Source organism: Bradyrhizobium sp. dw_78 (genome assembly GCF_018449525.1).
Taxonomy (GTDB): domain Bacteria; phylum Pseudomonadota; class Alphaproteobacteria; order Rhizobiales; family Xanthobacteraceae; genus Bradyrhizobium.
The window spans coordinates 56,099-171,441 of sequence record NZ_JAAVUS010000004.1 but is presented as its reverse complement, the minus strand read 5'-3'; the positions used below and the strand labels follow the sequence as shown (position 1 = coordinate 171,441).

Sequence of the window (115,343 nt, the reverse complement as noted above, 5' to 3'; positions counted from 1 at the left end):
GGCGGCGCTTGCGCATCGCTATCCCAATGCCCGCATCATCTTCTCCGGTGGAAGCGGCAATTTGATCTCGCACGACGCCAAGGAGGCCGACTATGCCGGCGCGCTGTTGGAAAATCTCGGCATTCCCAAGTCACGGTTGATCATGGAGCGGCGCTCGCGCAACACCCAGGAAAACGCCGAATTCTCCAAGGAACTGGCGATGCCGAAAAGCGGCGAGCGATGGCTGTTGGTGACGTCGGCCTATCACATGCCGCGATCGGTCGGGCTGTTCCGCAAGGCTGGTTTTCCCGTTGAACCCTATCCCGTGGACTGGCGGGTCGGTGGCCGTTCTGATCTCTTCGCATTTTCAAACATCGAGGATGACGGGCTCGGCCGTACCGATGCTGGCGCCCGCGAATGGATCGGGCTCGTCGCCTATTGGGCGACCGGCAAGATCAATGATCTGTTCCCGGGGCCAGGATAGCCGCACCATGCTCTAGGATGATAATGGACAGCCTGTCTGCTGAAGGCCGCCTTGATCGGAGAAATGCGGCATTCGCCAGCGAACAATCACTTCGGGGAAAATCGAATATGTCTTCGTCGAAATTCGACATCATCGTCTATGGCGCCACCGGCTTCACCGGCCAGCTCGTTGCCGAATATCTGGCCGGGCATTACCGGGGCGAGCGTGATCTGAAATGGGCGATGGCCGGACGCAGCCTGGAGAAGCTTGCCACCGTGCGCGATGCGATCGGGGCGCCGGCCGATACGCCGTTGATCGCTGCCGACGCCAGCAATCCCGCATCGCTGCAGGCAATGGTCGGGCAGACCAGGCTGGTATTGAGCACGGTCGGGCCCTATCAGCTCTATGGCTCTGATCTTGTCGCGGCCTGCGTTGCGTCGGGGACCGATTATGTCGATCTCTGCGGCGAGCCGGTCTGGATGCGACAGATGATCGACGCGCATGAGGCGGCGGCGAAGTCATCGGGCGCGCGGATCGTGTTTTCCTGCGGCTTCGACTCGCTGCCGTTCGAGCTCGGCGTGTTTTTTGCTCAGGAGACTGCGAAGAAAATCCTCGGCGCGCCGGTGGCTCGCGTCAAAGGCCGCGTTCGCGCGATGAAAGGAACCTTCTCCGGCGGCACCTATGCCAGCATCAAGGCGACATTCTCCGCCGCCGCCAAGGATCTCAGCCTGGTTGCGATGCTGAAGGATCCGTTCGTGTTGACGCCGGGTTTCACCGGGCCGAAGCAGCCTCCGGGCAACAAGCCGCTGTTCGACGAGGAATTAGGTTCGTGGACGGCGCCGTTTGTGATGTCGACCATCAACACCCGCAGCGTTCACCGCTCCAATCTGCTGATGGGCTTTCCTTACGGCAAGGATTTCATCTATGACGAAATGGTGCTGACCGGCGCCGGAGAGCAAGGTCAGGCCAACGCCAAGCTGGTGATGGCGGCCAACAACAAGATGGGCGGCTCCGAGGGGCCGAAGCCGGGCGAGGGACCTTCAAAGGAAGAACGCGAGAACGGCAGCTACGATCTCTTGTTCGTCGCGCTGGCGCCCGATGGACGGCAAGTCCGCGTCGCGGTCGCCGGCGACCGCGATCCCGGCTATGGCTCGACGTCGAGGATGATCGCCGAATGCGCAATCTGCCTGTTGCGCGATATGCCCGACGTCCCCGCCGGCATCTGGACTCCCGGCGCTGCGATGGGGGACCGCTTGATCAAGCGGCTTGTCGATCACGCCGGGATGACATTTCAGGTCGAGTCGTAGCGCCTGTGAGCGCTACGAAGCCGGCGTGAGCGAGGCCGTAAGAGCCTGAGCCGTAGGGGCCTGATCTGCGTGCGGTCGCTTCCTGTAGGGCTGTGCAGCGACGAACATGCCCCACAGCGCGCCCAGCATCATCCAGAAATGCCGCCAGTGGTCGGTGTCGATGATGAAGCTTTCGCCGACGGTGCCCAGGAATGCCGCGAAGATCGCCAGATAGCTGCGTTGCCAGGGCACGCGGACGAACAGGTAGCGGAAGCCGATGATGACCGTGGTGAACACCAGCGCCGGATAGCAGATGCCGGAGAGCCAGCCGCCGGACATGAAGGCGTTCAAATAGGAATTGTGGGTGTCCTCGGGAAAATAATTGTGGAACTGTAGCGGCCCGATGCCGAATGGCAGATCGAGCGCCATCTGCGCGCCGAGGATGTGACGGCCGAACCGGCCGAAGCGGCCTTCGTCATAGCTTTGATCGAAGCTTGCGCGCTGCCTGAACATTTCGTCGATGGAGCTGAAGGACAGCAGCACGATGAGCAGTACCGTCACGACGATGACGGCCGCGACCGCGATCACGATGATGCGCGACCGTTGTGCAGGTGAAGAGCTGGTCACGATCATCAGCGCCAGCATGAAGGCCGAGGTGAGGATCAGCCCGCCCCATGCCGCGCGCGAGAACGCCAGCAGGACTGCCAGCGCGATGATGCCGAGCGCGATCGTGCTGCGGAACGCCTTTCCGAAACCGTCGGAGACCACGCTTTGCAGCGCGAACAGCGCGGGCAGGATCAGGAACGCGCCGAGTACGTTCGGGTCCTTGAAGGTGCCGCGCGCGCGCTCATACAGCGTCAGCAGGTCGTGTCCGCCCGGCACCAGATTGAAGTAGCCGCCAATCGCCGCCAGCGATGCGATGAGGGCGCCTGCGATCAGACCGCGTCGGAGCATATCGAGCCGCGCCGCGGTGTCATCGGATATGACCATGGCGAAGAAGATCACCGTGAACGCCATGTACCAGGAGGTCGCGATCCAGTCGGCAATCAGGGATTCCTCCAGAAACGGAATCGCGCCGATCATGTAGCCGATATTGACCAGGAACAGCAGCAGCACCAGCGGCAGGAAAGCCAGCCGAAACCGCATTCCGGTCGCAAAGAAAATGACGATCGCGACAAGCGTTGTCAGCTCGTAAGGGCTGGGTTCGATGAAAACGATCGCGCCGGAGGCCCCGGCCAGCCATATCAGCGCGCGTTGCAGGGCGAGTATGCCCGGCGTGGCCGTTGCCGACGGAAACAAGTTTTTGGCCGTTGCCGCATACGCCATCACATACTCACGCCCAAAGTGCCGCAGAGTTGTTGCCCAAGGCAGGCAATCAACAGCGCTAGAGCATGATCCGGAAAAGTGGGCATCGGTTTTCCGAAAAGATCATGCTCTAGTAAGCGTTCTCGTTCTTCGTCAGTAGCGCCAGCGGCGTCTTGAGAAGAATGTAAAAGTCGAACAGTACCGACCAGTTCTCGATGTAATAGAGATCGAACTCGACGCGCTTCTGGATCTTCTCTTCATTGTCGATCTCGCCGCGCCAGCCGTTGATCTGCGCCCAGCCGGTGATGCCGGGTTTGACGCGGTGACGGGCGAAATAGCCGTCCACCGCCTCGTCGAACAGCTGGCTCTGCACCTTGCCCTGCACGGCGTGCGGCCGGGGGCCGACCAGCGAGAGGTTGCCCTTGAACACGACATTAAAAAGCTGCGGCAGTTCGTCGAGGCTGGTCTTGCGGATGAAGCGCCCGACGCGGGTAACGCGGCTGTCATTCTTGGTCACGACTTTCGAGGCCAGCGGATCGGCCTGGTCGTGATAGAGCGAGCGGAATTTGTAGACGTCGATGCGCTCGTTGTTGAAGCCGAACCGTTTTTGACGGAACAGCACCGGACCGGGACTGTCGAGTTTGACCGCGAGCGCGACCAGCGCCATGACCGGGGCCGCCAGCAGCAGAACAATGCCGCCGGCGATGTGATCGAACAGCCATTTCATCACCAGATCCCAGTCGGTGATCGGCGCTTCGAACACGTCGAGGGTCGGAATCTTGCCGAGATAGGAATAGGCGCGGGGACGAAAGCGCAAGCGGTTGGTATGGGCGGAAAGCCGGATGTCGACCGGCAGCACCCACAGCTTCTTGAGCATTTCGAGAATCCGCGTTTCCGCCGAGATCGGCAGCGCGAACAGCACGAGATCGATCCGGGTGCGGCGGGCGAATTCGACGATGTCGTCGACCTTGCCGAGCTTCGGGACGCCCGCGCAGGTCTCGAGCGCGCGGCTGTCGTTGCGGTCGTCGAAGACGCCGAGGACGTCGATATCGGAATCTTCCTGGATCTTGAGCGCTTCGACCAGCTTTTCGCCGCTCTCATCGGAGCCGACGATGATGGTGCGGCGATCAAGCCGGCCATCGCGTGCCCAGCGGCGAACCATCGCCCGCAGGAACAGGCGTTCGGTGATCAGGACCGCCAGACCAGCAAAGAAAAACGCCGAGAGCCAGAGCCGGGATACCTCGCCGCCGAGCTTGGCGAAGAACGAGGCGCCGATGAACAGCAGGAATACGAAGGTCCAGGACGAAATCATTCGCGTCATCTGCCGGAGCTGGCCGCGGAACACCTGGACCTCGTAGATGTCGGCAGCCTGGAAGCAGATCACGGCAGTCATGGTCATGCCGAGGATGGCAGCGACGTATTCCCAATTGAAGCCTGTGAGCCGCGCCACATATCCGAGATAGAGCGCAACACCGACCAGGGTCAGCAATATAAAATCAGCCAGACGGACCACGCCCGCGATGACAGTCGGCGAATAGGCCGGCCGTACTTTCTGGTTGGAGACGGCGATCGCCGCTTGCGACAGCCGGCGGCGGCGCTCGACCCGGGGCTGGCCCGCTGTCGTGGCGGCAGCCGCGGTTGCGGCGTTCAACATGGTGCGTGCGTTGATCGGTTCCATAACCAAAGTCGCTTCAGCCGGTTACTTGCAGACGCATCTAGGGAAGCGCGTGGGCCGCCGTAATGCCTCTGCGTCAGGCTTAGAGGACAAATCGGAACAAACGGTTACGTTGGTAAAGAGCGGTTAACGATTGGCAAACGTTTCGCGATAGCCGGCCAGAACCCCCTCGACCATCGTCTTCTGCGAGAAGTGCAGGAAGATTCTTTCACGGAGGACTTTTGCCCGCAGCTGCGCGGCAACGGGGTTTTCGAGCGCGTTCCCGACTGCGCTGGCCATGGCCGCAGGGTTGTTGGGGGCAAACAGCGCATCGGTATGCGGGCCGAAGATCTCGGGGATGCCGCCGACGTTGGCGGCCACCATTGGAACTCCCGCCGCCGCCGCTTCGATCACGACATAGGGCATCGAGTCCCCGCGCGAGGGGACGACCAGCAACGAGCCCTTTGAAAATCCGTAACGGGCGTTGACATGGCCAATGAAGCGAACGGCGTCGCCAAGATTGAGCCGCTGTACCTGCGCTTTCAACGCTTCGGTCTCCTCGCCATCGCCGGCCAGCGTCAGCGTGACCGGCCTGCCGTTGCCGCGCAGCCGCGCCACCGCGTCGACCAGGAGGTCCGCTCCCTTGATCTGCCTGAATTCTCCGACATAGACGACATCGGTAGCGTCGGCCGCCCTGACGACCGGCTTGAATTCGTCGGCAGTCACGCCATTGAACACGCAACGCACGAGACCGGCCGGCTTGCCGATGGTGCGCTGATAGGTGTCACGCGCGAACGCGCTTTCGAACAGGAACAAATCGGTCTGGTTCATCAGCGCGCGTTCGAGGCAGCCATAGAGCGCGCCCTTCAGCGTCGTCAGCGGATAGTGCAGGGAGCCCCCGTGCGGCGTATAGACGCGAATGGCTTCTTTCGAACCGTTCTTCAGGCGAATGAAGGCGCCGGCCTTGGCGCCGTGGCCGTGCAGAACGTCCGGGTTCAATTGCCGGATCAAGCGCCGGAAATGCATCCACACCATCGCATCGGAGGGGTGCGGCTCGCGCCGGATCGGCAGACGATGAACGCCGAAGGTGAGCCGCGGCGCGATCTCGGCGAGCGCCGCCTGGGCGCGCTCGCCGCCGGTCAGGCTATCGGTGATGAGGCCGATCTGGTGGCCGCGATCGGCCTGGCCATTGGCCAGATCGAGGATGTGCCGGAAGATGCCGCCGACCGGCGCGCGCACGGCATGCAGAATACGAAGCGGCTCATCTGAAGTCTCGGGCATATTCAGGATCAGTATTCACCGGCGAAAACGGAACCGCTGGCACCGGACGGCGTACCGGGCGGCAGCATCCTGGTTGCACAACCCGGCTGGGTGGGCGCGGCCAGCGAACGGACCATAGCAGCGCACGCGCTTCGCATCGGGGAGACCCTGAAGAATGGCTGATTCCGATTAAGGACATTCATGATTAACAGAAGATGACTGCCTTGTCCGTGATAGCCCGTCTCGGGCTCAAATCGGCCGGATTAACTGGGCGGCAACCTTAATGGAGTGTAGTCGGCCGCATTCGGGTAACTCGTGGTGTCCCGCGGGAGTTTGTGATGCGTTTTGCGTTCTGGCGTACCGGTAGCGTGCGGGAATGGGTCGTGCGGGTCATGCCAAAGTCCGCGCCTGCGGCCGATGAGCCGATAGCCAGGCCCGCTGCCGCGTCGGTCGCCGGCGATCTCGATTTGAGTGCGTTGGGCCAGGCGCTGGCGCGCAACAAGCGCTGGATCATCGTTCCGACGTTGCTGGCGGCCGTGCTCTCGATCCTTGTCGTCAACCTGATCACGCCGCGATACAAGTCCGAAGCGCGTATCCTGATCGACGGACGCGAGAATGTGTTCCTGCGGCCGAATGGCGAGCGTACCGAGGAGCGCAGCGCGCTCGATCCCGAGGCTGTGACCAGCCAGGTACAGCTGCTTTTATCCCGCGATCTGGCGCGTGAGGTCATCAAGAAGAACAAGCTAGCGGAATTGCCGGAATTCGATCCGGTCCTGCGCGGGATTTCGCCGTTGAGATCGCTGCTGGCATTGTTCGGGATCGGCCGCGATCCGTTTTCGCTGACGCCGGAAGAGCGCGTGCTGGATTCTTATTTCGACCGATACACCGCTTATGCGGTCGATAAATCGCGCGTCGTCGTGATCGAATTCCAGTCGCAGGATCCGGATCTGGCGGCGCGGGTCGCCAATTCGATCGCCGACGGCTATCTGGTGTTGCAGCAGAATGCGCGGCAGGAACAGGCCAAAGCCGCCAGCCAATGGCTCTCGGGCGAGATCGACAATCTGCGCAAGAAGGTTGCCGATGCGGAATCCCGGGTGGAGGATTTCCGCTCCAAGTCGAGCCTCTTTGTCGGCACCAACAACACCACGCTCTCCAACCAGCAATTGGGTGAACTCAACACGCAATTGAACAATGCTCGGGCGCTGAAATCGGACGCGGAATCGAAAGCAAGGCTGATCCGCGAAATGCTCCAGAGCGGCAGGCCGATCGAGGCTTCCGAAGTTCTCAATTCCGAGCTGATCCGCAGGCTGGCGGAACAGCGCGTGACGCTACGCGGGCAATTGGCCGAGCAGTCATCGACGTTGCTCGACGGCCATCCGCGCATCAAGGAATTGAAGGCGCAATTGGTGGACCTCGATGGCCAGATCCGGGACGAAGCCGCCAAGATCGCCCGTTCGCTCGAGAACGACGCACGGATCGCGAGCGGCCGCGTCGACGGCCTGAGCGCCAGCCTCGATCAGCTGAAGCGGCAGGCGACCTCGACCAACGGCGATGACGTCAAGCTCCGGGCGCTGGATCGCGAGGCCAAGGCGCAGCGCGATCTTCTCGAGACCTATCTGGCGAAATACCGCGAAGCCAACACGCGCGAGAATATCGACGCCGCGCCGGCGGACGGCCGGATCATTTCCCGCGCCAGCGTTTCCAACGTGCCGGCTTACCCCAGGAAACTGCCGATCGTGCTGATCGCCACCCTGGCGACCTTGATGCTCAGCGCCGGGACGATCGCAACCGGCGAACTGCTGCGCATCACCGCGCCGCGTTTGACGGCGCCCCGCGCGGAGGCCGTATTCGTGCCGCCGCCGGCCGGGAAGCGCGCGCCACAGGCCGCCGCTGCGGCAGCCACGGTCTCTGTCCCGGAACCGCCTGTTGCCGTGCCGGCGCAAGAGATTGCCGAATCCCGGCTGAACCGTCCGGCCGAATTCACCGAGATCGAGCAACTCGCCGAGGAGTTGCGCGCGGCCGGCGAGGCGGCCCACAAGATCACCGTCCTCGGCACCGCTTCGGGCGAGAGCATCACGTGGACGGCGCTGACGCTCGCGCGCCTGATCGCGCGCCACGCCAGGGTCGTGCTGGTCGATCTGTCGGCCTCGTCGCTGGCCATGTCGGCCGCCTCGGTCGATCCGGCCGCGCCGGGGCTCGCCGAATTGATGCTGGGTGAAGCCTCATTTTCGCAAGTGATCACCCGAGACCGGCAGTCGCGCGTCCATCTCGTCAGTTCAGGACGCTCGGGCTCGGACCGTGCCCTGCTGCAATCGCCACGCCTGTCGCTGGCGATCGACGCATTGCTGCGGGTCTATGACCATCTACTGCTGGATGCCGGTGCGGCTTCCGACCTGCCGGCGGAATTGTTGACGGCGCAGGCGCGTGCGGTGGTGGTTCCGGAAGCCTCGATGCCGGCCGATGCCCGCGCCGTCATGTGCGATCAGTTGCAGGCCGTCGGTTTTTCCGATGTGAAGATGCTGAGCGAACCGGCATCGCCGCCGGACGCCGTCGATTCCGGTCCGCGGGTCGTGGCGGCCTGAGCGCTGTAGCGGCCCAAGCCTGCGGCAGACAATCAGCTGAACGCGCCGCGCAGCCTTTGCGCCATATGGAGCAGAGCCGGATTGTGCTTCACCATATGCTTGGCGCGGTTGATCCGCGACATCGCCGCCGTCGCCACCGTGCCGCGCAGGCTGAGCGGAATGAAACAGTCGAAGATCGGCTCGTCGCTCTTGCAGAACTGGCGCTTGTAGTCATCCGATCCGATCCCGAGATCGAACGCGCGGTAGCCCAGCTCGGCATAGCGGTCGACGATATGGCGCAGCAGGACCATTCCGGGGCTGTGGCGTGCATGTTCCGACATCGTGTAGGTGTTGAACATCATGGAAAAGCGATAGCCGGAGGAAGCGCCGGCGAAGATCGCGATGATCTCCTCGTCGCATTCAAGCGCGTGGATATCGATGGCGTGGCCGCCGCCGGCAACCGGCGCCATGCAGGCGCTGCGAATGAAATCCTCCACGCCCGGCTCAGCGAATACGTTGGGCAGCTTTTGCTCCGCCATCCGCAACGGTTTGACGCGCATGAACCAGTCGAGCAGCCGCTCGATGTCGGAGTCGGCCGTTGCGGCATAGTAGCGATAGCCGGGCAAGGCCTGCAGCTTGCGTTCCTTGCCATTGAGCCGGCGGCGAAATGAATTGCTGATCCGTGTCGCCGGCGCCGCGCCGGGTTCCATCGTCAGCAGCGGACAGTCGTTGACCGAGGCCTGGTGCGGCAGCATCGACATGGGATTCGGCAGGTCGTGCCAGTGCAATGGCTGCTGATGCAGCGCCAGAACGTCGAGTTCCGACCGCGTTCGCACGCCCGATATCAGTGCGTCAAGATCAGGCGCGGTCGCGGCTCTCGCGAACTCCCGGTCCCACAACGCCATGTTGAAGGTTGTGTGCTTGCCGCCCATGAAGCTTGCGGTGCGGACCCCGTGCTCATGCTTCTGTGCTAGCGGCAGCAGCAACAGCGGCCGTTGTTCCGCGTCGCGGGCAACGATGATGGCCGGCACGAGATTTTCGCGTTCGCCGACCTGCCGCTGCCATGCAGCCAGAAAGTCGAAACGCTGGAAGGGCGTCGAGAAATGCTGCCGGTCCTCGAGCGTGCGCCAGATCGCCTCGGCCTGGCCGAGATTGTCGAAAATATCGACAAAAGCGATGCGGCTCGGTTGCGACCACGCCGTCGCCTCTGCCGTCCGGCTTTTGATCGCGGCCGTCAGGGTCATCGAAAAACCTGTCTGGAGCGGGATGACGTTAGTGGGATGACTTTTCTTGGAATCGTCATCCATCTCTATCTTTTTGTTTGAGCATGATCTCCGCGCAAATGCGTTCCGCGTTTGTCGCGAGGGAAAACCGGTTTCCATTTTTCCGGATCATGCTGTGGGAAATATTCACATTTTCAGCCTGGGCCGACCTTTGCAAAGAAATGTCAACAAAAAGTAATGACAATGCTGCACTGGCATAAGCGAATTCGACGCAGGGGAAGGCGTGAACTTGTCGTCTGAGATCGGATTTGTGACACGCGCAAGGCTGGAATTGGCCTATTTCAGCGGTTATGCCACGGCCATGCAATGGCGAAGCGGGGGAGCCGGCGTCATCTTGCGTTTTATGCGGGTGCGTCCGCGCCGCAAGGTACGCTTTCAGCCGCTCAAATCCCAGGAAATCACCCCCGAATTTCTCGATCGGACGATCCGCGCGCTGAAGCGCTGGAAGCTCGATATCGTCTCGATCGACGAGGTTTGCAGGCGGGCGGTGACGCTGGCCTCGCCGCGGCGATTTGTCTGCCTGACATTCGACGGCGGCTACAAGGATATGGTCACTTCGGCCTATCCGGTGTTGTCGCGGCACGATGTACCCTTCACCGTCTATGTCCCGACGGCGTTTCCGGACGGCGTCGGAGAGGCGTGGTGGCTTGCGCTTGAAGTCGTCATCGCGCGTGAAAGCCGCCTCAGCCTCGTGATCGACCGGGAAGAACGGCATTTCAACATCGCCGGCACGGCCGAAAAGTATCAGGTCCATGATTTTCTCGATCGCTGGATGCGCTCGCTTTCGCCATCCGATCTGTCGCTGGTGGTCAACGATCTCTGCAAGCGATATTCCGTCGACCTCGTTGCGCTCTCGCGCGAAGTCTCGATGGATTGGAGCGACCTGGCCAGGCTCGCCGCCGATCCACAGGTGACGATCGGCAGCGCGACCGTGAACTATCCGATCCTGGCGAATCTGAAAGATGCGGCGGCCTCGCGTGAGATGACGATGGGCGCGGCGGTGGCGCAAATCGCAATCCGGCGCGAGCTCCGGCATTTTTCCTATCCGTTCGGCGACGAGGCGTCGTGGCGGCCGAAACACGCCGCGATGGTCGCGGAAGCGGGTTTCGCGAGCGCGGTCTCGGCGATACCAGGCGTGGTGCGGGCGGCGGGACGGACCGACCTGCACGCGCTGCCGCGCATCGCCTGGGACGGCCGGCTGGGTTCGCTGCGCGCGCTGCGGGTGGTGCTATCGGGCAGCATGCTGGCGCATCCGCGCCCGCCCATGCCGATTGGAAAAGACGGCCTCGCAGGCGAGGTGCCGCCGGATGTCGGGTTCGGGATGTAAGCCTCGAAATGATAAGGCTAAGCGTCCGGCCGCGCCATCCAGCTCACGATCGGCATCGCCGGCAGCACCCAGCCGATGCCGGCAACGACATAGAAAACGGCCTGCAGCATTCCGGAATTCGCCAGCCACGGCATCTGCGCCGCCGTCATTCCCAAGAGCGACCACACCACCACCAGCATCAATAAGGCGATGGTTCCAAAGAACTTGCGGGTGCGTATCGACATGACGGAAATGTGCAATTTGAGGCTGGAGCGCGCGCTTTGCGCACGGGAACGGAGCGGACTATAAGGGGCGCGCAAATTCATTCAAGCGCAGCTTCCGATGACCGGCATTACCGCCCAGCAAGCCCAGAACAATCGCGCTGTCAGATGGTGGCTGTTCGCGGTCGCGGCGTTGATCGCGATCATGGTGCTGGTCGGCGGCGCCACGCGCCTCACTGAATCCGGCCTGTCGATCACCGAGTGGAAGCCGGTTACCGGTGCGTTGCCGCCGCTCACCCAGGAGCAATGGACGCAGGCGTTCGAGGGCTACAAGGCCATTCCGCAATACCGCGAACTCAACGCCGGCATGAGCCTTTCCGAATTCAAGTCGATCTTCTGGTGGGAATGGAGTCACCGGCTGCTCGGGCGCGTGATCGGCGTGGTTTATCTGCTGCCGTTTCTCTGGTTCCTGTGGCGCGGCGCGATCAGTGGCGAATTGAAGCGGCGGCTGTGGGGGATTTTCGCCCTCGGCGCCCTGCAAGGCGTGGTCGGCTGGTGGATGGTGGCCTCCGGGCTATCGGAGCGCGTGGAAGTCTCGCACTATCGTCTCGCCACCCATCTGGTGTTGGCACTATTGATCTATACGGCGATCGTCTGGACCCTGCGTCGGTTGTCGGAGCGGCCGCCGCTCGCAGTCGCGCCGCGGCTCAAGATGACCAGCCTCGTCTTGCTCGCGCTGACATTCGTGCAGCTTTATCTGGGGGCGCTGGTCGCCGGATTGCGAGCGGGAAAGGTCTACAATACCTGGCCCGATATCGACGGCGGATTTATTCCCTCATCCGCACGGCTGTTCTTTGAGCAGCCGTGGTGGCGCAATCTGTTCGACAATACGCTCACCGTGCAATTCGAGCACCGCATGACGGCCTATGCGCTGTTTGCGCTGGCGATCCTGCATGCCGCCGATGCCATCCGCTCGCGGGCCGACGGCAGTGTGATCCGCGGCGCCCTGTGGCTCGCGGCTGTCATCGCCTTGCAGGCGTCGCTGGGCATTCTCACGCTGCTCAACCAGGTGCCGCTCGATATCGCCTTGACGCATCAGGCGGTTGCCATTGCGGTCCTGACCTTCGCGACGCTTCAAGCCGAACGTCTGGCCGCGCGACAGCCGAATGCGACGTTCAGGGGATCGGTTCTGCCGGTCGGCCAGCCCGGATGAATTGAGCAATTCCAATTCGGCAGAAAGGCTCTGGGAACGCTGTTTGCAGGGCTTTTCATTGCGCTTGCCTTCGTTGACGGAGTTGTGTGGAGGCTTCCGGCTTTACTTGCAACATTTGAACGATAAAACCACCCAAACACAGGGGTCGTTCATGTCGTCCGCGTTCATCCAGGCCGCCGTCATCCTGCTCCGCGAAGGCCTCGAGGCCATGCTGGTGATCGCAGCCCTTGCCGGCTATCTGACCAGGGTCGGCGCCAGCCACCGTATCGCGGCGCTCTACGGCGGCGCGTTGGCCGCGATCGCGGCCAGCCTGGTCGCGGCCTGGCTGTTTGCCGTCCTGAATTCGGGCGAGCACAGCGACATCATGGAAGGCATCATCATTCTCATCGCGGCCGGTCTGATGCTCTATGTCAGCGGTTGGCTGATGGTGAAGCAGGATCCGCGCGGCTGGCAGGATTATCTGGCCGAAAAAGCCAATCATGCGCTGGCGCAGGACACCGTCTGGGCCGTCGGCGCACTCGCCTTCCTTGCGGTCTTTCGCGAAGGCGCCGAGACCGTGTTGTTCATCAACGCGCTCGCCACGGCCGAAGGCGGCTGGAGCGGCGGCCTGTTCGCGGGGCTCGCCATTGCCACGGTCGGCCTGGCCATCCTGTTTTATTTCATCAATCTGATCGTGCAGAAGATTCCGTTGCGCCCGTTGTTTATCGTCACCTCGGCCTTCCTGTTCTTGATGGCGATCAAATTCATCGGCGAGGCCGTGCAGGAATTTCAGGAACAGTCGATCCTGCCGTTCACCGAACTGAAAAGCATGGCCTGGCTCGACGCGATCGGATTGAACCCGACCATGGAGGCGCTGTCCGCGCAGTTTCTCGTGATCCTGTTTGCGCTGGCAACCTACTCGGTGTTCCAGCGTAACAGCCGGCTGACCCGCGCCGACAAGGAAGCCATCCGCGTGGCGAAGCCTTGAAGCCGGCGCCAACCCGTTTCTAGCAATAGCCGTAAACGCCGCAGGCGTAGGGCAGGCGATTCCAGAAGCTGGTATAGGGGCCGCCATAATAGGGACCCTGATATTCGTAGGAATGGCTCGACCCGTAATAGCCCGGAAGCGTCGACGAGCCCGGCAGCAGCGGCGTTCCGGGCGGAAGCCGGACCGAGGGCATGCTTCCGTCCGACGGCGTGAACAGAACGTCGGATTCTTCGCCGACACGGCGGCCGTATGGCGGCGGCGCTTTGCGATAAACGGCCGCGCCCGATCTGTAATGCGCGTCGGACAAGTCTGCGGCAAACACAGACCCTGCGGCGAAAGTCGAAATGAGAAAAGGCGTCGTCCAGCGCAACATGATTTTGCTCCGAATCGTCTGAGGCGATTCAAGACGGCATTGTGCCGGAAGACCGTTAACGGCAGGCTTGCAACCGGCCCCGATGAGGCGGTCTTGAAATGCTATTTTGCCGCGCTGCCCGAATTCCCGATAGCAAGCGGGCAGAGACGCCCGATGGCATCGGTGGCGCAGGTGAGGCGTCAGCTCGTGCTCAGCGCTTGCTGGAGATCCGCGATCAGGTCTTCCTTGTCTTCGATCCCGACCGAGAGCCGCACCACATCGGGACCGGCGCCCGACTGGATCTTTGCGGCATCGTCGAGCTGGCTATGCGTCGTCGACGCCGGATGAATCACCAGCGAGCGGGTGTCGCCGACATTGGCCAGGTGCGAGAACAGCTTCAGGTTCGACACCAAATTGACGCCGGCGTCATAGCCGCCCTTGAGGCTGAAGGTGAACACGGCGCCCGCCCCCTTGGGCGCATATTTGCGCGCGAGGTTGTTGTATTTGTCGCCGGCGAGGCCGGCGTAACTGACCGAGGCCACCGCGGAATGTCCGGAGAGAAATTCAGCGACCGCCCTGGCGTTTTCGCAATGTTTTTGCATGCGCAGCGGCAGCGTCTCGATGCCGGTCAGGATCAGGAACGCGTTGAACGGTGACAGCGCCGGACCGAGATCGCGTAAGCCCAGCACGCGGCAGGCGATAGCGAAGGCGAAATTGCCAAAGGTCTCCTGGATCTTGATGCCGTGATATTCCGGCCGTGGCTCGCTCAGCATCGGATATTTATTGTCTTTCGACCAGTCGAAGGTACCGGCGTCGACGATGATGCCGCCGAGCGAATTGCCATGACCGCCGAGGAATTTCGTCAGCGAATGCACGACGATATCGGCACCGTGGTCGATCGGCCGGATCAGATAGGGCGTGGCCAGCGTATTGTCGACGATCAGCGGCACGCCCGCCTTGCGGGCGACCGCCGAGATCGCCTCGATGTCGGTGATGCTGCCGGCGGGATTGGCGATCGACTCGATGAAGATCGCCCTGGTGCGCGGTGTGACCGCGCGCTCGAAGCTGCCGATATCGTCAGGGTCGGCCCACGCCACGTTCCAGCCGAAACTCTTGAACGCATGGGTAAACTGGTTCATCGAACCGCCATAGAGCTTGCGCGCCGCTACGATCTCGTCGCCGGGTGTCAAAAGCTGTTGCAGCACGACGAGTTGCGCGGCATGTCCGGACGCGACCGCGAGCGCCGCAGTGCCGCCCTCGAGCGCGGCGACGCGTTCTTCCAGCACCGCGTTGGTCGGATTGCCGATGCGGGTATAGATGTTGCCGAATGCCTGCAGCCCGAACAGCGATGCGGCGTGGTCGGCGTCGTTGAACACGAACGATGTGGTCTGGTAGATCGGCGTCGCCCGCGCGCCCGTGGTCGGATCAGGCTGCGCACCCGCATGTACGGCAAGGGTTGCAAATCCGGGAAGACGATCGGTCATTGTTTTTCCTTTCCGACAATCTTGCTTTCAGAGCGGTGGTTCGGCTGCGTTCCGAATAACAAGCGACACGGCGTGACAGTATGACTTGAGCGCGCCAAATGACTTGAACGCGCCCAGGCACCCCCTCAAAGCGACGCGACAATCGCGGCAGAGGCCGCCGCCGTCAAGGCGGCTTGACGTGTGCTTAATGTTTGAAAACGATCGTGCCTCGCTTTGCCACGTTTTCGGAATAATCGTTTCGCAATTGCGTCACGAAGGTTCATTCTTGTTTTTTGCGGCGCGGTCCGATGCGGCTGTCTCGCCGCCGCCAACGCTCATCCGGTTCAGCGAAAGCCGCATACCCTGGGTCGGCACCGGTGCGCGCTTTGAACTGAGCGTTCGCGAATTGACGCCCATCCACGAAATCTCCGACGACAACCGTCCGTATTCGATCTTGGGGCAGCGGTTCATCACGACCTTGAGGCCCGCGGCTTCCGCCTTCGCCGCGGCAGCATCGTCGCGTCCGCCAAGCTGCATCCAGATCACTTTCGGCAGAGGTACAAGCTTCAGGGCTTCATCGACCACCGGCATGATGTGATCCGAATTCCGGAAGATGTCGATCATGTCGACGGGACGCCCGATATCGGCGAGCGACGCGACGAAGGGCTTGCCGAGCAGGTTCTTGCCGACTTGGCCGGGATTGACCGGGATCATGTCGTAACCGCGTTGCGCCAGATATTTGAAGACGAAATGGCTCGGCCGCACATTGACCGGCGAAGCGCCGACCATCGCGATGGTTTTCACGTCACTGAGGATTTGCCGGATGTAATCGTCGGGATAGGCGTCGTGGTTCATTGAGGATATCCAATTGCGTCATTGCGAATGCAACGAGATCATTCGGAGCGGTCATTCCGGGGCGATGCAACGCATCGAGCCCGGAATGACGGATGCTGCATTACTCTTTGCCGTGACGCGAATTACCTATCCTGCCATTTCGGTTCGCGTTTTTCGATGAAGGCGCCGATGCCTTCCTCGGCATCGCGGGCCATCATGTTCTCAGTCATGACCTCCGCCGCGTAGCGATAGGCGTCCGCGAGGTTCATTTCGGCCTGGCGATAGAAGGCGGCCTTGCCGAGCTTGACGGTGTAGGCGGATTTCAACGCGACCTTTTGTGCGAGCGCGATGGCTTGGTCGCGCTCGGTGCCGGCGGTCACGACACGGTTGACCAGGCCGATCTCGCGCGCCCGGATGGCCGGAATGGGCTCGCCGGTCAGCAGCATCTCCATCGCCTGCTTGCGCGGAACGTTGCGCGACAGCGCCACCATCGGCGTCGAACAGAACAGGCCGATATCGACGCCGGGCGTCGCGAAGGTCGCGGCCTCCGAGGCGATCGCGAGATCGCAGCTTGCGACCAACTGGCAGCCGGCGGCGGTGGCGATGCCTTGCACCGCGGCAATCACCGGCTTTGGCAGATGCACGACCGCCCGCATCATGGCGCTGCATGCATTCATGATTTGCGCGAAATAGGCGCGCCCGCGATCGGAGTCGGTGCGGCGCGCGGTAAGTTCCTTTACGTCATGGCCGGCCGAGAAAGCGGGGCCATTGCCCGCGATCACAAGGGCGCGCACGCTGGCATCGGCTTCGATCTGCTTGAGGGCTGCGTGCAACTCCGCGATCATGCCTTCCGACAGGCTGTTGCGCGCGGCCGGCCGGTTGAGTGTCAATATGGCGACGCTGCCAACCGTTTCGCGGAGCAGGATAGGGGATGGCGCGGCAGTGCGTGCGGTCTGGGCGGGCATCGGAATTTCCAATAAGGCTTTGATGGCAGGTTAGTGTAACGGACGGTTTGAATCGAGGGCAGGGACAGCATGGCAACGGCGAAAATGAGCGTGGCGGAACTGGAGGCGTTTCTGCGCCACGAATTTCCCCAGGCATTCAGCGGCGGCGATATCGCGATCGAAAGCGCCGATGGCGGGTCGTGCCTGCTTCGCCAGCGCTACCATGAGCGGATGCTGCGGCCCGGCGGGACCATCTCGGGGCCGACGCTGATGGCGTTGGCGGATTTCGCCATGTATGTGGTGCTGCTGTCGGCGATCGGTCCTGTGGGCCTTGCGGTAACGACCAGCCTCAACATCAATTTCCTGCGCAAGGGCCAGCCGGAACAGGACGTGCTGGCGGCCGCGAAGCTTTTGAAGCTGGGTAAGCGGCTGGCTGTCGGCGAGGTGAACCTGCTGTCGGGATCGTCGCCCGACCCGATCGCGCACGTGACCGCGACCTATTCCATTCCAAATACTTAGTGTTTTCTAAGGTATTATAGAACCATATTTATAAGCCTTTGTTTTTACAGGTTTAATTATCTCTGTTTGGCATTGACGCGGAGACGCGACCTATCTAGAAAGCGGCGCAGTTCGGCGCGCCTTCGCGCCCGATGTCCCCTTTCACGGATTGCTCACATGAAAACCTTTTCGGCAAAGCCCGCCGAGGTGACGAAGAAGTGGGTGCTGATCGACGCCAAAGGTCTGGTGGTCGGCCGGCTCGCTTCGCTTGTCGCCATGCGCCTTCGCGGCAAACACCTCCCGACCTATACGCCGCATGTGGATTGCGGCGACCATGTCATCATCATCAACGCCGCCCATGCGGTGCTGACCGGTCGCAAGCGCGACCAGAAAGTCTATTACAACCACACCGGCTTTATCGGCGGTATCAAGGAACGCACCGCCAAGTCGATCCTCGAAGGCCGCTTCCCCGAGCGCGTCGTCGAAAAGGCGATTGAGCGGATGATCCCGCGCGGGCCGCTGGGCCGGGTGCAGCTTGGAAATCTGCGGGTTTACCCCGGGGCCGAGCATCCGCACGAAGCCCAGCAACCTGAAAAGATCGACATAGCCGCGATGAACCGCAAGAACATGAGGGCCGCATAACGATGTCCGACACCATGCAGTCGCTCGACCAGTTGTCGCAGCTCAAGCCGGCGGCGCCAGAGGCTCCGAAATATATCAAGAAGGTCGACAAGTACGGCCGCGCCTATGCCACCGGCAAGCGCAAGGATGCGGTCGCCCGTGTCTGGATCAAGCCAGGCGCCGGCAAGGTCACGGTCAATTCCCGCGAGGTCGATGTCTATTTTGCCCGCCCGGTGCTGCGGATGATGATCCAGCAGCCGCTGGTCGCCGCTGCCCGCGCTGGCCAATATGATGTGATCTGCACCGTGACCGGCGGCGGCCTGTCGGGCCAGGCTGGCGCCGTGCGTCACGGGCTGTCGAAGGCGCTGACCAATTTCGAGCCGGAGCTGCGCGGCGTTCTGAAGAAGGGCGGCTTCCTGACCCGTGACTCGCGCGTGGTCGAGCGCAAGAAGTACGGCCGCGCCAAGGCGCGCAAGTCGTTCCAGTTCTCGAAACGCTAACCGCTTCGCTAGAATTGCTGCGACGGCGGCTTCACCGGACATCGAAAAAGGCGCCTTTCGGGCGCCTTTTTTGTTGATTGGTTATCGACGAGTTGACGCAGTTTTTCCTGAAAACTTGCGTACTGCCGCAAACGGATTGCCAACCCGGGATTCGTAGCGTTTGCGTTCGTTCGCGCGTTTTATCTTCGACGGCGAGCCCTGATAGTCCGCATCACAACCGCCCGGTGGCTATATGTCGCTCGATACTTCTACGCTTTATCTCGTCGCAACGATGGTTGCGGCGATGCTCGGGGCAATGCTGCTGTTCTTCGGCAGGCAGGAGCGCATTCCGGCGCTGAAATGGTGGGGAACTGCCTATCTGCTCGGCGCCGCTTCGGTCGCGCTCTGGACACTCGCGGGCACTAGGCTCGGCGGGATGTCGTTGCTGGCGCTGAACGCGGTCGGTTTCGTGGCCTGCGGCATGGTCTGGAATGCCTCGCGGGTGTTCCACGGCCGCAAGCCCAACCTGCCCGGGCTTTTCCTCGGTGCGGTGGCCTGGATCGCTGCGGTCACGACGGTGGCGCCCGATGCTGCCATGATGCGCATGACGATCGGCTCGGGCATCGTGGCGATCTATGCGGCGTTGACGGCTTCCGAATTGTGGACCGAGCGCCGCAGGCAGTTGCAAAGGCGCTGGCCGGCGATCGTGGTGCCGGCGTTGCACGGTGTGGCGCTGATGCTGCCGATCCTGCTCGGTGACGTCCTGTGGCCACGCAACGAGGCGTTCGCCAACAGCATCTGGGTTACGATATTTTCCGTCGAGCTTGTGCTCTATGCGGTCGGCACCGTATTCGTCATTTTTATGCTGGTGTCGGACCGCGTGGTGACCGCGCACAAGACGGCGGCCTCGATCGATCCGCTGACCGGCATGTTCAATCGCCGTGGTTTCGCGGAAGCGACCGCACCGGTGATCGATCGTGAGGCGCAGGCTGGCCGCCCGGTGACGGTGATGATTCTCGATATCGATCACTTCAAATCGATCAATGATCGCTTCGGCCATCCGGCCGGCGACGAGATCCTCAAACTGTTCGCAACCGTCGTGCTCAATAATTTGCGAGTCAGCGACCTCTCCGGGCGCGTGGGCGGCGAGGAATTCGCGGCCTTGCTGCCCTGTTCGCTGGAGGAAGGGGTGCTCGTCGCCGAGCGCGTGCGCGAGGCTTTTGCCGCCTCGGGGATCACGGCCGGCGAAGGTCCGGTCGACACCACCGTCAGCATCGGTGTTGCGGGCGGCCCGGCAGGCACCGAGCTTGAAGTGTTGCTCGCGGCGGCCGACACCGCGCTCTATCAGGCCAAGCGCGGCGGCCGCAATCGGGTCGAAGTAGCCGAAGAATTGCCACTGTCGCTGGAGCAATGGCGGCGCAAGACCACGGGCCTTTCCGGCCAAAAACAGAGGCCGGAAGTCAGCCTCGCATCATAAAGCAAGCGACGGCGGTAACCTGTTGTTTACCATCCGGTCCTATCCATGATGACCATGGACACGATCCGCAGCCAGAACACCCGCACCGCCCTGATGTCGCTTGAAGCCGCTGCGGCTTCGGCCCGCGGCGGGTTTGCCTGCCTGTTTTCAACTTCCGACGAATATGAGAGCGCGCTGATCTCGGAACGCCGTGCGCAGGGCCGTTACGGCCAGACACGCAAGCATTGGCCGATCGCGCTGTTTGTCGTCTGCTTGCTGGTCGTGGCCGGTTCGGTACTGTTTCTGCGCTGATCGGCCTGGGCCCGGTGCCTTTTTCTTTGCGGCCGGCTGGGGTAGGAGAGTTGTTTCCCCACCGAGAGGCCGCAAATCCATGATCACCGAAATTGCGCAAATCGACGTCAAGCCCGGCACCGAAAAGGACTTTGAAGCCGCAGTCGCCAAGGCGCGCCCGCTGTTCCTGCGCGCCAAGGGCGGCAAGGGGTTCGAACTGCACAAGTCGATCGAGAAGCCGTCGCGCTACCGGCTGATGGTGAAGTGGGAAACGCTGGAAAATCATACGGTCGATTTCAGGGGATCCGAGGATTTCACCGCATGGCGAGGGCTGGTGGGCCCATATTTCGCCAACCCTCCTGAGGTCGAGCACACCGAGACGGTAGTGACCACCTGATCAGGCCGCCGCGGCTTCCTCGCGCTGGGGCTCCCCGGCCTTGAAATAGTCGATCATGACCTTGACGATCGCCATGAGGGGCAGCGCCAGCGAAATGCCCCAGATGCCGAACACCACGCCAAGCAGGATCTGGAACGCGAACAGCGTGGCCGGCGGAATATCCAGCGCCTGGCGCTGGATGATCGGCGTCAGCACGTAGCTTTCCAGCGCGTGTACGCCAATAAACAGGATGCAGGCGCTGAGCGCTGCGACCCAGCCGGAGGCGAGGCTGGCGAGCACCACGATCAGTCCCGCGAGTAGCGCGCCAACCGTCGGGATGAAGGCGAGCAGTCCGGCCTGGATGCCCAGAATAAACGAACTCTGGATGCCGATCAGCGCCAGCCCGATCCAGGTTACGAGGAAAACCGCGGCCATGGTGATGATCTGCGCGATCAGCCAACGCTCCAGCGTGTCGCCGATACGGTCGACGATGACGGTGGCGCGGGCGCGATGTCGCGCCGGTGTCAGGAACAATAGCCCGTTGCGGTAGATACCGGGCTGTGCGGCGAAGGTCAGGCCGAGAAACAGGACGATAAAGAAATTGCCGACCACGCTTACGGTGCCGAGCAGCAGCTTGAAGGTCTGGCTGACGATCGCGCCGCCGCTGGAGGCGATCGCGCTCGCGCCTGGGCTCGACAGGTTGTGGGTCGCCACGGCGCCCGGCGTTCCGGTTGGCGATGACGCGGATGACGCCGCCGTCGTGCCGGCAAGGTCGAAATAGCTGGTGTCGATGCCGTTTCGCTCGAGGAAGGCTCTGACATCGACGAGTTGCGATTTGATCGTGTCGCTCAGCACCTTGGCCTGCTGCGCGATGCTGGCGCCGCCGAGAAAGACCACACCCGACAACAGCCCCGCGAGCACGAGGCAAACGATCGTCAGCCGCAGCGCATGCGGCAATCTGACCATGTGGCCAAGCAGGTTGGTCATGGCGTTGAGCGCGACGCCGAGCAGCATGCCGGCGAAGATCAGAAACAGCGTCGCGGCAAAATACCAGGCGAACAGCAACAGGGTCGCGAATCCGACCACGCCGATGCCGCCGACCGATATCGCCCATGCAAGGTCGCTGCGAGCCCGAAGGCGATCGTCGGCCGAAATTGCCACGCTAGCTCCTTTTCGGACCATGAGGTCCGGATCAATTGCGCCCCGCACTCTTTCGTCAAATGCGCGTGGGATCAAGTGCATCGGAGCAAGGGGACGAGACGAGGAGGACGGGGGTAGACAAGGAGAGGGGCGATCAAGCCGTTCGGGGTTGTGCCGGATGAGCCCCCGCGTGCGCTGATGACCGCGGCCTTTGAGGCCGGGCCATCGTTCTTGCAGACCTGTGGCGAGACAAAAGCGGGTATAAAATATTGATCCCGCGTCGCCCGGAGGGCATGATTGATCCAGAATCATGGTCAAACGTAGAATATCCTTTCCCGAGAGTTTGAAGGCGGAGCGATGAGACGGCCCGTCGTCGGCGTGATCGGTAACGCCCACCGCATCGAAGATCGTTTCGCGACGCAGATGGTCGGTGAACGGAATCTCCGTGCGGTGGCGGAGGTCGCTGGCGCGCTGCCGTTGATGTTCGCAGGCTCGCCTGACATTACCGACATTGGTGCGCTGCTGGATGTCGTCGACGGCATCCTGCTCACCGGCGCCCGCGCCAATGTTCATCCGACACGATTCAAGACCGAGCCGTGCGCCAAGCATGAGCCTTATGATATCTATCGCGACGAGGTCGCGCTGACGTTATCGCAGGTGTGTGTCGCCCGCGGCATACCTCTATTTGGCATTTGCCGTGGCCTGCAGGAGATGAATGTCGCCTTTGGCGGCTCGCTGCATCCCGAAATCCGGGAATTGCCGGGTCGCATGAACCATCGGATGCCGCGGCTGGAGAATGGCGAGATCCACCCGGATCCCACGGTCGTGTTCGCTGACCGGCATGAAGTCAGCCTTACGCCCGGCGGCGCCTTTGCAACGATCCTGGGGCGCGACACCATCCGCGTCAATTCGCTGCACGGGCAGGGCGTTCTGGAGCCGGGCGAGCGCGTCGTGGTCGAAGGCGTTGCGGAAGACGGCACCATCGAGGCGATCCGGATCGCCGACGCCGCCGGCTTTGCACTCGGGGTGCAGTGGCATGCGGAATACGATCCGCAGCTTAACCCGATCAACCGCGCGCTGTTTCAGGCGTTCGGCGGGGCGCTGGTGGCAAACAAGCGCAGTTAGAGCCTTATCGGTTTTGATTGAATCGGAACCGGACTCTAACATTTTGTTTGGACGCGTTTTCTTCACGCGAACCGGAATCCACTTCGCTCGAAAACGCTATATAGAATCTCCGGCAAAACAAAAGGCGCCCGGTTCGGGGCGCCTTTTGCATTTTCAAGACCGAGGCCGTTACCGTCGCGGGACGTTCCCGCGAGTAGGGCTCACTGCGAATAGTACATGTCGAATTCGACCGGATGCGGGGTCATTTCAAAGCGTTCGACCTCGGCCATCTTCAATTCGATATAGCTGTCGATGAAATCGTCATCGAACACGCCGCCGTTCTTGAGGAACGCGCGATCCTTGTCGAGATTTTCCAGCGCCTCGCGTAGCGAGCCGCACACCGTCGGGATCGCCTTCAGTTCTTCCTTCGGCAGATCGTAGAGATCTTTGTCCATCGCAGGGCCCGGATCGAGCTTGTTCTTGATGCCGTCGAGGCCGGCCATCAGCATCGCGGCGAAGCCGAGATAGGGGTTGGCCATAGGATCGGGGAAGCGCACCTCGACGCGCTTGGCCTTCGGATTGGAGGTATAGGGGATGCGGCAGGAGGCCGAGCGGTTACGCGCGGAGTAGGCGAGCAGCACCGGCGCTTCATAACCCGGAACCAGACGCTTGTAGGAGTTGGTCGAGGGATTGGTGAAGGCGTTGATGGCCTTGGCGTGCTTGATGATACCGGCGATGTAGGAGAGGCAGGTCTCCGACAGGTCGGCATATTTGTTGCCGGCGAAGACCGGCTTGCCGTCCTTCCAGATCGATTGATGGCAGTGCATGCCCGAGCCGTTGTCGCCGAAGATCGGCTTCGGCATGAAGGTGGCAGTTTTGCCGTAGATATGGGCGACCTGGTGGATGCAGTATTTGTAGACCTGCATCTGGTCGGCCATCAGCGTCAGTGTATCGAACTTCATTCCGAGTTCATGCTGGGCGGAGGCGACCTCGTGGTGATGCTTCTCGACCTTGACGCCCATCTTGGCCATCGCGCCGAGCATTTCGGAGCGCATGTCCTGCACCGAATCCTGCGGCGGGACCGGGAAGTAGCCACCCTTGGTGCGGATGCGGTGGCCGAGATTGCCGCCTTCATATTCGGTGGCCGAATTGGTCGGGAATTCGGAAGAGTCGAGCCTGAAGCCGGTGCTGTAGGGTTCGGCGGAGAAACGCACGTCGTCGAATACGAAGAACTCGGCTTCCGGTCCGAAGAAAATGGTGTCGCCGACGCCCATCGACTTGACCATGGCCTCGGCCTTCTTGGCCATGCCGCGCGGATCGCGGTTGTAGGGTTCGCCGGTGGTCGGTTCCAGCACGTCACAGGTGATGACCATGGTCGTTTCCGCGAAGAACGGATCAATCGTCGCCGTCACCGGATCGGGCATTAGGCACATGTCGGATTCGTTGATCGCCTTCCAGCCGGCGATCGACGAGCCGTCGAACATGACGCCTTCGGAGAAAGTGTCTTCTTCGATCATGCCGACATCGAAGGTCACGTGCTGCCACTTGCCGCGCGGATCGGTGAAGCGCAGATCGACGTATTTCACGTCGTTGTCCTTGATCGATTTCAGGACGTCTTTGGCGGTTTTCATGAATACCCCTTATGCTGCATGCTGCGGGACGGTTTCCATGCGATAATGAGATATCGCAAACGAAATAAGGCCGCCGAAGCAGCCTTTTTGTTATTTTTTAGTCGCGGAAGGCGGGATAGCACCCGGCTCAGATAGCGTCCAGCCCGGATTCTCCGGTCCTGATCCGGATCGCTTCTTCGATGTTGGACACGAAGATTTTGCCGTCGCCGATGCGTCCGGTTTGGGCCGCGCGACGGATCGCTTCGATTGCTTTTTCGACGAGGTCGTCGCCGATCACGATCTCGATCTTAACCTTTGGCAGGAAGTCTACAATGTACTCGGCGCCGCGATAAAGTTCGGCGTGACCCTTCTGCCGGCCGAAACCTTTGGCCTCGGTGACGGTAATACCCTGCAATCCAACTTCCTGGAGCGCTTCTTTGACCTCGTCCAGCTTGAACGGCTTGATGATGGCTTCTATTTTTTTCACTGAACGGCCTCCAGGGCATTTCGATAATTCAGAGTGCGGGTCTGTCGGCGTCACGCTTGACGCGCGGGTTGTTGGATGGGGTGTCGTCCCGGTCGTAGCTCAGGCATGATCGCCGGCGACCGGACAATCTCGAGCGGCTTCCAGGTTTGGCTTAACTGCCAGCGTGGCCCCTCAAAAGCAGGGTCTATGCCAAGTTGTTAAGACGCTTGATTTAGAAGTGTTATCAGACTTTTAAGAGGTCTCCTTTGAAGTTTGACCGGAGGGGGTAAAATACCGGTAGCCTTCCGATTGAGCAAATAGATTAATCTATGTGCAATCGTCAAAGGGGCGGGCGCCGCGAGAGCCGGAAAATGCCTCAGGAAGAGGCGCTTATATCGGGAATTTGGCATGGAAGTTCTGACCACGGCTGAAATGGAGCGGGCCGACCGGCTCACCATTGCCGCAGGTACACCGGGCTTCGCGTTGATGCTGAGCGCCGGCCAGGCGGTCGCGCAGGCAGCGATCGAACTGGTGGAAGAGGGGCCGATCCTGGTGGTCGCCGGTCATGGCAATAATGGCGGCGACGGTTTTGTTGCGGCGGCGGAGCTTGCGGCGCGTGGCCGCGACGTCTCGGTCATCCTGTTGTGTGGGCGCGACAGCCTGCAGGGCGATGCGGCGTCCGCGGCGCGCGGCTGGAAACATCCGGTGCTGCCGTTCAATCCGCAGGCGATCGGCAAACCGGCCTTGATCATCGATGCGCTGTTCGGCGCGGGCCTCAACCGGCCGGTGAAGGACGAGCCCTACGACATGATCGAAGCGATCAACGCCAACGGCGCCCCGGTTCTGTCGATCGATTTGCCGAGCGGCATCAGCGGCACCACTGGCGCGGTGATGGGCATTGCCGTTCGCGCCACCGAGACCGTGACCTTCTTTCGCCGCAAGCCCGCGCATCTGCTGTTGCCGGGCCGGATTTATTGCGGCCGGATCCGCGTCGCCGATATCGGCATCGACGCGCAGGTGCTGGGTGAAATCGCGCCACAGACTTTCGAAAACGTGCCGCAGTCCTGGCGCGATGCGTTTCCGGTTCCGCAAGTCGACGGCCATAAATATGCGCGCGGCCATGCGCTCATCGTCTCCGGCGATATCGCCGCAACCGGCGCGGCGCGGATGTCGGCACGCGGCGCGCTCCGGGCTGGTGCTGGGCTGGTCACGCTGGCTTCGCCGCGGGGGGCGCTGGCCGTCAACGCGGCGGCGCTCACCGCCGTCATGGTTCGCGCCGTCGACACGGCGATCGAATTTGGCGAATTGCTGAACGACAAGCGCCTCAATACCTGCGTGATCGGGCCGGGCGCCGGCGTCGGCGAGCATACGCGGGATCTGGTTCTGACCGCGCTGTCCGCGAAACGGCGTCTCGTACTTGACGCGGATGCGTTGACGAGTTTCGCCGATGCGCCGGACCGGTTGTTCGAGGCGATCAAGGGAGCGCCCGATCCGCATGTCGTCCTGACGCCGCATGAGGGTGAATTCCCGCGCCTGTTCAGCGATATCAGCAACAAGCATCCATTCCGCTCGAAACTTGAACGGGTGCGGGCGGCGGCCGAGCGCTCCGGCGCTATCGTCCTGCTCAAAGGACCGGATACCGTGGTGGCGTCGCCGGACGGACGCGCGACCATTGCCGCCAACGCGCCGCCCTGGCTTGCGACCGCCGGTGCCGGTGATGTGTTGTCCGGCATGATCGCCGGCCTGCTGGCGCAGGGTGCGCCGGCCTTCGAGGCGACCTCGATCGGGGTCTGGATGCATGGCGAGGCCGCGCAGGAGGCCGGGCCCGGCCTGATCGCTGAAGACCTGTCTGAAACGCTGCCTGCGGTGTTCCGGCGTCTCTATGATGAATTCGGCATCGAATACTGACGCGCGAGCGGCGCCAGATGGTTTTTCGCCACGACACGCCGCAGACAGTTTTGCTTAGGTTTGTTTCCTTACTCGACGCCGTACCATCGCACCAGCCGCGGCGCCGCCCAGTCGGTCGCTGTGGCCTCGGCCAGCCAGTGTCCGACATGTTCGGCGGCGAATGCGATGCGCTGGGTTGCATGGGGTTCGACCGCCAGCGTGTCCAGCCAGAACGGTTTCCAGCCATCGTCGAGCCGGTCCAGCAGCCGGAAATGATGCCCATGCAGGTGAAACACGGTGGCGATGTCGGCGTGGTTGATGAGCGCCAGGACCACGGTGCGGCCAGCCTTGGCGCGGAATGCCGGCGCTGAAGAAGCCGTAAAATCCGATGGTGTCAGCCAATTGGTCCGTGGTTCGCCCAGCGGCAGGTCGACGCGAAGCGCGTTCCGGAGATCGAGTTGCTCGGGGAGGCCGTTCGTCGGCAATGGTGGTGCCGGCGGCAGTGGGGCGGCACGGGCCGGCGGCTCGTCGGTGATCAGCAATCGGCCGATCGGATGAGCCTGTTTGCCGTCATGGAGAAGGATCGGTGAGACAGAGCCGGGTGGTGTGGTCGCGTCGATAAAGGCGTCGACCCGTGCGCCGGGAGCCAGCACCACCGCGCCATTGCGGGCGAGGAACGGCTCCGCCGGCTGGCTGTCCATGGCCATCACACGGACATCGAGATTTTCAATTTTTACGGCAATAACAGTGCGTTGAAACCCATTTATGAGGCGAAACCGCAAACGTTCATTGCGGCGCGCCGGGATGTCCAGCAAGGGCTGGCCATTGATGGTGTAAAGCGGCGTTGCCTCCTGCGGATCGCCGCCGGGCGCCATTTCTGTGCCATCGGGGCGCAGCCGCCAATCCTCGAACAGGCATATCTGGTCGCGATCGACCGGAACGGCCTCGTTCTCCTCCACAATGAAGGGCAGTGCCCTGGACGGCCGTGCCTGGCCATCCCCAATGAGCCGGAGATCGCTCAACAATGTGCCGGCCTGGCGAAGCGGGATCTGGACTCTTTCCGTCGCGCCCGCAGCCAATGGCGTCCGCATGGTTAGGGGCTCTGCGGCCAAAACCCCATCCAGCCCATGCCAGGTCAGCGCCATCGGCACGGTCAGGTCGTTGCAGAGCGTGAATTCGATCGTATCGCCCCGCCTGGACTTGCCGGCGTCGGCTTGCGCGACTCCATTGAGAAGCCAGGACAGGGCGTCCGGCTTGGCTGGATTCGACGCGTCGACGTCGATTCTCGCGTGCAGGGCGAGCCCGGGCTGCGGCTGGGCCCAAGCAGCAGGGAGCAGGAGCCGGGGAAAAGCCGGATCCAGGGTTGGACGCAGGACTGCACCCAGGGCCGTGACGCCCAGTCCGGCCATCAGCCTGCGCCGGTTCGGCCGGAGAATTCGATCTGCCATGGTCTCGATGCGTGCCATTTTCTGCTTATTTATATGCTGAGATTGAGGATTGATCCGGGAGGCTTCACACAGGCCATTTTTCGGCCCATTTTTTTGCTGCGAACGGGCGGGCCCATGTTATAAGCCCGCCCGCCTGCGGCATCGGGGCCGGATATGATGCTATCAGCGGGCGTGGCGGAATTGGTAGACGCGCTGGATTTAGGTTCCAGTGACGAAAGTTGTGGGGGTTCGAGTCCCTCCGCCCGCACCAAGACGAACCAATGTTCGATTTAGTTGTGCATCCTTAGCGCACCTATGAAAACTCTCGGGCATTGCACATAACGAAAGGCCGCCTTCGTGGCGGCCTTTTTGGTTTGCTTCAGTTGCTGCCTTCCGCATCGTCATCGCCAACAGTACGGCACGCATTTGGTGAGGCAGAATGGCGCTTTTCTTGTTGCCACTATGTAGCGCGCACCAATAACTCCCGCGGAGTCCTACCTGAACATCGCGGGTCAAAAAAACGTCATGCAAATTTTACAATCGTCGTGGACGGTCCCATTCGTACAACCGGATTTAAACCGGTGATTTTTATAACAGTGGGGCTTGCATGAAATTAAATGGAATAAAGGCGTTGGTTCTGGGCGCTGTGTTGAGTCTTGGTATCGCCGCAGCGCCGGCTTCTGCCGCTTATGTCGTCGACATAACCCAAGTGGGGAATGACGTTGTTGTAACCGGAAGCGGAAACATCAACCTGGCAGGGCTGGGAAATCCCGGTGGCGGCATTACACCCATCGATTCTGATTTGGGAGCATCCTTTGGGTATCTGCATGTCGGGTCCAGTCCGGATCAAGCCTATTCGGGAACGGTCATGGGACCATCGAGTTTTGGGACGAGTGTAATTGGAGGCTATACCGTTGCAGATAGTGCGACCGGAGTCGTCGTCGGGTTCAATGTGCAAAACGCCCAAACGGGCACGCGCTTCATTATCGTACCCAACGGATACGTGTCCGGCACCGACCTGGGGACGAGCACGGCGATTTTTGAGGACAAGACCTTCGCCGATTTGCACCTGATAGCCGGGACTTCCTACACATGGACTTGGGGGATTGGGCAGAACCTGGATTCCTTCACGGTCAATGTTGAGCAGGTCGCAGCCGTCCCCGAGCCCTCTACCTGGGCGATGATGATCTTCGGTTTCGCGGGTGTCAGCTTTCTGGCCTATCGCCGTAAGCGCGGCGAGACGCTGCGGCTGGTGTAAGGTTGCTCGCACATCGAACGACGAAAGGCCGCCTCAAGGCGGCCTTTCTCCATCATCGCGAGCGATCCAACTCAGTTCCGCATTATATCGCTCGATTAAAGTGCGCTGGCCCAAGGGCATCATGATTGCTCGGACGGTGAGACCCTCGAGATGGGACGTTCTCAGAGATGGTGTTTTCGTTATCCATTGATCACCTTGATCGTGGTGTCTCCGGCGAGCAGTAGCGCGTGCCAGTCGAACACTGTTTGATCGCGAAGAGGCACGGCGAAGTTCTGATATAAGTCCAGCCTGCGGCAGGATGATTTCGTCCAGCTGGCAGCTCAGTGAATTTCGTAAAGACATAAATAAATCAATATGTTGAACAGAGCTATTGAGGTGCCTACTTTAGAGCTAAATTGATTGTTGGGCGTTGTTTCCTGGATGGACCTAGAGCTTCCGTAACAGCTCAGGCATTGCCATTCTGGTTGCAGCCGTACTTTAGAAAGAAGTTGGCTTGAATCGGCGTAGCGATCATGCGATCAGCCTCAGTAAGCGATGCGGGCGCGCGGATCGAAAATTTGGGATATAAACTGAGATATGAATCGGGATAGATCGCCCGATTTTACGTCTAGAAATCTTAATGATTTCAACGTGTTTGTAGCTAGTTCCAGCCGCTCCGCCCGCACCAAGCGCTTTCAGCGTTTGCAGACGAATACTTGGAGAGCCTTAATCCTGCTCCAGCGGGATGGGTTCACCGAACCACTGGCGCAGGCTGCAAGGCCGGGTGCTGACCAGATTGACAATGTCTTGGCCGCTAGGCCGGACCAAGCGGAAGAAGATTGACACCATGCAGGTCACAGAAACCCTGGCTGAGGGATTGAAGCACGAATTCCAGATCAGCGTTCCCGCATCCGATCTCGATGCCAAGGCGGGCGCTCGGCTGGTGGATCTCAAGGACAAGGTTCGCCTCAACGGCTTTCGTCCGGGCAAGGTGCCGGTCAGCCACCTCAAGAAGGTGTACGGCCGTTCGGTGATGGCCGAGACCGTCGAGCAGACGATCCGCGACACCAATTCGCAGCTTTTCTCCGAGCGCGGTTTTCGCCTTGCGACCGAACCCAAGGTCACGATGCCGACGGAAGAAAAAGCCGTCGAAGACATCCTCGAAGGGAAGTCCGACCTGACCTATACGGTTTCGATCGAGGTCGTGCCCCCGATCCAACTCGCGGACTTCAAGAGCTTCACCGTCGAGACGCCGGTCGTGGACGTGACCGACGCCGATGTCGATGACGCCATCAAGCGGATTGCCGATGCGAACCGCAGCTACGCCGCCAAGGCCGAGGGCGCGAAGGCCGAAACCGGCGATCGCGTCACCATCAACTTCAAGGGCTCCATCGATGGCACCCCGTTCGACGGTGGCACCGGCGAGGGTATCCAGGTCGTGATCGGTGCCGGGCAATTCATTCCCGGTTTCGAGGATCAGTTGATCGGCATCGCGGCCGGCGAGACCCGCACGCTGAAAGTCACATTCCCGAAGAACTACGCCAGCGAGAAACTGGCTGGCCAGGCGGCCGAGTTTGAAACCACGGCGACCGCGGTCGAAGCGCCAGAGGACGCCAAGATCGACGATGAGTTCGCCAAGGCGTTGGGGCTGGAATCGCTCGACAAGCTCAAGGAAGCAGCGCGCGAGCGGTTGACGGCCGAATTCGCCGGCGCCACGCGCCAGCGGGTCAAGCGCATGTTGCTTGATCGCCTGGACGAGGCCCATCGCTTCGAAGCGCCGCCTTCGCTGGTGGAAGAGGAATTCCGGCTGATGTGGAATTCGATCAAGGCCGAGATGGAATCCGGCGGCAAGACCTTTGCCGACGAAAGCATGACGGAAGAGGGCGCCGAGGAAGAGTATCGCAAGATCGCCGACCGGCGGGTGCGGCTCGGTCTCGTGCTGTCCGAGATCGGCGAAAAGAACAAGATCACGGTCACCGACGATGAGGTCAGCCGTGCGGTGATCGAGCGCGCGCGCTCGATGCCGGGCCGCGAGAAGGAAGTCTGGGACTACTATCGCAGCAACGCCAATGCGCTGGCCCAGCTTCGTGCGCCGATCTATGAAGACAAGGTGGTCGATTTCATTCTCGAACTCGCCAACGTGACCGAGAAGAAGGTCACGCGCGAAGAGTTGTTCAAGGAAGATGACGAGAAAAGTGTCGCCTGATCGCAGGATCCGGCGGTAGCCGCATTAAGGATGAACCGCGAAAGCGGCCTGGCGGCGATATCCGTCGCTAGGCGGCTTGATCCGAATCGGCTTGAACTTGTCCTGCTTACCTCGTCGCTGCCCGGCCTTGTCGTCGGGGAATTGGCTCATATCTGTGAGCCTGTCTTTTTAAGTCCTGCATCACGGGGCGTGCATCCGCGCCCGGCAATTCAAGCTAGCGCCGCATTGCCGATGGATGTCCGCCGCCGCCAACTCTTGGGTGACTAATGCGCGATCCGGTCGAAACCTACATGAATCTCGTGCCGATGGTGGTCGAGCAGACCAACCGCGGCGAGCGCGCCTACGACATCTTCTCGCGCCTTCTGAAGGAACGCATCATCTTCCTGACCGGTCCGGTCGAGGACGGCATGTCGACGCTGGTCGTCGCGCAATTGCTGTTCCTCGAGGCGGAGAATCCGAAGAAGGAAATCTCGATGTACATCAATTCGCCGGGCGGCGTGGTGACATCGGGGCTTGCGATCTACGACACCATGCAGTTCATCCGTCCGCCGGTGTCGACACTCTGCACCGGGCAGGCGGCGTCGATGGGGTCGCTGCTGCTGGCCGCGGGCGAGAAGGACATGCGTTTCTCGCTGCCGAACGCGCGCATCATGGTGCATCAGCCGTCCGGCGGCTTCCAGGGCCAGGCCACAGACATCATGCTGCATGCGCAGGAAATCCTGAACCTCAAGAAGCGGCTCAACGAGATCTACGAGAAGCATACCGGCCAGACCTACAAGGCGATCGAGGATGCGCTGGAGCGCGACAAGTTCCTTACCGCCGAGATGGCTCGTGATTTCGGCATTGTCGACAAGGTGATCGACAAGCGCGCGGAGGAGCCGGCGCCCAAGGCTTCTTGATCAGAGGGCTTCTTGATTAATGAGTCCTCTCAAGCCTTCGTAACGGGCCCCGTAACGTATACGGGAGCGATGTTACCTTGTTGGCCTCGGGCTTACTTGGTCCGGGCCAAACCGCTGCCGCGAGGCGGGCCGAAAGCGCCATTTTGAGCCCTTGCCGGGGCGCAAAGTTCCACTTTTGTGCCTGTCCGGGGGCGTGGTAATCGCGCAACGCTTGGCTGATTTCCGTATCTGGTGCTCGCGCCGCTGTCGCAAATCACGGTATTGTCACGGATATCCGGGGCAGGGCCGATTAGGGAATTCTTGATAGTCGGGTGTCAGCATGGTTGGCTAGGTCGGATGGGCGGGGGAATCGGTTAGGCTGTGATTTACAGCATTGGGAGCGTAGGGTCTTTTTTGGTACGTTTTTTGCTCTATCTATAATTCTGCGCCGAGTGGTGTCGGAATAGGACGATTGAGCTGACGGGATCGAACGGCGGACGGAGATAAGAATGAGTAAGGTCGGCACGAGCGACTCCAAGAACACGCTGTATTGCTCGTTCTGCGGCAAGAGCCAGCACGAAGTCCGCAAACTGATCGCGGGTCCAACGGTCTTTATCTGCGACGAATGCGTCGAATTGTGCATGGATATCATTCGCGAGGAGAACAAATCCTCGCTGGTGAAATCGCGCGACGGCATTCCGACGCCGAAGGAAATCTGCAAGGTCCTCGATGACTATGTCATCGGCCAGAGCCATGCCAAGAAGGTGCTCTCGGTCGCGGTCCACAACCATTACAAGCGCCTCAATCACCAGACCAAGCACAACGACGTCGAGCTTGCGAAGTCGAACATCCTGCTGATCGGTCCGACCGGATCGGGCAAGACGCTGCTGGCGCAGACGCTGGCGCGGATTCTCGATGTGCCGTTCACGATGGCGGATGCGACGACGCTGACCGAAGCCGGCTATGTCGGTGAGGACGTCGAGAACATCATTCTGAAGCTGTTGCAGTCCGCCGACTACAATGTCGAGCGCGCGCAGCGCGGCATCGTCTATATCGACGAAATCGACAAGATCAGCCGCAAGTCGGACAACCCGTCAATTACCCGCGACGTGTCCGGCGAGGGCGTGCAGCAGGCGCTGTTGAAGATCATGGAAGGCACGGTGGCCTCGGTACCGCCGCAGGGCGGCCGCAAGCATCCGCAGCAGGAGTTCCTGCAGGTCGACACCACGAACATTCTCTTCATCTGCGGCGGTGCGTTCTCCGGTCTGGAGAAGATCATCTCCGCGCGCGGCCGCTCGACCTCGATCGGCTTTGCCGCGCAGGTGCTGGCGCCGGAAGACCGCCGCACCGGCGAAATCTTCCGTCACGTCGAACCCGAGGATCTGCTGAAATATGGCCTGATCCCGGAATTCGTCGGTCGCTTGCCGGTGGTTGCGACGCTGGAAGACCTCGACGAGGCCTCGCTGAAGAAGATCCTGACCGATCCGAAGAACGCGCTGGTGAAGCAGTATCAGCGCTTGTTCGAGATGGAAAACATCGAACTGACCTTCGCCGACGAGGCGCTTGGCGCGGTGGCCCGCAAGGCGATCGAACGCAAGACCGGCGCGCGCGGACTGCGTTCGATCCTCGAGAGCATCCTGCTCGAAACCATGTTCGACCTTCCGGGCCTGGAAGGCGTCGAAGAGGTGGTGATCTCGCGTGAAGTTGTGGAGGGAACGGCTCGTCCGCTCTACATTTACGCCGACCGTTCCGACCGCGCGGTGGAAAGCAGCGCCAGCGCCTGATCGCAGGCCGCGTTGTTCGGATTGCGGATTTGACAATCGGCCGCGGGGGCTTGTTCCCGCGGCCGTCGCGTTTCAGGCGAGACCTCGCGTTTAGCCCCATTTGGCGGGCATTTCCGACACTTGACACCCCCACCACCGATAGCCACCTAATGCAATCGGTGGCGAAAATCATGCCTGAGATTCGTCACTCAACGATCAGGGAAAGCAGGCTCCGCTTGAGCCGAACGATCCCATCCCGGCACCTTGTGGCGGTTGCGCAATTTGGCGGACTGCGAGGCAAGGGGGCATAACAAAAGGAATAGGCCATGACGTCTCCGAAACCCCGGCCATCTATCGTTCACGGCGAAAGCCGCACTTACCCGGTGTTGCCGCTTCGCGACATCGTCGTTTTTCCGAACATCATCGTGCCTTTGTTCGTCGGCCGCGAGAAATCGATCCGCGCGCTCGAAGAGGTCATGAAGAACGACGCGCTGATCATGCTGGCGACGCAGAAGAACGCGTCGGACGATGATCCGGCGCCGGATTCGATCTATGAAACCGGCACGCTTGCCAGCGTGTTGCAGCTGCTCAAATTGCCCGACGGCACCGTGAAGGTGCTGGTGGAAGGGCTTGAGCGCGCCCGCGTTGAGAAATATTCCGACCGGCCCGATTATTACGAGGCGACTGCGGTGGCGCTTGCCGACACCGACGCCAATTCCGTCGAGGCGGAAGCGCTGGCGCGCTCGGTCGTGTCCGACTTCGAGAGCTATGTGAAGCTCAACAAGAAGATCTCGGCCGAGGTCGTCGGCGTGGTGCAGGCGATCACCGATTTCGCCAAGCTGAGCGATCAGGTCGCTTCGCACCTGGCGGTCAAGATCGCCGATCGTCAGGCGATCCTGGAGACGCTGTCCGTGACCGCGCGCCTCGAGAAAGTGCTCGGGCTGATGGAGAGCGAGATCTCGGTGCTTCAGGTCGAGAAGCGCATCCGCTCGCGCGTCAAGCGCCAGATGGAGAAGACCCAGCGCGAATATTACCTCAACGAGCAGATGAAGGCGATCCAGAAGGAACTCGGCGATGACGAGGGCCGGGATGAACTCGCCGATCTGGAAGAGAAGATTGCCAAGACCAAGCTTTCCAAGGAAGCGCGGGAGAAGGCGCAGCACGAATTGAAGAAGCTGCGCCAGATGTCGCCGATGTCCGCGGAAGCGACCGTCGTGCGCAACTATCTCGATTGGTTGCTGTCGATTCCGTGGAACAAGAAATCCAAGGTCAAGAAGGATCTGGAGGCCGCGCAGGCGGTGCTCGACGACGATCATTACGGCCTGGAGAAGGTCAAGGACCGCATCATCGAGTATCTGGCGGTGCAGTCGCGCGCCAACAAGCTGACCGGGCCGATCCTGTGCCTGGTCGGACCTCCCGGTGTCGGCAAGACCTCGCTCGGCAAGTCGATCGCGAAGGCGACGGGACGCGAATTCGTTCGCGTGTCGCTCGGCGGCGTGCGCGATGAAGCCGAGATCCGCGGTCACCGCCGCACCTATATCGGCTCGATGCCCGGCAAGATCATCCAGTCGATGCGGAAGGCGAAGACCTCGAATCCGCTGTTCCTGCTGGATGAGATCGACAAGATGGGCGCCGATTTCCGCGGCGATCCGTCCTCGGCGCTGCTTGAGGTCCTGGACCCCGAGCAGAACGCGACCTTCAACGACCACTATCTTGAGGTCGATTATGATCTGTCCAATGTGATGTTCATCACGACCGCGAATACGTTGAATATTCCGGGCCCGCTGATGGACCGCATGGAGATCATCCGGATCGCCGGCTACACCGAGAACGAAAAGGTCGAGATCGCGCGCAAGCATCTGATCCCGAACGCGATCTCCAAGCACGGCCTGGATTCCAAGGAATGGTCGATCGACGACGACGCGTTGCTGCTGATGATCCGCCGCTACACCCGCGAAGCGGGTGTGCGTAACCTGGAGCGTGAGCTTTCGACACTGGCCCGCAAGGCGGTGAAGGAGCTGATGATCTCCAAGAAGAAGTCGGTGAAGGTCACCGGGAAGACCCTTGAGGATTTTCTCGGTGTGCCGAAGTACCGCTACGGCGAGATCGAGAGCGTCGATCAGGTCGGCATCGTTACCGGTCTTGCCTGGACCGATGTCGGCGGCGAATTGCTCACCATCGAAGGCGTCATGATGCCCGGCAAGGGCAAGATGACGGTCACGGGCAATTTGCGCGACGTCATGAAGGAGTCGATCTCGGCGGCGGCATCCTATGTCCGCTCGCGGGCGATCACCTATGGCATTGAGCCGCCGCTGTTCGACAGGCGGGATATCCACGTCCACGTGCCGGAGGGGGCGACCCCGAAGGACGGTCCGTCGGCGGGCGTCGCGATGGCGACCGCGATCATCTCGGTCATGACCGGGATTCCAGTCCGGCATGATGTCGCCATGACCGGCGAGATTACGCTGCGCGGGCGGGTGCTGCCGATCGGAGGCCTGAAGGAGAAGCTGCTGGCCGCGGCACGCGGCGGCATCAAGACGGTGCTGATCCCCGAGGATAACGCCAAGGATCTCACGGAGATTTCCGATGCGATCAAGGGCGGGATGGAGATCATTCCGGTCGCGCGCCTGGACGATGTGGTTGCCAAGGCCTTGGTGCGGCCGCCGGTGCCGATCGTTTGGGAAGAAGACGCCAACGCCAAGGTGCCGGTCAAACCGGAGGCCGGCGAAGAGGCGGCAGGCGGTCTGACGGCGCACTGAAGCCTCGCAAGGAACCAGAAGCGGCGTCCCAAAAAAGGGGCGCCGCTTCTTTATGACATGAAGCTTGGCTTGCGTCGTGGGGCGGGCGGAGGCTAAACAGGCGGCGAGGGCGGTTAGCTCAGCTGGTTAGAGCATCTCGTTTACACCGAGAGGGTCGGGAGTTCGAATCTCTCACCGCCTACCAGCTATGGTTTGCTCCGACTTGGGGAATGTCTGAAGCCATCTTGGTATGCCCCGGGGAAAGGGAAGCCAGGCACGCCAATAGAGCTAGCCAGGGCACGGTACCCCGCTCCGCATGCGACTCGGAAGTCCAGTGATAGGATTTGATCGAGGTGCTCCCGTTCACCGGGAGGCGCCGATTCCTGATTGGCCCCATCCTCTGATCCCCATCGGGGCTGGGTTTTTAGCGCAGGCGGGTCATGGTCGAGAAGCGGGCTAATCCTCGGCATCGCGTCTTAAAGGCCGGGACGATTGAATTCGGCGGCGGGGTGATCGACTGCACCGTTCGCAATCTCTCGAAGGCCGGGGCGGCGCTCGACGTTACCAGCCCGGTGGGCATTCCCGACAAATTCACCTTGGTTATCCCGAGCGACGGGCAGCGTTTCGCGTGCCACATCATCTATCGCAAGGAAAAGCGGATAGGAGTGGCGTTCGACTAACCCTACCGGTTTTGATTGAATCGGAACCCGGCTCTAATATCTTATTTTAACGCGTTTTCTTCATGCGAATCGGAATCGGTTTCACGCGAAACCGCTATCGCCGGCCGTGCCTGAAACAAGTAAAGCCACGCGGGTGTTAGCCGCATGGCCTCATTTGGGTCGAGTAGCTGTTCAGCTAGCCGACTCTCAGATTTTCCGCCGACGTTTTGCCGCGATTTTCCTTCTCTTCGTAGCTGACCTTGGCTCCCTCATTGAGGGAGCTCAGGCCTGCCTTTTCCACGGCCGAGATGTGAACGAACACATCTTTCCCGCCGTTATCGGGTTGAATAAACCCAAAACCCTTCGTCGCATTAAACCACTTCACAGTACCAGTCGCCACGGCGCCGCACTCCCTTTTAAGACAAGGGAGACAACCTAGATCAGTGACAGGGCAAACAGCAAGGAAAACCCGCCGGCGTGACCTGCGGCTTCGTGCATCAGCCGATAATGCAGGCCGAATCGGAGCGGCGGTCGCGGTGTTGATCCTCGGGATCGGGACGGCCGCGGACAGGGATAGTCCGATCCTGCACGACATGTGGGCTGCTTCACAAAGGTTCCATCCGAATTGATGTATGGCTGTTTCGGGTTGTGGCTGCATGACGGAGAAAGCGAATGGAGCGCAAGCTATCGCCGCTGGAACAGCAGGCTGCCGATGCATTACGCCGGGCCAGGCGCCTGCCGGTCGGTGCGCATCGAAATGACCTGCGCCAACTGGCCGTGGGCCTGCTCTGGCTGCATCGCAATGGTATGGTCGCGCAGGTCAAGGACTGCACGGTGGTCAGGTTTTCGACGCGCGAGACTGCATAACGTCGCTGGATACACAAACGCGGCACCACCGGCCCTGGCCTTCGCGCCGGGGTCTTTCGTTTCCTGACGCCGCCAGCCTCCCGGATAAAAGAACCCCGCCTTCGACGGATCGCCGGGCGGGGTGGAGGTTCAATTATGGCAAAAACACCTGTCCTTGATGGATAGGATCGAAGGACAGGAAGGTAGCACGGGAAAGTTTACTGCGATGATCGATACGGACAACAGGATTAAAGCGAATGGGTCAAAGGCAATATTCCCGGTCATCGACGGCAACGCTCCCGGTCTGCGAAAAGAATTGAGGCGGAAATCCGGTTCGGTTATTCAAGGAGAACACTATTGCAGGGATCTTCGGCGACAGGCGGTGCCGGAGATGCTCGGGGAGCGATGCCGCCAGGAGACCAGCCATGTTCGTCACCTCGAGATCCCGGATAGCCACACTCCTGCTTCTGTTCGCGGCGGCAGGACTGGCGCCCACAGGCGCGTCGGCCATCCCGTTGGAAGTGGCGAAGAAGTGCAATTCCCTTGTCGCGAAAGCGTTTCCCCCACGCGAACCCGGCAACCCCGCGGCCGGCAGCGCGAAAGGCACCGCGCAGCAGCAGAGAGATTATTTCAGTAAATGCGTGGCGAGCGGCGGCAACATGGACGACGGGGCCGACAAGACCACGAAATAAGCCAGTATAGGCTTGATGCGCGCCGTTTACGGGCCCGCATCCCTGTGAAATTCTCCGACGGCAACGTGGAAGCACGCAGATGGAAGCACCGGCAGGCCACGATCAAAATGCCGATCAGATCGCGTATTGGAACGGGCCGGGCGGGCAGCGCTGGACGGATCGCCAGCAAATGCAGGACATCATGCTTGCACCGGTTGCCGACATCCTGATCGACCGCGCGAACGTCGGGCCGGGTGAGCGGATTGTCGATATTGGCTGCGGCTGCGGCGCCATTGCGATCGCGCTTGCGCAAAAGGCCGGTTCGGCAGGTCATGTCCTCGGCGTCGATGTCTCGGCGCCGATGCTGGCGCGGGCGCGGCAAGTTGCGCCGGCGGCTGTGCCGGTCGATTTCGTTCTCGCCGATGCCACGGTCTACCCGTTTGATCCTGCGAGCGCCGACCTTCTGGTGTCCCGATTTGGGGTGATGTTTTTCGCCGAGCCCGCGGTTTCCTTCGCCAATATGCGCAAGGCGTTGCGGCCGTCGGGACGGCTGACTTTCGCGTGCTGGCGCGAGCCGCGCGAGAATCCCTGGCTGATGGCCCCGCTTCAGGCGGTTTACAAGCATGTGCCAAAGCTGCCGCAGCTTGGACCGGAAGATCCCGGCCCGTTCTCCTTTGCATCCGAGCTGCGCGTTCGGCGCATCCTGGATGCAGCGGGATTTTCGAGCGTGGCGATGGAGCAGCATGATTTCGCCATCGATGTTGCGATTGGGCGAGGTCTCGACGCCGCAATCGAATCCGCGCTCGAAATCGGGCCGGCGAGCCGCGCGCTGGAGGGGCAGTCAGCGGAGTTGCGCGAAGCCTCCACGCATTCGGTCCGCGAGACGCTGTTGCCTTTCGTACGAGGGGTGTCGGTGCCGCTGCCCGCAGCGATCTGGATCGTAACCGCGTCTGCGACCTGAGCGATCCGCGTGGCCTGGCTACGCCGCAATGCCAATTAGGGTTCATTGGTTAGGTTAAGAGCGGGATCGCATTGTCCCGTCATGCAAAACAGCTAATTTAAGTCCGGCCCCCCTGTATTACGAAACGGGGACATGGTGTTTTATTTGGGAGCGTTGCTTTTTAGATCATTACAGCGTTTTCGAGCGAAGTTGGTTCCGGTTCGCGTGAAGAAAACGCATCAAACCAAAAGAGCAGAGTTTCAGCTCTGATTCCATCAGAACCGAGAGTTTAGATCATATGCGTTGGGCGTCTTTCACCGCTGTCCCGCAAGGCGAGGTCAAGACCCGGGCTCGCGGGCAATTTGCTTTGATTTAATGAATTAACAGGCGCAGCGTGCATGTTAAGTTTGCGAGATAACCGTGCGGGAAGAAAAGAATAACGACGGTTCGTCCAGAACAATTTTTCGCCGGCTCCTTTCCAATCTGAAAGACAGGGCGCCATTTATTTTTTATTTCGCGGCCGTCCTGGTCGCGATGGCAGGATGGCTCTACTTCATCGGATGGCTGTTATGGCGGTTCGTCGTCTGGATTTTTAGTTAGAGCCTGAAGCTTCCTGCGTTGCTCAAGCCCGTTCCTCCCAGATCATCGCCAAATGTACGATGGTCTGAACGGCCTTTTCCATGTCCTGCACGCTCACCCATTCCAGCCGCGAATGAAAGGCATGTTCGCCGGCGAAGATGTTGGGGCAGGGCAGTCCCATGAACGACAGCCGTGACCCGTCGGTGCCGCCGCGGATCTGGGTCTTCGCCGGTTGCAGGCCGGCACGGCGGATGGCCTCCATCGCATGATCCATGATTTCCGGGTGACGGTCGATCACCTGCTTCATGTTGCGGTACTGCTCCTTGATTTCCATCCGGTAGGTCGACCGCGGAAAGTCCCGCATCACTTCCTTGACGATGCTTTCCAGCAGGGCTTCCTTTTCCTTCAGTCCGTCATCGGTGAAATCGCGTACGATGAAGGCGAGCGTGGCCTGTTCCAGCGCGCCCGAGATCGCGACCGGATGCAGAAAGCCCTGCTTGCCTTCGGTGGTTTCCGGCGAGCATTTGTTCTTTGGCAGGCGGTCGATGATGGCGGCGGCAATCTTGATGGCGTGCTCCATCCTGCCCTTGGCATACCCCGGATGGGTGCTGACGCCTTCAATGGTGATGGTGGCGCCGTCAGCCGAAAACGACTCGTCTTCGATATAGCCTGCGCTTCCGCCGTCCATGGTATAGGCGACGTCAGCACCGAGTTTCTTCAGATCGACCTTGTCGACGCCGCGGCCGATTTCCTCGTCGGACGTAAACAATATCTTGATGGGGCCGTGCTTGATCTGCGGATTGCTGATCAGGAACTGTGCCGCATCCATGATTTCGGCAACGCCTGCCTTGTTGTCTGCGCCCAGCAGCGTGGTGCCGTCCGTGGTGACGATGTCGTTGCCGATCTGGCCGGCGAGCGCCGGATGTTCCGCGGCACGGATGATCTGCGAACGGTCGCGCGGCAGCACGATGTCACCGCCACGATAGTTTTTGACGATTTGCGGCTTGACGTCCTTGCCGGAGCAATCGAACGAGGTGTCCATGTGCGAGCAGAAGCAGACGGCCGGGACACCACGTTTGTCTGTGTTCGCGGGGATCGTCGCATAGACATAGCCATATTCGTCGAGATGAGCGTCGCTGATCCCCATCGCCTGCAGTTCGCTTGCGAGCAGGCGGCCCAGATCCTTCTGCTTTTCGGTGGAAGGGCTGGTCGGAGAAGCCGGGTCCGACTGGGTGTCGATGACCACATAGCGCAGGAAGCGCTCGGTCACGGTGTGCTTGAATTGAAGGGGTGAGGGCACTGTCAAAACCGCGGCTGGAACGGAAACTCGATCAGGCCAATATAACAGAAAGCGCCATTCCGGGAGCTGCGTTATTGGGCCGGAATGGCGCAGCAAAAGCCGGAACGCGCTTCCTTGGGGCATTGTTCAACTCGGTTGAATCATGCCCTAGACAGCTTCCTTGAGTTCCTTGGCCGCGCGGAAGGCAACCTTCTTGCTGGCCTTGATGTGGATTTGCTCACCGGTGGCGGGGTTACGGCCCATGCGGGCGGCTCGCTTGCGCACCTGCAGGATGCCGAGACCGACGATGCGGATACGTTCGCCCTTTTTCAGATGCTTGGTGATTCGGCCGACCAGATCGGTCAGAATGGCCTCGGCGCTTTTCTTGGATAGCTCGTGCTCCTCCGACAGGGCGGCCGCCAGATGTTTGAGCGTGATCGTAGCCGGGGTCGCTGCTTTCTTCGCCATGTTTGGCCCTCCTCATTGGTGTTGATGGCTCAGGAAACCAAGACGTAGCAGGCCTTAAATGATTCGGGAGCGGGCCGCCTCCGCTGTTTTGCCTATAAATAGGCCCTTATTTGAATCGGCATCGCAAAAATGCCCGAATAGCAAGGGGATTTGCAACGTCCTTGACTTGAGTTGGGCGCCCCTTTAAGTCCCAGCATTCGCGGGTCAAGCGATCACGCGGGAGTAGCTCAGTTGGTTAGAGCGCCGGCCTGTCACGCCGGAGGTCGCGGGTTCGAGCCCCGTCTCTCGCGCCAGCAGAATCAATGACTTAGTGCTGTTTCTGGACGCGGCCCCTGATTTCTGCCGGCGTCCAGCAAAGCTGACAGTAATACCAGCGGCTACTCGGCGGCGGTCAGCTTCAGCAATTCGCCCCGCACCTGATCGAGCATACTTGCATAGTCGCGGCTTTTGGTCTGCCGGAACAGCCATACCGCCGGGGACCAAGGGCTGTCTGTCGCGGACAAGCACCGGGCTTCGGACTGGCTTACCGGATCATCACGCTGTTCGAATTCGTCATGGCGACCGGCTGGCCGGCCCGGACCACATGCGCGGTCGGGGTATCGTCGGAACTGCTCCGCGCGAAGATACCGAGCCCCGCCACCGTAATGCCGGCCACAAGCGCCATCACCACGATCTTGAGATGCGTTGCGCGGTCCGCTGATTGAATCGACTGGTTCACCTGAGCCTCCTGCCGTCTGAAGCACCGATCCGTTGGCAGGGAGGCTACGCGCGCTCTGTTTCACGGCGGTTTCGCAGGCATCGCATAACGGTTTCGTCGACCTCTATCGTGTTTTCGAGCAACGCGGACGGCTCGGCCGGCGACGATCTTGCTGACGGAGACGGTTCGGCGCTAACTGCGGCCAAGGCGCGATAAAGCGCCGGGGAGAGAAACGACAATGAAGGAAATGACCCGAAGGGGTTTGCTTGGCGCGGCATCGGCCGCCTGGGCCACCGGCTTCCTTGGCAAGCCAGCCAGAGCCGCCGCCGAATTCGAATTCAAGCTTGGCGTCGATACACCGGATACGCATCCCCTGACGGTTCGCCTGATCGAGGCTGCGCAAGCCATCGGATCGCAATCCGGTGGCAGGCTGAACGTGACGGTTTTTCCGAACAGTCAGTTGGGCGGCGATCCCGAAATGCTGTCGCAGCTTCGCGCCGGCGGCATCGATCTCCTGGCGGCGCCGAGCCTGACGCTCTCGACGCTGGTGCCGCTCTCGGGCCTGCCAAGCGTTGGCTTTGCCTTTCCGTCCTATGATCGGGTCTGGGCTGCGATGGATGGCGGCCTCGGCGATTTCGTTCGCGAGGCCATCGCCAGGACCGGCGTCGTGCCGATGAAAAAAGTCTGGGACAATGGTTTCCGGCAGATCACCTCGTCGTCGGGCCGGCAATTGAACAGTGTGGAAGATCTCAAGGGGTTCAAGATCCGCGTGCCGGTCACGTCGCTTTTGACCTCGCTATTCTCCGGCCTCGGCGCGCTGCCGTCGAGCATCAGCTACAGCGAACTCTATTCGGCCTTGCAAACCCATATCGTCGAGGGACAGGAAAATCCGCTGGCGCAGGTATCGACCGGCAAATTGTATGAGGTGCAGAAATACTGCGCGCTGTCGAACCATTGCTGGAGCGGCTACTGGATCATCGCCAACCGCCGCGCGCTTTCCAGCCTGCCGGCCGATCTGCTCGAGATGCTCAATAGCGGCTTCGATGCCGCCGCGGTCAGAGAGCGGGCCGATCTCGAGGCAATGGACCGCGCCTTGCAAGTCGAACTCGCGGCCAAGGGCGTGATTTTCAACAAGCCCGATCCGGTGCAGTTCCGGGCGGCGCTGGTGAAAGCCGGTTTTTACGCGCAGTGGCAGAAAACCTATGGCGGAGAGGCCTGGGCTCAATTGGAAAAATATACCGGGCCGCTGAGCTGAGGGGGGCACGGGAACCGTGCCGTCCCCTGCAAGGCGGGCATTCCCGCCGTGAACGGGTCAGGGGACGTGGCCGGTTTGGAGTGTCATGACCCGTCCGGGATGGCTGAGGGCGTCAAGATAGCTTGTCTTGCGCCCTTTGGTGCGCTGCGCTAAGCCTCAGAATAATTCCAATCAGCGAATCTGCGGACGCTCGGAAAACCGCAGGAGAAGGCACCGCCGATATGACCGGCATCCTGCAGAATTATCTTCCACTTGTGGTGTTTATCGCGGTCGCCGGCCTGATCGGCGTGGTCCTGCTGATCGCCCCCTTCATCCTGGCCTTCCAGCAGCCCGATCCGGAAAAGCTTTCCGCTTATGAATGCGGATTCAATGCTTTCGACGACGCCCGCATGAAGTTCGACGTACGCTTCTATCTGGTCGCGATCCTTTTCATCATCTTCGACCTCGAAGTGGCCTTCCTGTTTCCGTGGGCGGTGGCGTTCGGGAAGCTGGGCGCGACCGGCTTCTGGTCGATGATCGTTTTCCTGGCCGTCCTCACCGTCGGCTTTGCCTATGAATGGAAGAAAGGTGCGCTCGAATGGGATTGAGCCCCTCTGCTATGTCTTCGAGACCCGCGGTCGCGCCGGCTGCAACCGGAATCATTGACCCCTCCACCGGCAGGCCGGTAGGCGCCAACGATCCCTATTTCCTCGAGGTCAATCACGAACTGTCCGACAAGGGTTTTTTCGTCGCCGCGGCTGACGATCTGATCACTTGGGCGCGCACGGGATCGCTGATGTGGATGACCTTCGGTCTCGCGTGCTGTGCGGTCGAGATGATGCAGGTGTCGATGCCGCGCTATGACGTCGAGCGGTTCGGCTTTGCGCCGCGCGCCTCGCCGCGGCAGTCCGACGTGATGATCGTGGCCGGCACGCTGACCAACAAGATGGCTCCGGCGCTGCGCAAGGTCTACGACCAGATGCCCGAGCCGCGTTACGTGATCTCGATGGGGTCGTGCGCCAATGGCGGCGGCTACTATCACTATTCGTACTCGGTGGTGCGCGGATGCGACCGAATCGTGCCGATCGACATCTATGTGCCGGGTTGTCCACCGACGGCGGAAGCGCTGCTCTACGGCGTGCTATTGCTGCAGAAAAAGATCCGGCGCACCGGCACTATCGAACGCTAAAGGTTTTCGGAAATGGACGACGGCAGGCTCGACGCCTTGGGGCAGACGATCGTGGGTGCGCTGGCTGGCGCTGCGACCGGTCATACCGTTGCTTTCGACCAGCTTACGGTTGACGTGCTGGCCGGCAGGATCGTCGATGTCGTGCGTTTCCTGCGTGACGATCCCGGCTGCCGCTTCGTCAATCTTACCGATGTGACCGCGGTCGATTACCCCGGCCGGGCGAAGCGCTTCGACGTGGTCTATCATCTGCTGTCGCCGACGCTGAATACCCGCATCCGGCTGCGCGCCGAGGCTGGCGAGACCACGCAGGTACCCTCGATCATCGAGGTGTTTCCCGGCGCCGACTGGTTCGAGCGCGAAACCTATGATCTTTATGGCGTGATCTTCACCGGCCATCCCGACATGCGGCGGCTCCTGACCGATTACGGTTTCGAGGGCCACCCGCTGCGCAAGGATTTCCCGCTTACCGGTTTCGTCGAGGTGCGTTACGACGACCAGGAGAAGCGGGTGGTGTACGAACCGGTCCGGCTCAATCAGGAATTCCGCAAGTTCGATTTCCTCTCGCCGTGGGAAGGCGCGGATTATCCGGTCCTGCCGGGGGACGAGAAGGCGACGCCTAAGTCATGAACGAGCAAAACCTCCGCAATTTCACCATCAATTTCGGGCCGCAGCATCCGGCGGCGCACGGGGTGCTGCGCTTGGTGCTGGAACTCGACGGCGAAGTGGTCGAGCGCGTCGATCCGCATATCGGCCTGCTGCATCGCGGCACCGAGAAGCTGATCGAGCAGAAGACCTATCTGCAGGCGATCCCGTATTTCGACCGGCTAGACTATGTCGCGCCGATGAATCAGGAGCATGCGTTTTGTCTCGCGGCTGAAAAGCTGCTCGGCATCGCCGTGCCGCGCCGTGGCCAGTTGATCCGGGTGCTGTATTGCGAGATCGGCCGCATCCTGTCGCATTTGCTCAACGTCACCACGCAGGCGATGGATGTCGGCGCGCTGACCCCGCCGCTGTGGGGCTTTGAAGAGCGCGAAAAGCTGATGGTGTTCTACGAGCGTGCGTCAGGCTCGCGCATGCATGCGGCGTTCTTCCGCATCGGCGGCGTGCATCAGGATCTGCCGCCGAAGCTGATCGACGATATCGATGCCTGGTGCGACCCGTTCCTCGGCGTGGTCGCCGATCTGGAGCGGCTCCTGACCGGCAACCGCATCTTCAAGCAGCGCAACGTCGATATCGGCGTGGTGACGCTGAAGCAGGCGTGGGAATGGGGTTTTTCCGGCGTCATGGTGCGCGGCTCGGGCGCGGCTTGGGATCTGCGCAAGGCGCAGCCTTACGAATGCTATGCCGAGATGGATTTCGACATTCCGATCGGCAAGAACGGCGACTGCTACGACCGTTACTGCATCCGCATGGAAGAAATGCGCCAGTCGGTGCGCATCATGAAGCAGTGTATCCAAAAGCTGCGCGCGCCGGACGGGCAGGGGCCCGTCGCGATCGAGGATCACAAGATCTTCCCGCCGCGCCGCGGCCAGATGAAGCGCTCGATGGAAGCACTAATCCACCACTTCAAGCTCTATACCGAAGGTTTTCACGTGCCGGCCGGCGAGGTCTACGCCGCGGTGGAAGCGCCCAAGGGCGAGTTCGGCGTCTATCTCGTCTCGGACGGCACCAACAAGCCCTATAAATGCAAGATCCGCGCGCCGGGCTTTGCGCATTTGCAGGCGATGGATTTCATCTGCAAGGGCCATCTGTTGGCCGACGTCTCGGCCATCCTGGGCTCGCTCGACATTGTGTTCGGAGAGGTCGACCGGTGATGGCGCAAGCGCCGATCCAGTTTGATCGCGCCTCGGGGGCTCTGGAAGGGGCCAGCCTGTGGGAGCGCACGGCTGCGGTGGCGCTGACGACCGGCTCGAAAATCTCGTCGCATTTTTCGCATCGGGGCTACAACCACTGCGCCAATTTGCTGCGCAAGGCGCTGCCGGAGCGCAACATTGCGATCAAGCTCAATGCCGACGCGACGTTCGAATTTCCCTATGGCGACGGCTACTGGAGCAAGCTGCTCAATCGCTCGTATCATTACGAGGACGAGCTGGAACTGCTGTTCAAGGGCGCCATCGGTGTCGATTACACGCTGATCGATTGCGGGGCCAATTACGGCTATTGGTCGGTGCTGGTATCCAGCGCGCCATTCGGTTCGCACAGGGCGATCGCGATCGAGCCGTCATCGCAGAATTTTGCCAAGCTCAAGAACAACGCCGGGATCAACGACAATCGCTTCGAAGTAATGAAGTGCGCGATCGGATCTGCGCGCGGTACCGCGCGGTTGTCCGGCACCAAGCATGAAGCCTTCAGCATCGCCGGAAACACCAATGGCGGTGGCGAGGAAGTGCCGGTGATCGCGCTCGATAATCTGCTCGACGATGGCCGGATTTCGGCCGGCGGAAAATACCTGGTCAAGCTGGATGTCGAAGGGGTGGAAATCGAGGCGATCAAGGGTGGCCCGCGCCTTTTGCAGGGCGATAGCGTGATATTATGTGAGGAACACGGCAACGATCCCCATCACACCGTGTCGCGTTATATCCTCGAACAGACGCCGCTGAAACTGATCGTCTACGATCCTCGCAGCCGTCGCCTGGAAACCGTCACCGAGCTTTCGATTCTCGATCGCATCAAGGTTTCATCCCACGTCGGCTATAACGTATTCGGTACCGCGAGCGCGTTTTGGCAAAACAGGATCGATGTCCTGAACGCCAATGTCACGCGCCGCACGCAATGAGAGACTGAAGAGAATGTCCGTCCGCCGTCTTGCACCGAAAGAATTGCAGCCCGCGAGCTTCACGTTCACGGATGAGAATCTGGCCTGGGCCAAGGCGCAGATCGCCAAATATCCCGAGGGCCGTCAGGCTTCGGCGGTGATCGCGATTCTGTGGCGGGTGCAGGAGCAGCATGAGGGATGGGTGTCGGAAGTGGCGATCCGGGCGGTCGCCGATCTCCTGGACATGCCCTACATCCGGGTGCTGGAGGTCGCGACCTTCTACACGATGTTCCAGCTTCAGCCGGTCGGCAAGAAAGCGCATGTCCAGGTTTGCGGCACCACGCCGTGCCGGCTGCGCGGCGCGGCCGACCTGATCGAGATGTGTCAGAGCCGCATCAACCACGAGCCTTTCGAACTGTCGAAAGACGGCAATTTCAGTTGGGAAGAGGTCGAGTGTCTCGGCGCCTGCGTGAACGCGCCGATGGTGCAGATCTGGAAGGATACCTACGAGGATCTGACCAAGGAAAGCCTGGGCAAGGTACTCGACGGCTTTGCCTCCGGCAATCCGCCGAAGCCCGGGCCGCAGAATGGCCGCCAGTTCTCCGCGCCCATCACCGGGCCGACGACGCTGAAGGAAACCACATGATGCGTGTTCGCGCGCAGTCCAACCGCTGATCGGGAAGTTTCCAGTCATGCTCGACGACAAGGATCGCATCTTCAAGAACCTCTACGGCTTCCATGATTGGGGCCTCGAAGGCGCGCGCCGCCGCGGCGCCTGGGACGGCACCAAGGCGATCATCGACAAGGGCCGCGACTGGATCATCAACGAGATGAAGGCGTCGGGTCTGCGCGGACGCGGCGGGGCGGGTTTTCCGACCGGGCTGAAATGGTCGTTCATGCCGAAGGAATCGACCGACGGCCGGCCGAGCTATCTGGTGGTCAATGCCGACGAGTCCGAGCCGGGCACCTGCAAGGACCGCGAGATCATGCGGCACGATCCGCATCTTCTGATCGAGGGCTGCCTGATCGCGAGCTTCGCGATGGGCGCGCATGCCTGCTACATTTATGTGCGCGGCGAATTCATCCGGGAACGCGAGCATCTGCAGGCCGCGATCGATCAGGCCTATGAAGCCAAGCTGGTCGGAAAAGATAACGTCAACGGCTGGCCGTTCGACATCTACGTCGCCCACGGCGCCGGCGCCTATATCTGCGGCGAGGAAACGGCGCTTCTGGAAAGTCTCGAAGGCAAGAAGGGCCAGCCGCGGCTGAAGCCGCCATTTCCGGCCAATGTCGGGCTCTATGGCTGTCCGACCACGGTCAACAATGTCGAATCGATTGCGGTTGCGCCCGATATCCTGCGGCGCGGCGCGGCGTGGTTTGCCGGGATCGGCCGGCCCAACAATGTCGGCACCAAGCTGTTCTGCATTTCCGGCCATGTCGAACGCCCCTGCAACGTCGAAGAGGCGATGGGCATTCCGTTCCGCGAACTGATCGAGCGCCATTGCGGCGGCATCCGCGGCGGCTGGGACAATCTCAAGGCGGTGATTCCCGGCGGCTCATCCGTGCGCATGGTGCCGGCCGAGCAGATCATCGATACGCCGATGGATTTCGACAGCCTGGGCAAGCTGCGCTCCGGTCTCGGCACCGCCGCCGTCATCGTGATGGACAAGTCGACCGACCTGATCCGCGCCATCGCCCGCATCTCCTATTTCTACAAGCACGAAAGCTGCGGCCAATGCACGCCGTGCCGCGAGGGCACGGGATGGATGTGGCGGGTGCTGACCCGCATGGCCGAAGGCCGCGCGCACAAGCGCGAGATCGATATGCTACTCGAAGTCACCAAGCAGATCGAGGGCCATACCATCTGCGCGCTGGGTGACGCCGCCGCATGGCCGATCCAGGGCCTGATCGCGCATTTCCGTCACGAGATCGAAGCGCGTATCGACGAATATTCGCACAAGGCGGATGTCGATGATGTCGGCATTCTCGATCCCGCGCATATGGTGGCGGCGGAGTGATCTCGATGTCGCAACCGAACGTTTTCTGGTGGCAGAAATACGGGACCGTGGGCCAGATCGCCCAGGCCGCCGTGGCGCTGTTCGGTTTCATCGCGATTCTGGCCCAGATCAACGTGCTTGGAAATAACGCCCACCAGGCGGGCGCGCGGCAGATCTATCAGGCCTATAACGATCTCGAATTCAAGAACCCGCAATACGCCAAGCCAGATCTTGATCGCCTCAAGGCCGGGCCGGCGAACGACATGGTCCAGTACGAGACCTTCGTTTCCTATTTCCTGTATGCCTGCGAGGAAGCGGTCGCCGCGTTCGACAAGCGCGAATGGCAGGCGACCTGCGACTACGATCTGAAGGAGCATCTGCCGTTTTTGTGCGAAAAGATGGCCCGCGAGCCGGCGTACATCTTGACCTACAGCGCCGAGACGCAGCGATGGATCGCCGCAGAACTCCAGAAGGCGGGCATGACGGCTCCGGACTGCAAGTTCAGAAAGACTTGAGATCGCAATGACCAAACTGATCGTCGATGGCAAAGAGATCGATGTCCCTGCGGAATACACGCTGTTGCAGGCGTGCGAGGCCGCGGGCGCCGAGATTCCGCGTTTTTGTTACCACGAGCGGCTGTCGATCGCGGGCAACTGCCGCATGTGCCTGGTCGAGGTGAAGGGCGGCCCCAAGCCGGTCGCAAGCTGCGCCTGGGGCGTGCGCGATTGCCGGCCGGGTCCCAAGGGCGAGCCGCCCGAAATCTCGACCCGCTCGCCGATGGTGAAGAAGGCGCGCGAAGGCGTGATGGAGTTTCTGCTGATCAACCATCCGCTGGATTGCCCGATCTGCGATCAGGGCGGCGAATGCGACCTGCAGGACCAGGCGATGGGTTACGGGGTCGACACTAGCCGCTTCGCCGAGAACAAGCGCGCAGTTGAGGACAAATATCTCGGCGCGCTGGTCAAGACCTCGATGAATCGCTGCATCCAGTGTACGCGCTGCGTCCGCTTCTCGGCCGAAATCTGCGGCGCGCCGGAAATGGGCGCGACCGGCCGCGGCGAGGACATGGAGATCACGACCTATCTGGAGTCCGCGCTGACGTCCGAATTGCAGGGCAATCTGGTCGATATCTGCCCGGTCGGCGCGCTGACCTCGAAACCCTATGCCTTCGCGGCGCGGCCCTGGGAGCTCGGCAAGACACAATCGATCGATGTGATGGACGGCGTCGGCTCGGCGATCCGGGTCGATACCCGCGGCCGCGAGGTGATGCGGATTCTGCCCCGCGTCAACGACGCGGTGAATGAGGAATGGATTTCCGACAAGACCCGTCATGTCGTCGACGGCTTGCGCACCCAGCGGCTCGATCGTCCCTATGTCAGGGAGAACGGCCAGCTCCGCGCCGCGTCATGGGCCGAAGCGTTCGGCGCCATCGCGGCGAAGACCGGCCGCATCGACGGCAAGCGTATTGGCGCCATTGCGGGTGACCTTGCCGCGGTCGAAGAGATGTTCGCGCTGAAGGAATTGCTGGCGAAATTCGGCTCGGCCAATCTTGCCGTGCAGGGCGGCGACGCCTTTGACCCGAAGGCCGGCCGTGCTTCCTATATCTTCAATCCAACCATCGCCGGCATCGAACAGGCCGACGCGCTTTTGATCGTGGGCTCGAACCCGCGCAGGGAAGCTGCGGTTCTCAACGCGCGCATCCGCAAGCGCTGGCGCACGGGGCAGCTCAAGATCGGTGTGGTCGGCGTCAAGGCCGATCTGACCTACGCTTATGATTATATCGGCGCCGGTCCCGACTCGCTCAGTGCTCTCGCTGCCGGCAAGCATTCCTTCGCCGATGTGCTGAAGGGCGCCAAAAATCCGGTCGTGCTGGTTGGCGCCGGTTCGCTGGCGCGTCAGGATGGCGCGGCGGTGCTGGCGCAGGCGGCAAAGATCGCGGCCGATGTCGGCGCGATCAAGGACGGCTGGAACGGGTTCGGCGTGCTTCAGGATACGGCCTCGCGCGTCGGCGCGCTCGATATCGGTTTTGCCGCCGGGGCAGGCGGGTTGAACGCCGCGCAAATGACGACGTTCGGTACGCTCGACGTGCTGTTTCTGCTCGGCGCCGATGAGATCAAGGTGCCGGATGGCACCTTCGTGGTTTACATCGGGACCCACGGCGATCGCGGCGCGCACCGCGCCGATGTCATTCTGCCGGGTGCGGCCTATACGGAAAAATCCGGCATCTACGTCAACACCGAAGGCCGGGTGCAGATGGCCAGCCGCGCGGCATTTCCACCGGGAGATGCGCGGGAGGACTGGGCGATCATTCGGGCGCTGTCCGAGGTTCTGGCCAAGAAGCTGCCGTTCGATTCCCTTGCCGCGCTGCGGCAGGCCATCTTCAAGACGGTGCCGCATCTGATGCGCATCGACCAGATCGAAGCTGGACAAGCGGCCGATTTGAAGACAGTAGCGGGCAAGGGCGGCAGCCTCGACAAGGCGCCGCTCACGTCTTCCGTTGATGATTTTTACCTGACCAACCCGATCGCGCGAGCGTCCGCGGTCATGGCGGAGTGCTCCCGCCTGGCTTCCGGGCACATGCTGACGGCGGCAGAGTGAGCGTGACCTGATGGCTGAATTCTTCGCAAGCGCGTTCTGGACCGGTTTTCTCTGGCCGCTGATCATCATGGTCGCCGAGAGCCTGTTGCTGCTCGTGGTGCTCTTGGTCGCGATCGCCTACATCCTGCTCGCCGACCGCAAGATCTGGGCGGCGGTGCAGATTCGGCGCGGCCCCAACGTGGTCGGCCCGTTTGGCCTGTTCCAGTCCTTTGCCGATCTGTTGAAGTTCGTGCTGAAGGAGCCGATCATCCCGGCCGGCTCCAACAAGGGCATATTCCTGCTGGCGCCGCTGGTGTCCTGCGTGCTGGCGCTGGCGGCCTGGGCCGTGATCCCGATGAATCTCGGCTGGGTGATCTCCGACATCAATGTCGGGGTGCTCTATATCTTCGCGATCTCCTCGCTGTCGATCTACGGCATCATCATGGCCGGATGGTCGTCGAATTCGAAATACCCGTTCCTCGCGGCCCTTCGCTCTGCGGCGCAGATGGTGAGTTACGAAGTCTCGATCGGCTTCGTCATCATCACGGTCCTGCTGTGCGCGGGATCGCTCAATCTCTCGGCCGTGGTCGAAGCGCAGAACACCCGCGGATTCGGCGGCCTGATCGGTTTGCCGCAACTGACGTTCCTGAACTGGTACGTGTGGCCGTTGTTTCCGATGTTCGTGGTCTTCTACGTCTCGGCGCTGGCCGAAACCAACCGTCCGCCATTCGATCTGGTGGAAGCCGAATCGGAACTGGTGGCCGGCTTCATGGTTGAATACGGCTCGACGCCGTATCTCCTGTTCATGCTCGGCGAATATGTCGCGATCACTACGATGTGCGCGATGGCGACGATCCTGTTCCTGGGCGGCTGGCTGCCGCCGATTGCGCTGCCGCCGTTCACCTGGATACCCGGGGTGATCTGGTTCGCGCTGAAGCTTTTCTTCATGTTCTTCCTGTTTGCGATGGCGAAGGCGATCGTGCCGCGCTACCGCTACGATCAACTGATGCGGCTCGGCTGGAAGGTGTTCCTGCCGTTGTCGCTGGCGATGGTGGTGATCGTCGCCGGTGTGCTGGAATTCGCCGGGATCGCGCCGAAATGAGGTTGTCATGAGTGTCAACGCTTCAGCCCGCTCGCTGCTGCTGTCGGAATTCGTATCGGCGTTCTTTCTCGCCATGCGCTATTTCTTCCAGCCGAAGCCGACCTTGAACTATCCCTTCGAGAAGGGGCCGATTTCGCCGCGCTTCCGGGGCGAACACGCTTTGCGCCGCTATCCGAACGGCGAGGAGCGCTGCATCGCCTGCAAGCTGTGCGAGGCGATCTGCCCGGCGCAGGCGATCACCATCGAGGCCGGCCCGCGCCGCAACGACGGTACCCGCCGCACCGTCCGCTATGACATCGATATGGTGAAATGCATCTATTGCGGGCTGTGCCAGGAAGCCTGCCCGGTCGATGCCATCGTCGAGGGACCGAATTTCGAATTCGCGACCGAGACCCGCGAGGAACTCTATTATGACAAGGCGAAGCTGCTCGCCAATGGCGACCGCTGGGAGCGCGAGATTGCAAAATCAATCGAACTCGACGCGCCGTACCGGTGAGGTGAGGGCATGATCCTTTCGGCGTTGTTCTTTTATCTGTTCGCGGCCATTTGCGTCGCATCCGCCGTCATGGTGATTGTGTCGCGCAATCCCGTGCATTCGGTGTTGTTCCTGATCCTGGCTTTCGTCAATGCATCCGGCCTGTTCGTGCTGATGGGCGCGGAATTCCTGGCGATGATCCTGGTCGTGGTCTATGTCGGCGCAGTCGCCGTCCTGTTCCTGTTCGTGATCATGATGCTCGACGTCGATTTCGCCGAGTTGCGCGAGGGCTTCAGTCAATATCTGCCGGTCGGGCTCGTGATCGGCGGGATCTTTCTGGCCGAACTGCTGCTGGTCGGTGGCAGCTGGGTGATCAACCCCAACGTCGCCAAATCGATCACCTCGGCCATCCCGGCCAATGTCAGCAACACCGAGGCGCTCGGTCTGGTGCTCTACACCAAGTATATTCATTACTTCCAGCTCTCAAGCATGGTGCTGCTGGTGGCGATGATCGGCGCGATCGTGCTGACGCTGCGGCACAAGGCCAGCGTCAAGCGCCAGAATATCAGTGTGCAGAATGCGCGGACGCCGGAGCTTGCGATGAGCCTCCGCAAGGTGTCGGCGGGACAGGGCTTGCAGGACGCGGATGCGGCGGAGTGGGTGCAATGACGATCGGCCTTGGACATTACCTCGCCGTCGGCGCGATCCTGTTCACGCTCGGGATTCTCGGCATCTTCCTCAACCGCAAGAACATCATCGTCATCCTGATGTCGATCGAGCTGATCCTGCTCGCGGTCAATATCAACCTGGTGGCGTTTTCGACCTTCATCGGCGATATCGTCGGCCAGGTGTTCGCGCTGCTGGTGCTGACGGTGGCCGCCGCCGAAGCGGCGATCGGGCTTGCGGTGCTGGTGGTGTATTTCCGCAGCCGCGGTTCGATCGCGGTTGAAGACGTCAATCTGATGAAGGGCTAAACGCATGATCCGGAAAAATGGCTACCGGTTTTCCGATGAGATCATGTGCAAAGAGGCGTGGTCATGATCCAGGCAATCGTCTTTCTGCCGTTGATCGGCGCGCTGCTGGCGGGGCTGATCGCGATCTTCGGCGCGCATGCGCGCAATCCGAGCGGCGACACGGTCGATCATCATGACCTCGCACACGGCCACGACACCGCATCGCACGGCACCACGCCGGTCAACGCGGACGCTGCGGTCATTCATGCAAGCCATGATGAACCGATGGCGCATGACGATCACGGTCACGACGATCATCATGCGGTAGAGCCGCCGGCCGTAGGGTCGCGCGCCGCGGAACTGATCACGACCTGCCTCTTGATTACATCGGCGGTGTTGTCCTGGATCACCTTTGTCGATGTCGGCTTCATGCATCACGATGCACGGATTGCCTTGTTCCCCTGGATCACCTCGGGCGATCTTCAGGTGGCGTGGTCGCTGCGGGTCGATACGCTGACGGCGGTGATGCTGGTGGTGGTGACGACCGTGTCGTCGCTCGTGCATTTCTATTCGATCGGCTACATGGACGAGGATCCGAATCGGCCGCGCTTCTTCGGATATCTGTCGCTGTTTACCTTCGCGATGCTGATGCTGGTGACCGCTGACAATCTGGTACAGCTGTTTTTCGGGTGGGAAGGCGTCGGTTTGGCGAGCTATCTGCTGATCGGATTCTGGTATCAGAAGCCGTCGGCGAATGCGGCGGCGATCAAGGCTTTCGTGGTCAACCGGGTCGGAGATTTCGGTTTTGCGCTCGGTATTTTCGCGGTCTTTGCACTGATCGGTTCGACCGATTTCGAGACGATCTTTGCCGGCGCGCCGGGCGTTGTCGGCAAGACCATCGATTTCTTCGGCTGGCAGGTGGATGCGCTGACCTTCACCTGTTTGCTTCTGTTCATGGGGGCGATGGGCAAATCGGCGCAGTTCCTGCTGCACACCTGGTTGCCGGACGCGATGGAAGGTCCGACGCCGGTCTCCGCGCTGATCCATGCGGCAACGATGGTCACCGCCGGCGTGTTCATGGTGGCGCGGCTGTCGCCGTTGTTTGAGCTATCGCCGACCGCGCAGGCGGTGGTGATGTTCTTCGGCGCCACCACGGCTTTCTTCGCGGCCACCATCGGCCTGGTGCAGAACGACATCAAGCGGATCGTCGCCTATTCGACCTGTTCGCAGCTCGGCTACATGTTCGTGGCGATGGGGGCCGGGGCTTACTCCGTCGGCATGTTCCATCTGTTCACGCATGCCTTCTTCAAGGCGCTGCTGTTCCTGGGCTCGGGCTCCGTGATCTATGCGATGCATCACGAGCAGGACATCCGCAACATGGGCGGGCTCTGGCGCAAGATTCCCTACACCTTCACGGTGATGTGCATCGGCACGCTGGCCTTGACGGGCTTTCCGCTGTTCGCGGGTTATTTCTCCAAGGACGCGATCATCGAATCCGCCTATGCCTCGCATAATCCGTTCTCGACCTATGCCTACCTCCTGACCATCGCAGCCGCCGGTCTGACGTCGTTTTATTCCTGGCGCCTGATCTTCAAGACTTTCTTCGGAGAGCCGCATGATCGGAAACATTACGAAGCGGCGCATGAGAGCCCGATCTGGATGTTGATCCCGATCGGTATCCTCGCGGTCGGTTCGATTGCGGCGGGTTATCCGTTCAAGGAATTGTTCGTCGGCCCTGGTGCCGAGGGCTTCTTCCGGGAATCGCTGAAGATGAACCCGCATATCTTCGAAGACATGGAGCAGATGCCTAATCTGCTCGGATATCTGCCGTTCGTGATGATGGCGTTGGGGCTCGGGGTTTCCTACCTGTTCTACATCCGCAGGCCCTATCTGCCGGAAGCACTCGCCAGGTCGCAGCCGGGGCTCTATCAGTTCCTGCTCAACAAGTGGTATTTCGATGAGCTGTACGATCTGATCTTCGTCCGTCCGGCGAAATGGATCGGGCGCTTCCTGTGGAAATTCGGCGATGGCTACGTCATCGACGGCTTCGGACCCGACGGCGTGTCGGCGTGGGTGCTTGATGTGACCCGTAACGTGGTGCGGCTGCAGACCGGCTATCTCTATCACTATGCTTTCGCGATGCTGATCGGGGTTGCCGGATTGATCACCTGGTTCATGTTCGGCGTGGGAGGCCAGTAAATGACAACCTGGCCCATTCTTTCCGTCGTCACCTTCCTGCCGCTGGTCGGCGCGCTGCTGGTTTACATTCTCCCCGGCGACGATGACGCGACGCGGCGCAATGCGCGCTGGATCGCGCTGTGGACCACGCTGATCACATTCGCCGTGTCGGTGATCTTGGTGCTGCGCTTCGATCCCTCGAATCCGGACTTCCAGTTCGTCGAGAGATCGCCATGGCTCGCCAGCGCCATCACCTATCACATGGGCGTCGACGGCATTTCGCTGCCGTTCGTCATCCTGACCACCGCCTTGATGCCGTTCTGCATCGTGGCGAGCTGGAAATCGGTGACGATGCGCGTGCGCGAATACATGATGGCGTTCCTGGTGCTGGAAACGCTGATGGTCGGCACGTTCTCTTCGCTCGATCTCGTGCTGTTCTACCTGTTCTTCGAGGGCGGCCTGATCCCGATGTTCCTGATCATCGGAATATGGGGCGGTCCGCGCCGGGTCTATGCCAGCTTCAAGTTCTTCCTCTATACGTTCCTCGGCTCCGTCCTGATGCTGCTGGCGATCATGGCGCTGTACTGGAATGCAGCGACCACCGATATTCCGACGCTGATGCACACAGCCGTGCCGCGCAGCCTGCAGACCTGGGCGTGGCTGGCGTTCTTTGCTTCCTTTGCGGTGAAGATGCCGATGTGGCCGGTGCATACCTGGCTTCCCGATGCTCATGTCGAGGCGCCAACCGCAGCTTCGGTGATTCTGGCCGCGATCATGTTGAAGATGGGTGGCTACGGCTTCCTGCGCTTCTCGTTGCCGATGTTCCCGCTGGCCTCGCACGACTTTGCGCCGCTGATTTTCTCGCTGTCGACCATCGCCATCATCTACACCTCGCTGGTGGCGCTGATGCAGGAGGACATGAAGAAGCTGATCGCCTATTCGTCGGTCGCCCATATGGGCTTCGTTACGATGGGTATTTTCGCGGGCACCATGCAGGGTGTCGCGGGCGGCGTGTTCCAGATGATCTCCCACGGTATCGTGTCGGGGGCGCTGTTCCTGTGCGTCGGTATCGTCTACGACCGCATGCACACCCGCGAGATCGCGGCCTATGGCGGCCTCGTCAACCGGATGCCGCTCTACGCGCTGGTGTTCATGGTGTTCACCATGGCCAATGTCGGCTTGCCAGGCACGTCAGGCTTCATCGGCGAGTTCATGACGCTGCTCGGCACCTTCAAGGTCTCGCTGCCGACCGCCTTCTTCGCCACCACCGGCGTGATCCTGTCGGCGGCCTATGCGCTGTGGCTGTACCGCAAGGTGGTGTTCGGCGCGCTGGTGAATCCGTCGCTCGCGACCATCAAGGATCTTACCTTCCGCGAATGCCTGTTACTGGTGCCGCTGGTGGCGCTCACCATCCTGTTCGGCGTTTATCCGAAGCCGGTGCTCGACATGTCGGCGGCATCGGTGCAGCAGCTCGTCGCCAATTACAGCCACGCGCTGACGACGCAGGCCGCAGCGCTGGTGCAGTGAAGGCCAGGTCGCTTTGGAGCGAAATGGAATCGGTTCGCGCGATGATCGCGCGTCAGACTAAAGAGGGGAGTGCCCCGGATCTGATTTGCATCGGAGCCGGGGTCCAGATCAGGACAACGTCATGAGCTTTGAGAGTGCAGGTTATCAGTTGCTGCCGGTGCTGCCGGAGCTGGTGCTGGCCGTCGGCGCCATGGTGTTGCTGATGATCGGTGCCTATCGGGGCCAGCAGATGACCGGCGTGGTCACGGGACTTGCGATCTGCCTGCTGGTCGTGGTCGGCGTACTGGAATTGATGCTGCCGGCCGGGAAGCTCACGACGTTCAATGGCAGCTTCATTGTCGATGGCTTTGCCCGCTTCCTGAAGATCCTGGCGCTGATCGGCTCGGCGGTCACGCTGGTGCTTTCGTTTGAATTCCTGTCCGATCCGTCCCGGCGCATCTTCGAATACGCCGTTCTGGTGCTGCTTTCGACGCTCGGCATGATGGTGCTGATCTCGGCCGGCGATCTCATCATGCTGTATCTCGGGCTCGAACTGATGAGCCTTGCGCTTTACGTGGTCGCGGCGAGCAACCGCGACAACGCCAAATCGACCGAAGCCGGCCTGAAATATTTCGTACTCGGCGCGCTGTCCTCGGGCATGCTGCTCTACGGCGCCTCGCTGATCTACGGTTTCACCGGCACCGTCGCTTTCGCCGGCATCGCGGCCGCGGTGAAGACCGGCAGTATCGGTATCGTGTTCGGTCTGGTGTTTCTGCTCGCCGGGCTCTGCTTCAAGATATCGGCGGTGCCGTTCCACATGTGGACACCGGACGTCTATGAAGGCGCGCCGACACCGGTGACAGCCTTCTTCGCATCCGCGCCGAAGGTCGCCGCGCTCGCGGTGTTCACCCGTGTCGCGCTCACGGCCTTTCCCGGCATCATCTCGCAATGGCAGCAGATCGTGGTGTTCGTCTCGATCGCCTCGATGGCGCTGGGATCGTTCGCCGCCATCGGGCAGACGAACATCAAGCGGCTGATGGCCTATTCCTCGATCGGCCATATGGGTTTTGCGCTGGTGGGGCTTGCCGCCGGCACAGCCGAGGGCACGCAGGGCGTGTTGGTCTATATCGCAATCTATGTGGCGATGACGCTCGGCACCTTCACGGTGATCCTGACCATGAAGCGCAACGGACAGCATGTTGAAAACATTAGCGACTTCGCAGGTCTGTCGCGCACCAATCCGATGCTGGCTTTTCTCTTTGCGATGCTCTTGTTCTCGCTGGCCGGCGTGCCGCCGCTGGCGGGCTTCTTCGGAAAATTCTACGTGTTTTCCGCTGCCATCAAGGCCGGTCTGTTCACGCTGTCCGTTATCGGTGTCCTCACCAGCGTGGTCGGCGCGTTTTACTATCTCCGCATTGTCAAGGTGATGTATTTCGATGACCCGCTCACCAAGCTCGATCCGATGCGCGCCGAGCTGCGGCCGGTGCTGGCGGTCGCGGGCCTCTTCAATCTCTTGTTCTGCTTTTATCCAGGACCGTTGTTAAGCGCTGCAACGGCCGCCGCGCAGTCGCTTTTTTGATGGCATTCGCGCTCGGTCCACGAGCCATATCGGCGGGTTACCGGCTCGCCACCTTCGACCAGATCGGTTCGACCAACGCGGAAGCGATGGGATGCGCGCGTGATGGTGTGTGCGGCCCGATGTGGTTCGTCACCTCGGAGCAGACGGCTGGGCGTGGCCGGCGGCACCGTCCCTGGATCGCGCCGCGCGGTAATCTCGCCAGCAGCATCCTGGAGGTGATCGATGTATCGCCTGCCATCGCGGCGACGCTGGGATTCGCCGCCGGGCTTGCGCTCGAGCAGGCCCTGCAAAAGGTCAGCATCGAAGCCGCGCTCCGGTCCGGGGGATCGGACCAGCTGAAGTTCTCGTTGAAATGGCCCAATGACGTCCTCGCCGGCGCGAAGAAGCTTGCCGGCATCCTGCTGGAAGCCGAGGCCGTGGCCGATAACAGGCTGGCGGTCGTGGTCGGGATCGGCACCAATGTCGTTGCCGCGCCCGAGGGCACGCCGACGCCCGCGACTTCGCTAGCCGCGCTCGGCGTGCAGATCGGCGCAGAGGATCTGTTTGCCGCGCTGTCGGATGCCTGGGTCGAGTTCCGCGATATCTGGGACAATGGCCGTGGCTTCGATGCCATCCGGAAACTCTGGTTGCAGCGCGCCGCCGGACTGGGCAGCAAGGTTGCCGTTCATACCGGCAATGCGCCGATTGAGGGCATATTCGAAACGCTGGATGAAACCGGCTGTTTGATCGTAAGAACGTCTGATGGCCGGTGTGTACCGATCGCCGCCGGTGACGTTTATTTCGGCTCGGCGGCTTCCGTGGGGGCAGCCTGATGGCGCGACCTGATGAACTAACCTTTGCGCCGCTCGGTGGCGTCGGCGAGATCGGCATGAACCTGTCGGTCTATGGGCTCGGCAACCGCCATCAGGGCTCGTGGCTCGCGATTGACCTCGGGGTCTCCTTTGGCGACGAGGAGCATTTGCCCGGCATTGACCTCATCATGCCGGACATCAAGTTTCTGGAAAAAGAGCGCAAGAACCTGGTCGGTCTGGTGCTGACCCACGCCCATGAAGATCATTTCGGCGCCATCATCGACCTCTGGCCGCGGCTGCAATGCCCGGTCTATGCGACCAAATTCAGCGCCGCTCTGTTCGAGGCCAAATGCGCGGCCGAGCGCAATCCGCCGAAGATTCCGGTCACGGTCGTGCCGTCCGGCGGTCGCATCGATCTCGGCCCGTTCAATGTCGAATTCATTCCGGTCGCGCATTCGATTCCGGAAGCGCACGCGCTGGCGATCCACACTTCCGCCGGCACCGTGTTGCACACCGGCGACTGGAAAATCGATCCGACGCCGATCATCGGGCCGCCGACCGACGAGCGGCGGCTGCGCGAACTCGGCGACGCCGGCGTGCTGGCGTTGATCGGCGATTCCACCAATGCGGTGCGGGAAGGGCGTTCGCCGTCTGAAACCGAAGTCGCCCGGACCATCGCCGAACTCGTGAAGGCCGCGAAAGGCCGCGTCGCGGTAACCACCTTTGCTTCCAACGTGGCTCGGTTGCGCGCGGTTGCGGACGCGGCGCGGCTCGCCGGCCGCGAAGTGGTCGTGGTCGGCCGCGCCATGGAGCGGGTGGTGCAGGTGGCGCGCGAAACCGGTCATCTCGATGGCGTGCAGAATTTCCGCGGGGCCGATCTCTACGGTCACTTTCCGCCCGACAAGGTGCTGGCGCTTTGCACCGGAAGCCAGGGCGAGCCGCGCGCGGCGCTGTCGCGCATCGCCAATGACGATCATCCCGAAGTGACGCTCAACAAGGGTGATTGCGTGATCTTCTCCTCGCGCACCATTCCCGGCAATGAGAAGGCGGTCGGCGCCATCATCAACGGCCTGGTGACGCAGGGTATCGAGGTCATTACCGACCGCACCCATCTGGTCCACGTTTCCGGCCATCCGCGGCGTGACGAGTTGCGCGACATGATTTCGTGGGTCCGGCCGCAACTGCTGATCCCCGTTCATGGCGAGGCATTGCACCTGTCCGAACATGCGAGTCTGGCCCGCGCCTGCGGCGTGCCGAAGGTGCTGACTTGCCGTAACGGCGACCTGGTCAGGCTCGGGCCGGGAGAGCCTGGCATCATCGGCGAACTGCCGTCGGGCCGGCTCTATAAGGACGGCTCGATCCTGGAGGATTCCAAGTCGCGGGCGGTCGTGGAACGGCGGCGGATGGGATTTGCCGGTTGCGCCTTCGTGGCCATCGCCATGACCGAAAAGGGCGAACTGGCGGAAGATCCCGAGGTTGATCTCGTCGGCATCCCCGAGAAGAATATGGCTGGAGAGACGCTCGACGAAATCGTGTTCGATGTGGTGGTCTCTACCATTGAGGGGCTGGCGCGGCCACGACGGCGTGATCCCGACGCGCTGGCGGAATCGGTGCGCCGCGCGGTGCGCGGCACGCTGAACGAGCATTGGGGCAAGAAGCCGCTTTGCCTCGTTCATGTTCTGACGGTGTGACGCAAAACATACGCGAATATAAAGCGGAGGGGATGCGATGCTGGGTCGGCTCAATCACGTGGCGATCGCGGTCAAGGATGCCGAGAAGGCCGCGAGGATCTACGGCGCGGCGTTCGGTGCCGATATCTCAAAGGCCGTGCCGCTGCCCGAGCACGGCGTCATCACCGTGTTCGCGACGCTGCCCAATACCAAGATCGAATTCATTCAGCCGCTCGGCGAATCCTCGCCGATCGCCAAATTCCTCGAACGCAACGCCGACGGCGGCATTCATCACGTCTGCTACGAAGTGTCCGATATCATTGCCACACGCGATATCCTGATCAAGGAAGGCGCGCGGGTGCTCGGTGACGGCGAGCCCAGGATCGGCGCTCACGGCAAGCCGGTGCTGTTTCTGCATCCAAAGGATTTTTCAGGCGCGCTGGTCGAGATCGAGCAGGCTTGAGCCATGATCTACACGCTCTCGACCGCGTTCGCGATCTACTTCGTGGTGTGGTGGATCGTGCTGTTCCTGACATTGCCGTTCGGCGTGCGCAGCCAGCACGAGGAAGGCGAGGGTGCGCCCGGCACCGATCCCGGCGCGCCGGTCATGGCGCAGATGGGCCGCAAGCTGATCTGGACCACGGTGCTCTCGGCGGTGTTTTTCGGCGCGGCGTGGCTGGCCTATGACGCCGGCTATCTGAATGTCGACCGGCTGTCCCGGCTGATGGGAATGCCGTTCTGAACACGATCCGGTAACGGCTCCGCGAAGATCTGTCGCTTCGTCACCGATCGGATTCGTTCAATGACAAAGACACATTCATCATCGACGGCGTGCGGGTCATTGCCGGGAATTTCTTACGACCGTGGTGCGATCAAGAAGCACGCCGACATCGGCTTGAATTTAGGTGGAAACGGCCCGACTGGGAAAATACGATTGATTTAAAAAAAGAGCAGGGCGCGAACCCTGCTCTGAACATTGTGTCGACCCTGTTTTTCCCGAAAATTAGATTTGATCTTGATTGACGGGGCGACGCTGCTTGTGCGCGTCAGGGCTCCTCCCGAGACTTGGACCACCAGACTTCAACCTTGCGGCTAGCCTGAGCCTGTAAAGCTAGACTATCTTTTTCGACTTGTCATCAATTTCAGCAACGATTGTTCAAAATTAGAGCAAATTACGAAATGAACCGGATTTCGCCGTCTCAACCCCAACCTGTAGAAGTTGATGGTATTTCGGTAGGGTAGAATGGACGATGGGAATGCTGCATTGGCTGTCGTTTCCGAGAGATTATTCCCCCAATCGCCCGCAATTTATTGCGGAAGCGCGTCTCGACTTCCCAACCGGCCGATGATTAGGTGACGGTCTTGCGAAGGTAGGTAGTTTGATGCGCCGGCGGTTGCGGAAATTTCTTCCGATCGTCCTGATGGCCCTGATGGTGCAAATCCTTGCACCGATCGCCGCATGCTGGGCAGCCGGCATCGCCGCGTCCGACCCCTTGTCCGCGGCCGAGATCTGCCACGATAGCGCGGCTTCTGCCTCGGATACCGGCAACCAGACAGACCAGACCGGCGGCTCTCACGTTCATGATGGCTTGTGCTGCCTGGCCTGCGGCATCCATGCCGGAGCGTCTCTCGATGCGCCGCAGATGCCGGTTGCGGCGCCCCATCGCCTGCCCGAACGCGTGGTTTGGCACGAGGTCGCGCCGGAACTGCTCGGCTGCCGTACGGGCTCGCTCGCCCAGGCCCGCGCGCCGCCCTTCATTTCCTGACTCCAAGACACCTCACGATCGGCGCAGCTGTCGCTGCCCGATAATGCCGTTGAGCAGGCTGGCCATAGCGCCAGTGTCAGGATTTTCGGATGTTTCGTCTTCATGCCCTTGGTGGCGTGAGCGCCGTTGCACTGCAGGCGGCGCTGGCCGCTTGCGCCGGTGCTGCGCGCGCACAAAGTAGCCAGCAGGCGCTGCCGCCGGTCACGGTGGAGGCGCCAAAGGCGTCGATAAAACGCGTTGCGAAAAAGCCCGAACGGGCGGCCTCCCTCAGGCGGCGCGAGCTGCAGCCGGCCGCCGTGCCACCGCGGCATTTGCCTGTTGTCGTCGTCAGCACCGAGGGCGGCGCCAATGCTTCGCTCGGGACGCCGCCAATCAAGCAGCGGTTCCAGCTCCCGCAGGAATCCTACAGCATCACCGCCAAGCAGATCGAGGAGACAATCAACCTCAGGGATACCGAAGACGCCATCAAATATTTCCCGGGCCTGTTCGTGCGAAAACGCAACGACGGCGACAACCAGGCGGTGCTGGCGACCCGGACCTGGGGGCTGAACTCCAGCGCGCGCACCCTGATCTATTACGATGATCTGCTGATCTCGGCGCTGATCAACAACAACAACACCAATGGCTCGCCGCACTGGAATCTGGTCTCGCCGGACGCGATTGCACGGATCGATTTCCTCGACGGGCCGTTTGCCGCCGCCTATCCCGGCAATTCGATCGGCGGGGTGCTGCTGATCACCTCGAAAATGCCGGACCACGCCTTCGCGACGGCCAAGGAGACCGTCTCGGTCATGCCGTGGAATCAATACGGCACCAAGGGTACTTACGGCAGCAGTCTGACCAGCGCGTCCGCAGGCAATCGCGACGGTGCCTTGTCGTGGCTCCTCAGCGTCAACTACCAGGACAGTTTCCAGCAGCCGCTGACCTACACCACCAATGCCACGCTCCCGGCGGGGACGACGGGTGGCTTCCCAGCGCTAAACAAGCAGGGGCTTCCAGCCGATGTCGTCGGCACCGGCGCCCTGGCGCATTCACAGCAGACCTCGGCGAACCTGAGGCTGACTTATGATGTGACGCCGCTGGTGCAAGCGACGTATTCGTTCGGGGTCTGGAATAATATCCAGACCTCCAATCCGCAAACCTATCTGACCTCGGCGGCGACGGGCGCAGCGACCTTTGCGGGAATTTCGGGTTTCGCGAGCAACAAATACATCTGGGACGAAACCCATCTGAGCAACGCCATCTCGCTCAAGAGCGACACCAAGGGTGTCTTTGACTTCGATCTTTCGGCTTCGAGCTATAATTATTTGCAGGATACCCAGCTCAATCCCTTCACCGTCACGCCGACAGGGGCCGGCTATTCGCTGAACGGAAAGATTACGCGCATGGACGGGACCAACTGGCAGAATGGCGATGCCAAAGGAATCTGGCGGCCGTTCGGTTACGACGGCCCGCAGGAAGTCAGCTTCGGCCTGCACGGCGACCGCTATAAGCTGGAAAATCCAGTATACGCATCGTCAGTCTGGAACGCCGTGCCATCCACTGGCACGGGTCAGCTCTATTCGGACGGCGAGGGGGAAACGCGGACCGGGGCGCTGTGGGTCCAGGACGCCTGGAAGATCATTCCGAACCTGAAACTCACGCTTGGCGGACGGCTGGAATCCTGGGAAGCGATCAACGGCTACAACCTCAACACCACGACCAGCGGTGCAGGCGCCGTCACCTCGATTGCTGCGATCAATCAGCCCAATCTCTCTTCGACTAATTTCTCGCCGAAAGCCTCGCTGTCGTATGACCCCAACAAGGACTGGAACATCACCGCCAATTTCGGCGAGGCGTATCGCTATCCGACAGTCGCCGAGCTTTACCAGAACGTCACCGTGGGTGGCGTGGCGACCTTCGCCAATCCGAACCTGACGCCGGAGCAGGACTTCAACGGCGAACTCAATATCGAACGCCATTGGAACGACGGCCGCGTTCGCCTGACGCTTTTTGAGGAGAGAACCAACAACGCCATCATCTCGCAGACCAATCTGATGACAGTGAACAGCGCGCAGACGCCGACCACGACCGTCGGCAACGTTGCGGCGATCCGGATGCAGGGTGTCGAACTGTCGGGTCAGAAGGACGACGTCGCGATCAAGGGCCTGCAGCTCTTCGGCAGCGTGACCTATGTCGATTCCCGGATCCTGTCAGATCCGACCTGGGCAGGCACCAATCCGCTAACGCTCCAGCCGGACGCCGTGGTCGGCAAGCGCGTCCCCTATGTCCCGGATTGGCGGTCGACCTTCGGTGTTACCTATCGGCCGAACCAAAGCTGGGCCTATACGATCGCAGCCCGTTATAGCGGCAAGCAATATTCGATGCTCGATAACACCGACATCATCCCGCATGTCTATGGCGCCTTTGACAACTATTTCGTGGTCGACATGAAGGTCCACTATAACGCGACGCAGAATTTCGCGTTCGATTTCGGGATCGATAACCTCTTCAACGAACAATACTTCCTGTTCCATCCGTTTCCCGGCAGGACCTATGTGCTTGCGGGAAAATACACGTTCTGAATCTGGCCAATAACGAAAAGGAAAATCCCATGACATTCATTTTACGGCTGCTCGCCTCCGGCTTCTTTATCGCGGGCCTGCTGGCCGCGCCCGTGCGTGCCGAGGAGGTGAAGGCCGGCGATCTCGTGATCAGCCAGGCCTGGAGCCGCGCCACGCCGAATGGTGCGAAGATCGGCAGCGGCTATCTGACCATCGAGAACAAGGGCGCCACCGCAGATCGTCTCGTCGGTGTTTCCGCCGACATCGCCGGCAAGGTCGAGGTCCATGAAATGGCCATGAACAATGGCGTGATGACGATGCGTCCGCTCGATAACGGGTTGACCATCGATCCCGGCAAGACCGTGAAACTGTCGCCCGGCGGCAATCATTTGATGATGTTCGATCTCAAGACTCCGCTCAAGCAGGGGGACACGTTGCCGGTCACGCTGCAATTCGAGAAAGCCGGCAAGGTGAAGGTTTCGCTCGACGTGCAGGGCATCGGCGCGCAGGCGCCGGGCGCTGCGTCCGGCGGCATGAACATGCAGAAAATGCCGAACGGGATGAAGATGTGAGGCTGATGATGTTGAGCGCAAATCAATCGCGTCTTGTGACAGTGCTTGCGGTTACGATGTTCGCGGCGTCGCCGGCCAGCGCCCATATCACGCTGGAAAAGCGCGAAGCGGCGATCGGCTCGTCCTACAAGGCGGTGTTCGTCGTGCCGCATGGCTGCGCCGGCTCGGCTACGACCAAAATCCGCGTGCAGATCCCCGACGGGGTCATCGATGTGAAGCCGATGCCGAAGCCCGGCTGGAACGTCGAGGCGATCAAGGGCAAATATGCCGGCGCCTACGACTTCCACGGCGCCAGGCTGACCGAGGGCGTCAAGGAAGTGGTGTGGAGCGGCGGCAAGCTGCCGGACGATTTCTACGATGAATTCGTCCTCAGTACCTTTCTGACCGGCGATCTCAAACCCAACACCACGCTGTATTTTCCGACCGTGCAGGAATGCGAGCAGGGGACCAGCCGCTGGATCGATATTCCCGCCGATCCCGCGCAAGCCCATGACAGCAAATGGCCGGCGCCGGGCGTGAAGCTGTTGCCGAAACCTTGAGAGTGCAGTCCTGACGATGCGCCTGATCGCCGGTCTGGCAATGTTGTTGTGGGTTCTCTGTGGTGCGACGGGCGCATCGGCACATGCTTCGCTGGTGGCGACGGTGCCCGGCGACGGCAGCGTCGTGGCCGAGGCGCCGAAGGTTGTGGAATTGCGCTTCAATGAAGGCGTGGCGCCTGTGGTGGTCAGCCTGATCGATGCCGCGGGGAAAACGCGCGCCGATGCCGCGGTGAAGGCGGTCGACCAATCCATCTTCGTGACGCTGCCCGAAAACCTGCCGCGGGGAACGCAGGTCGTCAGCTACCGCGTGATCTCGCAGGACGGGCACCCGGTTGGGGGATCGCTGGTGTTTTCGATCGGCGCGGTAACGGAAACGCCAGCCGAGCCGGCGGGCTCCGGCACGGTCGCTTGGCTGATCTGGCTGGCGCGGATCGGCGTCTATCTCGGCCTGTTCGCCGGGATTGGCGGGGCGTTTTTTGTCGGCTGGATCGGCCGCGCGCCGGCCGCGACAAACATCATTACGGTCGCTTTGGTGGCTGGTCTTTTTAGCGCGTTGGCGTCGCTGGGATTGCAGGGGCTCGACGTGCTGGAATTCGGTCTGGACGATTTCCTGTTGCCCGTGACATGGAAGGCCGCGCTGGGCACCAGCCTCGGGCCGTCGCTGCTGGTAGCGATCGCGGCGATGGCCGCAGGCGTCGTCGCGCTGCGAACGGCGTCGGCGCGATTAGGACGTCTGCTCGGGGCGCTTGCGATGGCTGGCGTCGGCATTTCGCTGGCGACGACCGGTCACGCCGCGACCGCATTGCCGCAATGGCTGACCCGGCCGGCCGTGTTCCTGCATGGCGTAGGTGTCGCCTATTGGCTCGGCGCCTTCATGCCGCTGGTGGCGATGGCGGCAAGGCCTAAACCTTCTTTGCTGCCCGTTCTGAACCGGTTCTCGCGTATCGCGGTGCCGGTGGTGGGCGTGCTGGTGCTGACCGGGTTGACGCTTGCGGTCATTCAGCTTGCGAGCTTTCGAGCGCTGATCGAGACCGATTACGGATTGATCCTGTCGGTCAAGCTGGGGCTCGTTATCGCGCTCCTGGGCCTGGCGGCGCTCAACCGCTTTCGTCTGACGCCGGCGCTGGCGGCCGATCCCGCCGCGGCGCGGCCCCTCGTCAGATCCATCGCGCTCGAAGGCCTGGTCGCGGTCGGGATTCTGGCGGCGGTGGCCGGTTGGCGCTTCACGCCCCCGCCGCGCGCCCTGGTTGAGACAGCCGACACGCCGCTCGCGGTCCATATCCATACCGACGAGGCCATGTTCCAGATCCTGGTGTCGCCGGGCAAAGTCGGCGCCGACAGCTTCGTGCTGCAATTGATGCAGGGCGATGCGAGCCCGCTCGTGGCCAAGGAAGCCACGCTCATTCTGAGCCTGCCCGAGCGCGGCATCGAGCCTCTGGAGCGTCCGGCGACGCTCGGGGCGGATGGCTACTGGCATGTCCGCGGCGTGCCGATCCCATATCCCGGCCGCTGGCACATACGGATCGAGGCATTGGTGACAGACTTCAAGAAGATTACACTGGAAGATGAACTTGATGTGCCCCAGCGTTAGGAAAGGCGCCTAAGGCACTCTACTGACAACTGTTTGTGGCCCATTTACCTCTGATCGAGCGTTGCTGCGGCAGGAACTGGCGAAAATCGCCATCCCAGCGGCTTGCGCAACGCGCGGCCTTGTGTTTTTCCGGCCGATCCGGTTTCACTGCGGCCACTCCCGTGTCCCACCGATTCCCTGAGCGTAGCCATGCGATTGTCGCGTTTTTTTCTGCCGATCCTGAAAGAGAATCCGAAGGAGGCCGAAATCGTCTCGCATCGGTTGATGCTGCGGGCGGGCATGCTGCGGCAGGAGGCGGCGGGCATCTATGCCTGGCTGCCGCTGGGCTTCCGGGTGCTGAAGAAGATCGAGCAGATCGTGCGCGAGGAACAGAACCGCGCCGGCGCGCTGGAACTGTTGATGCCGACGCTGCAACTGGCCGATCTCTGGCGCGAAAGCGGCCGCTACGATGCCTATGGCCCGGAAATGCTGCGCATCGCCGACCGCCACAAGCGCGAATTGCTGTACGGGCCGACCAACGAGGAGATGATCACCGAGATCTTCCGCGCCTATGTGAAGTCGTACAAGAGCCTGCCACTCAATCTCTATCACATCCAATGGAAATTCCGCGACGAGCAGCGTCCGCGTTTCGGCGTGATGCGCGGCCGCGAATTCCTGATGAAGGACGCCTATTCCTTCGATATCGACGAGGCGGCAGCCCGGCGCTCCTATAACCGGATGTTCGTGGCCTATCTGCGAACCTTCGCGCGGATGGGATTGAAGGCGATCCCGATGCGCGCCGAGACCGGCCCGATCGGCGGCGATCTCAGCCATGAATTCATCGTGCTCGCGGAGACCGGCGAATCCGCGGTTTATTGCGACAGCGACGTGCTCGATCTCCCGGTGCCCGGTGAAGATGTCGATTACGACGGCGATCTTACCCCGATCATCAAGCAATGGACTTCGGTCTATGCGGCGACCGAAGACGTCCATGACGACGCGCGTTTCCAGCGCGAGGTGGCGGACGCAAACAAGGTGAAGACGCGCGGCATCGAGGTCGGGCAGATCTTCTATTTCGGCACCAAATATTCGGATACGATGAAAGCGCTGGTGGCGGGCGCCGACGGCGCCGAGATTCCGGTCCACGGCGGCTCCTACGGCGTCGGCGTGTCGCGTCTGGTCGGCGCGATCATCGAGGCCTGCCACGACGAGGCCGGCATCAAATGGCCGGAAGCGGTGGCGCCGTTCCGGGTGGCGATCCTCAATCTGAAGCAGGGTTCTGACGACACCGATGCGGCGTGCGAAAAACTCTATCGTGAGTTGACGGCCAAGGGCGTCGATGTGCTCTATGACGACACCGACCAGCGCGCCGGCGCGAAGTTCGCGGCGGCCGATCTGATCGGCATTCCCTGGCAGATCATGGTCGGCCCCAAGGGCCTTGCCGAAGGCAAGGTTGAACTCAAGCGGCGCTCGGACGGGTCACGCGAGACCATGTCACCGGCCGACGTCGTGGCGCGCTTCTGATAATCGTTTAAACGGTGTCGTTGGAATTTTCCGTCTCCAAGGGAAATCCACACGTCGTCATGCGGCTGTCGCCCCTCGATCAACTGAAAGACCGTCCTGCGCGCTATCCCTGCGGCCAAGGGGCGTCGTTTTCCGATAGATCGATTGGGATCGCGTGAGAGCCGATATCGGCACCGCGCCACTTCCGCGTGCAGAACACCGATCACGATGTCGACATTGCGACCGTCACCCGATGCCAAGGAGCCGAATCACCCAAGCGTTCGGATCAAGCGTTCGAATAATGTAATGGATTAATTAGCCGGGCCTGCTTAACCGCACTATGATCAATCGGAACCGTCGGATTCGGGGCGTTCGTCAGGCGGCCAAACCCTGTGGGAAACCCTTGAGGGTAAACAAAAGCCATAATCATGGGATTATCGGGCTATGGATGAGACCATGAGCGAGCCAGTTCGAACCCTACCTTTTGCGCCATTCGAATGGCTGCTGTCGGGACGCTATTTGCGCGCGCGGCGCAAGGAAGGCTTTATTTCCGTCATCGCCGGCTTTTCCTTTCTGGGCATCATGCTCGGCGTCGCCACGCTGATTATCGTGATGGCGGTCATGAATGGCTTCCGCAAGGAATTGCTGGACAAGATCCTCGGCCTCAACGGACACCTGTTGGTGCAGCCATTGGAGTCGCCGCTGACCGACTGGAAGGATGTGGCCGACCGCATCAGCCAGGTTCAGGGCATCCGGCTTGCGGCGCCCGTGGTGGACGGGCAGGGGCTCGGGTCATCGCCGTTCAACGCGACCGGCGTCTTCATTCGCGGCATCCGTGCCGACGACCTCAACAACCTGACCTCGATTTCCAAGAACATCAAACAGGGGACGCTTGAGGGATTCGATGACGGGCAGGGCGTCGCCATCGGCCGAAGGCTTGCGGATCAGCTTTCCCTGCATGCCGGAGACAGCATCACTTTGGTCTCGCCCAAGGGCGCGGTGACGGCGATGGGCACCACGCCGCGGATCAAGCCCTACAGGGTTTCCGCCGTGTTCGAGATCGGCATGTCGGAATATGATTCGAGTTTCGTGTTCATGCCGCTGACCGAGGCGCAGAACTATTTCAACCGTAACAGCGATGTGACCGCGATCGAGGTGTTTACCGACAATCCCGACAAGATCGATGGTTTCCGCAAATCCGTGACCGAAGCGGCTGGGCGGCCGATCTTTCTGGTCGACTGGCGGCAGCGCAACGCGACCTTTTTCAATGCGCTCCAGGTCGAGCGCAACGTGATGTTTCTGATCCTCACCATGATCGTCCTTGTCGCGGCGCTGAATATCGTTTCGGGCCTGATCATGCTGGTGAAGGACAAGGGCAGCGATATCGCGATCCTGCGCACGATGGGCGCCTCGCAAGGGTCGATCATGCGGATATTTCTGATCACGGGAGCTTCGATTGGCGTGGTCGGCACGCTGACCGGTTTTCTGGTCGGCATGGTGGTCTGCCTGAATATCGAATCAATTCGCGAATTCCTGTCCTGGCTCACCAACACCGAGCTGTTTTCGCCCGAGCTTTACTTTCTGTCGAAGCTGCCGGCCGAGATCGATTTCGGCGAGACCGCTGCGGTGGTCATCATGGCGCTGACGCTTTCCTTCCTTGCCACGCTGTATCCGTCGTGGCGTGCCGCCCGCCTCGATCCTGTCGATGCGCTCCGGTACGAGTGAGGGGCTGATGGCGCAAGGGACGGAAGATGTACCGGTCGTCTATCTTCACGAGATAAAGCGGCAATACAGGCAAGGCGAGGCGACGCTGACGATCCTCGATGGCGCCAAGCTGGCGCTATGGGCCGGTCAGTCGGTCGCCCTGGTGGCGCCGTCGGGCTCGGGCAAATCGACGCTGCTGCATATCGCGGGCCTGCTTGAAAGCCCCGATGACGGCGAAGTCTATGTCGGCGGCACCGCCACCTCGGGGCTGTCGGACATGGAGCGAACCCAGATCCGCCGCACCGATATCGGCTTCGTCTACCAATCGCATCGGCTGTTGCCGGAATTCACCGCGCTGGAAAACGTGATGCTGCCGCAGATGATCCGCGGCCTCAAGCGCGCTGAAACGGTCAAGCGCGCGACCGAGATCCTGGCCTATCTCGGTCTCGGCGACCGCATCAAGCACCGGCCGGCCGAACTATCGGGGGGCGAGCAGCAGCGTGTCGCGATCGCCCGCGCTGTCGCCAATGCGCCGCGCGTTCTGTTCGCCGACGAGCCGACCGGAAATCTCGATCCGCATACCGCCGATCACGTGTTTGGCGCGCTGATGCAGCTTGTCCAGGCCACCCAGGTGAGCATGCTGATCGCGACCCATAACATGGAACTGGCGGGCCGGATGGACCGGCGGGTGTCGCTCGAGGGTGGGCGCGTCATCGAGCTTGAGTGACAGATAGCCGTAGCGTTTTCGGGCGAAGCGGATTCCGGTTCACGTAAAGAAAACGCGTCAAAACGAAATATGAGAGCCCGGCTCTGATTCAATCAGAACCGATGAAGCTTTACTCCGCGCGGCGCCGTCTTCGATGATATGGCCGTAACGGCTTGTCGTGACCCTTGTCGTAATAGGGATTGACAATGCACTGCGCCGGGAGGCCCTGCGCCAATGGCCTGCACTGCGACATCGAGGTGTAACTGCAATCGTAATAGCCGAATGGACCGAAGATCTGCCGGCAAACTGGAAAGTCCGGATCATAAGTTTGCGCTTCCGCCGGCGTCATCATCGATATGGCGCCGATCACCAGAACCGCCAGAGCGAGGATACGCTTCAACATCCGATTCGCGATCTCATCCGCTCAGTAGGACGGATAGGCGGGATGAACGGGGCGCACATGGCCGCGATTTCTGCGAGGAACACCTTCCGGCACGTAATATGGATTCTCAATGCATTGGAGGAACCGTCCGGAGGCGGTGGCTTGGCACTGCTCATAGCTGGTATAGGTACAACCGCTGAGCCCCGGATATTCCATGCCCTGGATGCAAAATGGATAACGGGTCCCATAGGCCGCAGCCGGCGTCGCGCCGAGCATCGCCAGTCCACCTGCCGTAACCAAAGCCGCCACAAGACCGCGCATGAAAACCTCTTTCGGCCGCACCGTTTTGAATTCAATCGTGAACGAGACCCAAATCGCTCAAGCCGCCCCGCGTCAACTCACGTTCGCGAGCAGCACCGATCCCTTCTATGCCGCCAGGACTGCCTTGTTTTGATCAATCTCAACAGGCAGGGCTAACCGGCAATAACCCCATCGGCCGTTGGCGCCTCCAAATGTCCTGCGGCAGTAGGTCACCTGCGAACGCCAATTTCGGGCTGGAAAACGGACGCTTCGTCGCGCATATCGGGACATGCGAATGAGACCATCCATCCTGTTGGCCGCTATCCTTCTCGCGGCGGCTATTTTGTTGGTGTTCCGTGACGAACTGCACGCGCGGGGACCGCACTACCTGAACAGACTGGCCGAGCCGACCACGGAATGCGGATTCTGGGACTCGATGGCGGCCGGCATGTCTTGCCGATGACGGATCAGGCCCCGTGAATGGAAAGCGTTGGTCCGCGGCTGTCTCATGATGGCTGACCAACCGACTTTCTGGGATTAACCAATTCTGCCGTCTTCTAGCCGGCCATCGCCGCCGCTGCTTGACTCTGAGAACAAAATAGGAACAATGTTCGTATTATGTTCCTGTGTCAGGGAGGCGGTGATGTTGAGGATATTCGTGGAAGAGGCGGCGGCGCTGGCTTCAATCACACTGTTCGTTGGAATGATCGCAGTCTGGGCGCAACTGATTTGCCAGTTTTGAGGCTCGGAGCGGTACGAACCCGGAAGGGCCGTGAGTCTAGGGTCTGAGCAAGGGCCAAGTTTTGGGGAAAAGAAGGACGGCGGGCCTTAATCGGGCCTTCCGCATGGACAGCTCGGGCCGGGCGTCCCACCATGGCGGGGCGAGTCGATGCTTGAGGCGGCTTCCGCTTCCCTAGAGGAGGCGTTGCGCGCCTCGAGTCCCCAAAAGCACAACACATTCAGACCTATGACGATACAGAAACCGACCACGGCCAGCGCCGGCTTTGTTCATCTTCATGTTCATTCGGCCTATTCGCTGCTCAAGGGATCGATCAAGATCCAGAAGCTTGCGGAACTGGCCAAGGCCGACCGGCAGCCGGCGCTGGCGCTGACCGACACCGATAATATGTTCGGCGCGCTGGAGTTTTCCGACAAGCTGGCGGGCTATGGCATCCAGCCGATCGTCGGCTGCGAGTTGGCGGTCGATTTCGGCGACCAGGATCCGAACGCGCGTAATGCGGTCGCCGGCCCCGGACGAATCGTGCTGCTGGCGGCCCGCGAGCGCGGCTATCGCAGCCTGATGCGTCTGAATTCGCGGGCGTTCCTGGAGACGCCGGTCCACCAGAGCCCGCACATCAAGTTCGACTGGCTGCATGGCGACGCCGAAGACCTGATCGTCCTGACCGGTGGTCCCGATGGGCCGATTTCGCCCGCCTTCGTGGCCGATCAGCCGGCGCTCGCCGCCTTACGCTGCGACCGGCTGGCGGAGCTGTTCGGCGACCGGCTCTATATCGAATTGCAACGTCACGGCATTGACAAGGAACGCCGCGCCGAAGGCGGCCTGATCGATCTCGCCTATACCAAGGGGCTGCCGCTGGTCGCGACCAACGAGCCGTATTTCGCGGCCGCCGATGACTACGAAGCCCATGACGCGCTGTTGTGTATCGCGGGCGGTCGTCTGATCGCCGAGACCGATCGCGAGCAGTTGACCCCGGACCACCGCTTCAAGACCCGCGCTGAAATGGCGGTGCTGTTTGCCGACATACCGGAGGCGCTGGCGTCCACGGTCGAGATCGCCGAACGCTGCTCGTTCCGCCCGAGGACGCGCAAGCCGATCCTGCCACGCTTCACCGTCGGGGCCGGCGCGAATGCTGCGGAGGCGCAGAGCGACGAAGCGGCGGAATTGCTTCGTCAGGCCGAGGAAGGGCTCGACCGGCGGTTGAGGATTCACGGCCTGTCGCAAGGCATGACCGAGGAGGATTATCGCAAGCGGCTGGCCTTCGAGATCGACGTCATCAACCGCATGAACTATGCGGGCTACTTCCTGATCGTCTCGGACTTCATCAAATGGGCCAAGGCGCAAGGCATTCCGGTCGGGCCTGGCCGCGGCTCCGGCGCCGGCTCGCTGGTCGCCTGGTCGCTGACCATCACCGATCTCGATCCGATCCGGTTTGGCCTGCTGTTCGAGCGCTTCCTCAATCCGGAGCGCGTATCGATGCCGGACTTCGACATCGATTTCTGCCAGGACCGGCGCGGCGAAGTGATCAGCTATGTGCAGGAGCGCTACGGCCGCGACCAGGTGGCACAGATCATCACCTTCGGCACCTTGCAGGCGCGCGGTGTGCTCCGCGACGTCGGCCGTGTGCTGCAAATGCCGTATGGTCAGGTCGATAAGCTGACCAAGCTGGTGCCGCAAAACCCGGCCGCGCCGGTGACGCTGGCGGCTGCGATCGAAAGCGAGCCGAAGCTGCAGGCGTTCCGCGACGAGGATCCGGTGGTGGCGCGCGCCTTCGACGTGGCGCAGCGTCTTGAAGGCCTGACCCGGCACGCCTCCACACACGCCGCCGGCATCGTCATCGGCGACCGGCCGCTCAGCGAACTGGTGCCGCTCTATCGCGATCCGAAATCGGACATGCCGGTGACCCAGTTCAACATGAAATGGGTCGAGCCGGCGGGGCTGGTTAAATTCGACTTCCTCGGCCTGAAGACGCTGACGGTGCTGGATGTCGCGGTCAAGCTCCTGAAGCAGCGCGATGTCCATGTCGATCTGGCGACGCTGCCGCTGGACGATGCCGCCAGTTACCAGATGCTGGCGAAGGGCGATGTGGTCGGCGTGTTCCAGGTTGAAAGCCAGGGCATGCGGCGGGCGCTGGTCGACATGCGCCCCGACCGGTTCGAGGACATCATCGCGCTGGTCGCGCTTTATCGTCCCGGTCCGATGGCTAACATCCCGACCTATTGCGCCCGCAAGCATGGTGACGAAGAGCCGGAATATCTGCATCCGATGCTGGAGCCGATCCTCAAGGAGACCTTCGGCGTTATCATCTACCAGGAGCAGGTGATGCAGATCGCGCAGGTGATGGCGGGCTACTCGCTGGGCGACGCCGATCTGTTGCGCCGTGCGATGGGCAAGAAGATCCGCGCCGAGATGGAAAAGCAGCGCGCGATCTTCGTGGCCGGCTCGGTCAAGAACGGCGTGCCGAAAGGGCAGGCGGACACGATCTTCGAACTGCTGGCGAAATTCGCTGATTACGGCTTCAACAAGAGCCACGCCGCAGCCTATGCGCTGGTGTCGTACCACACCGCCTATATGAAGGCGCATTACCCGGTGGAGTTTCTCGCGGCGTCGATGACGCTCGAACTCAACAACACCGACAAGCTCAGCGAGTTTCGCTCCGAATCGCAGCGGCTCGGCATCAAGGTTGAGGCGCCCTCGATCAACCGTTCCGGAGCGACTTTCGAAGTCGGCGACAATACGATCTATTATGCGCTGGCGGCGCTCAAGGGCGTCGGCGCGCAGGCGATCGAATTGATGGTGGAGGCAAGACGGAGCGGCCTGTTCACCTCGCTCGCCGACTTCGCTTCCAGGGTCAATCCGCGCGCCATCAACAAGCGCGTCATCGAGAGTCTCGCCGCCGCCGGCGCGTTCGACACGCTCGATTCCAACCGGGCCCGCGTGTTCGCGGGCGCGGATGCCATTCTCGCCGCATGCCAGCGCAGCCATGAAGCCACCACATCAGGGCAGAACGACATGTTCGGCAATGCGGCCGATGCGCCGACCATCGTGCTGCCACAGCTCGAGCCGTGGCTGCCGGCCGAACGGCTGCGGCGCGAATATGACGCCATCGGCTTTTTCCTCTCCGGCCATCCGCTGGATGATTACGCGACCGTGCTGAAACGCTTGCGGGTGCAGTCCTGGGCCGAATTCTCCCGCGCGGTGAAGACCGGCGCGACCGCGGGCAAGGTTGCCGCGACCGTCGTCTCGCGGATGGAGCGGCGGACCAAGACCGGCAACAAGATGGGTATCATGGGCTTGTCTGATCCGACCGGTCATTTCGAAGCGGTGTTGTTTTCGGAAGGGCTCGCGCAATATCGCGACGTGCTGGAGCCGGGCGCGGCGGTGCTGCTGCAACTTGGCGCCGAATTGCAGGGCGAGGACGTTCGCGCGCGGGTGCTGCATGCCGAGCCGCTGGATGACGCCGCGGCCAAGACCCAGAAAGGCTTGCGGATTTTCGTGCGCGATACGAAGTCGCTGGAATCGATCGCCAAGCGGCTGGCTGGGCCGGAGGGCGCGCCGGCCAATGGAAACGGAGCGCCGGTGGCAAAGGCCGCCAGCCCCGGCATCGTTCCGCGCGCAGGTTCCGGAGACGGCGAGGTCTCGCTCGTGATGATGCTCGACCTCGAAACCGAGGTGGAAATGAAGCTGCCGGGCCGCTTCAAGGTCTCGCCGCAGATCGCGGGGGCGATCAAGGCCGTAACGGGCGTGGTCGAAGTTCAGACGCTGTAATTGCCGGATCTGGCGGAGGGTTCCGATGTGCGGGTTATGCCGTGACCGCTCGTTTCATTCGTTCGCGCCCTCACGCCGGACGGCAATGGTTGTCGCCGCGTCGGCGATAGGGCTGCTCCTTGGAAACGCTGCCGGCGCCAAGCAGGTGAAGGCGCCGCCAAAACCGCAAAATGTACTGTCGCCGGATGCCTCGCTTGAGCGTCTGCGGGCAGGCAACGAGCGCTATGTTGAAGGCGTCTCGCGGCGTCACGACTTCAAACATGAGCGGGAGGTGCTGGTAGGGGGCAAAACCCCTATGCGGGTATTTTAAGCTGCGCCGATTCCCGCATCGCGCCCGAATATGCCTTCGATAGCGGCCGCGGCGATCTATTTGTTTGCCGGGTGGCCGGAAACTTCGCCAATGACGAGACTATCGCCAGCATGGAATACGCCATCGCGGTGCTCGGCATGCCTTTGATCCTCGTGCTCGGTCACGATCGTTGCGGCGCTGTGGGCGCAGCCATCAAATCGCTCAAGGACGGCAGCACATTGCCGGGCCGCATGCCGTCGCTCGTTACCGCCATCGCGCCGGCCGTGAAGGCGGTCTCGTCGCAAGCAGGCAGCGCCCTCGACAATGCGATCCGGCAGAATGTGATCGACAATGTCGCCAAACTGAGCTCCGCAACGCCCATTCTCGGCGCGGCGGTGGAACAGAAGAAGCTCAAAGTGGTCGGCGGCATCTACCGGCTCAAGGATGGCAAGGTCGATATGGTTACTTGAGAGCCGGCTGGAACGTGAACCGGCCGGCCTGGCCCGGAGGGGTGGGCAAGGCCAGGGCGGGGTCAGAAAGGCCGCAAAACCGGCCTTATTTCCTTGCTTCTGGCGAAAATCCAGCTATATAGCCGACCATCTCACACGGAAACATGGCTTTAAAGGCCGTCCGGTGGCAACCGGGCCATAAGGCTCGTTTGCTCACACGTTTCCGGAGGAACCAACCGGAGAACTAGATCATGTCGGTACCCGATTTCTCTATGCGTCAGTTGCTTGAGGCTGGCGTTCACTTTGGCCACCAGTCGCACCGCTGGAATCCGAAAATGGCGGATTACATTTTCGGCGCCCGCAACAACATCCACATCATCGATCTCGCCCAGACGGTGCCACTGCTGCATCGCGCGCTTCAGGCGGTCAGCGATACCGTCGCCAAGGGCGGCCGCATCCTGTTCGTCGGCACCAAGCGGCAGGCGCAGGACGGCGTGGCCGAGGCTGCGAAGCGTTCGGCGCAATATTTCGTCAATTCGCGCTGGCTCGGCGGCACGCTGACCAACTGGAAGACAGTGTCCGGCTCGATCAAGCGCCTGCGTCAGCTCGATGAGATGCTCGGCTCCGGCGAGGGCGCGCAGTACACCAAGAAAGAACGTCTGACCTTGCAGCGTGAGCGCGACAAGCTTGACCGTTCGCTCGGCGGTATCAAGGACATGGGCGGTCTTCCCGACATGATCTTTGTGATTGACACCAACAAGGAAGACATCGCGATCCAGGAAGCGCAGCGGCTCAATATTCCCGTCGCCGCGATCGTCGATACCAATTCCGATCCCAAGGGCATTACCTATGTGGTGCCGGGCAATGACGACGCCGGCCGCGCCATCGCGCTGTATTGCGATCTGGTGGCCCGCGCGGCCATCGACGGCATTTCGCGCGCCCAGGGCGACTCCGGGATCGATGTCGGGGCTTCCATTCAGCCGGTGAGCGAGGTCATTCCGGCCGCGCCCCAGCCTGCCGGATTCCAGGGGCTCGCAGGTCCGCGCGGCACCGCCGACAACCTCAAGAAACTGACGGGCGTGTCGGGCGCGATCGAGAAAAAGCTCAACGACCTCGGCATCTTCCATTACTGGCAGCTCGCCGAACTCGATCACGACACCGCGCACAAGATCGGTGAAGAAGTCGGACTTCCGAGCCGGGCCGATGCCTGGGTCACCCAGGCCAAGGCGCTGACCGCCGAGGCCGAGTAAGGTAATCGCGATGGCCGGATCGTTCCGGCCATCGCTTTAAGTTTCCGATACGACATCCCCTGTGGCTGGCAGGAGCGAGTCGGAAGACCGCGTTGCGGTCGCCCTGACAGGCAAGAAGGACGTTCAACGATGGCTACGATCACAGCAGTGATGGTCAAGGACCTCCGCGAGTCGACCGGCGCGGGCATGATGGATTGCAAGGCGGCGCTCACCGAGACCGGCGGCGACATGCAGGCTGCCCAGGATTGGCTGCGCAAGAAGGGCCTGTCGAAGGCTGCAAAGAAGGCCGGCCGCGTCGCGGCGGAAGGCCTGATCGGCGCCGTGACGTCGGGTACCAAGGGCGTGGTCGTCGAGGTCAATTCCGAGACGGACTTCGTCGCGCGCAACGAACAGTTCCAGGGACTGGTCAAGATGATCGCGCAGGTCGCGTTGCACAGCGGCGCCGACATCGAGAAGATCAAGGCGGCGAAGGTCGGGGACGTGACGGTCGAGACCGCCATTTCCGATGCGATCGCGACCATCGGCGAGAACATGACGCTGCGCCGCGCGGCTTCGCTCGAAGTCGGCAAGGGCGTGGTGTCGAGTTATGTGCATGGCTCCGTCATCGACGGCGCCGGCAAGATGGGCGTGATCGTGGCGCTTGAATCGGCTGGTAAAACCGACGAACTAGCCATGCTTGGCAGGCAGCTCGCGATGCATGTCGCGGCCGCCAATCCGCAGGCGCTGGACCCGGCCGGGCTCGATCCCGCCGTCGTGAAGCGCGAAAAGGATGTGCTGGCCGACAAGTACCGCCAGCAGGGCAAGCCGGAGAACGTGATCGAAAAGATCGTCGAGTCCGGCCTGAAGACCTATTACAAGGAAGTTTGCCTGCTGGAGCAGGCTTCGATCCACGCCGAGCATAACGGCAAGTCCGTAGGCCAGGCGCTAAAGGATGTTGAGGGCAAAGTCGGCGCGCCGGTGAAGATTACCGGATTTGTGCGCTATGCTCTCGGCGAGGGAATCGAAAAGCAGGAATCCGATTTCGCAGCTGAAGTCGCGGCGGCCAGCGGCAAGAAGTAACGGCCGGAGGTTTTTCCGGCACGATGGCCCGAAGTCGAGCGACGAGTCCGATCGGCTTGGCTGATTCGGGCTTCAGGGAGAGCGATCGCATCATGGCTGAGCCGGTCTATCGTCGCGTGGTGATCAAGCTCTCCGGCGAATATCTCGCCGGCGCGCAATCCTTCGGCATCGACCAGCTTACCATCGACCGGATCGCCGGCGACCTGATTGCGGCCCGTCAACTGGGCGGCGAGATCGCGGTCGTGGTCGGCGGCGGCAATATCGTCCGCGGCGTGGAGGTCTCGTCGCAGGGCGTGTCGCGTCCGACCGGCGACACCATGGGCATGCTCGCCACCGTGATGAACTGCCTGGCGCTGGAGGCCGCGATCGAACGAAAAGGGGCGTCGGCGCGCACCTTGTCGGCCTTCGTCATGCCGCAGATCTGCGAATTGTTCACCCGGGGCGCGGCGCACAAATATCTTGCCGAAGGGCGGATCGTGCTGCTGGGCGGCGGGACCGGCAATCCGTTTTTCACCACCGATACTACGGCGGTGTTGCGGGCCGCCGAAATCGGCGCCCACGTGGTGCTGAAGGCCACCAATGTCGATGGCGTCTACAGTGCCGATCCCAAAAAGGACCCGTCCGCGAAGCGGTTTGAACGCCTGACTCACTCGCAGGCGATCGAGGGCGGCTACAAGGTCATGGATGCGACAGCTTTCGCGCTTGCCCGCGAGACGTCGCTGCCTATCATCGTATTTTCGATCGCCGAGCCTGGCTCGATTGGCGCGATTCTGCGCGGAACGGGCCGCGGCACAATCGTCGCCGGTTGACGGGCTTGTTAACGGCCCGTCCGGAAGTTGGTTGACGACGGCGGCTAGTCTGGAAGGAGGGGAGAATTATGCCCACACCCGGTTTCGATCTCAACGAATTGAAGCGCCGCATGCAGGGCGCCACCCAGTCGCTCAAGCACGAATTGAGCGGCTTGCGGACCGGCCGCGCCGCAGCCTCGATGCTGGAGCCGGTGCAAGTCGAAGCTTACGGCTCGCACATGCCGCTCAATCAGGTTGCGACCATCAGCGTGCCGGAGCCGCGACTGCTTTCCGTCCAGGTGTGGGACAAAACGATGGTCAAGGCGGTGGAAAAGGCGATCATCGATTCCAATCTCGGCTTGAGCCCCGCCACCGAGGGCCAGGTGCTTCGGCTTCGTATTCCCGAACTCAACGAAGAGCGCCGCAAGGAACTGGTGAAAGTGGCGCATAAATATGCGGAAGCCGCCAAGGTCGCGGTGCGGCATGTCCGCCGCGACGGTCTCGATACCGTCAAAAAGCTGGAGAAGAACCACGAGATTTCCGAGGATGATCAGGAGCGTCTGGCTGCCGATGTGCAGAAGACAACCGACGGCGTGATTACCGAGATCGATCAGTTGCTTGCGGCCAAGGAAAAGGAAATTCTTACCGTTTAACGTCCTCTTGTTGTTTTGACGCGTTTTCTTCACGCGAACCGGTGTCCGCTTCGCTCAAAAACGCTCCAAGGATTGGCCAAGGATTGACCGATGTCGAACGCCGCCGCCCCCGCACCCCAAGCATCGGACCGAGCCGATAATCCTGTGCATGTGGCGATCATCATGGACGGAAACGGCCGCTGGGCGGCGGCCCGCAGCCTGCCGCGCGCGGAGGGGCACCGCCGCGGGGTAGAGGCGCTGCGCCGCGTGGTTCGCGCGGCGTCCGAACTCGGCATTCTCTATCTGACGATCTTCTCGTTCAGCTCGGAAAACTGGTCGCGCCCGGCTACCGAAATCGGCGATCTGTTCGGCCTGCTCCGAAGGTTCATCCGCAACGATCTGGCAACCTTGCATCGCGACGGCGTGCGGGTGCGCGTGATCGGCGAACGCACCGGCCTCGAGGCCGATATTTGCGCGCTCCTGAACGAGGCTGAAGAGCTGACGAAAGCCAACACCAAGCTCACCCTTGTCGTCGCCTTCAACTATGGCTCGCGCCAGGAAATCGCCAAGGCGGCGCAGCGTCTGGCGCTTGAGGTCGCGGAAGGAAAACGCGAGGCTTCCTCGATCGACGCCGATGTACTTGGCCGGTACCTCGATACGCCCGATATTCCCGATCCCGACCTGATCATTCGCACCAGCGGCGAGCAACGGCTGTCGAACTTCCTGATGTGGCAGGCGGCCTATAGCGAGCTCGTTTTCGTGCCGATCCATTGGCCCGATTTCGATAAGGCCGCGCTGGAAGGAGCGATCGCCGAATACGCCCGGCGCGAACGTCGCTTCGGTGGCCTGGTTGCGAAAACCGGATCGTGACCCAAGGCAAATCCGCGCCGGCGGCCATTGTGGAGCAGAACGGGCGCAATCTTTTGATGCGCATTGTCGCGGCGTTGGTGCTGGCGCCAGTCGCGATTGCGATCGCCTATCTCGGCGGATGGTTCTGGGCCGCGCTGGTGACGCTGGCTGCGATCGGTCTTTACGTGGAATGGCTGACGATCATCGGCAAAGCCCATCAGACGACCGTGGTGGCGTCCGGCGTCGCGGCGCTGCTTGTCATGGGCTGGTCTGTCGGCCAGGGGCATATCAAGGCCTTGCTCGTCACCTCGGTGCTTGGCCTGCTGGCGACCGGATTGCTCGCGCCGGAGCGGCGTCTGTGGGCCGCGGCCGGATTTTTCTATGCGGCTGCCGCGCAGATCGCTTCGATCTTGCTGCGATTTGATCCGGCCGACGGATTTTCCGCCCTGATCCTGATTCTCCTCGTGGTGTGGGTGACCGATATCGGCGGCTATGTCGCCGGCCGCGGCATCGGCGGGCCGAAGCTCTGGCCACGGGTCAGCCCCAACAAGACCTGGGCCGGCGCGATCGGCGGTTTTGTGGCGAGCCTTGTGGTCGGCGCCGGATTTGCCGTCTTCAAGGTCGGCGGCGCTGTTCCGATTCTGGTTCTCGGATCGGTTCTCTCCATCGCCTCGCAGTTCGGCGATCTGTTCGAATCCGCGGTCAAACGCCGGTTCGGCGTCAAGGATTCCAGCCACATCATCCCCGGTCATGGCGGGGTGCTTGACCGGCTTGACGGGTTCGTTGCCGCCGTGGTTCTGGCTGCGATTTTCGGTCTTTTGCGGGGCGGCGTGGATGGCGTCGGCCGCGGTCTTATGGTTTGGTGAAATGATGAGCGCTGTTCCGTTGCGTAACAACAAGGCCGCCGCTTCCGCCGTGCGTGCCGTAACTGTGCTGGGCGCCACCGGTTCCATCGGCGACAGCACGATGGATTTGCTCCGTGCCGCGCCCGGCCGCTATCGGGTCGAGGCCCTGACCGCCAACACCAATGTCGAGGCGCTGGCGAAGCTTGCCAGGGAGTTCCGCGCCCGATTCGTGGCCATTGCCGATCCCACTTTGTTGAAAGATCTGCAGGACGCGCTGGCTGGAACGGGCACCGAATGCGGCGCGGGCGAAAGCGCGATCATCGAGGCCGCATCGCGGCCGGCGGATTGGGTCATGGCCGCCGTCAGCGGCGCCGCCGGATTGAAGCCGGCGCTCGCGGCGGTGGACCGGGGCGCGACCGTTGCGCTCGCGAACAAGGAATGCCTGGTTTGCGCGGGTGATTTTTTCATGGAGCGCGCGGCCAGGGCCGGCGCCTGCATCCTGCCTGCCGATTCCGAACACAACGCGCTGTTTCAGGCGCTTGGTTCCGGCAATCGCGAGGAGCTGGTTCGCGTCATCATCACGGCGTCCGGCGGGCCGTTCCGGACCTGGGCCGCCGCCGACATCGAACAGGCGACACTGGCCCAGGCGCTGAAACACCCGAACTGGAGCATGGGGCAGAAGATCACCATCGATTCGGCATCGATGATGAACAAGGGGCTCGAGGTCATCGAAGCCTCCTATCTTTTCGCGCTCTCTCCGGATGAAATCGACGTATTGGTGCATCCGCAGTCGATTGTTCACGGCATGGTTGAATTTTCCGACCGTTCGGTTGTGGCGCAGCTGGGATCGCCCGATATGCGCACGCCGATCGCGCATTGCCTCGGCTGGCCCGACCGTATCGTTGGACCGGCCGCGAAACTCGATCTTGCCAAGATCGGGCAATTGACCTTCGAGGCGCCGGATTTCGGCCGTTTTCCGGGGCTGCGGCTGGCGTATGACGCGCTGCGCACCGGCCACGGCGCGACCACCGTCTATAACGCCGCCAACGAGGTGGCGGTGGCCGCCTTCATCGCCGGCAAGATCAAGTTCGGTGCGATCGCGCGGCTGGTTGAAGCAACCCTGGAGGCGTGGATGCGTTCTGGTAATTTGGCGCCGCTGACCTCGGCCGACGATGCCATCGACGTTGACCATAATGCGCGAAATAGGGCCGCCACCCTATTGCCTCAAATTGCCGCAAAGGCATCCTAGACGGTTGGGGCGGAGCTTTCGGCTCGGGGCGAGGGGAATTGTATGTCAGAGTTTTTTCTGCATAGTTTCAATACGTTGAGCCATCTGCTCATGGGGTACGCGATCCCCTTCCTGTTCGTCCTCACCATTGTCGTTTTCTTTCATGAGCTCGGGCATTTCCTGGTTGCCCGCTGGGCCGGCGTGAAGGTGTTAACTTTCTCGCTGGGCTTTGGGCCGGAACTCGTTGGTTTCAACGACCGTCATGGCACCCGCTGGAAGATTTCGGCTGTGCCGCTTGGCGGTTATGTCAAGTTTTTCGGCGACGAAACCGAGGCCTCCACGCCGTCTTCCGTCCTGCTCGCCGGCATGACCGCAGAGGAGCGTGCGGGAAGCTTCCATCACAAGAAGGTCGGACCGCGGGCCGCTATCGTCGCCGCCGGTCCGATTGCCAATTTCGTGCTCGCGATCCTGATCTTTGCTGGCATGTTCACGTTCTTCGGCAAGCCGAGCACCTCGGCGCGCGTCGACAAGATCGAGGTCGGCAGCGCCGCGGCGGCGGCCGGCTTCCAGGTCGGCGACGTCGTGACGGCGATCAATGGTGAGACCATCGAGAGCTTCTCCGACATGCAGCGGATTGTCGGCATCAATGCCGGCGACCCGCTGGCATTCACGGTCAAGCGCGGCGATTCGACCGTGCAATTGCAGGGAACGCCGGAACTCAAGGAGGTGAAGGATCCGTTCGGGAACGTCCATCGGATGGGCGTGCTCGGAATCACGCGTGCGACATCGCCCGGCGATGTCACCACCGAGCGCGTGAACCCGGCTACCGCCGTGTGGCTCGGTGTCAAGGAAACCTGGTTCGTGATCGAACGCACGCTGGCCTATATCGGCGGGGTCTTTACCGGTCGTGAGGCCGCCGATCAGGTCGGCGGACCGCTGCGGATCGCGCAGATCTCGGGTCAGGTCGCGACCATCGGCCTGGCTGCCTTGATTCAGCTCGCCGCGATGCTCTCGATTTCGATCGGGCTGCTCAACCTGTTTCCCGTGCCGTTGCTCGATGGCGGGCATCTTTTGTTCTATGCCTTCGAAGCGGTTCGGGGTCGTCCGCTGTCGGATCGGGCGCAGGAAATGGGGTTCCGAATCGGGCTGGGGTTGGTGCTTATGCTGATGGTGTTCGCCACCTATAACGACATTCTGCATCTGGCCGCGTCGTGATGCCTGGCGTGGCCGATAGGCAACGTCTTGGAACGAAAATGAAATTGCAGCGCAATCGGACGTTTGCCGGCGGGGTGAAATTGTCTACAAGCGGGACTACAAATGGGAATCTGTCGATTCACGGGGGTGTGGGTCGACCTTGGAATGACAAGGGCGCGTGGCGCATGAATGTTGGAATGCGAGTGCGGGGTGGTCTGTTTGCCGCCCTGGTTCTGTTCGCCACGCCGGTCGCCGCCTCTCTCGCGGCCATGCTTGTGCCAACGGCCGCTGCCGCCCAGACGGTTGACTCGATCGAAGTCCAGGGCAACCGGCGCGTCGAGATTGAGACCATTCGTTCCTATTTCAAGGCGGGCCCCGGGGGGCGTCTCGACCAGGCGGCGATCGATGACGGTCTGAAAGCCCTGATCGAGACCGGCCTGTTCCAGGATGTGAAGATCAATCCGGCGGCGGGCGGCCATCTGGTTGTGGTCGTGGTCGAAAATCCCGTCATCAACCGGGTCGCCTTCGAAGGTAACAAGAAGATCAAGGACGAGCAGCTCTCGGGCGAGGTTCAGTCCAAGCCGCGCGGAACGCTGTCGCGTCCGATGGTGCAATCCGACGCCCAGCGCATCGCCGAAATCTACCGGCATGCCGGCCGTTATGACGTCCGCGTCGATCCTCAAATCATCGAACAGCCGAACAATCGTGTCGATCTTGTCTTCGAGATCACCGAAGGTGTGAAAACCGGCGTCCGGTCGATCGAGTTCGTCGGCAACAAGGTTTATTCGTCCTATCGCCTCAAGGACATCATCAAGACGCGCGAATCGAACTGGCTGAGTTTTCTCGGCAGTAATGACGTGTATGACCCGGACCGGATCGAAGCCGACCGCGACCTGATTCGCCGTTACTATCTGAAGCACGGCTTTGCCGACGTGCAGGTGGTGGCCGCGCTGACCGAATACGATCCGGACAAAAAGGGCTTTTTGGTTACGTTCAAGATCGAGGAGGGCCAGCAATACCGGGTCGCCTCGATCAATTATCAGTCCAGCATTCCGACGCTTGACGGAAATACACTGTCCAATTTCTCCCGTGTTTATGTCGGCTCGCTGTACGACGCCGAGGCGCTGGAAAAGTCCGTCGAGGAAATGCAGATCGAGGCGTCGCGCCGCGGTTATGCCTTTGCGGTTGTGCGTCCGCGCGGTGACCGCAATTTCGATGCGCACACCGTTTCCATCACGTTTGCTATCGACGAAGGTCCACGCGTTTACATCGAGCGCATCAACGTCCGTGGCAACACCCGCACCCGCGACTATGTGATCCGCCGTGAATTCGATATCGCGGAGGGCGACGCCTACAACCGCGCGCTGGTCGATCGCGCCGAGCGCCGCCTGAAGAACCTCGATTTCTTCAAGACCGTGAAGATCACGACCGAGCCTGGATCTTCCAGCGATCGCATCGTTCTCGATGTCGATCTGGAGGAGAAATCCACCGGTGACTTCTCGGTGTCGGGTGGCTACTCGACCACCGATGGCGCGCTCGCCGAGGTCAGCATTTCGGAACGTAACTTCCTGGGCCGCGGTCTTTATGCGAAAGCATCGGTCACATACGGCGAGTATGCGCGTGGCGTCTCACTGTCCTTTGTCGAGCCCTATCTGCTGGATTATCGCGTCGCGGCTGGGCTTGACGTGTACTACCGTGAACAGCTCGCAAACGACTATATTTCGTATGGCACCAAGACGATCGGTTTCTCTCCCCGGCTCGGATTTGCTCTGCGCGAGGATTTGTCGTTGCAGCTTCGCTACTCGCTGTATCAGCAGCAGATCACGCTGCCGTTCCAGCTCGACAATTGTAACAACCTGAACCCGAGCAGTTCGACGTTCCTGCCAACGCCGGCTTACATCAGCCAAGTCTTGAATGGCGTCGATCCCACCGGCAATTCCCAGGCCGGTTTCTTGCCGGGCTGTTTGGCTGACGGCGAATCGTCGCTGCCGGTTCGGCAGGAACTGCAAAACGGTGCGGAATGGGTTTCGGCGCTGGGCTATTCGCTCGACTACAACACCCTCGATAACAACAAGAATCCGACCGACGGTTTGCTGGTCGATTTCAAGCAGGATTTTGCCGGTGTTGGTGGTGACGTCAGCTACCTGAAGTCGATGGTCGACGCGAAATACTACACGCCGCTGGTTGCCGACATCGTCGGGTTGGTTCACGTCCAGAGCGGCATGCTCAATCAGGTCGGCAATAATCAGCTGCGTATGCTCGATAATTTCCAGATGGGACCGAATCTGGTCCGCGGCTTTGCACCTAACGGTATCGGCCCGCGCGATCTGACCTTCTACCCCTATACGCAAACGGGCGATGCGCTCGGCGGCACCAAATACTGGGGAGCGTCGTTCGAACTCCAGATGCCGTTCTGGTTCCTGCCGAAGGAAGTCGGTCTTAAGGGCGCGGTTTATGCCGACGCCGGATCGCTGTGGGATTATCAGGGGCCGACGTCATGGGCCGCTACCGGTGAAGTCAACGGTCTGGTCAACGGCAACCCCTGCAAATGCGCGATGTCGTTTGATGATGGCAATGTTATTCGTTCATCGGTCGGTGTCGGCTTGATCTGGGCTTCGCCGTTCGGTCCGCTGCGCTTCGACTACGCGGTGCCGATCACCAAGGGCAAGTACGACGTCGTCCAGGAGTTCAAGTTCGGCGGTGGTACCTCGTTCTGAGTTAGTGCTCGGGGCGGGCCAGGCGGCTGGGATGGCGCGACCGGCAGCGTTTAAACATCTGTCGTGGCCGGCGCAGGTTGATCTGGCCGCGCTGGCTCTGACGGTTGCGCCGTATACCGGACGACAGGCTCTGGCTTTGTTCGAGGGCGTCGGCACTCAAATCGACAAGCCGTGTCAAATCAGCCACAATGTGCCTATCGGTGGGCATTGTCTGCTGGCGGCTCAGCCGCGCTTCGCGGACAATCTGACGATTGGCGACAATGCCGCGCCGGTGACCGAGGTCGGAATCAACCTCCTTCGTAGCCGTGCGGCCGATCCGAAGGGTGAGGAAAGGGAGTGATGGAGGAGGCGTCGGTCATTTTTGAGGATGTTGATATCAACAAAATCCTCGCCACCCTGCCGCATCGCTATCCGATGCTGCTGATCGATCGGGTCATCAATATCCGAAGCGATTTCAGCGGCATTGGTGTCAAGAACGTCACGTTCAACGAACCTGTGTTTCCGGGACACTTTCCGGACCGTCCGGTCTATCCGGGTGTGATGATGATCGAGGCGATGGCGCAGACCGCCGGCGTCATCGGCATCCTCTCGGTCCAAGGCACCGAGAAGCCGAGGGCGGTCTATTTTCTCACGATCGATAAATGCAAATTCCGCAAGCCGGTGCTGCCCGGCTCGACCATCGAATATCACATGCGCAAGATCGGCAAGCGCAGGGACATGTGGTGGTTTCACGGCGACGCCAAGGTCAACGGCGTTGTCGTCGCGGAAGCCGATGTGGGCGCGATGCTGACCGACTGACGGGGAGGCGGTTGCTTGCCCGGCCGCCGGGCGCGCATCGCATTTATCCGGCGCCGGCTTCCTCTCAATGACCGCGACCGGACTTGTATATGGGCTGCGTCCGGACCGCTGAAATACGGGGTCATCAGACGTCACTGGACAGTGCCGTTGTCCCGCGTTAACCAGCGGAAAACCCTGATACATTCGTAACCAACGAGTTTGGCTGGCACGGGACTGTTCGATGAGCATGATCGACCCCACTGCGCGGATCGAAGATGGCGCTGTGATCGGCGAGGGCACCTCCGTCGGCCCCTATTGCATCATCGGTCCCAACGTCGTGATCGGCGCTAACTGCAAGCTGATCGCCCATGTCCACATCACCGCGCAGACCACGATCGGCGACGGTTGCACGATCTATCCGTTCGCCTCGCTGGGAACGCCGCCGCAATCGCTGAGCTATCGCGGTGAACTGACGAAACTGGAGGTCGGCGCCGGCTGCACGATCCGGGAATCCGTGACCATGAATGCCGGTACCGTTGCCGGCGGCGGCATTACCCGCGTCGGCGACCGCGGCTATTTCATGAATTGCAGTCATGTCGGCCACGACTGCCATGTCGGCAACGACGTGATCTTCGCGACATCCGCCACATTGGGCGGTCATTGCGAGATCGGTGATTTCGTTTTCATCGGCGGATTGTCGGCGGTGCATCAGTTTACGCGGATCGGACCGCAGGTGATGATCGGCGGCGTTTGCGGCGTGCGCGGCGACGTGATTCCGTTCGGCCTCGCCAATGGTCAATATGCCAGCCTCGAAGGTCTCAACATCATCGGCATGAAGCGGCGCAAATTCACACGCGAACGGCTCGCGGCGGTGCGTTCGTTCTATCAAAAGCTGTTTCACGGGCCGGGGATTTTCGCGGAGCGGTTGGCCGCGGTACAGCCTTTGGCGGCTGAGGATCCCGCGATCGCACAGATTCTGGCCTTCATCGGCGAGGCCAAGCATCGGGCGCTGTGCATGCCCGCCGACGACGGCAACCGGAATTGACGGAGGGGACGGCCGGAGCCATGACCGACAAGGCTTTGGAAATTTCGTCGCCGATCGGTCTGGTTGCAGGGGGAGGCGCGATGCCGTTCGCGGTCGCGGACTCGCTCGTCGCTCACGGCGTCAACCCGGTTCTGTTCGCGCTGCGCGGAGCCTGCGATCCGGTGCGGGTAGAACGCTTTCGCCACCATTGGATATCGGTCGGCCAGTATGGCAGGGCGGTGAGCCTGTTTCGCGCGGAGAATTGCCGCGATCTTGTCTTCATCGGCACGCTGGTACGCCCCGCGCTATCTGAAGTCCGTCTCGATTGGGGCACGCTTCGCATCATTCCCCGCGTGCTGGCGGCTTTCCGCGGAGGAGACGATCATCTCCTGTCCGGCATCGGCGGCATTCTCGAGCGGGATGGTTTTCGCATGGTGGGAATCAGGGACGTTGCCCCCGATCTCCTGATGCCCGACGGCTGTCTGACCCGCGCGGCGCCGGACGGAAGCGCCGTCGCCGATATCGCGCGGGGGCGCGAGGTGCTGAAGGCGCTCGGCCCCTATGACATCGGCCAGGCCGTGGTCGTGATCGATGGTCACGTGGTCGGGGTGGAGGACATCGAGGGCACCGACGGGCTGCTCGCGCGCGTGGCGCGGCTGCGCGCGGAGCGTCGTATCCGGGCCAAGGCCGGACGAGGCGTGCTGGTGAAGGCGCCCAAAAGCGGGCAGGATTTGCGCTTCGATCTCCCGACGATGGGGCCGCGGACCGTCGAGGGCGCTATAGCCGCCGGGCTTGCCGGGATTGCGATCGTTGCCGGTAACACCATTGTGGCCGAACCTCAGGCGGTGATCGAGACGGCGGACGCCGCTCGGGTTTTCGTGACCGGTTTGCCCGCGTGATGCCGGCGCGTGCCATCGAGGGCGTCACGCGGAAGGTGTTCCTGATCGCGACGGAGGAATCGGGAGACCGGCTTGGCGCCAACCTGATGAGGGTGCTGCGCCAGCGCCTCGGCGATGCCGTCCGGTTCGAAGGCGTCGGCGGCCGCGCGATGGCGCAGGAAGGGCTGTCGTCGCGGTTTGCGATCGAGGAATTATCGATCGTGGGCCTGGCTGCGGTCGTCAAACAATTACCGAAGATATTGCGTCTGATCCGCCAGACCGCCGATGCGGCGATAGAAGCCTCGCCCGACATCCTCGTGATCATCGACAGTCCCGATTTCACCCACCGGGTGGCCAGGCGCGTTCGCGCCCGCAATGCCGCGATCCCGATCGTCGACTACGTCTCCCCGACGGTGTGGGCTTGGCGACCCGGCCGCGCCCGCGCGATGCGCCGCTATATCGATCATGTGCTTTGCTTGCTGCCGTTCGAGCCGGAAACCTACCGCAGGCTTCATGGGCCGCCCTGTAGTTATGTCGGCCATCCCCTGGTCGAGCAGATCGGCGTCCTGCGGCCGGGGATTGACGAGCAAAAGCGTCGCGATCAGGCTCCGCCCGTGCTCCTGGTGCTGCCGGGAAGCCGCCGCAGCGAAATCAGGCACCACTTGCCGGTCTTTGGCGAGACGCTGGGACGGCTGAGCGCACAGCATACGCCGTTTGAAGCCATCCTGCCCACCATGCCGCATTTGCAGGATGCTGTCCGGGAGGGCGTCAAGAACTGGCCGGTGCAGCCGCGCGTCATCGTGGGCGAACAGGAGAAGCGGGCGGCTTTCCGGATCGCGCGCGCGGCCCTGGTCAAATCGGGCACGGTGACGCTCGAACTGGCGCTGGCCGGCGTGCCGATGGTCGCGGTGTACAAGGGCGGCAGCGTCGAGGCGTGGATTGTGCGCCGGGTGGTCCGGGTCAGTTCGGTCATCCTCGCCAATCTCGTGGTCGGCGAGAATGTCGTGCCGGAGTTCCTCCAGGAGGACTGCACGCCGGAGAAACTGGTTCCGGCACTGTACGAGATCCTTGCGGATTCGCCGCAAAGGCTCCGGCAGACCGAAGCCTTTGCACGGCTTGATACGATCATGTCGACCGGTGACCAGCCGCCGAGCGTTCGCGCCGCCGATATCGTGCTGGCGATGTTGCGTGAATCTCGCCGCGCCAATTGATGCCTAAAACTCGAAAGCCGGACGCGATGATCGCATCCGGCTTCCAAGAAGTTTGGTAAAGGAAGCTTGCTTATTTCCGCTTGTCGGTCGGGATGTAGTCGCGGCGCGCGACGCCGGTATAGAGCTGGCGCGGACGGCCGATTTTCTGCTGCGGATCCTCGATCATCTCGCTCCACTGACTGATCCAGCCAACGGTGCGCGCAACCGCAAACAGCACGGTAAACATCGAGGTCGGGAATCCCATCGCCTTCAGCGTGATGCCCGAATAGAAGTCGACATTCGGGTAAAGCTTGCGGTCGATGAAATACTGATCGCTGAGTGCGATCTTTTCCAGTTCCATCGCCACCTTCAGCATCGGATCGTCGCCGTGGCCGGTCTCGGCGAGCACGGCATGACACATCTTCTGCATGATCTTGGCGCGTGGATCGTAATTCTTGTAGACGCGATGGCCGAAGCCCATCAGGCGGACTTCGCTGTTCTTGTCTTTCACCTTGGCGATGAATTCCGGAATCTTGTCGACGGTCCCGATCGAGGCCAGCATGGCCAGCGCGGCTTCATTGGCGCCGCCGTGCGCCGGTCCCCACAGGCAGGCGATGCCGGCGGCGATGCAGGCGAACGGATTGGCGCCGGAGGAGCCGGCGATGCGGACCGTGGAGGTCGATGCGTTCTGCTCGTGATCGGCATGCAGGATGAAGATCTTGTCCAGCGCGTCGGCGAGCACGGGATTGGCCTTGTACTCCTCGCACGGGACCGCGAAGCACATGTGCAGGAAGTTCTCGGCGAATTTGAGCGAGTTCTTCGGATAGATGAAGGGCTGGCCGATGGTGTATTTATAGGCCATCGCCGCCAGCGTCGGGATCTTCGCGATCATCCTGATCGAGGCGATATTGCGTTGCTTCGGGTCGTTGATGTCGGTGGAGTCGTGGTAGAACGCGGCTAGCGCGCCGACTGCGGCCACCATGATCGCCATCGGGTGCGCGTCGCGGCGGAAGCCCTGGAAGAAGCGAGCCATCTGCTCGTGAACCATGGTGTGATGGATCACCAGATTGTCGAAATCCTGTTTCTGCGCCTTGGTCGGCAGTTCGCCGTACAGCAGGAGATAACAGGTCTCGAGGAAGTCGCCGTGTTCGGCGAGTTGCTCGATTGGATAGCCACGGTATTCAAGGATGCCGGCGTCACCGTCGATGTAGGTGATCTTGGACTGGCAGCTCCCGGTCGAGGTAAAGCCGGGATCATAGGTGAACATGCCGGCCTGGCCGTAGAGCTTGGCGATGTCGATGACATCGGGCCCAACCGTCCCGCTGAGGATGGGAAAATCGTAGGTCTTGTTGCCAACCGTTAGTGTTGCGGTTTTAGTGCTGGATTTTGCGTCCATCGTGAATTCCCCGATGAGATCGTTGTGAGGGGCCGCGCTGATCCTGCTTATTCTACAGGAAGATGGCGCGGCAGGCCGGATTGTCTAGAAGCGCCGGTCAAAATGGGTAGCGTATTGCTTTATGCACTGCAAGATCGACCCTGGAGGGGGGCCGGCCCCTCAGGCGGCCGCCTGATCCTCGAGCCGGGCGAGGCATTCCTGGCATCCCAGCACGGCCAGGACTTCGAATATCCCAGGCGAGGTGGTGCGCCCGGTCAGTGCCACCCGAAGCGGTTGCGCGACCGCGCCTAGTTTGAGGTTGTTTCGTTCGGCAAAGCCGCGCACCGCGGCCTCGGTGGTTTCCGCCGTCCAGGGGATAGCCGTTTCCAGCGCCGTGCGAAGCTGGCCGATCAGCGCGCGGCTTTCCGGCGTCAGCAGCGCCTGCGCCTTCGGTTCGATCTCCAGCGGCCTGTCGGCAAAGATAAAATGCGAGCCGTCGATCAGCTCGATCAGCGTCTTGGCGCGCTCCTTGAGGCTCGGCATCGCCTTCAGCAATTGGGCGCGTGTGGTATCGTTGAGCTTCGCCTTGAGATCGGCGCCGCCCGGCACATAGTTGAGTAGGTCCTCGAACATGGTCACAAGAGATTGATCGTCGGCGTGTCGGATATAGTGGCCGTTGAGGTTCTCCAGCTTGGCGAAATCGAACCGTGCGGCCGAGCGCCCGACGCCTGACAGGTCGAAGGCGTCGATCATTTCTTGCGTCGAGAATATCTCCTGATCGCCATGGCTCCAGCCGAGCCGGACCAGATAATTGCGCAGCGCCGCCGGCAGGTATCCCATTGCGCGGTAGGCATCCACCCCCAGCGCCCCGTGGCGTTTTGAGAGTTTCGAGCCGTCGGGGCCGTGGATCAAGGGAATATGGGACATGTTCGGCACGTCCCAGCCCAGCGCATCGTAGATCTGCTTCTGGCGCGCGGCGTTGATCAGGTGGTCGTCGCCGCGGATGATATGCGTCACGTCCATGTCGTGGTCGTCGACCACCACCGCGAGCATGTAGGTTGGCGTGCCGTCGCCACGCAGCAACACGAGATCATCGAGGTTCTCGTTCTGCCAGACCACACGGCCCTGAACCTGATCCTCGATCACGGTTTCGCCGGTCTGGGGCGCCTTGAGGCGGATGGTCGGGGCCATTCCGGGCGGCGCCTCCGACGGGTCGCGGTCGCGCCAGGAGCCGTCATAGAGGCGGGTACGTCCCTCGGCGCGGGCCTTCTCACGCATCGCCGTGAGTTCCTCCGTGCTCGCGTAGCAGCGATAGGCCTTGCCGCTGGCGAGCAGTTGCTCGGCGGCCTCGCGGTGGCGCGCAGCCCGGCTGAACTGGTAAATGACCTCGCCGTCCCAGTTGAGGCCGAGCCATTTCAGCCCGTCCAGGATGGCGTCGATCGCCTCTTTGGTCGAGCGCTGCCGGTCGGTGTCCTCGATCCGCAGCAGCATCCTGCCGCCATGCTTGCGCGCGTAAAGCCAATTGAACAGCGCGGTGCGGGCGCCTCCGATATGGAGGAAGCCGGTCGGCGAGGGGGCAAATCGGGTGACGACGGGACTGGTCATTATCGTAGCGGTCACGGACAAGAGGGCATGCGCTGGGAGCGCGGTGGTGTATAGCAGGAACGGTACATAACTAAAGCCTCACCAAAACCCCGGCTCGGCGGCCAGTTCGGCGGCATCCCGTCAACAAGCGGGCTTGGCTGTCCGGGATGAATTTGGCAGAAGGGCGGCTGACCCGCACAGGAAACAGGAATGACGGCAGAACCGGCAGCGACAGAGACAGGCCGCGATTTCATTCGCGATATCGTCCAGGCCGATCTCGATTCGCACAAGCACAAGCACATCGTGACCCGGTTTCCGCCGGAACCGAACGGCTATCTGCACATCGGCCACGCCAAGTCGATCGCGCTGAATTTCGGCATCGCGCAGGAATTCTCCGGACAATGCAACCTGCGCTTTGACGACACCAATCCGACCAGGGAAGAGCAGGAATATATCGACTCGATCCAGGCCGATGTCAGGTGGCTCGGTTACGATTGGGGACCCAATCTCTTTTACGCATCGGATTATTTCGATCGGCTCTACGAATGGGCGGAGAGCCTGATTCGTTCGGGCCTCGCCTATGTCGATGACCAGTCGCAGGAGGAAATCCGCCTCAACCGTGGCACCTTGACGGAGCCGGGCAGGAACAGCCCATTTCGCGATCGCCCGGTGGAGGAGAATCTCGACCTGTTTCGCCGCATGAAAGCAGGCGAGTTCCCGAACGGCGCCTGCGTGCTGCGCGCCAGGATCGACATGGCCTCGGGCAACATCAATCTGCGCGATCCCGTGCTCTATCGCATCCTGCACGCCCACCATCCGCGCACCGGAACGAAATGGTCGATCTATCCGAGCTACGATTACGCCCACGGGCAGTCGGATGCGATCGAGGGCGTGACGCATTCGATTTGCACGCTGGAATTCGAGGATCACCGGCCGCTCTATGAATGGCTGCTCGACAAGCTGCCGGTGCCATCGAAGCCGCGCCAGTACGAATTCGCGCGGCTCAATCTGACCTACACGCTGTTGTCGAAGCGGGTGCTGACCCAGCTCGTGCGCGACGGCCATGTCGCCGCCTGGGACGATCCGCGGATGCCGACGATCGCTGGATTGAAGCGTCGCGGCGTGCCGCCGGCCGCGGTCCGCGATTTCATCAAGCGCATCGGGGTCGCCAAGGCCAACAGCGTGGTCGATGTCGGCATGCTCGAATTCTCGATCCGCGAATATCTCAACCGGACCGCTCCGCGGCGCATGGCGGTGCTGCGGCCGCTCAAGGTGGTGATCGAGAATTATCCGGAAAGCGCAAGCGAGGAGATCGAGGCGATCAATCATCCGGACGATCCGGCCGCAGGCACGCGGCGCATCGCCTTCGGGCGCGAACTTTATATCGAGCGCGACGATTTCATGGAAAATCCGCCGAAGAAATTCTTCCGCCTCTCTCCGGGCACGGAAGTACGGCTGCGCTACGCCTATTTCATCAAGTGCATCGGCATCATCAAGAACGCCGCGGGCGAGGTGACCGAGTTGCGCTGCACCTACGATCCCGCGACCAAGGGCGGCAACGCGCCGGATGGCCGCAAGGTCAAGGCGACCATGCACTGGCTTCCGGTGGCGCAGTCGAAGCCTGCCGAAATCCGCATCTACAACCAGCTTTTCGTCAATCCGACCCCGGATGCGGCCAATTTTGCCGCCGACCTCAACCCGCAATCGCTTGAGATTCTTTCCGATGCGCGGATCGAGCCTGCAATTGCGGAGGCCAATTCGGCCGAGCCGATGCAGTTCGAGCGGCAGGGTTATTTCGTTCGTGATTCCGACTCGACGCCGGACCGTCCGGTGTTCAACCGTACCATCGGCTTGCGCGATACGTTCGCAAAGGAAGTCGCCAAAGGCTGAACCGCTCGCGCTTCTCGATATATTTTGCCGTCAGCCTGCGCGGATAGTGGTGGTGTGCTGGTCGGTCTGCTGAGCAAGTGCCGGCAACGCGATCGTTGCCATGGCGAGGACAAGCGCGGCAATTCTAAAAATCCGCATGTTATTTATCCCCCCATAAAAATTTTTAGCGCGACCCGTAAAGGTGCCGATTTCATGCACCGTCCGGTTCGCTTGGTAATTTGGATTAACCGACTCTCGGCGTCGTCATGATTCCCATATTGACGAGAGTCGCGCGAAGCGATTGCCGCGCCAGTCTGTCCCTGGCCTTTTCGTTGATCAATAGATTGATGAAATCAAGCCGCTTGGCTTCGTCGTTGGCTTCGGCGAGCAATTTGCGATAGCGGTCGTAATCAAAGCCCGCGTCCGAGTTATTACTCATTGTCCGCGTCCCAGCGCACTCGACCCGTGCATTAGAAATTGTCTCGCAACATCCGGCGGCGCGCAATCGGCAAGCGTGCTGCGTCGCGCATATGTAGTGGATATGTGGATAACCGTCGGTGGTCGCCGATGAAGTTGTTCGCGGCGCGCCGGCCTTTCCTCGACGGGGACGTCGAATCGGTCGAACACGTTGAAATTTTCAAGGATCGGATAACGCTCGCTTGCCATCGCCATGATGCGAAGCAGTCCGGCCGCACCGGAGATCTCCCATCGGCGGATGGTGTCGCCATCGTCCGGCGCAAGACCGCGGAGCCTGGCCATGTCGGCGAGAGAGCGCTCGCGTTACCTAGATCGTTACGAAGCTGTCTGAGTTCGAGGCCGGTCACGAAAATGGGCCCTGGAAAACGGGGCTTGAAAACGGGTCCTGGAGGTCGGCGCGGAAGGCTGGCGGAGACCGGCAGCTTAAGCATGATTCTGTATCCGTTCCGCTATTCGTCCGGCAAAATCTTGCGGTAGCATCGGCGCCGGACGGATCGTAAGGCGTGTGGGATGGCAGAGCGGGGCAGGGCTCCAGGCCGGTCGCAAGGTTATGCGGGAACCTGGCCGGCAGTCGGCGCGACGCGCGCGGGCGGCTTCGCGCCATCGGGCCTCGGCGTAGGGTCATCCATCATCGTGACGCTGCGCCAGTGGACCGCGGCGGAAGCGGGCGCGGGGCGATTGCTGCCCTGGGTGCCGGTCGCGTTCGGGGTCGGGATCGCATTTTATTTCACCGCCGATCATGAGCCGGTGCGATGGGTTACCGCCATTGCCGCAGGCGTGCTGGGCACGGCGGCGTTCCTGCTGCGGCGGCGTAAGCTGTTTCCTGTCGCTGTGATGATCGCGGCGATGGCCGCGGGCTTCGCTACGGCGACTTGGAGGACGGCCTGGATTGCCCACAGGGTGCTCGCGCGGCCGATCTATTCGGTGCAGTTGGCCGGGTTCGTCGAGACGCGCGACATCCGCGAGCGTACCGACCGCTTCGTGCTGCGGGTCACGCAGATGGACGCGCCGCGCTCATCGATAAAGCTGGAGCGGGTTCGTCTGTCGGTGCGGAAAGGTACCGCGCCCGAGGTCGGAAGTTTTGTCGAATTAAAAGCGCGGTTGCAGCCACCGCTCGCGCCGTTGCGGCCGGGCAGCTACGACTTCGCCCGTGACATGTTTTTCCAGGGCATCGGCGCTTCCGGTTTTGTCATGGGCGCCATCAAGACCGTGGAGCCGCCGGCCAGCGGCGGGCTATCGTTGCGTTACGCGGCCTTCATGCAAGGCTTGCGCGATGCGATCGACGCCCGCATCCGGACCACGCTCGACGGCGACAAGCGTTCGATCGCCACCGCGCTTCTGACCGGCCGGCGCGATGCGATCACGACGCCCGTCAACGATGCGATGTTCATTTCCGGTCTCGGACATGTGCTCTCGATATCGGGCTATCACATGGCGGTGGTGGCCGGCGTGGTGTTCTTCACCGTCCGCGCGCTGCTGGCGCTGTTCCCCGTGCTGACGGCAGGCTTCCCCATCAAGAAATGGGCGGCGGCTGCGGCGCTGGCCGCGGCGACGTTTTATCTCCTGCTGTCCGGTGCGGAGGTCGCGACCCAGCGCTCGTTTTTCATGACCGCAGTGGTGCTGATTGCCGTGATGGTGGACCGCCGCGCCGTGACGTTCCGGACGCTGGCGGTCGCGGCGATGATCGTGCTGGCGCTTGCGCCGGAAGCGCTGGTGCATCCGAGTTTCCAGATGTCGTTCGCGGCGACGCTGGGCCTGGTGGCGCTGGTGCAGATCGGGATGCCGCGCATGTTTGCCTCGCCGGACCACTCAATAGCCGCCAAGGTGGCGCTGTGGGGCGGGCGGGAACTGATGACGTTGATGCTGGCGTCGTTTTTCGCAGGCCTGGCGACCACGCCCTATGCCGCCTTCCATTTCCACCGGGTAACGCCCTATGGCGTGCTGGCCAATCTGGCGGCGATGCCGGTGGTCTCGGCGCTGGTGATGCCGGCGGGCCTGCTCGGGCTTCTGGCGATGCCGTTCGGGCTGGACGGCGTGTTCTGGTGGCTGATGGGGCTTGGCATCGACTGGATGATTGCGGTGACCGAATGGGTCGCCCGGCTTCCGGGCGCTATCGGGCGGATGGCGGCGTTCGGCATCGGGCCGCTAGCCGTCGCCACCCTCGGGATCGTTCTGCTGGGGCTGTTGCGGACGCCGCTGCGCTGGTCGGGCGCCATCGTGTTGTTGCTTGCGACGGTTTGGGCGCTGGTGGTTCACCAGCCGGACGTCCTGATCTCCGGTGACGGACACAATGTCGCCGTCCGCGGCAAGGACGGTCAGTTGCATCTGATGCGAAGCGCCAAGGATGCGTTTCTGATCAAGGAATGGCTCGCCGCCGATGCCGACGCACGCGATCCTGCGGATCCGTCGCTTGCAAATAGCGTTTCATGCGACGAAGCGGGTTGCGTAACGTCGATGACCGGCGGCGCGCTGGTTTCGCTGGCGCTGCGGCCCGAGGCGCTGGATGACGATTGCGACCGGGCTGCGTTGATCGTGACGCAGAACCAGCCGCCAGCCGGATGCGCGGCGCCGTCGATCGATCTCGAACATTTGCGGGGGCAGGGGACAATGGCGCTGCGACGGACGGGAGATGGATTTTCGATCGAAGCCGTCAGGCCAAAAGGTTTCGACCGGCCATGGTCGCCGCGAGCGGCCAGCGACGCCGAGGCCGAGCCGGGTTTCCTGCGGCCCGCCGTTCCGCGCGCCGTCGATGCGACGCCGCCGGACGACTTGCAGGCGGACGAATAAGCCCGTTCAGGCGACAGCGCTGCTGTCCGCCATGGGCGGAGAGCGCCGCATCTCGTCACCTCTCGCCGGTCGAGGACTCTGCCGAGGATTGTTCGCGCACCTCGAAGGCGCCGAGATGCAGTTCCTCGTCGGCTTCGTCGGCTCCCATCGCCGGCGTCCTGACCAGCGTAAACGCAGCGGTGGGGAATCGCTTCCAGACCGCGAGGTCTTCCGCCGTGACGGTGAGCCAGCCGAATTTGAAGATGTATCGGCCCGGCTCCATCACGCGCCCGACTTGTTGCCAGGTGACTTTATTGACGACCAATCATCGTCTCCTTCGGCGGCCCGACGGCGCCGTCGGGAGGCAGACCCTCCCTCTCCACGCCAAGAGATGTTGCAAGGGATGCCGCGCTCACGCGCATTTCGAAAGCTTCGAGCTGCAAGGCGAATGTCGCCAGCGCCAGCCTTAGATTATTCAGTTCCTTTGCCCGTGCGTTGTCCGCCCGCGCATCATCCCGATGAGCCACAAACAACCACTCCCGCGATTCGGTGCAGGTACTATCCACTGGCGCCGTAATCAGGCTTCCGCCGGCCGCGAAGCCGGCGGGAAGCGCCGATGGTTTCAGGCCCCGATCGTTTCAGGCAATGGGGACCGAGGTTGCGGTGTTTGCGCCGACGGGCTGCGCCGGTTCAGCAGTGCGGTGAACCACCGGCAATTGCAGCACGGTCGCCCGCTGCCCTTCGCAGAGCTGCGTGACCATGACCCGGCTGCCGTCCGGAAATTCGATCGCATCGTGATGGCGATGAGGGGTGTTCGGATCGACGACGCCGAACTTCCCTACTCTAAATTTGACCGATTTTGTCCAAATCCACCTGTTGTCGTATTTGACGTCTTCCGTGAACGCCAACTCGGTTCCGGGTAGCATGCAGATCGCTACTTCGGGCTCGCTTTCGGACGCGAAACCGCGCGTCGAAGTCCCGCGGAATGTAGTGCTGATCAAGGTCTCTCCAACCTGGGCGGGGCGCGACGCCACAGCGTGCAGACTATAGTCACACATCGGGATTGCTCCTCTTTCGAGATAGCCAACCCGCGCCCGCTAGAGGCGCAGGCCTCTATCAGAGTAGACACTAGACCCCAAACCTCCGCCCGGTTGTAGGCAATTGTGCGGCTGAAGCCGGTGCGCACAATCACAATTATGTTCAGCAACGGCCGTGGATTTTTGGGAACAAAAAAGCCCCGGCGAAATCGCCGGGGCTTTTGTCGGCCCAGAGCCTGTCAGCGACCGGCGGGCGCAGAGTATCCGCTATAACTCCAGCCCGACTGAGTTGATGGGGCGACGGAGTTGTTGGCGTTGCGAAACTGCTCGCTCGTCGCGGGGCGCTCTGCCTTGCCGGTATGGCGATGTTGTGCAGCCGCCGCGGCGACCTGGACGGTGGACACTGCAATCAAGGCGGCGCCCAGAGTGGTTAAAATAGTCTTGCGCATCATGCTCTCCTCTTTTCGTTGGCGAGATCGCGAAGCCATCAGCTTCGCGTCTTCTGCCGAGGAGCTAGGCCCGGAGGAGGGGTTTGATAATTGCAGGAAAGAGCGAAAGACTATCAACCAAGGCTGGATAATCAGACTCTTGCATAACTGAGCGGCTGCCCTACCGGAACCGGCTGCACGACGTTGGAGCGCTGCTGGTCAATACTTCCGATAAAGACCGATCAGCTTGCCCTGAATCTTCACCCGGTTCGGAGGCAGAATGCGAACTTCGTAGGAAGTGTTGGCGGGCTCAAGCGCGATCGAGGCGCCGCGGCGGCGGAAGCGCTTCAGCGTTGCTTCCTCGTCGTCGATCAGCGCCACCACGATGTCGCCGGTATCAGCGGTTTCGTTGCGCTGGATCAGCGCCATGTCGCCGTCCAGGATGCCGGCATCGATCATCGAGTCGCCGCGCACCTCAAGCGCGTAATGCTCGCCGGAACCCAGCATGTCCGGCGGCACGCTGATGGTGTGGCTGCGAGTCTGCAACGCCTCGATCGGCGTGCCCGCCGCGATGCGGCCCATCACCGGCACCGCGACCGGACGCTCGCCGTCATTTTCGAAACCGGCACTGCTACGAACCTTGCCAAGCGTGCCTTCGATGACGCTGGGCGTGAAGCCACGGCGGTTGCCGCCGCCATTGCCGGCAAGCTCCGGCAGCTTGATGACCTCGATGGCGCGGGCGCGATTGGGCAGCCGGCGAATGAAGCCGCGCTCTTCCAGCGCGGTGATAAGGCGGTGGATGCCCGACTTCGAACGCAGGTCCAGTGCATCCTTCATCTCGTCGAAGGAGGGCGGTACGCCAGCTTCTTTCAGCCGTTCATTGATGAAACGCAGAAGTTCATACTGTTTGCGTGTGAGCATCTCGAGCAGTCCCCCTTGATGGGCGTCGTTCGATTCCGAGACATCCGAGTCAGACAATCGGGAGTTCAAACCCCCATTTGCAGACATTCGTACTCGAAACAAATCATGAACGGACACTATATGTTCGATATGTGTTCCGCAACCAGTTAATTTCCGGTGAACGCGATCGGTTTCGGCCGGCAGGCTTTTTTAGTTCGGTTCAGAGCGGAAGCCGGAGGATGTTGCAGGGAGAGCCGGCCGTGGCGGCCGCTGCGAACGGCGCACGTATCACGAGGGCCTTTGCCGCCGCGAGATTTCCGAGCAGCGAACTATCCTGATGATTGACCGGCGTTGCGATCAGCGCGCCGTCGGGGCGTTCCTCGAGGCGGGCGCGCAGATAGTCTTCGCGTTGATCGTTGATGCGAAGGTCGCGGCCCAGTACCGCGGTTTCGATCGCGTGATGGATGGTCGATCGGCCGGACAGGCTGCGAATCAACGGCACCAGAAACAGGAAGCCGCAGACATAGGACGACACGGGATTGCCGGGCAGGCCGATCACGCGCATGGCGCCGAGCCGTCCATGCATCATCGGTTTGCCCGGGCGCATCGCGATCCGCCAGAACGCCATCTCGACGCCTTCGGCCTCCAGCGATTGCTTGACCAGATCATGGTCGCCCACGGAAGCGCCGCCGGTGGTGACCAGAATATCGGCGCCGCTGTCGCGTGCGCGGCGGATACCTTGCGTGGTGGCCTCGAGCGTATCGGCGGCGATGCCGAGGTCGATGGTGTCGGCGCCTTCGGCGCGGGCCAGCGCCCGCAGCGCATAGCCGTTGGAATAGACGATCTGCCCGGGAGCGGGCTGCGATCCCGGCATCACCAGTTCATCGCCGGTGGCGAGCACCGCGACCTTCGGCCGGCGATACACGGCGAGCTCCGGATAGTTCATGCCGGCCGCGAGCGAGAGATCGCGATCGGTAAGGCGGGAACCGCCCTGCAGCAGCATGTCGCCGGTGTTGAAATCGACACCCGCGGGACGGATATGCCGGCCCGGCGCCGCCGCCTCGGTGATGGCGATGCGGGAGCCCTCCACCCTGGTATTCTCCTGGATGACGACGGCGTCGGCGCCTTCAGGAATCACGCCGCCGGTAAAAATCCGGACCGCCTCGCCCGGACCAATCGCGCGATCGAAGGGACGTCCGGCCGCGACTTCGCCGATCACGTCGAGCCGCGTGCCCGCCTGCGCGGCGTCAGCCGAACGCACCGCATAGCCGTCCATCGCCGACATCGCCTGCGGCGGCTGGGTGCGCAACGCCGCGAGGTCGCGCGCGAGCACGCGATGATAGGCCGCGTCCAGCGCGACCATTTCCTCAGGCAACGGCTCAGCGCCCGCGAGGATCGCGGACAACGCATCGGCGACCGGCATCAATGCCACGGCAACACTCCCAAATCCCGACCTCAGATATCGAGCGCGGCAAGTGCGCGCGCCACGTCGTCGGACGACCTCACCTGAATAGCATGGAGGCCTCGCGCCCGCGCGCCCTCGATATTCTCGGCAAGATCGTCGAAGAAGACGATGCGCTCCGCCGGCACGCCGATCGCTCTCACCACATGATCATAGGCGGCCGCGTCAGGTTTTCGAAGCCCGATCGTGGACGACAGGAAGATTTCGCGGAAATGGCCGAGCACGGTGGTGTAGGCCCCGGTGAAATGCGCGACGTGAGAAGGGTTGGTGTTGGAGAAGGCGTAAAGCGGCAGGCGTTTTGCCGCGCGTTCGAGCAGCGCGGCGATCCCCGGCATCTCGCCGGCGAAAATCGCGTTCCAGCCTTCCAGAAACTGGGCGTCCGATATTCCGATGCCGAGCGAGGCCCGCAGCGCGGCAAAGAATTCGGCGTCGCCGATCTCGCCGGTCTCGTGACGCTTGTAGGCTTCGTCGTGCGCAAACCGGTCGATGAGACGGGCGGGCTCGCAACCGGCGTGCCCGGCCCAGCATGCCAGCGTGTTGTTGAAGTCAATATCGATGACCACACGTCCGAGATCGAACAAAAGTGCGTCGGCGGTGCCGGGAACGAGTGCGGGCAGGGTCATCGTAGGCAGCGTCGTCCTCAATAGTGATACGGCTCGATCTCCAACAGCGGGAAGGCGCTGAAGACGTGCGGTAGACTGGCCGGCGTCGCCGCATGCAGATAGGATTTGTCGAGTTCGGCGAAATTCTTCACCCCGAGCAGTCCGAGGCAGCGGATCACTTCGTCTTCAAGCAGCTCAAGCATCCGCAATACGCCGCTCTCGCCTGCGGCGGCAAGCGCCCAGCATTGCAGGCGGCCGATGCCGACGAGATCGGCGCCCATGATGATCGCCTTGACGATATCGGTGCCGCGGCAGAATGAGCCGTCGACCATGATCTTGGCGCGGCCGGCGACGGCTGTGGCGATCTCCGGCAGCACATGCATCGAGCCGCGGCCGTGATCGAGCTGGCGTCCGCCGTGATTGGACACGTAGATCCATTCGACCCCGTGATCGACCGCGATCCTGGCGTCTTCCGCGGTCGCGACTCCCTTGATGACCAGCGGAATCTTGAACTTGTCCTTGATCAGCTTCACGGTGCGCCATTCCAGCCCCTTCTGGAAGTCGCCGCCGGTGGAGCGCAAGCGGCTTTCGCGCACATAGCGCTTGGCGATGTCGCGCTCGCGGCGGCTGTAGTGGGCGGTGTCCACCGTGAGACAGAAGGCGCTGTACCCGTTCTTGATCGTACGGCTGACGCAGTCCTCGACAAAGGCATCGTCGCCGCGAACATAGAGCTGATACATGCGCAAGGCGTCGGGCGCGGCCTCAGCGACCTTTTCCAGGCCTGGGTCGGAAACCGAGCTCAGCATATGCGCCGCGCCGAATGTTCCGGCGGCGCGCGCCACGCTGGCACCGGAGCCCGGATCGAAGATTTCCAGCGCCCCGACCGGCGCCAACATCACCGGCAGGCGCATTTTGCGGCCGAATCGTTCCACCGACGGGTCGATCTCGGTGACATTGCGCAGCACGCGGGGCCGGAACGCGATCTCGTCAAGCGCCATCCGATTGCGGCGCAGGGTGGTCTCGGTCTCCGTCGCACCGACGATATAGTCCCATGCATTCTGGTTGAGCCGGGCCCGGGCCTTGCGAACCAATTCATGCAGGTTCTGGAATTCCTCGGAACTGGCGCCGAGTTCGATGTTCCTCACCGGCCGGATCGGAGTGGTTTCGTTCATGGTTTTCTCCCGGAAAAGCTTGTTTGTTGGCGTTGGCGGTTGAAATTGCCCTATCGTGTCCGTGACCTTTGCGCCATCCCGAAATTGTGATGGCAGCTATCGACGGGCTCCAGGCGAGCGATCACGCTAGGAGGACGATTCGTTCTGCTCCATGCAGGACGGTCGTCGGTTTTGCGGATGCTTCGGCCGGTCGAGGCTGGCGGCGCGAGGGCATCGTTCGGGAGTCGGCGGAGACGAGTCCTGATTCAACGTCGTTATCCCATGGGATATCGAGCCGCGCAGTCCGGTTTACCGGGGGAAGGATGCCGACCCCGGAGGTCGGCCGGTGCTCAAATTGTCGGCAAAATCCCTTTCGGTCATTGAGACAGCCGTGTGACCGGCTTGCGGTCGGAACCAGCCAATTACAAATTCGACATAAAGCACGATTTCGGCTGTGCGGCGGGGGACGAGAGCGTGTATCGTGGTTGCTTCACCCTGCTAAAGCCGCAAATACATCAAATATTCCGCGGCGAGGGCGTTCCAGCCTCAATGACACCAGAATGGTGTTGTGAGGTTATTGGTCGAGTTCACCCAATTTATCCGGCCCCGGTCGGCTGCAACTGACAACGAGAAGGTTCGCGAACGATGCGCAAGAATTCCGTCTTTTTCCTCGGCGCGTTAGCGGGTACGTGCCTCACCCTTCTCGTCAGTGGGCCCAGGAGCGAGTTTTGGATCAATGCCGCCAAGGCTGCGGCCGGCTCCGACACTTACGCACAACTGAACTTGCTCGGCGATGTGTTCGAGCGGATCAGGACCGACTATGTCGAAAAGCCCGACGATGGGAAGCTCGTCGAGGGCGCGATCAATGGCATGGTCACGTCGCTCGATCCGCATTCGCGCTACATGAACGAGCAGTCCTGGCGTGACATGCAGGAGACCACCCAGGGCGAGTTCGGTGGGCTCGGCATCGAGGTGACGATGGAAGACGGCCTGGTCAAGGTGGTCTCGCCGATGGACGGTACGCCGGCGGCGAGGGCCGGTATCATGTCGGGCGACCTGATCACCTATATCGACGGCGAAGCGGTTCAGGGCCTTACCCTGGAGCAGGCCGTGAACAAGATGAAAGGACCGGTCCACACCTCCACCAAGCTCAAGATCGAGCGCAAGAATGTGGATCAGCCCATCGATGTCTCGCTCGAGCGCGAGATCATCCAGGTGAAGCCGGTCAGCTTCCACACCGATGGCGGCGATATCGGCTATATCCGCGTCAGTTCGTTCAACGAACAGACCGAAGACGGGCTGAAAAAGGCGATTGCCGACGTATCGAAGGAAATTCCGCAGGACAAGCTGGCGGGTTATGTCCTCGACCTGCGCAACAATCCGGGTGGCTTGCTCGATCAGGCCGTCGATGTATCGGGCACCTTCCTGGCGCGCGGCGAGGTCGTTTCGACGCGGGGCCGCACCCCTGACGAGACCCAGCGCTATACCGCGAAAGGCGGCGACATCACCAAGGGCAAGAAACTCGTCGTGCTGATCAATGGCGGATCGGCGTCGGCGTCCGAGATCGTGGCGGGCGCGTTGCATGATCACAAGCGCGCGACGCTGATCGGGACCCGTTCGTTCGGCAAGGGGTCGGTACAAACCATCATTCCGTTGGGCACCGGCAACGGCGCGCTGGCCTTGACCACGGCGCGCTATTTCACGCCCTCCGGCCGCTCGATCCAGGCGCAGGGCATCACGCCGGATATCGAAGTGTTGCAGGACGTGCCCGACGAGTTAAAGGGCCGTTCCGACACCAAGGGAGAGGCTTCGATGCGCGGTCATCTCTCGGCCGACGGCGCGGAGCAAACCGGCTCGCAGGCCTATGTTCCGCCGGACGAGAAGAACGACAAGGCGTTGGCCGCAGCCTACGATCTCTTGCGCGGCGTCACCGTCAAGGCGGATATGCCGCCAGCTCCCAAAACGACGGTCCCGAACTGATAATCTCGCGGCGAGTGGAGTCGTAATTCAAACGGGGCGGTCGAGAGACCGTCCCGTTTTCGTCTGGGTCCGGGCTACAAGCGTTTTCGAGCGGAAGCCTGCCCAAGACTTGGACGGCGGGATGGATTCCAGTTCGCAAGGATAGAGCTTTGATTCTGATTTAATCAGGACCGGGAGAGCTCCAGGGCGGGGGATTTCTTCGCGTGTACGAACAGCAGCTCCCTGATCTCCGCCGCCGGCCTCGGCGGGCTGAACAGATAGCCCTGCATTTCCGAGCAGCCGAGCGTGCGCAGGATCTGTTGCTGCTGCCTGGTCTCGACGCCTTCGGCGGTTGTCGTCATATCGCGTGCGGTGGCGATAACCACCACCGCCTGCACGATACAGGACGATCCCGCCGGCTGTTCGATATCGGTGATGAAGCAGCGGTCGATCTTGATCTTGTCGAACGGAAACCGCTGTAGATAGCTCAGCGAGGAATAGCCGGTGCCGAAATCGTCCAGCGCGATCCGCACTCCGATGTCGCGAAGCTGGTGCAGGACGGCAAGCGCGGCCTCGTCGTCACGAATGAGCACCGCCTCGGTAATCTCCAGTTCGAGCCGGCTTGCCGCAAGGCTAGACGCCGCCAGCGCGGCCACGACTTTCAGCGCCAGAGTGCCGCTCTTGAACTGAACCGGCGAGACATTGACCGCAAGTTTGATATCGTCGGGCCATGTGGCGGCTTCCATGCAGGCCGTGGTCAATACCCATTCGCCGATCCGATCGATCAGGCCGGTGTCTTCGGCGATCGGGATGAACTCGGCAGGCGGGACCATGCCACGTTCGGGGTGACGCCAGCGCAGCAGGGCCTCGCAACAGGTGATCCTGTCATCCTTGAGATCGAGGCAGGGCTGGTAGTAAACCTCGAGCGCGCCGTCCGATATCGCCTGGCGCAGATCCAGTTCCAGCAGGCGCCGTGCCCTGGCCCTCGCATCCATGTCCGGCTCAAAGAAGCGGTAAGTCCGGCGGCCGGCCGATTTGGCGGCATACATCGCAAGGTCGGCACTCTTCAGGATATGGTGGAGATCGGCGCCATGCTGCGGAGCCAGGGCAATGCCGATGCTGGCGTCGGTGGTGACCTGATGACCGAGACAGTCATAGGGCGTGCGAATCGCAGCGAAAATGCGCGCCGCGAGATCGACCACCTCGGCCTCGTTCTTGACGGCGGTTTTCACGACGGCGAATTCATCGCCTCCCAGCCGGGCGACGAAGTCGTCCTCCCCGATGCAGCCGCTCAGGCTCACCGCCACCGATTTGAGCAATTCATCGCCGATCAGGTGGCCGAGCGTGTCGTTGACGCTCTTGAATTCGTCAATGTCGATATAAAGCACCGCCAATTGCTCGCCTTGCGGAATTTGCGCGAGCTTCTGCTGCAATCGCTCGTGGAACAGGGCGCGGTTCGGCAGGTCGGTCAGCGCGTCGTAATGCGCCAGATGCGTGATGCGCGCCTCGGCCTGTTTGCGCTCGGTGACATCTTCGATCATGGCCACCCAGCCGCCCGCTTCCAGCGGCTGGTTGATGATCTGGATCGCCCTGCCTCCGGGCGCCTCGGTGATCTGGTGCGTCATCTTTCCGAGCGAGACGTCGTGGATGATCGAGTTGCAGAACTCGTCAACGTCGCCGTCGAAGGATCCGGTCTGCTTGCGATGGGCGATCAGATCCCGCATGGAGCAGCCCGGCCTGACCACGTCGGTCGACAAACCGAACATCTCGATATAGCGCCGGTTGCAGACGGTGACATGGGCGGTTGCGTCGTAGACGACGAGGCCCTGCGTGATGTTGTTCACGGCGGTGTCGAGGCGCTGCTTTTCCAGCCGATGTTGATGGGACAGTTTGCGTACGACGAGGAAAAGCAGGCCGGAGATCAGCAACACGGAGAGCGACGCCACCAGGATCAGAATTCTGGTCTGCTCCCGCCAGTCGGCCAACGCCGCGGATACCGTCGTGGTCGCAATCACCGAAATCGGAAATTTGTTCAGGACGCGGGTCGAAGCCAGCCGATCCAGGCCGTCGATCGGGCTCTTCAACCGTATCGTGCCGTGGTCGGAGGTCGCCAGGATCTGAAGATGGACCGGAGCGTTGTCGAACTTCGTTCCGATCATCGCCTCGACATGCGGGTAACGGGCCAGCAGCGTACCGTCGCTGTGATAGAGAGAAATCGCGGAGCCTTCCGGAAGCTCCATCGATCTGAAGAATCTTTCGAAATGGGCGGGCGTGACCGCTCTCGTGACGACTCCGATGAATTCATCCTGTGCCCCGGTTATTTCGTCTGCAATGACGGTCGCCCATCCTCCAGTGAAGCGGCCGCGAACGAGTTCGACCAGAATCGGCGTTGCCGCGGATCCGGATTGGAAGGCTTTGAGGAAGGGGCGATCGGCGATGTTGAGGCTTGGAACCGGCCACCGCTCCGACGAATTGAGCAGCGTTCCGTCCGCATCGAAAATATTGACGCCGTCGATGTCGGAGTGACCGCTGACTTTGGCTTCCAGGATCTGGTGCATTTCAGGAGTCGCCGCCAGATTCTTGAGCGGCGACGGTGACGACAATTCGCTCTGGTGGATCTGAGCGACAAGGTCCTTTTGGACGGCCACGAAATCTTCGAGCTGCTGATCGAAGTGACGGGCGAGCAGCAGGACCGTGTTTTCCAGTTCCCGCTCGGCGCGATGGAGGGCACGTTCGCGGAACGCACCTACGATCATGGCGGTTCCAACGATGATGGCGACGACCAGCACGATGCCGACAAAAATAAGCCAGCCGATCGGGCCGCTGCGAAGCGTGGGCCTGCTGTTGGTTGAGGCGTTTCCCGTTGCCATCATCGCTCTGATCGCTGCCGTGGCCAGGCCGCCAGAAGCAGATATCCTCCCTGGCAGGCAAAAGGCTACCGCGCCGATATGGAAGTCACGTTAGGAAGTTGAGTTAACGGGCGATTAATTGGGGCCGCTACCTTGCGTTGCGCGCTGGTATGGTCCGCTGAACGCCGTGTTCTCCGGGCAAAAGAAAGCCCCGCTTTGCGGGGCTTTTCAGATTGTTGCTTGTGCTTACCGCCCGACCCCGGAGCCCGGACCGGTTGGTGTCAGCGTCGATCCGCTCGGCGAGCCGGTGGGAGCGAGCGTGTTTCCGGACGGATTAGTGCTCGGATTTGGACTGCTGTATGCACCGCCGCCGGACGGGCTGCTTTGCACGCCGGCCGCATTTCCGGTGGTGGTTCCAGTCGCCGGCGAGCCTGCGCTGGTGCTGCCTGCAGCAGAACTTCCGCCCGCCGAGCTGCCGGTGCTTTGTGCAAACGCGAACGTGCCGGATAGCGCGAATGCCGTCGCCAAAGCGATTGTCGTAAATTTCATGTGTCGTTCCTCTTCGATGGTCGAGACCGGATAACGGCCACCGAGGCCCGGCGTTCCTACACTGTCGCGTGAGAGTGGCGTGGAAGCGGAAATGGACGCGCCGGGATCACGGACCTGTTCAATCGCCGGCCTGATAGTGTCCCGACTTGCCGCCCTTTTTTTCAACGAGGTGAATGCCCTCGATGCGGACGCCGCGCTCCGCCGCCTTGATCATGTCGTAGATCGTCAGGCATGCGACCGACACTGCGGTCAACGCTTCCATCTCGACGCCGGTGGGGCCGGTCACCTTCACGGTGGCGCGGACGATGCAGCCCGGCAGTTTTTTGTCGGGCGTGATCTCCAGCGTGACTTTGGAAAGCGCGAGCGGATGACACAGCGGGATCAGTTCCGAGGTGCGCTTGGCCGCCATGATGCCGGCGATGCGCGCGGTGCCGAGCACGTCGCCCTTTTTGGCATTACCGCTTTCGATCAACGCCAGCGTCGTCTTGCTCATGACGACGCGGCCTTCGGCGACGGCCTCACGCTCGGTTGCGGGTTTGGCCGAGACGTCGACCATCCGCGCTTCGCCCTTGATGTCGATATGGGTGAGGGCCGATTTTGCGCTGGATGGTCTGCGGGCCATTCAGTCTGCGCCCGTCGCAGGCGAAGCGTCACGCGCCAGCAGCGCACGGGTCGCCGCAGCGACATCCGGCTGGCGCATCAGGCTTTCGCCGACCAGGAATGTCGACATGCCGACGCGCGAAAGCCGTGCGAGATCGGCGGGTGCGAAGATGCCGCTTTCGCCGACCGTCAGGCGATCTTTCGGGATCAGCGGCGCCAGCGCCTCGCTGGTGGCAAGCGTGGTCTCGAAGGTTCGTAAATTGCGGTTGTTGACGCCGATCATCGGTGAGCGAAGCTTCAGGGCGCGATCGAGTTCGGCGCGTTCATGGATCTCGATCAGCACGTCCATGCCGTGCGTCAGCGCCGCGTCCTCGATGTCGCGCGCTGCGCCGTCGTCGAGCGCCGCCATGATGATCAGGATGCAATCGGCGCCGTGCGCGCGGGCCTCGACCACCTGATAGGTATCGAACATGAAATCCTTGCGCAGCACCGGCAGCGCCGTGGCCGCGCGCGCCGCCACCATGAAATCGAGATGGCCCTCGAACGACGGCGTATCGGTCAGCACTGAAAGGCAGGCCGCGCCGCCGGCTTCATAGGCCCTGGCCAGTTCCGGCGGATCGAAATCGGCGCGAATGAGCCCCCTGGATGGCGAGGCTTTCTTTACCTCGGCGATCAGCGCGTAGTCGCCGCGGCCGAGTTTGTCGCGGATCGCGCGCACGAAGCCGCGTGGCGGCGGCGCAACCCTTGCCAGCGCTTCGAGGCTCGACAGCGGATGCGCGCGCTTGGCGGCGGCGATTTCCTCGCGCTTGTAAGCTTCGATCCTGGTCAGGATGTCGGACATCGGGACACCCTCAGCTATTGGAGACGGCAATGAGCTGCTTCAGCCGCGCTGCTGCGGCGCCGCTGTCGAGCGACTTCGTCCCGAGCGCCACGCCTTCCTTCAATGTCATGGCGCGGCCGGCCACGATCAACGCCGCAGCGGCGTTCAGCAGGGCGACATCCCGAAAAGGGCCCGGCAACCCGTCGAGCACATTCTTCAGCGCGACGGCGTTGGCCGCGGC

104 protein-coding genes, 3 tRNA genes and 2 pseudogenes (2 of these 109 running past the window's edge) are annotated in these 115,343 nt (G+C 61.7%); 75 read left to right on the top strand and 34 right to left on the bottom strand.

Going from position 1 to position 115,343, the window contains the following annotated elements; all coding sequences use genetic code 11:
- Both HB630_RS12620 and HB630_RS12615 read left to right on the top strand, forming a co-directional pair.
- Positions 1-463, top strand: partial view of a YdcF family protein gene (locus tag HB630_RS12620; protein WP_213772581.1) — the 3' portion only. Its footprint begins 335 nt before the window's first position; 463 of the gene's 798 nt are visible here — the last part of the coding sequence; its start codon lies off the left edge, out of view; its stop codon occupies positions 461-463.
- Positions 464-570: 107 nt separating this feature from the next.
- Positions 571-1,749 (top strand): saccharopine dehydrogenase NADP-binding domain-containing protein, encoded by a 1,179-nt coding sequence (locus HB630_RS12615; protein WP_213772580.1) that lies wholly within the window; start codon positions 571-573, stop codon positions 1,747-1,749.
- Between the two features lie 12 nt (positions 1,750-1,761).
- Here HB630_RS12615 and HB630_RS12610 read toward each other — a convergent pair whose 3' ends face one another.
- The 3 genes from HB630_RS12610 to HB630_RS12600 all read right to left on the bottom strand — a co-directional run bounded on the left by HB630_RS12610 (position 1,762) and on the right by HB630_RS12600 (position 5,968).
- Positions 1,762-3,054, bottom strand: coding sequence for an O-antigen ligase family protein (locus HB630_RS12610; protein ID WP_213772579.1), 1,293 nt, complete (start codon positions 3,052-3,054; stop codon positions 1,762-1,764).
- A gap of 109 nt (positions 3,055-3,163) precedes the next feature.
- Complete coding sequence (locus HB630_RS12605; protein ID WP_213772578.1) at positions 3,164-4,711, bottom strand: undecaprenyl-phosphate glucose phosphotransferase; 1,548 nt, start codon at positions 4,709-4,711, stop codon at positions 3,164-3,166.
- Positions 4,712-4,834: 123 nt separating this feature from the next.
- Positions 4,835-5,968: a glycosyltransferase family 4 protein gene (locus tag HB630_RS12600; protein ID WP_213772577.1), complete on the bottom strand. Its 1,134-nt coding sequence runs from the start codon at positions 5,966-5,968 to the stop codon at positions 4,835-4,837.
- Positions 5,969-6,285: 317 nt separating this feature from the next.
- Here HB630_RS12600 and HB630_RS12595 point away from each other — a divergent pair, with 317 nt between their 5' ends.
- Positions 6,286-8,529: an exopolysaccharide transport family protein gene (locus tag HB630_RS12595; RefSeq protein WP_213772576.1), complete on the top strand. Its 2,244-nt coding sequence runs from the start codon at positions 6,286-6,288 to the stop codon at positions 8,527-8,529.
- 32 nt (positions 8,530-8,561) lie between these two features.
- Here the strand turns inward: HB630_RS12595 and HB630_RS12590 are convergent, their stop codons facing one another.
- On the bottom strand, positions 8,562-9,752 hold the full coding sequence (locus tag HB630_RS12590) for a GNAT family N-acetyltransferase (protein ID WP_213772910.1): 1,191 nt from the start codon (positions 9,750-9,752) through the stop codon (positions 8,562-8,564).
- A gap of 268 nt (positions 9,753-10,020) precedes the next feature.
- Between HB630_RS12590 and HB630_RS12585 the strand changes: the two genes are divergently transcribed.
- Complete coding sequence (locus tag HB630_RS12585; protein ID WP_213772575.1) at positions 10,021-11,118, top strand: polysaccharide deacetylase family protein; 1,098 nt, start codon at positions 10,021-10,023, stop codon at positions 11,116-11,118.
- Between the two features lie 17 nt (positions 11,119-11,135).
- Here HB630_RS12585 and HB630_RS12580 read toward each other — a convergent pair whose 3' ends face one another.
- On the bottom strand, positions 11,136-11,342 hold the full coding sequence (locus HB630_RS12580) for a DUF2842 domain-containing protein (RefSeq protein ID WP_213772574.1): 207 nt from the start codon (positions 11,340-11,342) through the stop codon (positions 11,136-11,138).
- A 97-nt stretch (positions 11,343-11,439) separates the two neighbouring features.
- Between HB630_RS12580 and HB630_RS12575 the strand changes: the two genes are divergently transcribed.
- Both HB630_RS12575 and HB630_RS12570 read left to right on the top strand, forming a co-directional pair.
- Positions 11,440-12,531, top strand: coding sequence for a COX15/CtaA family protein (locus tag HB630_RS12575; protein WP_213772573.1), 1,092 nt, complete (start codon positions 11,440-11,442; stop codon positions 12,529-12,531).
- The gene (locus HB630_RS12570) at positions 12,485-13,498 is read left to right on the top strand and encodes an FTR1 family protein (protein ID WP_213772572.1); all 1,014 of its coding nucleotides are present in this window, start codon (positions 12,485-12,487) and stop codon (positions 13,496-13,498) included. The genes HB630_RS12575 and HB630_RS12570 overlap by 47 nt, the downstream gene beginning before the upstream one ends.
- Before the next feature lie 19 nt (positions 13,499-13,517).
- On the opposite strand, the gene HB630_RS12565 is transcribed toward HB630_RS12570, so the two are convergent.
- The 4 genes from HB630_RS12565 to HB630_RS12550 all read right to left on the bottom strand — a co-directional run bounded on the left by HB630_RS12565 (position 13,518) and on the right by HB630_RS12550 (position 17,112).
- The gene (locus tag HB630_RS12565; protein ID WP_213772571.1) at positions 13,518-13,871 is read right to left on the bottom strand and encodes a hypothetical protein; all 354 of its coding nucleotides are present in this window, start codon (positions 13,869-13,871) and stop codon (positions 13,518-13,520) included.
- Between the two features lie 179 nt (positions 13,872-14,050).
- Positions 14,051-15,334, bottom strand: a complete 1,284-nt coding sequence (locus HB630_RS12560; RefSeq protein WP_213772570.1) for an O-acetylhomoserine aminocarboxypropyltransferase — start codon at positions 15,332-15,334, stop codon at positions 14,051-14,053.
- 249 nt (positions 15,335-15,583) lie between these two features.
- The gene (locus HB630_RS12555; protein WP_213772569.1) at positions 15,584-16,168 is read right to left on the bottom strand and encodes a CoA-binding protein; all 585 of its coding nucleotides are present in this window, start codon (positions 16,166-16,168) and stop codon (positions 15,584-15,586) included.
- 122 nt (positions 16,169-16,290) lie between these two features.
- On the bottom strand, positions 16,291-17,112 hold the full coding sequence (locus tag HB630_RS12550; protein WP_213772568.1) for an enoyl-CoA hydratase: 822 nt from the start codon (positions 17,110-17,112) through the stop codon (positions 16,291-16,293).
- A gap of 69 nt (positions 17,113-17,181) precedes the next feature.
- Between HB630_RS12550 and HB630_RS12545 the strand changes: the two genes are divergently transcribed.
- The 6 genes from HB630_RS12545 to HB630_RS12520 all read left to right on the top strand — a co-directional run bounded on the left by HB630_RS12545 (position 17,182) and on the right by HB630_RS12520 (position 20,833).
- Complete coding sequence (locus HB630_RS12545; protein ID WP_213772567.1) at positions 17,182-17,610, top strand: PaaI family thioesterase; 429 nt, start codon at positions 17,182-17,184, stop codon at positions 17,608-17,610.
- Positions 17,611-17,766: 156 nt separating this feature from the next.
- Positions 17,767-18,231 carry a 50S ribosomal protein L13 gene (gene rplM, locus HB630_RS12540; protein ID WP_213772566.1) on the top strand — a complete coding sequence of 155 codons (465 nt, stop codon included), beginning with the start codon at positions 17,767-17,769 and terminating at the stop codon, positions 18,229-18,231.
- Between the two features lie 2 nt (positions 18,232-18,233).
- The gene (gene rpsI, locus HB630_RS12535; protein ID WP_213772565.1) at positions 18,234-18,710 is read left to right on the top strand and encodes a 30S ribosomal protein S9; all 477 of its coding nucleotides are present in this window, start codon (positions 18,234-18,236) and stop codon (positions 18,708-18,710) included.
- 232 nt (positions 18,711-18,942) lie between these two features.
- A complete protein-coding gene (locus HB630_RS12530; RefSeq protein WP_213772564.1) occupies positions 18,943-20,166 on the top strand; it encodes a GGDEF domain-containing protein in 1,224 nt (407 codons plus the stop codon).
- Positions 20,167-20,220: 54 nt separating this feature from the next.
- The gene (locus HB630_RS12525; protein ID WP_213772909.1) at positions 20,221-20,457 is read left to right on the top strand and encodes a hypothetical protein; all 237 of its coding nucleotides are present in this window, start codon (positions 20,221-20,223) and stop codon (positions 20,455-20,457) included.
- A 79-nt stretch (positions 20,458-20,536) separates the two neighbouring features.
- The gene (locus HB630_RS12520) at positions 20,537-20,833 is read left to right on the top strand and encodes an antibiotic biosynthesis monooxygenase family protein (protein WP_213772563.1); all 297 of its coding nucleotides are present in this window, start codon (positions 20,537-20,539) and stop codon (positions 20,831-20,833) included.
- Here HB630_RS12520 and HB630_RS12515 read toward each other — a convergent pair whose 3' ends face one another.
- Positions 20,834-21,973, bottom strand: coding sequence for an AI-2E family transporter (locus tag HB630_RS12515; protein ID WP_346656083.1), 1,140 nt, complete (start codon positions 21,971-21,973; stop codon positions 20,834-20,836).
- Positions 21,974-22,309: 336 nt separating this feature from the next.
- Here HB630_RS12515 and HB630_RS12510 point away from each other — a divergent pair, with 336 nt between their 5' ends.
- A complete protein-coding gene (locus HB630_RS12510) occupies positions 22,310-23,077 on the top strand; it encodes a gamma-glutamyl-gamma-aminobutyrate hydrolase family protein (protein WP_213772561.1) in 768 nt (255 codons plus the stop codon).
- Positions 23,078-23,277: 200 nt separating this feature from the next.
- Here HB630_RS12510 and glnA read toward each other — a convergent pair whose 3' ends face one another.
- The gene (gene glnA, locus HB630_RS12505) at positions 23,278-24,687 is read right to left on the bottom strand and encodes a type I glutamate--ammonia ligase (RefSeq protein WP_213772560.1); all 1,410 of its coding nucleotides are present in this window, start codon (positions 24,685-24,687) and stop codon (positions 23,278-23,280) included.
- A 127-nt stretch (positions 24,688-24,814) separates the two neighbouring features.
- Positions 24,815-25,153, bottom strand: coding sequence for a P-II family nitrogen regulator (locus HB630_RS12500; protein WP_056293886.1), 339 nt, complete (start codon positions 25,151-25,153; stop codon positions 24,815-24,817).
- 387 nt (positions 25,154-25,540) lie between these two features.
- Between HB630_RS12500 and HB630_RS12495 the strand changes: the two genes are divergently transcribed.
- Positions 25,541-27,040 (top strand): NAD(P)H-hydrate dehydratase, encoded by a 1,500-nt coding sequence (locus HB630_RS12495; RefSeq protein ID WP_213772559.1) that lies wholly within the window; start codon positions 25,541-25,543, stop codon positions 27,038-27,040.
- 68 nt (positions 27,041-27,108) lie between these two features.
- Here the strand turns inward: HB630_RS12495 and HB630_RS12490 are convergent, their stop codons facing one another.
- Positions 27,109-28,485, bottom strand: coding sequence for a multicopper oxidase domain-containing protein (locus HB630_RS12490; RefSeq protein ID WP_249780830.1), 1,377 nt, complete (start codon positions 28,483-28,485; stop codon positions 27,109-27,111).
- Between the two features lie 147 nt (positions 28,486-28,632).
- Here HB630_RS12490 and HB630_RS12485 point away from each other — a divergent pair.
- From HB630_RS12485 to HB630_RS12450, 8 genes are all read left to right on the top strand, one after another.
- Positions 28,633-28,717, top strand: a tRNA-Leu gene (locus tag HB630_RS12485).
- A gap of 336 nt (positions 28,718-29,053) precedes the next feature.
- Positions 29,054-29,704 (top strand): PEPxxWA-CTERM sorting domain-containing protein, encoded by a 651-nt coding sequence (locus tag HB630_RS12480; RefSeq protein ID WP_213772558.1) that lies wholly within the window; start codon positions 29,054-29,056, stop codon positions 29,702-29,704.
- A gap of 826 nt (positions 29,705-30,530) precedes the next feature.
- Complete coding sequence (gene tig, locus HB630_RS12475) at positions 30,531-31,889, top strand: trigger factor (RefSeq protein WP_213772557.1); 1,359 nt, start codon at positions 30,531-30,533, stop codon at positions 31,887-31,889.
- Between the two features lie 266 nt (positions 31,890-32,155).
- Positions 32,156-32,788, top strand: coding sequence for an ATP-dependent Clp protease proteolytic subunit (locus HB630_RS12470; RefSeq protein WP_213772556.1), 633 nt, complete (start codon positions 32,156-32,158; stop codon positions 32,786-32,788).
- Between the two features lie 488 nt (positions 32,789-33,276).
- Entirely contained in the window at positions 33,277-34,551 is a 1,275-nt protein-coding gene (gene clpX, locus HB630_RS12465) for an ATP-dependent Clp protease ATP-binding subunit ClpX (RefSeq protein ID WP_027537232.1), read from the top strand.
- Positions 34,552-34,856: 305 nt separating this feature from the next.
- Positions 34,857-37,289: an endopeptidase La gene (lon, locus tag HB630_RS12460; protein ID WP_213772555.1), complete on the top strand. Its 2,433-nt coding sequence runs from the start codon at positions 34,857-34,859 to the stop codon at positions 37,287-37,289.
- 107 nt (positions 37,290-37,396) lie between these two features.
- Positions 37,397-37,473, top strand: a tRNA-Val gene (locus tag HB630_RS12455).
- Positions 37,474-37,708: 235 nt separating this feature from the next.
- Complete coding sequence (locus HB630_RS12450; RefSeq protein WP_213772554.1) at positions 37,709-37,948, top strand: PilZ domain-containing protein; 240 nt, start codon at positions 37,709-37,711, stop codon at positions 37,946-37,948.
- Positions 37,949-38,123: 175 nt separating this feature from the next.
- On the opposite strand, the gene HB630_RS12445 is transcribed toward HB630_RS12450, so the two are convergent.
- The gene (locus tag HB630_RS12445; RefSeq protein WP_100386944.1) at positions 38,124-38,327 is read right to left on the bottom strand and encodes a cold-shock protein; all 204 of its coding nucleotides are present in this window, start codon (positions 38,325-38,327) and stop codon (positions 38,124-38,126) included.
- 272 nt (positions 38,328-38,599) lie between these two features.
- Between HB630_RS12445 and HB630_RS12440 the strand changes: the two genes are divergently transcribed.
- The 3 genes from HB630_RS12440 to HB630_RS12430 all read left to right on the top strand — a co-directional run bounded on the left by HB630_RS12440 (position 38,600) and on the right by HB630_RS12430 (position 40,405).
- Positions 38,600-38,794: a hypothetical protein gene (locus tag HB630_RS12440; protein ID WP_213772553.1), complete on the top strand. Its 195-nt coding sequence runs from the start codon at positions 38,600-38,602 to the stop codon at positions 38,792-38,794.
- Positions 38,795-39,198: 404 nt separating this feature from the next.
- Positions 39,199-39,465: a hypothetical protein gene (locus HB630_RS12435; RefSeq protein ID WP_249780829.1), complete on the top strand. Its 267-nt coding sequence runs from the start codon at positions 39,199-39,201 to the stop codon at positions 39,463-39,465.
- 79 nt (positions 39,466-39,544) lie between these two features.
- The gene (locus HB630_RS12430) at positions 39,545-40,405 is read left to right on the top strand and encodes a methyltransferase domain-containing protein (protein WP_213772552.1); all 861 of its coding nucleotides are present in this window, start codon (positions 39,545-39,547) and stop codon (positions 40,403-40,405) included.
- 601 nt (positions 40,406-41,006) lie between these two features.
- On the opposite strand, the gene pepT is transcribed toward HB630_RS12430, so the two are convergent.
- Both pepT and HB630_RS12420 read right to left on the bottom strand, forming a co-directional pair.
- On the bottom strand, positions 41,007-42,263 hold the full coding sequence (gene pepT / locus HB630_RS12425; RefSeq protein ID WP_346656082.1) for a peptidase T: 1,257 nt from the start codon (positions 42,261-42,263) through the stop codon (positions 41,007-41,009).
- Positions 42,264-42,410: 147 nt separating this feature from the next.
- On the bottom strand, positions 42,411-42,710 hold the full coding sequence (locus tag HB630_RS12420; RefSeq protein WP_213772550.1) for an HU family DNA-binding protein: 300 nt from the start codon (positions 42,708-42,710) through the stop codon (positions 42,411-42,413).
- A 216-nt stretch (positions 42,711-42,926) separates the two neighbouring features.
- Here HB630_RS12420 and HB630_RS12415 point away from each other — a divergent pair.
- Positions 42,927-43,003, top strand: a tRNA-Asp gene (locus tag HB630_RS12415).
- Positions 43,004-43,087: 84 nt separating this feature from the next.
- Here HB630_RS12415 and HB630_RS28635 read toward each other — a convergent pair.
- Both HB630_RS28635 and HB630_RS12410 read right to left on the bottom strand, forming a co-directional pair.
- Positions 43,088-43,213 (bottom strand): hypothetical protein, encoded by a 126-nt coding sequence (locus tag HB630_RS28635; RefSeq protein ID WP_276571599.1) that lies wholly within the window; start codon positions 43,211-43,213, stop codon positions 43,088-43,090.
- A gap of 20 nt (positions 43,214-43,233) precedes the next feature.
- On the bottom strand, positions 43,234-43,428 hold the full coding sequence (locus HB630_RS12410; protein ID WP_213772549.1) for a hypothetical protein: 195 nt from the start codon (positions 43,426-43,428) through the stop codon (positions 43,234-43,236).
- A gap of 226 nt (positions 43,429-43,654) precedes the next feature.
- On the opposite strand from HB630_RS12410, the gene HB630_RS12405 reads away from it, so the two are divergent.
- The 29 genes from HB630_RS12405 (at position 43,655) to HB630_RS12265 (ending at position 74,337) form a co-directional block, all read left to right on the top strand.
- Positions 43,655-44,662: a TRAP transporter substrate-binding protein gene (locus HB630_RS12405; protein WP_213772906.1), complete on the top strand. Its 1,008-nt coding sequence runs from the start codon at positions 43,655-43,657 to the stop codon at positions 44,660-44,662.
- A gap of 221 nt (positions 44,663-44,883) precedes the next feature.
- Positions 44,884-45,249, top strand: coding sequence for an NADH-quinone oxidoreductase subunit A (locus tag HB630_RS12400; RefSeq protein ID WP_213772548.1), 366 nt, complete (start codon positions 44,884-44,886; stop codon positions 45,247-45,249).
- Positions 45,246-45,830, top strand: a complete 585-nt coding sequence (locus HB630_RS12395) for an NADH-quinone oxidoreductase subunit B (protein WP_213772547.1) — start codon at positions 45,246-45,248, stop codon at positions 45,828-45,830. Before HB630_RS12400 ends, HB630_RS12395 begins: the two co-directional genes overlap by 4 nt.
- A 12-nt stretch (positions 45,831-45,842) precedes the next feature.
- On the top strand, positions 45,843-46,457 hold the full coding sequence (locus HB630_RS12390) for an NADH-quinone oxidoreductase subunit C (RefSeq protein WP_213772546.1): 615 nt from the start codon (positions 45,843-45,845) through the stop codon (positions 46,455-46,457).
- Positions 46,454-47,644, top strand: a complete 1,191-nt coding sequence (locus HB630_RS12385) for an NADH-quinone oxidoreductase subunit D (protein WP_213772545.1) — start codon at positions 46,454-46,456, stop codon at positions 47,642-47,644. Before HB630_RS12390 ends, HB630_RS12385 begins: the two co-directional genes overlap by 4 nt.
- Positions 47,644-48,606: an FkbM family methyltransferase gene (locus HB630_RS12380; protein ID WP_213772544.1), complete on the top strand. Its 963-nt coding sequence runs from the start codon at positions 47,644-47,646 to the stop codon at positions 48,604-48,606. Before HB630_RS12385 ends, HB630_RS12380 begins: the two co-directional genes overlap by 1 nt.
- Before the next feature lie 13 nt (positions 48,607-48,619).
- Positions 48,620-49,231, top strand: coding sequence for an NADH-quinone oxidoreductase subunit NuoE (gene nuoE, locus HB630_RS12375; protein WP_213772543.1), 612 nt, complete (start codon positions 48,620-48,622; stop codon positions 49,229-49,231).
- A gap of 46 nt (positions 49,232-49,277) precedes the next feature.
- Entirely contained in the window at positions 49,278-50,603 is a 1,326-nt protein-coding gene (gene nuoF / locus HB630_RS12370; RefSeq protein WP_213772542.1) for an NADH-quinone oxidoreductase subunit NuoF, read from the top strand.
- A 5-nt stretch (positions 50,604-50,608) separates the two neighbouring features.
- A complete protein-coding gene (locus HB630_RS12365) occupies positions 50,609-51,097 on the top strand; it encodes a hypothetical protein (RefSeq protein WP_213772541.1) in 489 nt (162 codons plus the stop codon).
- A gap of 7 nt (positions 51,098-51,104) precedes the next feature.
- Positions 51,105-53,180 carry an NADH-quinone oxidoreductase subunit NuoG gene (gene nuoG, locus HB630_RS12360; protein WP_213772540.1) on the top strand — a complete coding sequence of 692 codons (2,076 nt, stop codon included), beginning with the start codon at positions 51,105-51,107 and terminating at the stop codon, positions 53,178-53,180.
- A gap of 10 nt (positions 53,181-53,190) precedes the next feature.
- Positions 53,191-54,261 (top strand): NADH-quinone oxidoreductase subunit NuoH, encoded by a 1,071-nt coding sequence (gene nuoH / locus HB630_RS12355; RefSeq protein WP_213772539.1) that lies wholly within the window; start codon positions 53,191-53,193, stop codon positions 54,259-54,261.
- Positions 54,262-54,268: 7 nt separating this feature from the next.
- Positions 54,269-54,757, top strand: coding sequence for an NADH-quinone oxidoreductase subunit NuoI (nuoI, locus tag HB630_RS12350; protein ID WP_213772538.1), 489 nt, complete (start codon positions 54,269-54,271; stop codon positions 54,755-54,757).
- 9 nt (positions 54,758-54,766) lie between these two features.
- Complete coding sequence (locus HB630_RS12345) at positions 54,767-55,405, top strand: NADH-quinone oxidoreductase subunit J (protein ID WP_213772537.1); 639 nt, start codon at positions 54,767-54,769, stop codon at positions 55,403-55,405.
- Positions 55,402-55,710: an NADH-quinone oxidoreductase subunit NuoK gene (gene nuoK / locus HB630_RS12340; RefSeq protein ID WP_213772536.1), complete on the top strand. Its 309-nt coding sequence runs from the start codon at positions 55,402-55,404 to the stop codon at positions 55,708-55,710. Before HB630_RS12345 ends, nuoK begins: the two co-directional genes overlap by 4 nt.
- A gap of 63 nt (positions 55,711-55,773) precedes the next feature.
- Positions 55,774-57,888, top strand: a complete 2,115-nt coding sequence (gene nuoL / locus HB630_RS12335) for an NADH-quinone oxidoreductase subunit L (RefSeq protein ID WP_213772535.1) — start codon at positions 55,774-55,776, stop codon at positions 57,886-57,888.
- Entirely contained in the window at positions 57,889-59,394 is a 1,506-nt protein-coding gene (locus HB630_RS12330; RefSeq protein ID WP_213772534.1) for an NADH-quinone oxidoreductase subunit M, read from the top strand.
- A 121-nt stretch (positions 59,395-59,515) separates the two neighbouring features.
- Positions 59,516-60,952 carry an NADH-quinone oxidoreductase subunit NuoN gene (gene nuoN / locus HB630_RS12325; RefSeq protein ID WP_213772533.1) on the top strand — a complete coding sequence of 479 codons (1,437 nt, stop codon included), beginning with the start codon at positions 59,516-59,518 and terminating at the stop codon, positions 60,950-60,952.
- Positions 60,952-61,764 (top strand): biotin--[acetyl-CoA-carboxylase] ligase, encoded by an 813-nt coding sequence (locus HB630_RS12320; protein ID WP_213772532.1) that lies wholly within the window; start codon positions 60,952-60,954, stop codon positions 61,762-61,764. The genes nuoN and HB630_RS12320 overlap by 1 nt, the downstream gene beginning before the upstream one ends.
- Positions 61,764-63,434 carry a ribonuclease J gene (locus HB630_RS12315; RefSeq protein ID WP_213772531.1) on the top strand — a complete coding sequence of 557 codons (1,671 nt, stop codon included), beginning with the start codon at positions 61,764-61,766 and terminating at the stop codon, positions 63,432-63,434. Before HB630_RS12320 ends, HB630_RS12315 begins: the two co-directional genes overlap by 1 nt.
- A 37-nt stretch (positions 63,435-63,471) precedes the next feature.
- Positions 63,472-63,876 (top strand): methylmalonyl-CoA epimerase, encoded by a 405-nt coding sequence (mce, locus tag HB630_RS12310; RefSeq protein WP_213772530.1) that lies wholly within the window; start codon positions 63,472-63,474, stop codon positions 63,874-63,876.
- A gap of 3 nt (positions 63,877-63,879) precedes the next feature.
- Complete coding sequence (locus HB630_RS12305; protein ID WP_213772529.1) at positions 63,880-64,155, top strand: DUF1467 family protein; 276 nt, start codon at positions 63,880-63,882, stop codon at positions 64,153-64,155.
- 652 nt (positions 64,156-64,807) lie between these two features.
- Complete coding sequence (locus HB630_RS12300) at positions 64,808-65,179, top strand: DUF2946 domain-containing protein (RefSeq protein WP_249780827.1); 372 nt, start codon at positions 64,808-64,810, stop codon at positions 65,177-65,179.
- Between the two features lie 89 nt (positions 65,180-65,268).
- Positions 65,269-67,743, top strand: coding sequence for a TonB-dependent receptor (locus tag HB630_RS12295; protein WP_213772527.1), 2,475 nt, complete (start codon positions 65,269-65,271; stop codon positions 67,741-67,743).
- A gap of 29 nt (positions 67,744-67,772) precedes the next feature.
- The gene (locus tag HB630_RS12290; RefSeq protein ID WP_213772526.1) at positions 67,773-68,294 is read left to right on the top strand and encodes a copper chaperone PCu(A)C; all 522 of its coding nucleotides are present in this window, start codon (positions 67,773-67,775) and stop codon (positions 68,292-68,294) included.
- Positions 68,295-68,350: 56 nt separating this feature from the next.
- Positions 68,351-68,833 (top strand): DUF1775 domain-containing protein, encoded by a 483-nt coding sequence (locus HB630_RS12285; RefSeq protein WP_249780852.1) that lies wholly within the window; start codon positions 68,351-68,353, stop codon positions 68,831-68,833.
- Between the two features lie 16 nt (positions 68,834-68,849).
- A complete protein-coding gene (locus HB630_RS12280; protein ID WP_213772524.1) occupies positions 68,850-70,424 on the top strand; it encodes a CopD family protein in 1,575 nt (524 codons plus the stop codon).
- A gap of 189 nt (positions 70,425-70,613) precedes the next feature.
- A complete protein-coding gene (proS, locus tag HB630_RS12275) occupies positions 70,614-71,927 on the top strand; it encodes a proline--tRNA ligase (RefSeq protein WP_213772523.1) in 1,314 nt (437 codons plus the stop codon).
- Between the two features lie 423 nt (positions 71,928-72,350).
- Positions 72,351-73,631 carry a lipoprotein-releasing ABC transporter permease subunit gene (locus HB630_RS12270; protein ID WP_213772522.1) on the top strand — a complete coding sequence of 427 codons (1,281 nt, stop codon included), beginning with the start codon at positions 72,351-72,353 and terminating at the stop codon, positions 73,629-73,631.
- Between the two features lie 7 nt (positions 73,632-73,638).
- Complete coding sequence (locus HB630_RS12265; protein ID WP_213772905.1) at positions 73,639-74,337, top strand: ABC transporter ATP-binding protein; 699 nt, start codon at positions 73,639-73,641, stop codon at positions 74,335-74,337.
- 109 nt (positions 74,338-74,446) lie between these two features.
- Here the strand turns inward: HB630_RS12265 and HB630_RS12260 are convergent, their stop codons facing one another.
- Together HB630_RS12260 and HB630_RS12255 are read right to left on the bottom strand one after the other, a co-directional pair.
- Entirely contained in the window at positions 74,447-74,719 is a 273-nt protein-coding gene (locus HB630_RS12260; RefSeq protein ID WP_213772521.1) for a DUF3551 domain-containing protein, read from the bottom strand.
- Positions 74,720-74,740: 21 nt separating this feature from the next.
- A complete protein-coding gene (locus HB630_RS12255) occupies positions 74,741-75,019 on the bottom strand; it encodes a DUF3551 domain-containing protein (RefSeq protein ID WP_213772520.1) in 279 nt (92 codons plus the stop codon).
- Between the two features lie 946 nt (positions 75,020-75,965).
- Here HB630_RS12255 and dnaE point away from each other — a divergent pair.
- The 16 genes and pseudogenes from dnaE to lpxB all read left to right on the top strand — a co-directional run bounded on the left by dnaE (position 75,966) and on the right by lpxB (position 94,695).
- Positions 75,966-79,505 carry a DNA polymerase III subunit alpha gene (gene dnaE, locus HB630_RS12250; RefSeq protein WP_213772519.1) on the top strand — a complete coding sequence of 1,180 codons (3,540 nt, stop codon included), beginning with the start codon at positions 75,966-75,968 and terminating at the stop codon, positions 79,503-79,505.
- Positions 79,506-79,590: 85 nt separating this feature from the next.
- Positions 79,591-80,264, top strand: a pseudogene (locus HB630_RS12245) (carbonic anhydrase).
- A gap of 230 nt (positions 80,265-80,494) precedes the next feature.
- On the top strand, positions 80,495-81,493 hold the full coding sequence (locus HB630_RS12240; protein ID WP_213772518.1) for a 30S ribosomal protein S2: 999 nt from the start codon (positions 80,495-80,497) through the stop codon (positions 81,491-81,493).
- Between the two features lie 129 nt (positions 81,494-81,622).
- Positions 81,623-82,552 carry a translation elongation factor Ts gene (tsf, locus tag HB630_RS12235; RefSeq protein ID WP_213772517.1) on the top strand — a complete coding sequence of 310 codons (930 nt, stop codon included), beginning with the start codon at positions 81,623-81,625 and terminating at the stop codon, positions 82,550-82,552.
- Between the two features lie 92 nt (positions 82,553-82,644).
- Positions 82,645-83,361: a UMP kinase gene (pyrH, locus tag HB630_RS12230; protein WP_213772516.1), complete on the top strand. Its 717-nt coding sequence runs from the start codon at positions 82,645-82,647 to the stop codon at positions 83,359-83,361.
- Between the two features lie 68 nt (positions 83,362-83,429).
- Positions 83,430-83,993, top strand: coding sequence for a ribosome recycling factor (gene frr, locus HB630_RS12225; protein WP_213772515.1), 564 nt, complete (start codon positions 83,430-83,432; stop codon positions 83,991-83,993).
- 90 nt (positions 83,994-84,083) lie between these two features.
- A complete protein-coding gene (locus tag HB630_RS12220; protein WP_213772514.1) occupies positions 84,084-84,842 on the top strand; it encodes an isoprenyl transferase in 759 nt (252 codons plus the stop codon).
- Positions 84,839-85,687, top strand: coding sequence for a phosphatidate cytidylyltransferase (locus HB630_RS12215; RefSeq protein ID WP_346656081.1), 849 nt, complete (start codon positions 84,839-84,841; stop codon positions 85,685-85,687). Before HB630_RS12220 ends, HB630_RS12215 begins: the two co-directional genes overlap by 4 nt.
- 4 nt (positions 85,688-85,691) lie before the next feature.
- Positions 85,692-86,915 carry a 1-deoxy-D-xylulose-5-phosphate reductoisomerase gene (gene dxr, locus HB630_RS12210; RefSeq protein ID WP_213772513.1) on the top strand — a complete coding sequence of 408 codons (1,224 nt, stop codon included), beginning with the start codon at positions 85,692-85,694 and terminating at the stop codon, positions 86,913-86,915.
- Between the two features lie 42 nt (positions 86,916-86,957).
- Positions 86,958-88,109, top strand: coding sequence for an RIP metalloprotease RseP (gene rseP / locus HB630_RS12205; RefSeq protein ID WP_213772512.1), 1,152 nt, complete (start codon positions 86,958-86,960; stop codon positions 88,107-88,109).
- 164 nt (positions 88,110-88,273) lie between these two features.
- Positions 88,274-90,805, top strand: coding sequence for an outer membrane protein assembly factor BamA (bamA, locus tag HB630_RS12200; protein WP_213772511.1), 2,532 nt, complete (start codon positions 88,274-88,276; stop codon positions 90,803-90,805).
- 145 nt (positions 90,806-90,950) lie between these two features.
- A pseudogene (locus tag HB630_RS28355) lies at positions 90,951-91,145 on the top strand (hypothetical protein); the annotation flags it as partial.
- Complete coding sequence (fabZ, locus tag HB630_RS12190) at positions 91,145-91,603, top strand: 3-hydroxyacyl-ACP dehydratase FabZ (protein ID WP_213772509.1); 459 nt, start codon at positions 91,145-91,147, stop codon at positions 91,601-91,603. The pseudogene HB630_RS28355 and the gene fabZ, both read left to right, overlap by 1 nt.
- Positions 91,604-91,823: 220 nt before the next feature.
- A complete protein-coding gene (gene lpxA / locus HB630_RS12185) occupies positions 91,824-92,627 on the top strand; it encodes an acyl-ACP--UDP-N-acetylglucosamine O-acyltransferase (RefSeq protein ID WP_213772508.1) in 804 nt (267 codons plus the stop codon).
- Positions 92,628-92,647: 20 nt separating this feature from the next.
- Complete coding sequence (gene lpxI / locus HB630_RS12180) at positions 92,648-93,505, top strand: UDP-2,3-diacylglucosamine diphosphatase LpxI (protein WP_213772507.1); 858 nt, start codon at positions 92,648-92,650, stop codon at positions 93,503-93,505.
- A complete protein-coding gene (gene lpxB, locus HB630_RS12175; RefSeq protein ID WP_213772903.1) occupies positions 93,505-94,695 on the top strand; it encodes a lipid-A-disaccharide synthase in 1,191 nt (396 codons plus the stop codon). The genes lpxI and lpxB overlap by 1 nt, the downstream gene beginning before the upstream one ends.
- Before the next feature lie 70 nt (positions 94,696-94,765).
- Here the strand turns inward: lpxB and gltA are convergent, their stop codons facing one another.
- Positions 94,766-96,070, bottom strand: coding sequence for a citrate synthase (gene gltA, locus HB630_RS12170; protein WP_213772506.1), 1,305 nt, complete (start codon positions 96,068-96,070; stop codon positions 94,766-94,768).
- Between the two features lie 159 nt (positions 96,071-96,229).
- The gene (gltX, locus tag HB630_RS12165; protein WP_213772505.1) at positions 96,230-97,654 is read right to left on the bottom strand and encodes a glutamate--tRNA ligase; all 1,425 of its coding nucleotides are present in this window, start codon (positions 97,652-97,654) and stop codon (positions 96,230-96,232) included.
- Positions 97,655-97,843: 189 nt separating this feature from the next.
- On the opposite strand from gltX, the gene HB630_RS12160 reads away from it, so the two are divergent.
- Positions 97,844-99,523, top strand: a complete 1,680-nt coding sequence (locus HB630_RS12160; RefSeq protein WP_213772504.1) for a glutamine--tRNA ligase/YqeY domain fusion protein — start codon at positions 97,844-97,846, stop codon at positions 99,521-99,523.
- Positions 99,524-99,746: 223 nt separating this feature from the next.
- Here the strand turns inward: HB630_RS12160 and HB630_RS12155 are convergent, their stop codons facing one another.
- Positions 99,747-99,941 (bottom strand): hypothetical protein, encoded by a 195-nt coding sequence (locus tag HB630_RS12155; protein WP_213772503.1) that lies wholly within the window; start codon positions 99,939-99,941, stop codon positions 99,747-99,749.
- A gap of 548 nt (positions 99,942-100,489) precedes the next feature.
- On the opposite strand from HB630_RS12155, the gene HB630_RS12150 reads away from it, so the two are divergent.
- Positions 100,490-102,766 (top strand): ComEC/Rec2 family competence protein, encoded by a 2,277-nt coding sequence (locus HB630_RS12150; RefSeq protein WP_213772502.1) that lies wholly within the window; start codon positions 100,490-100,492, stop codon positions 102,764-102,766.
- A 55-nt stretch (positions 102,767-102,821) separates the two neighbouring features.
- On the opposite strand, the gene HB630_RS12145 is transcribed toward HB630_RS12150, so the two are convergent.
- The 7 genes from HB630_RS12145 to HB630_RS12115 all read right to left on the bottom strand — a co-directional run bounded on the left by HB630_RS12145 (position 102,822) and on the right by HB630_RS12115 (position 108,346).
- The gene (locus tag HB630_RS12145) at positions 102,822-103,028 is read right to left on the bottom strand and encodes a hypothetical protein (protein WP_213772902.1); all 207 of its coding nucleotides are present in this window, start codon (positions 103,026-103,028) and stop codon (positions 102,822-102,824) included.
- Between the two features lie 355 nt (positions 103,029-103,383).
- Positions 103,384-103,803 carry a hypothetical protein gene (locus tag HB630_RS12140; protein ID WP_213772501.1) on the bottom strand — a complete coding sequence of 140 codons (420 nt, stop codon included), beginning with the start codon at positions 103,801-103,803 and terminating at the stop codon, positions 103,384-103,386.
- A gap of 218 nt (positions 103,804-104,021) precedes the next feature.
- The gene (locus HB630_RS12135) at positions 104,022-104,234 is read right to left on the bottom strand and encodes a hypothetical protein (protein WP_249780826.1); all 213 of its coding nucleotides are present in this window, start codon (positions 104,232-104,234) and stop codon (positions 104,022-104,024) included.
- Between the two features lie 195 nt (positions 104,235-104,429).
- Entirely contained in the window at positions 104,430-105,131 is a 702-nt protein-coding gene (lexA, locus tag HB630_RS12130) for a transcriptional repressor LexA (RefSeq protein ID WP_213772500.1), read from the bottom strand.
- 199 nt (positions 105,132-105,330) lie between these two features.
- Complete coding sequence (gene glp / locus HB630_RS12125) at positions 105,331-106,542, bottom strand: gephyrin-like molybdotransferase Glp (RefSeq protein WP_213772499.1); 1,212 nt, start codon at positions 106,540-106,542, stop codon at positions 105,331-105,333.
- 23 nt (positions 106,543-106,565) lie between these two features.
- Positions 106,566-107,195 carry an HAD family phosphatase gene (locus tag HB630_RS12120; protein ID WP_213772498.1) on the bottom strand — a complete coding sequence of 210 codons (630 nt, stop codon included), beginning with the start codon at positions 107,193-107,195 and terminating at the stop codon, positions 106,566-106,568.
- Positions 107,196-107,212: 17 nt separating this feature from the next.
- Positions 107,213-108,346 carry an alpha-hydroxy acid oxidase gene (locus HB630_RS12115; protein WP_213772497.1) on the bottom strand — a complete coding sequence of 378 codons (1,134 nt, stop codon included), beginning with the start codon at positions 108,344-108,346 and terminating at the stop codon, positions 107,213-107,215.
- 624 nt (positions 108,347-108,970) lie between these two features.
- On the opposite strand from HB630_RS12115, the gene HB630_RS12110 reads away from it, so the two are divergent.
- On the top strand, positions 108,971-110,305 hold the full coding sequence (locus HB630_RS12110) for a S41 family peptidase (protein ID WP_213772496.1): 1,335 nt from the start codon (positions 108,971-108,973) through the stop codon (positions 110,303-110,305).
- A gap of 164 nt (positions 110,306-110,469) precedes the next feature.
- Here the strand turns inward: HB630_RS12110 and HB630_RS12105 are convergent, their stop codons facing one another.
- Positions 110,470-113,154, bottom strand: coding sequence for an EAL domain-containing protein (locus tag HB630_RS12105; protein ID WP_213772900.1), 2,685 nt, complete (start codon positions 113,152-113,154; stop codon positions 110,470-110,472).
- Between the two features lie 118 nt (positions 113,155-113,272).
- Between HB630_RS12105 and HB630_RS12100 the strand changes: the two genes are divergently transcribed.
- Positions 113,273-113,716, top strand: a complete 444-nt coding sequence (locus HB630_RS12100; RefSeq protein WP_213772495.1) for a hypothetical protein — start codon at positions 113,273-113,275, stop codon at positions 113,714-113,716.
- A gap of 84 nt (positions 113,717-113,800) precedes the next feature.
- On the opposite strand, the gene moaC is transcribed toward HB630_RS12100, so the two are convergent.
- The 3 genes in view from moaC to trpD are tightly spaced (at most 10 nt apart) and all read right to left on the bottom strand, a layout consistent with a single transcriptional unit that may run on beyond the window.
- Positions 113,801-114,304 carry a cyclic pyranopterin monophosphate synthase MoaC gene (moaC, locus tag HB630_RS12095; RefSeq protein ID WP_213772494.1) on the bottom strand — a complete coding sequence of 168 codons (504 nt, stop codon included), beginning with the start codon at positions 114,302-114,304 and terminating at the stop codon, positions 113,801-113,803.
- Positions 114,305-115,123 (bottom strand): indole-3-glycerol phosphate synthase TrpC, encoded by an 819-nt coding sequence (gene trpC, locus HB630_RS12090; RefSeq protein ID WP_213772493.1) that lies wholly within the window; start codon positions 115,121-115,123, stop codon positions 114,305-114,307.
- Between the two features lie 10 nt (positions 115,124-115,133).
- Positions 115,134-115,343: the final stretch of an anthranilate phosphoribosyltransferase gene (gene trpD, locus HB630_RS12085; protein WP_213772492.1), read on the bottom strand. 804 nt of this gene lie beyond the right edge of the window; 210 of the gene's 1,014 nt are visible here — the last part of the coding sequence; its start codon lies beyond the right edge, outside the window — the gene reads right to left on this strand; the stop codon is at positions 115,134-115,136.

Coding starts and splice junctions, on each gene's coding strand:
- HB630_RS12615 (WP_213772580.1), top strand. CDS start 571: ATGTCTTCGTCGAAATTCGACATCATCGTCTATGGCGCCACCGGCTTC.
- HB630_RS12610 (WP_213772579.1), bottom strand. CDS start 3,054: ATGGCGTATGCGGCAACGGCCAAAAACTTGTTTCCGTCGGCAACGGCC.
- HB630_RS12605 (WP_213772578.1), bottom strand. CDS start 4,711: ATGGAACCGATCAACGCACGCACCATGTTGAACGCCGCAACCGCGGCT.
- HB630_RS12600 (WP_213772577.1), bottom strand. CDS start 5,968: ATGCCCGAGACTTCAGATGAGCCGCTTCGTATTCTGCATGCCGTGCGC.
- HB630_RS12595 (WP_213772576.1), top strand. CDS start 6,286: ATGCGTTTTGCGTTCTGGCGTACCGGTAGCGTGCGGGAATGGGTCGTG.
- HB630_RS12590 (WP_213772910.1), bottom strand. CDS start 9,752: ATGACCCTGACGGCCGCGATCAAAAGCCGGACGGCAGAGGCGACGGCG.
- HB630_RS12580 (WP_213772574.1), bottom strand. CDS start 11,342: ATGTCGATACGCACCCGCAAGTTCTTTGGAACCATCGCCTTATTGATG.
- HB630_RS12575 (WP_213772573.1), top strand. CDS start 11,440: ATGACCGGCATTACCGCCCAGCAAGCCCAGAACAATCGCGCTGTCAGA.
- HB630_RS12570 (WP_213772572.1), top strand. CDS start 12,485: ATGCGACGTTCAGGGGATCGGTTCTGCCGGTCGGCCAGCCCGGATGAA.
- HB630_RS12565 (WP_213772571.1), bottom strand. CDS start 13,871: ATGTTGCGCTGGACGACGCCTTTTCTCATTTCGACTTTCGCCGCAGGG.
- HB630_RS12560 (WP_213772570.1), bottom strand. CDS start 15,334: ATGACCGATCGTCTTCCCGGATTTGCAACCCTTGCCGTACATGCGGGT.
- HB630_RS12555 (WP_213772569.1), bottom strand. CDS start 16,168: ATGAACCACGACGCCTATCCCGACGATTACATCCGGCAAATCCTCAGT.
- HB630_RS12550 (WP_213772568.1), bottom strand. CDS start 17,112: ATGCCCGCCCAGACCGCACGCACTGCCGCGCCATCCCCTATCCTGCTC.
- HB630_RS12545 (WP_213772567.1), top strand. CDS start 17,182: ATGGCAACGGCGAAAATGAGCGTGGCGGAACTGGAGGCGTTTCTGCGC.
- rplM (WP_213772566.1), top strand. CDS start 17,767: ATGAAAACCTTTTCGGCAAAGCCCGCCGAGGTGACGAAGAAGTGGGTG.
- rpsI (WP_213772565.1), top strand. CDS start 18,234: ATGTCCGACACCATGCAGTCGCTCGACCAGTTGTCGCAGCTCAAGCCG.
- HB630_RS12530 (WP_213772564.1), top strand. CDS start 18,943: ATGTCGCTCGATACTTCTACGCTTTATCTCGTCGCAACGATGGTTGCG.
- HB630_RS12525 (WP_213772909.1), top strand. CDS start 20,221: ATGGACACGATCCGCAGCCAGAACACCCGCACCGCCCTGATGTCGCTT.
- HB630_RS12520 (WP_213772563.1), top strand. CDS start 20,537: ATGATCACCGAAATTGCGCAAATCGACGTCAAGCCCGGCACCGAAAAG.
- HB630_RS12510 (WP_213772561.1), top strand. CDS start 22,310: ATGAGACGGCCCGTCGTCGGCGTGATCGGTAACGCCCACCGCATCGAA.
- glnA (WP_213772560.1), bottom strand. CDS start 24,687: ATGAAAACCGCCAAAGACGTCCTGAAATCGATCAAGGACAACGACGTG.
- HB630_RS12495 (WP_213772559.1), top strand. CDS start 25,541: ATGGAAGTTCTGACCACGGCTGAAATGGAGCGGGCCGACCGGCTCACC.
- HB630_RS12490 (WP_249780830.1), bottom strand. CDS start 28,485: ATGGCACGCATCGAGACCATGGCAGATCGAATTCTCCGGCCGAACCGG.
- HB630_RS12480 (WP_213772558.1), top strand. CDS start 29,054: ATGAAATTAAATGGAATAAAGGCGTTGGTTCTGGGCGCTGTGTTGAGT.
- tig (WP_213772557.1), top strand. CDS start 30,531: ATGCAGGTCACAGAAACCCTGGCTGAGGGATTGAAGCACGAATTCCAG.
- HB630_RS12470 (WP_213772556.1), top strand. CDS start 32,156: ATGCGCGATCCGGTCGAAACCTACATGAATCTCGTGCCGATGGTGGTC.
- clpX (WP_027537232.1), top strand. CDS start 33,277: ATGAGTAAGGTCGGCACGAGCGACTCCAAGAACACGCTGTATTGCTCG.
- lon (WP_213772555.1), top strand. CDS start 34,857: ATGACGTCTCCGAAACCCCGGCCATCTATCGTTCACGGCGAAAGCCGC.
- HB630_RS12450 (WP_213772554.1), top strand. CDS start 37,709: ATGGTCGAGAAGCGGGCTAATCCTCGGCATCGCGTCTTAAAGGCCGGG.
- HB630_RS12440 (WP_213772553.1), top strand. CDS start 38,600: ATGGAGCGCAAGCTATCGCCGCTGGAACAGCAGGCTGCCGATGCATTA.
- HB630_RS12435 (WP_249780829.1), top strand. CDS start 39,199: ATGTTCGTCACCTCGAGATCCCGGATAGCCACACTCCTGCTTCTGTTC.
- HB630_RS12430 (WP_213772552.1), top strand. CDS start 39,545: ATGGAAGCACCGGCAGGCCACGATCAAAATGCCGATCAGATCGCGTAT.
- HB630_RS12420 (WP_213772550.1), bottom strand. CDS start 42,710: ATGGCGAAGAAAGCAGCGACCCCGGCTACGATCACGCTCAAACATCTG.
- HB630_RS12405 (WP_213772906.1), top strand. CDS start 43,655: ATGACCCGAAGGGGTTTGCTTGGCGCGGCATCGGCCGCCTGGGCCACC.
- HB630_RS12400 (WP_213772548.1), top strand. CDS start 44,884: ATGACCGGCATCCTGCAGAATTATCTTCCACTTGTGGTGTTTATCGCG.
- HB630_RS12390 (WP_213772546.1), top strand. CDS start 45,843: ATGGACGACGGCAGGCTCGACGCCTTGGGGCAGACGATCGTGGGTGCG.
- HB630_RS12385 (WP_213772545.1), top strand. CDS start 46,454: ATGAACGAGCAAAACCTCCGCAATTTCACCATCAATTTCGGGCCGCAG.
- HB630_RS12380 (WP_213772544.1), top strand. CDS start 47,644: ATGGCGCAAGCGCCGATCCAGTTTGATCGCGCCTCGGGGGCTCTGGAA.
- nuoE (WP_213772543.1), top strand. CDS start 48,620: ATGTCCGTCCGCCGTCTTGCACCGAAAGAATTGCAGCCCGCGAGCTTC.
- nuoF (WP_213772542.1), top strand. CDS start 49,278: ATGCTCGACGACAAGGATCGCATCTTCAAGAACCTCTACGGCTTCCAT.
- HB630_RS12365 (WP_213772541.1), top strand. CDS start 50,609: ATGTCGCAACCGAACGTTTTCTGGTGGCAGAAATACGGGACCGTGGGC.
- nuoG (WP_213772540.1), top strand. CDS start 51,105: ATGACCAAACTGATCGTCGATGGCAAAGAGATCGATGTCCCTGCGGAA.
- nuoH (WP_213772539.1), top strand. CDS start 53,191: ATGGCTGAATTCTTCGCAAGCGCGTTCTGGACCGGTTTTCTCTGGCCG.
- nuoI (WP_213772538.1), top strand. CDS start 54,269: ATGAGTGTCAACGCTTCAGCCCGCTCGCTGCTGCTGTCGGAATTCGTA.
- HB630_RS12345 (WP_213772537.1), top strand. CDS start 54,767: ATGATCCTTTCGGCGTTGTTCTTTTATCTGTTCGCGGCCATTTGCGTC.
- nuoK (WP_213772536.1), top strand. CDS start 55,402: ATGACGATCGGCCTTGGACATTACCTCGCCGTCGGCGCGATCCTGTTC.
- nuoL (WP_213772535.1), top strand. CDS start 55,774: ATGATCCAGGCAATCGTCTTTCTGCCGTTGATCGGCGCGCTGCTGGCG.
- HB630_RS12330 (WP_213772534.1), top strand. CDS start 57,889: ATGACAACCTGGCCCATTCTTTCCGTCGTCACCTTCCTGCCGCTGGTC.
- nuoN (WP_213772533.1), top strand. CDS start 59,516: ATGAGCTTTGAGAGTGCAGGTTATCAGTTGCTGCCGGTGCTGCCGGAG.
- HB630_RS12320 (WP_213772532.1), top strand. CDS start 60,952: ATGGCATTCGCGCTCGGTCCACGAGCCATATCGGCGGGTTACCGGCTC.
- HB630_RS12315 (WP_213772531.1), top strand. CDS start 61,764: ATGGCGCGACCTGATGAACTAACCTTTGCGCCGCTCGGTGGCGTCGGC.
- mce (WP_213772530.1), top strand. CDS start 63,472: ATGCTGGGTCGGCTCAATCACGTGGCGATCGCGGTCAAGGATGCCGAG.
- HB630_RS12305 (WP_213772529.1), top strand. CDS start 63,880: ATGATCTACACGCTCTCGACCGCGTTCGCGATCTACTTCGTGGTGTGG.
- HB630_RS12295 (WP_213772527.1), top strand. CDS start 65,269: ATGTTTCGTCTTCATGCCCTTGGTGGCGTGAGCGCCGTTGCACTGCAG.
- HB630_RS12290 (WP_213772526.1), top strand. CDS start 67,773: ATGACATTCATTTTACGGCTGCTCGCCTCCGGCTTCTTTATCGCGGGC.
- HB630_RS12285 (WP_249780852.1), top strand. CDS start 68,351: ATGTTCGCGGCGTCGCCGGCCAGCGCCCATATCACGCTGGAAAAGCGC.
- HB630_RS12280 (WP_213772524.1), top strand. CDS start 68,850: ATGCGCCTGATCGCCGGTCTGGCAATGTTGTTGTGGGTTCTCTGTGGT.
- proS (WP_213772523.1), top strand. CDS start 70,614: ATGCGATTGTCGCGTTTTTTTCTGCCGATCCTGAAAGAGAATCCGAAG.
- HB630_RS12270 (WP_213772522.1), top strand. CDS start 72,351: ATGGATGAGACCATGAGCGAGCCAGTTCGAACCCTACCTTTTGCGCCA.
- HB630_RS12265 (WP_213772905.1), top strand. CDS start 73,639: ATGGCGCAAGGGACGGAAGATGTACCGGTCGTCTATCTTCACGAGATA.
- HB630_RS12260 (WP_213772521.1), bottom strand. CDS start 74,719: ATGTTGAAGCGTATCCTCGCTCTGGCGGTTCTGGTGATCGGCGCCATA.
- HB630_RS12255 (WP_213772520.1), bottom strand. CDS start 75,019: ATGCGCGGTCTTGTGGCGGCTTTGGTTACGGCAGGTGGACTGGCGATG.
- dnaE (WP_213772519.1), top strand. CDS start 75,966: ATGACGATACAGAAACCGACCACGGCCAGCGCCGGCTTTGTTCATCTT.
- HB630_RS12240 (WP_213772518.1), top strand. CDS start 80,495: ATGTCGGTACCCGATTTCTCTATGCGTCAGTTGCTTGAGGCTGGCGTT.
- tsf (WP_213772517.1), top strand. CDS start 81,623: ATGGCTACGATCACAGCAGTGATGGTCAAGGACCTCCGCGAGTCGACC.
- pyrH (WP_213772516.1), top strand. CDS start 82,645: ATGGCTGAGCCGGTCTATCGTCGCGTGGTGATCAAGCTCTCCGGCGAA.
- frr (WP_213772515.1), top strand. CDS start 83,430: ATGCCCACACCCGGTTTCGATCTCAACGAATTGAAGCGCCGCATGCAG.
- HB630_RS12220 (WP_213772514.1), top strand. CDS start 84,084: ATGTCGAACGCCGCCGCCCCCGCACCCCAAGCATCGGACCGAGCCGAT.
- dxr (WP_213772513.1), top strand. CDS start 85,692: ATGAGCGCTGTTCCGTTGCGTAACAACAAGGCCGCCGCTTCCGCCGTG.
- rseP (WP_213772512.1), top strand. CDS start 86,958: ATGTCAGAGTTTTTTCTGCATAGTTTCAATACGTTGAGCCATCTGCTC.
- bamA (WP_213772511.1), top strand. CDS start 88,274: ATGAATGTTGGAATGCGAGTGCGGGGTGGTCTGTTTGCCGCCCTGGTT.
- fabZ (WP_213772509.1), top strand. CDS start 91,145: ATGGAGGAGGCGTCGGTCATTTTTGAGGATGTTGATATCAACAAAATC.
- lpxA (WP_213772508.1), top strand. CDS start 91,824: ATGAGCATGATCGACCCCACTGCGCGGATCGAAGATGGCGCTGTGATC.
- lpxI (WP_213772507.1), top strand. CDS start 92,648: ATGACCGACAAGGCTTTGGAAATTTCGTCGCCGATCGGTCTGGTTGCA.
- lpxB (WP_213772903.1), top strand. CDS start 93,505: ATGCCGGCGCGTGCCATCGAGGGCGTCACGCGGAAGGTGTTCCTGATC.
- gltA (WP_213772506.1), bottom strand. CDS start 96,070: ATGGACGCAAAATCCAGCACTAAAACCGCAACACTAACGGTTGGCAAC.
- gltX (WP_213772505.1), bottom strand. CDS start 97,654: ATGACCAGTCCCGTCGTCACCCGATTTGCCCCCTCGCCGACCGGCTTC.
- HB630_RS12160 (WP_213772504.1), top strand. CDS start 97,844: ATGACGGCAGAACCGGCAGCGACAGAGACAGGCCGCGATTTCATTCGC.
- HB630_RS12155 (WP_213772503.1), bottom strand. CDS start 99,941: ATGAGTAATAACTCGGACGCGGGCTTTGATTACGACCGCTATCGCAAA.
- HB630_RS12150 (WP_213772502.1), top strand. CDS start 100,490: ATGGCAGAGCGGGGCAGGGCTCCAGGCCGGTCGCAAGGTTATGCGGGA.
- HB630_RS12145 (WP_213772902.1), bottom strand. CDS start 103,028: ATGGAGCCGGGCCGATACATCTTCAAATTCGGCTGGCTCACCGTCACG.
- HB630_RS12140 (WP_213772501.1), bottom strand. CDS start 103,803: ATGTGTGACTATAGTCTGCACGCTGTGGCGTCGCGCCCCGCCCAGGTT.
- HB630_RS12135 (WP_249780826.1), bottom strand. CDS start 104,234: ATGATGCGCAAGACTATTTTAACCACTCTGGGCGCCGCCTTGATTGCA.
- lexA (WP_213772500.1), bottom strand. CDS start 105,131: ATGCTCACACGCAAACAGTATGAACTTCTGCGTTTCATCAATGAACGG.
- HB630_RS12120 (WP_213772498.1), bottom strand. CDS start 107,195: ATGACCCTGCCCGCACTCGTTCCCGGCACCGCCGACGCACTTTTGTTC.
- HB630_RS12115 (WP_213772497.1), bottom strand. CDS start 108,346: ATGAACGAAACCACTCCGATCCGGCCGGTGAGGAACATCGAACTCGGC.
- HB630_RS12110 (WP_213772496.1), top strand. CDS start 108,971: ATGCGCAAGAATTCCGTCTTTTTCCTCGGCGCGTTAGCGGGTACGTGC.
- HB630_RS12105 (WP_213772900.1), bottom strand. CDS start 113,154: ATGGCAACGGGAAACGCCTCAACCAACAGCAGGCCCACGCTTCGCAGC.
- moaC (WP_213772494.1), bottom strand. CDS start 114,304: ATGGCCCGCAGACCATCCAGCGCAAAATCGGCCCTCACCCATATCGAC.
- trpC (WP_213772493.1), bottom strand. CDS start 115,123: ATGTCCGACATCCTGACCAGGATCGAAGCTTACAAGCGCGAGGAAATC.